At 37.2% G+C, this 84,375-nt stretch carries 68 protein-coding genes, 1 tRNA gene and 1 riboswitch; of the genes, 26 read left to right on the top strand and 43 right to left on the bottom strand.

The window, feature by feature from the left end; translation table 11 throughout:
* Nucleotides 1–37: 37 nt before the first annotated feature.
* Nucleotides 38–1,039, bottom strand: coding sequence for a tRNA (adenosine(37)-N6)-threonylcarbamoyltransferase complex transferase subunit TsaD (gene tsaD, locus B3P23_RS03655; RefSeq protein ID WP_045755270.1), 1,002 nt, complete (start codon nt 1,037–1,039; stop codon nt 38–40).
* Nucleotides 1,040–1,103: 64 nt separating this feature from the next.
* Between tsaD and B3P23_RS03660 the strand changes: the two genes are divergently transcribed.
* Entirely contained in the window at nt 1,104–5,444 is a 4,341-nt protein-coding gene (locus B3P23_RS03660; RefSeq protein ID WP_293924558.1) for a translocation/assembly module TamB domain-containing protein, read from the top strand.
* Between the two features lie 225 nt (nt 5,445–5,669).
* Here B3P23_RS03660 and B3P23_RS03665 read toward each other — a convergent pair whose 3' ends face one another.
* Entirely contained in the window at nt 5,670–6,995 is a 1,326-nt protein-coding gene (locus B3P23_RS03665; RefSeq protein WP_094773046.1) for a trigger factor, read from the bottom strand.
* 76 nt (nt 6,996–7,071) lie between these two features.
* Nucleotides 7,072–7,153 (bottom strand) — tRNA-Leu (locus B3P23_RS03670).
* A gap of 158 nt (nt 7,154–7,311) precedes the next feature.
* Here B3P23_RS03670 and B3P23_RS03675 point away from each other — a divergent pair.
* Genes B3P23_RS03675 through creD form a run of 4 tightly spaced genes read left to right on the top strand, consistent with a single transcriptional unit; the run spans nt 7,312 to nt 10,240 of the window.
* The gene (locus B3P23_RS03675) at nt 7,312–7,929 is read left to right on the top strand and encodes a hypothetical protein (protein WP_248754708.1); all 618 of its coding nucleotides are present in this window, start codon (nt 7,312–7,314) and stop codon (nt 7,927–7,929) included.
* Nucleotides 7,929–8,231 carry a winged helix-turn-helix domain-containing protein gene (locus B3P23_RS03680; RefSeq protein ID WP_045752733.1) on the top strand — a complete coding sequence of 101 codons (303 nt, stop codon included), beginning with the start codon at nt 7,929–7,931 and terminating at the stop codon, nt 8,229–8,231. Before B3P23_RS03675 ends, B3P23_RS03680 begins: the two co-directional genes overlap by 1 nt.
* A gap of 51 nt (nt 8,232–8,282) precedes the next feature.
* Nucleotides 8,283–8,786, top strand: a complete 504-nt coding sequence (locus B3P23_RS03685) for a hypothetical protein (protein WP_293924561.1) — start codon at nt 8,283–8,285, stop codon at nt 8,784–8,786.
* An 11-nt stretch (nt 8,787–8,797) separates the two neighbouring features.
* Complete coding sequence (creD, locus tag B3P23_RS03690; RefSeq protein WP_293924563.1) at nt 8,798–10,240, top strand: cell envelope integrity protein CreD; 1,443 nt, start codon at nt 8,798–8,800, stop codon at nt 10,238–10,240.
* Nucleotides 10,241–10,329: 89 nt separating this feature from the next.
* Here creD and B3P23_RS03695 read toward each other — a convergent pair whose 3' ends face one another.
* On the bottom strand, nt 10,330–10,962 hold the full coding sequence (locus B3P23_RS03695) for a DUF6266 family protein (protein WP_248754711.1): 633 nt from the start codon (nt 10,960–10,962) through the stop codon (nt 10,330–10,332).
* A 535-nt stretch (nt 10,963–11,497) separates the two neighbouring features.
* On the opposite strand from B3P23_RS03695, the gene B3P23_RS03700 reads away from it, so the two are divergent.
* From B3P23_RS03700 to B3P23_RS03720, 5 genes are all read left to right on the top strand, one after another.
* A complete protein-coding gene (locus tag B3P23_RS03700) occupies nt 11,498–11,944 on the top strand; it encodes an Hsp20/alpha crystallin family protein (protein ID WP_045752726.1) in 447 nt (148 codons plus the stop codon).
* 76 nt (nt 11,945–12,020) lie between these two features.
* Nucleotides 12,021–12,311, top strand: coding sequence for a hypothetical protein (locus B3P23_RS03705; RefSeq protein WP_045752725.1), 291 nt, complete (start codon nt 12,021–12,023; stop codon nt 12,309–12,311).
* Between the two features lie 186 nt (nt 12,312–12,497).
* Nucleotides 12,498–13,346: an NEW3 domain-containing protein gene (locus tag B3P23_RS03710; RefSeq protein ID WP_094772963.1), complete on the top strand. Its 849-nt coding sequence runs from the start codon at nt 12,498–12,500 to the stop codon at nt 13,344–13,346.
* 32 nt (nt 13,347–13,378) lie between these two features.
* Entirely contained in the window at nt 13,379–14,371 is a 993-nt protein-coding gene (locus tag B3P23_RS03715; protein WP_293924565.1) for an ABC transporter ATP-binding protein, read from the top strand.
* Nucleotides 14,340–15,326, top strand: coding sequence for an ABC transporter permease (locus B3P23_RS03720; protein WP_045752722.1), 987 nt, complete (start codon nt 14,340–14,342; stop codon nt 15,324–15,326). Before B3P23_RS03715 ends, B3P23_RS03720 begins: the two co-directional genes overlap by 32 nt.
* A gap of 67 nt (nt 15,327–15,393) precedes the next feature.
* Here B3P23_RS03720 and B3P23_RS03725 read toward each other — a convergent pair whose 3' ends face one another.
* From B3P23_RS03725 to B3P23_RS03770, 10 genes are all read right to left on the bottom strand, one after another.
* Nucleotides 15,394–15,942 (bottom strand): hypothetical protein, encoded by a 549-nt coding sequence (locus B3P23_RS03725; RefSeq protein ID WP_293924566.1) that lies wholly within the window; start codon nt 15,940–15,942, stop codon nt 15,394–15,396.
* 7 nt (nt 15,943–15,949) lie between these two features.
* Nucleotides 15,950–17,431 (bottom strand): calcineurin-like phosphoesterase C-terminal domain-containing protein, encoded by a 1,482-nt coding sequence (locus tag B3P23_RS03730; protein ID WP_293924567.1) that lies wholly within the window; start codon nt 17,429–17,431, stop codon nt 15,950–15,952.
* 53 nt (nt 17,432–17,484) lie between these two features.
* Nucleotides 17,485–19,254, bottom strand: coding sequence for a hypothetical protein (locus B3P23_RS03735; RefSeq protein ID WP_293924569.1), 1,770 nt, complete (start codon nt 19,252–19,254; stop codon nt 17,485–17,487).
* A gap of 88 nt (nt 19,255–19,342) precedes the next feature.
* A complete protein-coding gene (locus tag B3P23_RS03740) occupies nt 19,343–22,150 on the bottom strand; it encodes a M16 family metallopeptidase (protein WP_293924571.1) in 2,808 nt (935 codons plus the stop codon).
* 6 nt (nt 22,151–22,156) lie between these two features.
* Complete coding sequence (locus tag B3P23_RS03745; RefSeq protein WP_094772971.1) at nt 22,157–22,612, bottom strand: hypothetical protein; 456 nt, start codon at nt 22,610–22,612, stop codon at nt 22,157–22,159.
* Nucleotides 22,613–22,615: 3 nt separating this feature from the next.
* On the bottom strand, nt 22,616–24,070 hold the full coding sequence (locus tag B3P23_RS03750; protein WP_293924573.1) for a RagB/SusD family nutrient uptake outer membrane protein: 1,455 nt from the start codon (nt 24,068–24,070) through the stop codon (nt 22,616–22,618).
* Nucleotides 24,071–24,084: 14 nt separating this feature from the next.
* The gene (locus tag B3P23_RS03755) at nt 24,085–27,036 is read right to left on the bottom strand and encodes a SusC/RagA family TonB-linked outer membrane protein (RefSeq protein WP_293924575.1); all 2,952 of its coding nucleotides are present in this window, start codon (nt 27,034–27,036) and stop codon (nt 24,085–24,087) included.
* Between the two features lie 60 nt (nt 27,037–27,096).
* On the bottom strand, nt 27,097–27,411 hold the full coding sequence (locus tag B3P23_RS03760; protein WP_293924577.1) for a hypothetical protein: 315 nt from the start codon (nt 27,409–27,411) through the stop codon (nt 27,097–27,099).
* A gap of 11 nt (nt 27,412–27,422) precedes the next feature.
* Nucleotides 27,423–28,481 (bottom strand): FecR family protein, encoded by a 1,059-nt coding sequence (locus B3P23_RS03765; protein WP_094772974.1) that lies wholly within the window; start codon nt 28,479–28,481, stop codon nt 27,423–27,425.
* 62 nt (nt 28,482–28,543) lie between these two features.
* The gene (locus B3P23_RS03770; protein ID WP_094772975.1) at nt 28,544–29,116 is read right to left on the bottom strand and encodes an RNA polymerase sigma-70 factor; all 573 of its coding nucleotides are present in this window, start codon (nt 29,114–29,116) and stop codon (nt 28,544–28,546) included.
* 285 nt (nt 29,117–29,401) lie between these two features.
* Nucleotides 29,402–29,495: riboswitch (SAM-I-IV-variant riboswitch) on the top strand.
* Nucleotides 29,496–29,530: 35 nt separating this feature from the next.
* On the opposite strand from B3P23_RS03770, the gene B3P23_RS03775 reads away from it, so the two are divergent.
* Together B3P23_RS03775 and B3P23_RS03780 are read left to right on the top strand one after the other, a co-directional pair.
* Nucleotides 29,531–29,794, top strand: coding sequence for a 5-oxoprolinase (locus tag B3P23_RS03775; RefSeq protein WP_248754719.1), 264 nt, complete (start codon nt 29,531–29,533; stop codon nt 29,792–29,794).
* 580 nt (nt 29,795–30,374) lie between these two features.
* Nucleotides 30,375–32,459 (top strand): S9 family peptidase, encoded by a 2,085-nt coding sequence (locus B3P23_RS03780; RefSeq protein WP_349681553.1) that lies wholly within the window; start codon nt 30,375–30,377, stop codon nt 32,457–32,459.
* Nucleotides 32,460–32,500: 41 nt separating this feature from the next.
* Here the strand turns inward: B3P23_RS03780 and B3P23_RS03785 are convergent, their stop codons facing one another.
* Both B3P23_RS03785 and B3P23_RS03790 read right to left on the bottom strand, forming a co-directional pair.
* Nucleotides 32,501–33,448 (bottom strand): MlaD family protein, encoded by a 948-nt coding sequence (locus B3P23_RS03785; protein WP_045755749.1) that lies wholly within the window; start codon nt 33,446–33,448, stop codon nt 32,501–32,503.
* A gap of 66 nt (nt 33,449–33,514) precedes the next feature.
* On the bottom strand, nt 33,515–34,330 hold the full coding sequence (locus tag B3P23_RS03790; RefSeq protein ID WP_052627765.1) for an N-acetylmuramoyl-L-alanine amidase family protein: 816 nt from the start codon (nt 34,328–34,330) through the stop codon (nt 33,515–33,517).
* 169 nt (nt 34,331–34,499) lie between these two features.
* Between B3P23_RS03790 and B3P23_RS03795 the strand changes: the two genes are divergently transcribed.
* The 3 genes from B3P23_RS03795 (at nt 34,500) to B3P23_RS03805 (ending at nt 40,001) form a co-directional block, all read left to right on the top strand.
* Entirely contained in the window at nt 34,500–37,145 is a 2,646-nt protein-coding gene (locus B3P23_RS03795) for a putative LPS assembly protein LptD (RefSeq protein ID WP_293924581.1), read from the top strand.
* A 100-nt stretch (nt 37,146–37,245) separates the two neighbouring features.
* A complete protein-coding gene (locus tag B3P23_RS03800; protein WP_293924583.1) occupies nt 37,246–38,508 on the top strand; it encodes a competence/damage-inducible protein A in 1,263 nt (420 codons plus the stop codon).
* 107 nt (nt 38,509–38,615) lie between these two features.
* Nucleotides 38,616–40,001, top strand: a complete 1,386-nt coding sequence (locus tag B3P23_RS03805; RefSeq protein ID WP_293924585.1) for a dihydrolipoamide acetyltransferase family protein — start codon at nt 38,616–38,618, stop codon at nt 39,999–40,001.
* A gap of 78 nt (nt 40,002–40,079) precedes the next feature.
* On the opposite strand, the gene B3P23_RS03810 is transcribed toward B3P23_RS03805, so the two are convergent.
* Nucleotides 40,080–41,435, bottom strand: coding sequence for an MATE family efflux transporter (locus tag B3P23_RS03810; protein WP_045753343.1), 1,356 nt, complete (start codon nt 41,433–41,435; stop codon nt 40,080–40,082).
* A gap of 207 nt (nt 41,436–41,642) precedes the next feature.
* Between B3P23_RS03810 and tatA the strand changes: the two genes are divergently transcribed.
* The 3 genes from tatA (at nt 41,643) to B3P23_RS03825 (ending at nt 44,897) form a co-directional block, all read left to right on the top strand.
* Entirely contained in the window at nt 41,643–42,200 is a 558-nt protein-coding gene (gene tatA / locus B3P23_RS03815; protein ID WP_293924587.1) for a twin-arginine translocase TatA/TatE family subunit, read from the top strand.
* Between the two features lie 96 nt (nt 42,201–42,296).
* Nucleotides 42,297–44,543, top strand: a complete 2,247-nt coding sequence (locus B3P23_RS03820) for a Tex family protein (RefSeq protein ID WP_293924589.1) — start codon at nt 42,297–42,299, stop codon at nt 44,541–44,543.
* Nucleotides 44,544–44,606: 63 nt separating this feature from the next.
* On the top strand, nt 44,607–44,897 hold the full coding sequence (locus B3P23_RS03825; RefSeq protein ID WP_293924591.1) for a hypothetical protein: 291 nt from the start codon (nt 44,607–44,609) through the stop codon (nt 44,895–44,897).
* A 276-nt stretch (nt 44,898–45,173) separates the two neighbouring features.
* Here B3P23_RS03825 and B3P23_RS03830 read toward each other — a convergent pair whose 3' ends face one another.
* The 6 genes from B3P23_RS03830 to B3P23_RS03855 all read right to left on the bottom strand — a co-directional run bounded on the left by B3P23_RS03830 (nt 45,174) and on the right by B3P23_RS03855 (nt 53,989).
* On the bottom strand, nt 45,174–47,060 hold the full coding sequence (locus B3P23_RS03830; protein WP_293924592.1) for a RagB/SusD family nutrient uptake outer membrane protein: 1,887 nt from the start codon (nt 47,058–47,060) through the stop codon (nt 45,174–45,176).
* A gap of 12 nt (nt 47,061–47,072) precedes the next feature.
* On the bottom strand, nt 47,073–50,294 hold the full coding sequence (locus B3P23_RS03835) for a SusC/RagA family TonB-linked outer membrane protein (protein WP_293924593.1): 3,222 nt from the start codon (nt 50,292–50,294) through the stop codon (nt 47,073–47,075).
* Nucleotides 50,295–51,077: 783 nt separating this feature from the next.
* Nucleotides 51,078–51,950 carry a cysteine synthase CysM gene (gene cysM / locus B3P23_RS03840; protein WP_293924595.1) on the bottom strand — a complete coding sequence of 291 codons (873 nt, stop codon included), beginning with the start codon at nt 51,948–51,950 and terminating at the stop codon, nt 51,078–51,080.
* 2 nt (nt 51,951–51,952) lie between these two features.
* On the bottom strand, nt 51,953–52,762 hold the full coding sequence (locus B3P23_RS03845) for a serine O-acetyltransferase (protein WP_293924597.1): 810 nt from the start codon (nt 52,760–52,762) through the stop codon (nt 51,953–51,955).
* 68 nt (nt 52,763–52,830) lie between these two features.
* On the bottom strand, nt 52,831–53,214 hold the full coding sequence (locus tag B3P23_RS03850) for a DUF3037 domain-containing protein (RefSeq protein ID WP_045753337.1): 384 nt from the start codon (nt 53,212–53,214) through the stop codon (nt 52,831–52,833).
* Entirely contained in the window at nt 53,192–53,989 is a 798-nt protein-coding gene (locus B3P23_RS03855; RefSeq protein ID WP_293924598.1) for a HipA family kinase, read from the bottom strand. The genes B3P23_RS03850 and B3P23_RS03855 overlap by 23 nt, the downstream gene beginning before the upstream one ends.
* 185 nt (nt 53,990–54,174) lie before the next feature.
* Here B3P23_RS03855 and B3P23_RS03860 point away from each other — a divergent pair, with 185 nt between their 5' ends.
* Genes B3P23_RS03860 through B3P23_RS03875 form a run of 4 tightly spaced genes read left to right on the top strand, consistent with a single transcriptional unit; the run spans nt 54,175 to nt 57,383 of the window.
* Nucleotides 54,175–54,720, top strand: coding sequence for a DUF1599 domain-containing protein (locus B3P23_RS03860; protein ID WP_293924600.1), 546 nt, complete (start codon nt 54,175–54,177; stop codon nt 54,718–54,720).
* Nucleotides 54,721–54,724: 4 nt separating this feature from the next.
* On the top strand, nt 54,725–55,912 hold the full coding sequence (locus tag B3P23_RS03865) for a BT_3928 family protein (RefSeq protein ID WP_293924601.1): 1,188 nt from the start codon (nt 54,725–54,727) through the stop codon (nt 55,910–55,912).
* 4 nt (nt 55,913–55,916) lie between these two features.
* Nucleotides 55,917–56,429, top strand: a complete 513-nt coding sequence (locus tag B3P23_RS03870; RefSeq protein ID WP_293924603.1) for a shikimate kinase — start codon at nt 55,917–55,919, stop codon at nt 56,427–56,429.
* 12 nt (nt 56,430–56,441) lie between these two features.
* Entirely contained in the window at nt 56,442–57,383 is a 942-nt protein-coding gene (locus tag B3P23_RS03875) for a glycerophosphodiester phosphodiesterase family protein (protein ID WP_293924605.1), read from the top strand.
* 183 nt (nt 57,384–57,566) lie between these two features.
* Here the strand turns inward: B3P23_RS03875 and B3P23_RS03880 are convergent, their stop codons facing one another.
* Nucleotides 57,567–59,057 carry a succinate CoA transferase gene (locus B3P23_RS03880; protein WP_293924607.1) on the bottom strand — a complete coding sequence of 497 codons (1,491 nt, stop codon included), beginning with the start codon at nt 59,055–59,057 and terminating at the stop codon, nt 57,567–57,569.
* Nucleotides 59,058–59,459: 402 nt separating this feature from the next.
* On the opposite strand from B3P23_RS03880, the gene B3P23_RS03885 reads away from it, so the two are divergent.
* Both B3P23_RS03885 and B3P23_RS03890 read left to right on the top strand, forming a co-directional pair.
* Complete coding sequence (locus B3P23_RS03885) at nt 59,460–60,293, top strand: helix-turn-helix transcriptional regulator (RefSeq protein WP_045753330.1); 834 nt, start codon at nt 59,460–59,462, stop codon at nt 60,291–60,293.
* A 43-nt stretch (nt 60,294–60,336) separates the two neighbouring features.
* The gene (locus tag B3P23_RS03890) at nt 60,337–61,179 is read left to right on the top strand and encodes a 3-keto-disaccharide hydrolase (RefSeq protein ID WP_248754732.1); all 843 of its coding nucleotides are present in this window, start codon (nt 60,337–60,339) and stop codon (nt 61,177–61,179) included.
* A 139-nt stretch (nt 61,180–61,318) separates the two neighbouring features.
* On the opposite strand, the gene rpsT is transcribed toward B3P23_RS03890, so the two are convergent.
* The gene (gene rpsT / locus B3P23_RS03895; RefSeq protein WP_045753328.1) at nt 61,319–61,573 is read right to left on the bottom strand and encodes a 30S ribosomal protein S20; all 255 of its coding nucleotides are present in this window, start codon (nt 61,571–61,573) and stop codon (nt 61,319–61,321) included.
* A gap of 111 nt (nt 61,574–61,684) precedes the next feature.
* On the opposite strand from rpsT, the gene B3P23_RS03900 reads away from it, so the two are divergent.
* Complete coding sequence (locus B3P23_RS03900) at nt 61,685–62,218, top strand: RNA methyltransferase (RefSeq protein ID WP_045753327.1); 534 nt, start codon at nt 61,685–61,687, stop codon at nt 62,216–62,218.
* A 91-nt stretch (nt 62,219–62,309) separates the two neighbouring features.
* Nucleotides 62,310–63,188: a succinate--CoA ligase subunit alpha gene (gene sucD, locus B3P23_RS03905; protein WP_293924611.1), complete on the top strand. Its 879-nt coding sequence runs from the start codon at nt 62,310–62,312 to the stop codon at nt 63,186–63,188.
* An 80-nt stretch (nt 63,189–63,268) separates the two neighbouring features.
* Here sucD and B3P23_RS03910 read toward each other — a convergent pair whose 3' ends face one another.
* The 18 genes from B3P23_RS03910 to B3P23_RS03995 all read right to left on the bottom strand — a co-directional run bounded on the left by B3P23_RS03910 (nt 63,269) and on the right by B3P23_RS03995 (nt 84,164).
* Nucleotides 63,269–63,736, bottom strand: coding sequence for a hypothetical protein (locus tag B3P23_RS03910; RefSeq protein WP_045753325.1), 468 nt, complete (start codon nt 63,734–63,736; stop codon nt 63,269–63,271).
* Between the two features lie 2 nt (nt 63,737–63,738).
* Nucleotides 63,739–63,987 carry a DUF4252 domain-containing protein gene (locus B3P23_RS03915; protein WP_293924613.1) on the bottom strand — a complete coding sequence of 83 codons (249 nt, stop codon included), beginning with the start codon at nt 63,985–63,987 and terminating at the stop codon, nt 63,739–63,741.
* 4 nt (nt 63,988–63,991) lie between these two features.
* A complete protein-coding gene (locus B3P23_RS03920) occupies nt 63,992–64,264 on the bottom strand; it encodes a hypothetical protein (RefSeq protein ID WP_293924615.1) in 273 nt (90 codons plus the stop codon).
* A gap of 7 nt (nt 64,265–64,271) precedes the next feature.
* Nucleotides 64,272–64,742 (bottom strand): DUF4252 domain-containing protein, encoded by a 471-nt coding sequence (locus B3P23_RS03925; protein ID WP_045753323.1) that lies wholly within the window; start codon nt 64,740–64,742, stop codon nt 64,272–64,274.
* 5 nt (nt 64,743–64,747) lie between these two features.
* A complete protein-coding gene (locus tag B3P23_RS03930; RefSeq protein ID WP_248754735.1) occupies nt 64,748–65,404 on the bottom strand; it encodes a hypothetical protein in 657 nt (218 codons plus the stop codon).
* Entirely contained in the window at nt 65,370–65,885 is a 516-nt protein-coding gene (locus B3P23_RS03935; protein WP_045753321.1) for an RNA polymerase sigma factor, read from the bottom strand. The genes B3P23_RS03930 and B3P23_RS03935 overlap by 35 nt, the downstream gene beginning before the upstream one ends.
* A 161-nt stretch (nt 65,886–66,046) precedes the next feature.
* Nucleotides 66,047–66,535: a DinB family protein gene (locus tag B3P23_RS03940; RefSeq protein ID WP_248754736.1), complete on the bottom strand. Its 489-nt coding sequence runs from the start codon at nt 66,533–66,535 to the stop codon at nt 66,047–66,049.
* 41 nt (nt 66,536–66,576) lie between these two features.
* Nucleotides 66,577–67,509, bottom strand: a complete 933-nt coding sequence (locus B3P23_RS03945) for a polysaccharide deacetylase family protein (protein ID WP_293924618.1) — start codon at nt 67,507–67,509, stop codon at nt 66,577–66,579.
* A 70-nt stretch (nt 67,510–67,579) separates the two neighbouring features.
* On the bottom strand, nt 67,580–68,470 hold the full coding sequence (locus B3P23_RS03950) for a DUF4886 domain-containing protein (RefSeq protein WP_293924620.1): 891 nt from the start codon (nt 68,468–68,470) through the stop codon (nt 67,580–67,582).
* 108 nt (nt 68,471–68,578) lie between these two features.
* Nucleotides 68,579–69,922, bottom strand: a complete 1,344-nt coding sequence (locus B3P23_RS03955) for an MFS transporter (RefSeq protein WP_293924622.1) — start codon at nt 69,920–69,922, stop codon at nt 68,579–68,581.
* A gap of 19 nt (nt 69,923–69,941) precedes the next feature.
* Nucleotides 69,942–72,224: a family 65 glycosyl hydrolase domain-containing protein gene (locus B3P23_RS03960; protein WP_293924623.1), complete on the bottom strand. Its 2,283-nt coding sequence runs from the start codon at nt 72,222–72,224 to the stop codon at nt 69,942–69,944.
* Between the two features lie 15 nt (nt 72,225–72,239).
* Complete coding sequence (gene pgmB, locus B3P23_RS03965; RefSeq protein WP_045753316.1) at nt 72,240–72,887, bottom strand: beta-phosphoglucomutase; 648 nt, start codon at nt 72,885–72,887, stop codon at nt 72,240–72,242.
* A gap of 4 nt (nt 72,888–72,891) precedes the next feature.
* The gene (locus B3P23_RS03970) at nt 72,892–74,742 is read right to left on the bottom strand and encodes a glycoside hydrolase family 13 protein (RefSeq protein WP_293924624.1); all 1,851 of its coding nucleotides are present in this window, start codon (nt 74,740–74,742) and stop codon (nt 72,892–72,894) included.
* 46 nt (nt 74,743–74,788) lie between these two features.
* Entirely contained in the window at nt 74,789–75,763 is a 975-nt protein-coding gene (locus tag B3P23_RS03975) for a SusF/SusE family outer membrane protein (RefSeq protein ID WP_248754741.1), read from the bottom strand.
* A 26-nt stretch (nt 75,764–75,789) separates the two neighbouring features.
* Nucleotides 75,790–77,346, bottom strand: a complete 1,557-nt coding sequence (locus tag B3P23_RS03980; RefSeq protein WP_045753315.1) for a RagB/SusD family nutrient uptake outer membrane protein — start codon at nt 77,344–77,346, stop codon at nt 75,790–75,792.
* A 19-nt stretch (nt 77,347–77,365) separates the two neighbouring features.
* Nucleotides 77,366–80,350, bottom strand: coding sequence for a SusC/RagA family TonB-linked outer membrane protein (locus B3P23_RS03985; RefSeq protein ID WP_052627526.1), 2,985 nt, complete (start codon nt 80,348–80,350; stop codon nt 77,366–77,368).
* Between the two features lie 21 nt (nt 80,351–80,371).
* A complete protein-coding gene (locus B3P23_RS03990) occupies nt 80,372–82,963 on the bottom strand; it encodes an alpha-amylase family glycosyl hydrolase (protein ID WP_293924629.1) in 2,592 nt (863 codons plus the stop codon).
* A 184-nt stretch (nt 82,964–83,147) separates the two neighbouring features.
* On the bottom strand, nt 83,148–84,164 hold the full coding sequence (locus B3P23_RS03995; protein WP_248754744.1) for a LacI family DNA-binding transcriptional regulator: 1,017 nt from the start codon (nt 84,162–84,164) through the stop codon (nt 83,148–83,150).
* Between the last annotated feature and the right edge of the window lie 211 nt (nt 84,165–84,375).

Here is an 84,375-nt window from a genome sequence, read left to right on the forward strand (position 1 = left end):
AACTTGTCTTTTCTGTTTTATAGCATTTGTCCCTATTTTACATGTGCATACGCGCCAATGGACCTACATCTTGTCCAACAAAATCTTGAACCAAATATTTTTGATATCCCGCAATAGCAATCATGGCTGCATTATCGGTACAATATTCAAATTTAGGGATAAATACATTCCAACTGTAACGTTCCCCCATTGCAATCAATTCCTTACGCAAACCAGAGTTTGCAGAAACTCCACCAGCAATAGCAATATCCTTGATACCGGTTTCCTTGGCAGCTTTCTTTAACTTATTGAGCAATATAGACACAATACGTGATTGAACAGATGCGCAGACATCATCCATATTATTTTTCAAAAAATCAGGATCTGATTTCTCTTCTTTTTGCACCATGTAAAGAATTGCAGTCTTTAATCCTGAAAAACTAAAATCCAAGCCCTGAATTTGAGGTTCAGGAAGTTTATAAGCATCTGGATTACCTAACTGCGCATGTTTATCAATGAGTGGTCCACCAGGATAGGGCAAGTTCAAGATTTTTGCCGTTTTATCAAAAGCCTCTCCCGCGGCATCATCCAGAGTTTGTCCTAAAATTTCCATTTCAAAATAATCTTTGACCAATACAATCTGTGTATGACCTCCAGATACTGTAAGGCATAAAAATGGAAAACTTGGTTTTGGATCTTCAATAAAATGAGCTAAAATATGCGCTTGCATATGATTGACATCAATCAAAGGTATATTTCTGGCCATTGCAAAAGACTTGGCAAATGAAGTTCCGACCAGTAAAGCACCTAATAATCCTGGCCCACGCGTAAAAGCTACTGCATCTATTTGATTTTTATGTATTTTTGCAATGCGAATGGCTTCTTCAACTGTTGGTATAATATTTTGTTGATGTGCACGCGACGCTAGTTCTGGAACGACACCTCCATATTTAGCATGAATCGCCTGAGTAGCAATAACATTAGAAAATATTTCACCGTCGATACAAATTGAAGCAGATGTTTCATCACAAGATGACTCAATACCTAAAATAACAGCCATAGCTTTGGGGTAATTAATATTGTACAAAAGTATCAAAAAAATAATTAAAATAGCACTCATTACATTGGCTAGCATACTCGTTTTGCTAGGTGCATTGATGCTATCGTTACAATTAGAGCCTGTTCAAAATTTTATTTCCAAAAGAGTAGTTTCTTACCTCTCGAAAGAATTAAATACAAACATTGCTTTAAAAAGAATTTATTTCAAACCTTTCCAATCATTAGTCCTAGAAGGTTTTGAATTATACGACACCAAAGGCGATACCATTCTGATTGCTGAAAAATTAAATGCAACCGTCAATCTAAATCAATATTGGGATCAAAATAAAATAGTAATCAATAAACTGAGCTTAGAAAATACAACAGCCTATTATCAGGTATATAAAGATAGCTCCAATATTAAATTTTTATTAAATTACTTTAGCTCTCCTAAAAAAAACGATCAAAAATCAAGTAAAAAACTAGATATTGATTTAAAACAATTGAAATTGGTCAATAATCAATTTCGCTATATCGATCATACCAAGAAGCATTACGCAAAAGTGGTCGATTTTGGAGATCTGGACGTTAAACAATTGCATGCTGATTTTCAAAATATAAAGCTTTCAGACAATTCGATCCAAGTTGATATTAAGCAATTACATCTACGTGAAAAAAAAGGATTACAGATTAAAGGATTAGTTGCAAACGCATTGGTAAGCAACAAGAAAATTGAATTGAACAAGCTTCTATTAATCACGAATAGATCCACTATAAAAGACTATGTAAAGTTAGAGTTTAATAGCTTCGAGGACTTTTCAGATTTTAACAATCGTGTTGATGTCAGTCTAAGGATAAAAAATTCAGTACTACATTCAGAAGATATCGCCTTCTTTTCTTCTACCATGCATCGTGTCAAGTTTAATTTAAAAATAAAGCAGGCGATCGCACAAGGAAAAGTAAATCATATTGACGCTCAAAATGTACATATTGAAACTGAAAAATCAACCCAATTAAAAGGAAATATTAAGATTTTGGGACTTCCCGATATTGATCGGACAGATTTTAAACTCACGAATCTCAAAGTACGATCTACCTTCGAGGACTTACAAACGATTCTTCCCAATCTCAGTAATGACAGGAACTTCAAACTTCCACCACTGGTAAAATCATTAACTACAATAGCATACCAAGGAGATTTGAATGGATTATACAACCATTTCCACATTCAAGGAGAAGTAAAAACAGATTTAGGTACCATAAACACAAAATCTACCTTAAATTTTCAAAAAGAAATTGAATTTTCAGGACTTTATCAGTCCAAATCTTTTGATTTTGGAAAATTATTGAACAATACTCTTTTAAAAACAACTGGATTTAATCTGGATTTAAAAGGCAAAGGCAGCAGCTCAAAAACACTATCATTAGCAGTCGATGGAAAACTAGAAAATTTCGATTTCCGAAATTATCGCTATCAATCCATCCCTGTTAAAGGATCAATCGTCAACGAAAAGTTTACAGGATCAGGTGCTATCAATGATCCCAATGCTAAAATTAATTTCCAAACAGATATAGACTGGTCCAACCCTGCCATTCAATATAATCTGGATGCTACTATACACGAGACAGACCTCTACGCACTACATCTGGTACAACAACAAGGCATCGTTATACACAACACAGCAGTCCAAACTAATCTAACCGGCACTTCTGTCAATAATCTGGTCGGAGATTTATATGCTAATAATCTCCAATTCAGTACCAAAAAAGGAAATTTTGATGTAAAAGAAATTATATTTAAAGCTGTGGGAGATGAGCGGGACAGAGCATTGACTTTATCCTCAGACGTTGTGGACGCCTCTCTTAATGGTCAGATCGATCTCAATACAATAGCACCTTACTTTAAAATGCTTGCCATGCGCTATGCTCCAGCAATTGGTTTTGAAACAGAATCTTACAACAATCAGAATTTTGAGCTGAACCTCAACATCAAATCTTTTCAGCCTATCGCTACCTTCTTTAAAAAAGAAATCAGTCTAGATAGCGGTGCCACCCTTCATGCCAGATTCTCCAGTGAAGAGCATCATGCGCAATTTAATTTATATAGTCCTGTATTCAAGTATAGCGGAATAAAGATTTCTAACCTGATTATAGATCAAATTTCAAATACGGAATCTATGGCAGTGTCAGCATCCGCAGACCGTATCAATCTAACCGATAGTACGTATATCAACAATATCAATATTGCAAATATACTTTCCAGCGATAGCTTACGTTTCAACGTCAAATTATCAGAACTCGATGCGAGTAATAATTTAGATCTCAATGGTGTAATTCGTTTTGCACATCAAAAACCGGCGTTCATAAACTTTGATCCATCGACCATTATTATTAATAAAAACAAATGGGCGCTCACACAAGGATCCGAGCTCAAAGTATCCAAAGGAAAATGGTTTCTTCAAAATTTAACCTTAAAACATGATGAACAAACCGTACTACTGAATGGTGTACTGTCCAATGAAGAAAGTGATCAGTTAAATATTTTATTCAAAGATTTTAATCTCAGTTCTTTAAATGGAATCACAAAACCACTTGGTATTAATATGCTTGGTGAGATGAATGGTCATCTTGAAATTAATTCGCTATTCAAATCACCGTATTTTATTGCCAACCTGCAGACTAGCCCTATTATTTACAATCAACTGCCAATAGGTCAATTGAGTTTAAAAGCTAATTATGACCAAAATGCCAATGTAGTTCATCTTGACAGTAAAATTGAAGATGGTAACAAGCAGATAACACTGGCTGGAACATATAATATCAAAGAAGAAAATGATAAAATAAATCTAAAGGCTTCTTTACAAAATACAGATCTCATTCTTTTTCAACCATTTCTCAAATCACTGGTTTCAAATTTACATGGAAAAGCGAATGCCGAACTCGAGATTAAAGGCGATATCAATAAACCTAAAATAAGCGGAAATGCCAGTTTTAATGATGCCACATTTGTCATTAATTATTTAAAAACGCCCTATCACCTCACCGATAAGGTAATTGTAGTTTCCAATGGTATTTTTCTTAAGAACCTAAAAATTCTAGATCCGAAAAACAATGAGGCGATCGTAAATGGAATGGTGGATTTAAATCAACTTTCCGATCCAAATATCGACATCAAGATTAAAGCAAATAACTTCTTAGCACTCAATACCACACTCAAAGATAACGACCTCTATTATGGTACAGCCTATGCGAGTGGTGATTTCAATTTCAAAGGATTAACATCAGCAATCAATATAGATATCAAAGCAAAATCTGAAGATAACACGATCATCAATATTCCGTTTAATAGTGCTATGACGATTACGGATAATGATTTTATCTATTTCGTTTCTCCGGATAGTTTAAACAGTTCTAAGCAAATAAAACGAAAGAGTTTCAACGGTATTACAATGAATATGGATCTTTCCTTAAGTCCAAATGCGGAGATGAATCTGTATACTTCCTTAGGCGGCGTATCTGGACGTGGAACTGGTAATATCACGATGAATATCACTTCTTTGGGCGATTTCGGAATGTTTGGAGATTACATCATTAGTTCTGGAAAATTCAATTTTAAAGCACAAGATTATTTAAACAAAATTTTTGATCTCAAAGAAGGCGGAACGATTCGATGGGCGGGAAAACCTGCTGAAGCCAACATTAATCTAACCGCGGTCTACCAACAAAGAACCTCCTTATCTCCCCTTTATAATGCTGCGGGGCAAACGGACAATCCGCAACGTATACTAGCGCAAGCAGATATGAATCTAAAAGGATTATTGAGTCAACCTGAAATAAATTTTGACCTCAATTTTCCACAAGATCCCTATGTCAAAGATGAACTTCAGGGTTATCTTTCAGATGTTAATAATATCAATCAACAAGCCCTCAGTTTAATTGTTAGACGAAGCTTTACGCCAGGCTCTCAGACCGATTTTGGAAAAGAGGTCAATAATACCCTACTATCCGCAGGTACAGAGATTGCTTTCAATCAATTGAACAATATCATTGCAGAATCTTTAAATATTAATTTTTTCGATATCAATATTAAATCTCTTAATGATGCCTCAGCATCGCTCAGACTCTTCAATGACCGTTTAATTTTGACAGGAGGTATTACAGACAATAGAAGTAATCAATTGACTGACTTAAATGTATTCTCAGATCGTGTATCTACTGATGCTGAAGCTCTGTTTTATCTTCGTAAAGACGGTAGGCTATTATTGAGAGGTTCCAACCGCTTAAATACACGAAACTTCCTTATCAATCCCAATAGTGAAGATTATGTGAGCGCAATAGGATTGGTATACCGTCAAGAATTCAATTCATTTTCAGAATTCTTAAAACGCATGTTCCCTTTCGGAAAAAAGAAAAAAGAGACACCATAGTACATCTTCAAAACACGACGTCCAATTTGTATAATGCCGATCTCTTCTTAATCACACATGAAAAATAGAACAGTATTTAAATATTGCGGCATCACAACTAAACCTTTATAAATATAAAAGCAGTGTATTATCAGCATGATCCTTCGTAATCAAACTGAACGTAAACAATGAAAGCCTTTCCACAAAATGGAAAGGCTTTTATATAATGATCAGAAGTTAGATAGCTTACGCTAATTTTTCGAATGCTGTGTACTCGATCTCTTCTTTATTGATTTTAATTTGACCTTTTAAGAATTCAAACACTTTAAGTGCTTTTGCTTCTTCAAACAAACGGTTACCTTGTTCTTTATCTTGCAATAATTGAATCGCATATTGTGATAATTGCTCATCACTAGGCTCTTCGTTGATATTGTACATTTTGATCTGTGCATAGATACGTTCTTTTGCTAAATTGATAACTTCATCATATTTAACTTCAAGACTATTTTCAGTAACTACACGGTTTTCAATGATTGTCCATTTCAAGTTGTTCAAGAAATCAGCAAAACCTTCATTCAACTCTTCATCAGAGATGCTTGGGTTCGTTGCTTTTAACCATCTTTTCAAAAACTCTTCAGGGAACGCTACATCAACTTTTTCCATACCGAACGTATACATATCATTACGCAGACGTTGGTCAGAATTTTGTTTGAATAAATTTTCAACTTCTTCTTTTACTTTTGTTCTGAATTCAGCTTCTTCAGTAACTTCTCCTTCAGCGAACAATTTATTAAAGAATTCCTGATTTAAATCCGACTCTTCCAAACGGTTAATGTTTTTTACCGTTAAATCAAATTTAGTTACATCCAGCGCTTCAACTTCCTCAGGAGTAATACCTAAAATACGAGCGATGTCTTCATCTTTGAACGCTTTTTTGATATCAATTTTAACAACATCATCTTGTTTAAGACCTACCAAAGATTTTTTAATCTTCGCATCTTCAATGATATCAGTACGTACTGAAGTAGTTTTCTCAATACCTTCTTCTTTATCTTGTTTCAATGTAGCGTATAAAACATCACCTTCTTCAGAAACTTCTGGGTTGGTCATTTTACCGTAACTACGACGTAAATTTTTGATACGAGACTCTAAAGTTTCCTCATCAGCTTTAATATCGTATTCTTTAAATTCAGCGTCCTTTGTAAATGGATTTACAAATTCTGGAGCTAAACCAATTTCATAATTAAATTGGAAGTTATCTTTATAATCCCAGTTATAAGTAGCTGTTTCTTCTATCGGAAGAGGTTGTCCTAAAACTTCTAATTTATTCTCGCCGATGTAAGCTGTAATTTTATCATTAACAATTCTGTTGACTGTATCTAACAAAATTGATTTACCATAAGTACGTCTAATGTGTGCAGCAGGCACTAAACCAGGACGGAATCCAGGTAATTTCGCTTTTTTAGCTTGATCCTTGATTTCTTTGTCTACTTGTGGGTTATAATCTTCTGGTGCTAAATCAACTTTAATTACTGCGTTGATCGCGTCAACTTTTTCGTGTGAAATGTTCATACTCTTTCTAAACCGTTACGCATTATTTTGATAAAAAAAATCCTCCCGATGATTTAAATTCGGGAGGACATTCAAGTGCGGAAGAAGGGACTCGAACCCCCACGTCTTGCGACGCCAGATCCTAAGTCTGGTGCGGCTACCAATTACGCCACTTCCGCATTAGGATTTCTTGTTGGCACAAAGATAGAAACGATATGCATACTATGCAAGTCTTTTCTCAATAAATTTTCATTATTTTTTTATTTATTTTGTTGAGCAAAAAATAAATTTGCATAATTCATTCTTATTCATTTACTTTGAAAAACAAAGTACTTTTATGAAACAAGAAGATTTAGTAAAAGAAATAGCAAGCATTCGCAGTTTGATGGAAAAATCCAGCAAATTTATCTCCATTAGCGGAATTTCAAGTGTCCTAATCGGTACCTATGCCCTGCTAGGTGCTGCCTATGCTTACTATGAAATTTATGGATTTGATAGCCAAATGGGATATCGGGATCATTATGTTAATGAACCTGTCATTATTGCCAAATTACTCGTAACCGCTATATTCGTTTTATTTGCTTCCATTTGTACAGGAGTGTTCATGGCCGTTAAGAAAGCGAAAGGAAACAGACAAAGCATCTGGAATACCACCAGTCGATCCTTATTGTATGCTATGGCCGTACCTTTATGTACTGGTGGATTATTTGCCTGTATATCCATATTTAAAGAAAACTATACCGCGGTCGCTTCCATCCTATTGATTTTTTATGGACTTGCACTCACAGCTGGCAGCAATTACACTTTTAGTGAAATAAAAGGACTCGGAATTTTAGAAATTGTGCTAGGACTGTTAGCTTTGCTTTTGCCTGGAAATGGAATTATCTTTTGGGCATTAGGATTTGGAGTTTTGCACATCATATATGGAATAATCGTTCATAAAAAATACGAATAGTGAATTTCGACTTAACACAGTATAATAAAATATTTGAAAATAAAGTCCGTCTTCAGATCATGAGCGTATTGATGGCTAATGACGAATATGATTTTAATTCATTGAAATCCATATTGGAAGTCACAGATGGTAATCTAGCATCTAATCTGAAGACATTAGAAAAAGAAAATTACATTGAAGTTTTCAAGACATTTGTAGACAGAAAACCAAATACCAGGTATAGAAGAACGATCGAAGGTGAAAAAGCTTTCGAAGAACATCTACAGGCTCTTGAAAAATTGATTAAACAACAGTACAAATAATTTTTTTATCCATCTACTTTGAATTTCAAAGTACTTTTAAAAAGAAAAGAAATGAAAATACGATTATCCATCATGCTTGTCTTGTACAACAAGAGTCAAAAAATTTATACTCAGCTCTTCAAGCAGCATAAACGAGCTTGGGGCATCAGTAAAGAAGATTTTTTGAACTTTCCTAAAGGTTCGCTAGGCCATCATCTTGGCGTATTCTATCAAGAAAAAGGTTTTGACGTTGTTCCGAAATTAGAAAATCATGATGTATTTCACCTCATTACAGAATCTGGCACCGACATACAGGATGAAGTCGCCATGCAATATTTATTATTGGGCAATGGAAAGGTCAGCCTTTATCAATTTGCGATGATCGCAATTGGTACATTCCTCTACCCCGAACACTTCAACATGAACCTAAAAGCTTTATCAAAAGGTAATGCCATGCAAAAGTTTCATGATTTGGATTTCGAAACTTTATTAAACATTCCATTACAAGAAATTAAAAGTTCCTTGGCATTTGACTTAAAAAAACATCTCAATCACCATAATTTAACAACATTATAAAATCCAAAATCATGGAAACAAATAAAACACCCCTCTTAGACCGTATTGGTACATCAGTTTTCACCAAATTAATTACCATTTTAATTCTCGTCTTACTACTACTCATCCCTTTATTCTGGGTCAAAGACCTTATTGATGAAAGAAAGAATAGGCAATCTGAAGTCAGTAATGAAATTGCTTTTAAATGGGCTGGTCAACAGGTGATCTCAGGTCCCATCATTGCCATCCCTTACCAGGTAGTAAAAGAAATTGTCACAACAGATAAAAACATCGTCTCTACCAAGAATACCTACGTCACACAATACGTATACCTATTACCAAAAGCATTAAACATCAACAGTACCATTTCACCGGAATCATTGAAAAGAGGTATTTACAACAGTGTGGTGTACAATGCGCAACTGGATCTAAAAGGATCGTTTGATGCGATCGATTTTAATAAAATAGATTTGAATGGTGTAGATCTCGAATGGAAAAATGCGAAGATATTAATTGGTTTAAGCGATCTTAAGGGATTGGGAGCTTCTCCAACTCTAGTATTCAACCAACAGCAAATTGAATTTGAGACTAATATGTCTGCATTAAATCCTTTTGAGAATAATATGATCGCAGCCATAGATCTCTCTGGCACCAAAACAACCTTAGGTGATTTCCAGATCAAATTCAATGTAAGGGGTTCTCAATCGATCAATTTTCTCCCTCTTGCAAAACAGACTACCATTAAAACCAAAGGAAATTGGGGAAATCCAAGTTTCAACGGAGCAATTTTAGCAGATGATCGAAAAATAACAGCCAATAGCTTTGAAGCAACATGGAATATCCCGAGTTTCAACCGTAAATTTTCGCAACAGTGGGCCGGTGAGGCAGAGAAGCTGTATGAAATTAAAAACAATTATGAAATCAACAATGCTATCCACGAAGGGTACAGTCAAATGACAGAGCCCATTGCAGCTACTGATACTAATATCGCGACAGAAAAAGATATGATTCAAATCAACTTCTTGGAAGAAGTCAATAATTATCAAAAAACTACACGCGTAGCCAAATATGGAATATTGATTATTATTTTAACATTTGCAGCATTATTTTTCACCGAGATCATCAAAAAACAACGTATCCACCTGATTCAGTATCTGTTGATCGGATTTGCGATGGTACTCTTCTATTCTCTTTTATTATCCATTAGTGAGCATCTGGGTTTCAATATAGCCTATTTATTAGCTGCTATAGCTACTATTATTTTAATTGCATCATTTATTAAATCCATTACAAAAGACAGCAAGTCCGCTTTGATATTTTCAGGAATTTTAGCCGTTTTCTATAGTTTTATCTTTATCCTGATGCAATTGCGTGATTATTCGCTGCTCGTAGGTACAATAGGTATTTTTATTATATTGGCTATACTGATGCGCGTATCCACAAAAATCAACTGGTATCAATACGATAAACGATGAGATTAGCTACAGAAGGTATCAAGATGTATTTGACATACATCTTGATACTCCTTAAAAGAAAATGATAAGATATCGTATATTGTTTTTCTTTATACGCAACCCCCATAAACAGAGTCAGACAATCGATCATGAACGATATCATAGAAACCGACATAGATATGAATTTGATCACCTCTACTGAACAAATTATCCTCCCATACCAATTTTCCTGCTGTGGATAATGCACCACCTTCATTCAAAGCAAAAAAATCTTCAATAACATAAGCCAATACCAGCACCGCAGATGGATGCTCTCCTTTACAGGCCTCTTTATTCCATTCAATATAAAGTTTATTGTCCTTTATAGTTACATGAATGAGTTGAGGAGGTGGCATATCCCCCCTAAAAACCATTACTTTTTCAGGATTTACATAGGGGTTATTGTCTGCATCATAATCAATCGAATTGTTGAGTAAATAGGATTGAGCGGATTGAAAAGTACCCACACGGCTACCTTTAGGGGCCATATTTTTATAACCAAAAGCTATTGGTTTCTTAATATATTTCAAAAATTGAGATACGGCCTTCAAACGTTTGCGATTGATGAGCATCAATTCGGTGGGCGGTTTTTTTACTATTGCTGGTAGAGAACGAATAACGGTTTGACCATTTAGTTCATAACCTACCACACTTCCTACTTTACCGGAAAAAGGACCATTTATACCTGCTTTTAATATTGCCATAATGGTTTATTTAAATTGGAAATTAACTAAGATATATAAGCTGCTATGGGCGCATTTATATAGCCTTAAACTCTAATTTAATCATTATAGTGATTAAATACAAATTATTAAGAGGTTTTATAGAGGTTTTCTAGTGTTTTAACTATAGCAACCCTATAGAAACCCTCTATAATGACTCTCGTATATCTGTGTAACATTATAATATTTTATCCATCTGTTTACAACCAGATATACATCATGATTTCTCCATGTGTGATGACCAAATATTTCTTTCCTTTAATCAATTTTGATCGCATGAAATGTAGTAAAAGGGAGGGCTATGATTTCTAATAAACATGGTTGATGGACCGTATAAAATGTTCCCTTAGTTTGTTTACAAGAGGCGATCATGTCAGTTTATCATGTAAAATTTGTCATTTTTTATGAAAAAATTTCAGTTTCACGAGATCGGTATTTTTTTTGTGGAATATTGAATATAGTCGGCCGACTGAAAGATTTTAATAATTAATTTTTCACTTCATAAAAGGAGGTTATTATGAAACTTGCAAAAAGAAACTTGAACAATTTTTCAATTTTTTCGCCCATGTTTAATGATTTCAACCGAGAACTTTTAAACTGGGGTAATAGTAACTATTCTTCTACGAGTACCACCGTTCCTTCCGTCAATATTAAGGAAGATGGCGATACTTTCGAAGTAGAAGTCGCTGCACCAGGAATGTCAAAAGACGATTTTAAGATCACGCTAGATGGCAACCTACTGACCATATCATCCGCAAAAGAAGAAAAAAATGAAGAAAAACGGGATAACTATACCCGACGGGAGTTTAGCTATCAGTCCTTCCAACGCAGCTTTGAACTTCACAGAGATGTAGTCGATCAGGATAATATCGAAGCTCGTTATGAAAATGGTCTGCTACGGTTAACCATACCTAAGAAAGAAGAAGCAAAACAAAAAGAGCCTCGACTTATCGAAATATCATAAGTCATAAAATAGTCCATATATAGGATAGCCTCCCAATGGAGGCTATCCTATTTTATTAAGATATTATTTTTAAAATATGGAACGATCAAATTATCATATTGAAGTTCAGATGTACTGTCATGATAGTTACATCCAGATTGCTACATTTGATTTGAGCAGTTGTGAAAAAATAGTTCAGGAACTATTTGACGAATTAAAGTGGGATAGTCAAGCATCCGGCAATAGACTTTTACGCATCGCGCTTATGCGGAACGAGAAAAATAATACAAAAACACAACTAAAGTCATTGGACTGCACAATCGATGAACTGGGAGAAAATATTAAAGCCATTATAAAAAAGACTTTTAGGGCAGTTAACTTTGATTGACCCCTAGGTACAAAGTACATTGAAAAAACTTAAGTAAACATTATTTTACAATTATTTTTTGATTTTTCTTGATTTTTTTCAAATTGATATTTAATTTGGAACCGTTTTTTTAAGGTAAGTACTACCCTAACCAACATTTTTTTAAAGCTAATATTCTATTTAAATATAAATTTTAGTTATTGGATCATGTTAAACAAACTACTAATTACACGCCTAGGTCTATCTTTTAGACCATTATTTATTTCATTTTTAATACTGGCCAACAGTCTCTACCTATCGGGGCAAACGGTCAGAGCAACAAAGTCAAGCTTTGAAGCAAGATTGCTCAATATTGAAGCGCCCAGCAATGAGCCCTTTCGATACACGACCACATTGACCAATGGGTCATCACAGACAGTTACTTACAATCTAAACGCCCAATTACCAGAGGGATGGCAGATCAGTTATCGAGTAGAGGGATCCCAGGTGACTTCTCTTCAAATGCAAGCAAACAAAGTTCAAGAAATAAACATCGAAATTAACTGCCCGCTGACTGCAAAGCCCAACACATATAAAATTCCGTTAAAGGCTATATCCCCAACAGATACACTGCATCTCGATCTAGAAGCTGTTGTAAAGGGTTCCTATGCTCTCCAACTCACCACACCTAGTGGAAGACTTAGTGATGAAGTCGTATCTGGCAGCAACAAGGAAATCCTCCTTCAAGTAAAAAATACAGGAACTCTTCCTTTAAACGCGGTAGAACTGAGCGCTCAGTTGCCCAGCAAATGGGAAGCTACTTTTTCACCTTCAACGATACAGCAGCTAGAGCCTGGCAAGTCGACAGATGTAAAAGTTGACTTGCGCGTACCCGATAAAACCATAGCTGGCGACTATGCTGCAAAATTTGATGTTAAATCACCGAACAGTACTGCTGACATTTCATTTCGTATGATAGTCAAGACCTCTTTACTTTCAGGCTGGGTCGGCATGCTGATTATCCTATTGGCTATCGGGCTGATTTATTATCTTATTCGCAAATACGGAAGACGATAGCACTATTTCATTCAATAAAAAAGATAATCATCATGAAGGATCCTATCATCCAATTGACAGGTTTGACAAAAAACTATGGAAAGGCAAAGGCTGTTGATCATTTAGATCTCAACATATATAAAGGCGAGGTATTCGGTCTTCTCGGTCCCAATGGTGCCGGCAAGACGACGACTATCCTGATGATGCTTGGACTGACCGAGCCGACCACAGGAACAGCTTATGTCTGTGGTCATAATGCCACCCGAAATCCAATAGCTGTTAAAAGAAAAGTGGGCTATCTTCCAGATAATGTGGGTTTCTATCCTGAAATGACCGCATTGGAAAACCTAACTTTCATAGCTGAATTAAACGGACTTCAAAAGTCTAAAGCTAGGTCTGGCGCGCAAGATATCTTAAATCAAGTAGGACTGGGACAGGACATCCATAAGAAAACTGGAGCCTTTTCGAGAGGTATGAAGCAGCGACTCGGTCTTGCTGAAGTCCTCATCAAGAATCCTGAAGTTGCTATTTTGGATGAGCCTACCTTAGGTATAGACCCACAGGGTGTAGATGAATTCCTAGAATTGATCAAGCGACTCAGCAGAGAACAGAATCTGACAGTTCTCCTATCTTCGCATCATCTCCATCAGGTACAGCGCGTTTGTGACAGAGTGGGTATTTTTGTTGGTGGAAAGCTACTAGCAGAAGGCTCGATTGATAGTCTTGCACATAAGCTACAGCAAAAAGAGGGCATAACAACATGGATTTCATTTGAAAAAACACATGCAAACGTAGCGCTATTTGAAGAAGTATTAAAAAACTTGCCTGGTATCAGAAAGCTTTCTGTTGGCGATGACTCGATCGAGATCAAAACAGATGGCGATATAACTGCCACGGCAGTACGTTTACTTGTCAACAACGGTGCTGACATTCTATCTGTACAACGCCATGATTATGCACTCGACTATATCTATAATACATATTTTGAGAACAGTAAAACAAGCAACTCTGAACATGAAAAATCCCACAGTCTCCTCCACAATTAGCCACTCATCGGTTCCAATTCAGGTACTGGTAAATAAGGAAATTGCCTATCATATTCGCAGCTGGCGTTTTATCATACTGATCCTACTTATTGTACTGACGTTTGGAGCCTCATTATACGTATCTTCCACCGGGTTGAAAGAGGCTGTCAACAATATGAAAGATCCTGATCAATCATTTTTATATCTCAAATTATTGACCACGACGGACAATTCGATTCCACCATTTCATGTTTTCCTGAATTTTCTAGCGCCACTACTTGGCATAGCACTCGGATTTGATGCGATCAATGCCGAATACAATGGGGGCACATTAACACGTCTGATAGCGCAACCTATCTACCGTGATAACCTCTTGTTTTCAAAATTCTTTGCTCCGCTCACTGTCGTGGGGACGATGTTTATCGCGTTAGTACTTCTAATGATTGGCGGTGGCTTATTAGGTACAGGGGTACGGATCGAGCCTCAGGAACTTTTGCGGATTATAGGTTTTACCCTTATCAGTGTTATATATGTTGCCTTTTGGTTGAGCCTATCGATACTATTATCGATACGGTTTCGCCAACCGGCGACCTCAGCTTTAACCGCAATCGGTATTTGGCTATTTTTTACTGTATTCTTCCCGATTCTTGTCAATCTAGCCATCAGGCCATTTTTACCGAATCCAAACTATATTTCGGAACAGGAATATCTAAGCTACAATGAATTGATATTAAACTTGCTTCGGTTATCACCGAGCCAACTATATATGGATGCGACTACAACCCTGCTCATGCCATCTGTACGTAGCCTCGGTCCTATTGCGATGGAACAAATGATTGGTGCCATTCCTGCACCTCTATCATTTAGGGATAGTTTCTTGATGGTCTGGCCTCAAGTCAGTGGTCTTTTAGCAGCGACGATGATCTGCTTTGCGTGGTCCTATTATATTTTTATGCGAAGAGAAATACGGAGTTAAACTGCCGTATATAGGATGAATAAATGCACGCTACTGGTACAAACATAGCGTGCATTTTTTGTATACTTCAGGAAGTTGCCCATAGCAGATTTAATAGAGATTTAAATAAGCTTCTAGTCTCAGTCATTAAAATTGGACTTTTGCTCCTATAGTGTACATTTGATTGTGGAAAGATATTTAATAGCGTAGATTCAAATCTAATCGGCAATTGACGTTTGCCTTTAAAATCACTCAATTCAATAAAATGACCCCAATCTGAGTAAGAATCCTTTTCTGATATTCTAACTAAATTAATGTACAAATCGATATCAACAAGGTCTATTTTTTTGATCTCATTATCAATTTCCAAATACAAATACTTTTCATTAATACGACAGAAATATTCCTTTTTTAATATTTTAATTCTGACTAAAACAAGAATAAATAAAATTAGAAATACAAAAAGCAAGGTCAATGAAATAGACTGAACGATCGATTTAATTGAGTCAAAAAAAGAAAACTCAGCTATACAGCCTATTGATAAATTCAAAAATGCTGCAAGACAAAATAAATTTTGATACTTTTTTAATGCATTAAAATTCCTTGGTGATAGCACGACTAAAATTATATCTTCCATTATATCATTATTTGGAAAAATACTCCATAAACTCATTCTGAACAGAAAAGCCGTAGGAGTCTTGTGCCTTAATACGAATGATTTTATTTTTATCAGCATTCAACTGGGGCATCTCCAATTCCCAAAGATGGCTAGATTTTCTTTTTCGGAGAGGATTGGCTGTACTGCCAGGACTTGGATATATCTTTTGATTGTTTTTTTCTATCATATGGGCGACAAGCGGATCTATGCTTTTATTAATTTGCATCTGTAGCCATTCTCCATCATTTAGTTGAACCATAACTTTGGTACTATCACCAGCTCCAAATATGTTGGCCTGCAATAGTCCGTCATTCAAAGTAATATGCATTTGCTTTTGTGCATCCTGTCCAATCGCTTTATATTTAAAAGAATACTGATTATCTTTAATATGGATCACAAAATATCCTCTCGGACTACCGCATTGCATCATGGCATCTGGCACACCAAAAGCATCCTTTTCTCCTCGCCACCAATTACCGCAGGTAGCACCGGCTCCCAATTCTTGTATTGCATGGCTATTAAAAAAATATCGATCCACCTGATGGGTATGGCCGGACAACAATAAGACATTCTCATATCCTTCCAACTGTTGGAGCACCTCTGCTTTATTTCGTGTAAAAGCCATTGGTATATGCTGACTGAGGACAACTAAAACATCTTTTGGAACATGTGCCAAATCATTCTTTAAAAACGTCAATTGATCGTCGGTCAATCTTCCTTCATAAGAATTTTTGCCCGTAGCAAAGACATTATTCAATACAATAAAATGCGCATGACCATAATTGAAAGCATAATTATCTGCTCCAAACACCGTATTAAAACGGTCATTCATATAAGCTGGATGGTCAACATTACGATCATGATTGCCGACCATAGTCCATGATGTCATCGGAAGGGTATTAAGCATAGCCCCGAAATCAGGCAATAGGTCCATATTATTATTGACCAGATCGCCTAAGACTAGGTTGAAATCAATATCATTACGTCCTAGAAGCTCCGAAAAAATACTTTTTGCTGCAAATCCGAGTTCTTCTTGATCACTGACCTGAACATCTCCAATTGCCGCAATATTAAATTCTGTTACGACACTTTTCCTTTTTTGCAAGGGCATGTTATAAACCAGCGTATCCGAAATATGGTTATTTGGATTTAGATAATATGCATTTGCATTACCAATTTTGTTTGCATGTGCATACTGATATGCTGACGGATGGATAGAAAAGATAGATTGTCCTACTTCTGCTTTAAAACCGTAAGCTCCACGACTGTCAGAACTTATTATATGGACACCATTGGATATCAACACCTGGGAAAGACCCTTCTCCCCCCTATCCTGCATGCCATTATTATTTTTGTCTTCAAACACATGACCTTTGACCCATACACTTTTTGCAGATGGGCTTTGTGCCATTGCTTCCACAGCAAATAGTACTGCCAAAGCCAACAAATAACTTATTCTATTAATCATATAGTATTAAATCTAAAAGATCGGACAGATAGTATCTATCCGATCTATTGTTATTACAATCCTGGAATATCGTATTTAAAGAGTGCTGCTTTGCCATCGATAATAGTAATCAGATAAGGTATTCCTTCTGCATTTATTCGCATCTCATATTTATCTCCATTTTCTGCCGAAAGCTGCATCGCAGTATTCCAATTTCCGGTTTCCTTATTAAATGTAGTCACTTTAACCCCGTTATTTGCATCACCGTAGGCAACAAACACGCGTCCATCTGGGTGTACGCGCACCGCAATATTATTTCTATTTGCTGAGCCACTTGTTGTCTGACTGAATCCATCACCCAATTGTTTCCAAGCAGTACCATTCCAATGCATCACAAATGTTTTATAAGCTGGCGAAATTGATTGATAAACCATATAGATCTGACCATCTTCTGTAGCATCTAAATCAATATTAAATCCCCCAAAACTTGACTCTGCCGGTCCAACATTAACATTGCCCACCAGCGTCCAATTACCGTTATCCAAACGATAAATAGACGGTTTGCGCAAGGATACTCCACTAGTCAAATCCATTATAGCATAATAAAGTTTATGATCGGCACCTTTAAACATTTTTGCATAATATCCAGAAATTGATTGTGACATCGTTTGCCCTTTCCAAATACCTGACTGAATAGATTCAACATATGTACCCCGTTTAGGATACGGAGTAGTTACCTTATCAAAGATGTACCCCAAATAAGGAACATTTTGGTCCATTTTTAAAGTTAGATAGTCTACTTTACCATAAGCCCCCTGTTGCTTGCCAACAAAAGACCATTTACCATTTTCATACTTCATGACAGAAGCAAACTGCTCATTATTACCTTCTGTATAATCCCGAAATGCGGCATACGGCACACCTTCTTTTGAAAAATCCATTGAAATCAAATTGGCTCTGGTGGGTGTAAAACCGCTAACATCTCCAACAGGTTCCCATCGTTTATCCTCAACATTGTAAGTGCCCATAACTCCCTTTTTTAGCTCGTTGGTACTTCCGTTGGTTTGAACAGCTACATAGAGTTGCCCATTGACAGGATTGAACTCCATATTTGCTTCATAGATTTTCTCCATTCCTAAGAAATCAGCCAGCTCTACTTTTGACCAAACAGGTGCAGTAAGTCGACCCACTGTAACGACAAAGTTTTCCGAAGTGCCACTTTGCACATCTTGTAGCTCCAAGTTTTGTGGTAAGGTATAGTCCAATACGGTTTCTTTACTTACGAAATCAGTACCATTATACTTTAAAATGGTACCATTGCTTTTTGTATACCGAGCTACCAATTTCGTCACATCAGCATCTACTGGCAAGTCTACTTTAATATCAAGCTTCGTTATGGTTGCTGGGTAATCTCTAAACAAGTATTCTGGATTGTCTGCGGCATAGAAACCGAAAGACACGATAGACCCGGCCTTTTCAGCCGTCACACTATACTGCGACATTCCATCGGGTGTCACAAATCGATAAACAACTGTTTGTGTAAAATCAACAGCACTGATGCCTGATTCTTGAACTTTCTGACCAACATAGGCAATCAATTTATCTGAGCTTCCATGAAAAGAAGGTATAGCTTTAGTGATATCGATTGAATTTGGTACCGTAATATGAATCTGCTGACCTTCAATAGTTCCAAATACTGCCTCTTTTAATCCAGGATTGGCCGATGGATCAAAAGAAAAGGATTGCAACTGAACATGATCGGCCAGTAACGCATCTTTTTTACATCCGAAAAGGATTAGGCTAGAGATGGCCATCAACAGATATAAACAATAGTTTTTTTTCATCCTTATATTTTTTTATAGCGATGTGATCATCAGATCTACTTCATACCGCAGCTGGTTTGAAAATTCCGATGATCTCATCTAAATTAAATTATTTTTTAAAACTCTCTGGCAGTAATACTGCCTTCACTTTATAGGCTTTACTCATTTTACTATTTGTGTAGTCCGCAATATCAGCAGCTTTAATTTGGTCTAGCATCTGCTTATATGTCGTAAAAAATGACCAATTAGCAAATTGAAAATAGATGTGATTACGAAGCTCTGCACTCCAAAATGTATCCTTACCCCATTGTTTTTCATAAGCTTGGTATATTTGAACCTTTGCATTTTCAAGTTCTTCTGTAAAATAAGACGGATCTTTTGCTATCTTTTCAAGCTCAACTTGTACCTGCTCTATTAAAAAATCTGCTCGACTAGGTTCACAAGTAAAATTAATCCGCGTACGCATCAATGCTGTTGGTTCGGAAGTCGCACTGACACTCACACCTACACCATATACCCCAGACTGCTCTTCTCTTAGATTTTTGCGCAATTTTACTTTAAGCACATTCTCCATCAATTCATTTTTGAGGATATCAGGATAATCATACTGAATGGAAGTGGTCTGGTAAAAAAGATTTACTGTAGCTTTGTCGGCTTGACCTGCATATTGAATAATTTCTTGATTTTCGCGCTGTGTATATTCCGGAATACGTTGTTCGGAGGTATAAGGACCGCTAGGAAGACCTCCTATATACTGTTCAACCAATGGTTGAATACTATCGGCATCAAAGTCTCCCACCAGCACAAAATCAAAATCTTTAGCTGAGTGAAAACGTTCTTTAAACACAGGTACTATACGATCTAGCTGTAGATCCTTTTCAATACGGGCAGCAGATAGATTGCTTTCATCTAGATCATCCGCTCCGATCGCTTTATTGATGGCCAGGTTATAAGCCTCCATGACTTGGAACTTTTTATTTCTTGCAGCATCCAAACTCTGTTTTTTGACACTCCCAAAGATCTTACTATCGACACGTGGCTGTGTCCATTTTAAGTATAGCAATTCGAACATCGTTTTGATATCTTTCCTATTTGCCGAAGCAGATAATCCTTCACGATTGGGTGCAATCATAAAGGTAGCGGAAGCTGAATTTCCATTCAAATATTTGGTCAGTGCCGCTCTTGTAAATTCACCTGCACCACTAGCACCAATGATATTTTTGGCGTAAACGGCATTTACATAATCTGTACTGTCTACCGCGATAAAACCGCCTTTTCTAAATGCCGTCAATTGAACATGGTCTTTTCGACTGTCATTTTTCTTCAGGTAGACTTTTGATCCATTGGAGAGCTCCCATTTAGTCACGCCGATCTCATTGATCGATTGTTTTTGTATAACCTGACCACTTGTCGGCTTATCGCTCAATAACTGTGTTGGAATTTCAATGTTATCCGTCCACCTCTTCAGATCAGCCTGTTTAGCCTGAGCAAATAATTGGCGGAGGGCAATTTCATTGGGGATTTTAGATCCTAAACGCTCTGGAGCAGTAAGCATGACAGCTGTGTTTCCTGGCTTAAAATAACCTTGGAGATGCTCCAAAAGATTTAAAGAATCCAATCGATCGATATCACGCAAGACCTGCTTATTGCGTTCATCCTTATCCATCAATACCTGTCCCGTAAAGAAAACATCCTTTAACTGGCTCAACATTATATTGGCATTCAATTCATTATTTTGGGGCGCCCGCTGTAACTGTTTCTTATATTGCTCTCTATAATCGTTCAGCTCGGAAGAGTTAAACCCATAACGCAACAGTCGCTCACGCTCTTTCAGAAATTTAGCGATGCCTTCTTGTACCTGCCCCTCATACAAGGTAGCTCCACCAACAGATAATCCATTGTTGAGCAAGAGATCCGATACTGACATAGAAGCACTTTTGTAACTATCATCCAATTGTCCAATACGATCAAACCTCTTCTTGATCAGCGTATTGACAGCATTCCGTTTTAAATTTTCAAAAAAATCAGCTTCCGTTTTCACAGCTTTAGACGCTGGTAAAATTCCGATATAGCTGAAATCGATGGTATTGGCCTCTTTGTCTGTATAGATTTTGATCAGCGTATCTGCATGGTTTGACAAATGGTAAGCAATTCGTTTTGCTTCTGGTTTTCTGTTTTTAGCATTTCCAAATAGCTTTTTGACCATCTTTTCAACAACTTTGGGATCCTGATTGGTGACCACTGCCAGCCCCATCAGATTTGGTCTATACCACTTTTGGTAGAAGTCGACCAATGTTGATCTTTGAAAATGGCGGAGTATATCTAGTGTACCAATTGGTTTACGGTCGCCATAACGAGAATTAGCAAAGATAAGTGGTAAAGTTTGGTCACTTAATCGCGCAGAAAGTCCTTCTTTTGTGCGCCATTCTTCAATGATAATACCACGTTCTTTTTCAATCTCGAGCGAATCAAAGCTTAGATTAAAAGCCCAATCACTAACGATATCCAAGGCCTTCTCCAAGTTTTCATTCGTTTTACTATTGATCGTTATTTTATATACCGTCTCGTCATAGGAGGTGTGTGCATTAAGATCTGCACCAAATTTCACTCCCAGAGACTCTAGATAACTAATGACCTCATTTTTTGGATAATGTTTACTTCCATTAAAAGCCATATGTTCAACAAAATGGGCTAACCCCAATTGGTTGTCTTCTTCTTGCAAACTGCCAGCATTTACAAAAAGTTGGATAGCAGTCTGTTGATTATTGGTGTGATTTGGATAGATAAAATATTGAAATCCGTTTTTCAATTTTCCACGCAATAACTTCGGATCCTGCTTCAGATTCTGAGCCTGCAGAAATCCTGTCGAGACAAGAATAAAGGTCAATAACCCTATTATTATTTTCACAAATGCCATGCCCATCTAGATTTTAGTAATTTTTAAGCTCGACTGTTTATGGTCGGGACCTGGCATACCGATCGTAATATCCTTGTCATTACTAAGCAATCTGATGATTAATGTATTGTCCTTTCCTTCTTGGATGGGATGATTGATCCAACGAATCGTGATAGGCATCTCGACATATCCTGGCTTAAACAGTAAAGATGAGCTTGGGTTCAAGATCTCGTAATCAATCCCTTCTGTAAGGCCCTCACCTACAATGATCTCATATGTCAACGTAACAGGCTCAAACTGACTTTTAGTACTGAAATAAACCTTATAGTCCACCGGTTCATTTCGATTTGACTGTACGGTTATTTCTGAATCATTATTTTGGTGTATATAGAAAAAAGGGTGATCATAAGGTGTCTCCAGCTCTTTGTTACAAGAAACAGATAACAACATCATAAACCCCATTAAAAGTAGCATCTTTTTCATGTCTTATTTATTTACAGTAGGATTTGGTTTAATTGATGGATTAGCGTCCAGTTCAGTTTTCGGAATCGGTAAGATAAAGAGATCATTGGGATAGTTGACAGTGCAATTAGCTGCTCCGCAATCCGTACCACGGTTTAGACTTTCTTTATAACGCATAATATCATAGATCCGTTGACCTTCAAACGCGAGCTCTTTGCGGCGTTCCATTTTGATCTGGTCTAGCAGTTCTTCTGGAGAACTATATTGTACGATGATGTCAGCCACATTTTTATTCAACGCTCTTGCTCTGATCATTTTAATATCCTCCTCTGCTAAGCTATACTGTTTAGTATGGTAATAAGCTTCGGCACGATTGAGGTATAGTTCAGAAGTACGGATCACTTTAAAGTTGACCGGCCAGTTGATATCTGGTATAGCAATATTTTTTGCATTTTTAAGCGAAATAGAATTTCCCGAACTGGCTTGTAGTTCATATAGGTTTCTCCTCACATCAGTAGTCTCAAAGAAATTTAAAAATGCTTTGCTTGGGTACGCCAAAAAGGATGTGCGATCTGAATAAAAGCTAGACATATAATTTGCTGATCTCGTATTAAGATTCAGTTGCCAGATAACTTCAGACTTGATGCTGTTATAGTCCGATAACTGACTCTCTGCTATAAACATGTCTTTATAATCAGCATTTTTGACTAATGGATAGCTTCCTTTTGACACGACTTCAGAAGCGTATTGGATAGCTTCATCATAACGTCCCATATATAAATAGATACGAGACAACAAGGCACGAGCGGCGTCTGAAGAAGCATAGATACGTGTAGCGGGACTCAAATTATCTAGATACTGGATCCCCGTCTCCATATCTTTTATGATTTGCGCGTAAGTGTCCTTCATCGTTGCGCGCGGTAAATTTTGCGGTGGTAGAGGCGTTACTGTTGGAATAGGAATTCCTGGATGACTTGCATCAGCTGTATACGTATAGTGTTGTGCATATACATTGGCAAGTGCAAGGAAAAGTAAGCCCCGGATGATGTGGCTCTGCCCTAAATATCTATTAAAATCATCCAAGTTACCATTCAGAGTAGGTTGAATACCTGCTGCAGAGTTGATGATATTATTGATGTTATTTAAGGCTTCATAACCTGAGGACCAGATAGCCATGGTCCCACCGGTTCCATCCTCTTCATCAACATTATAATTGTAGTCTGTCAACATATAATTTTGAGTTGATGTCGTACTGCGCTGTACATCGTCGCCACGCAAATCACCATATATGCCGTATTGAGACTGAAAAAAACGAGAAGTTAGACTATAACTACCCATCAAGGCATCACGCATGCCATTGACATTTGAGAATAACTGTTCTTTGCCCAATTGCCCGATAGGCGCTACTTCTAAAAAAGAGCTGCCACAACTTACTAATGAAAAACAGAGGGCAGCAAACGTATATTTAAATAATTTCATTTCAAATTCTTATTTTAAAAACCAATATTGATATTCAAAGAATAATTAAGCACTCGGCTGGATTCTGAAAGCATATTGGCATAGGTATTATCTACGACACTACTGCTTGTTACACCGTATTGCTTAGCTAATGCTTCATAATTCTTGATTGTCCCTTTTTTTGCTGAATAGGGTGTCCATATCGCCAAATTGCTGGCCATAGCGGTCACTGAGATATGACTTAATTTTAAGCGTTCTATTAATCCGGCTTTAAAAGTATAACCTAAGCTGATGTTGTCCAATTTGAGATATGTCCTATCCAATAAAAAGCGAGTAGAATTCATGATGGACGATGTACTTGTATTCGAAAGTCTAGGCGAAGTGGCCAATTGTCCTGGAAAACGCCAAGAATTTAACATATCAATGGATTGATTTCCGCTTAAAATACTAAGACCATCCAAACCATTGTTTCTTCCTGCTTGATCAAAATAAAGCCCTCCTTTTGCATATTTAAAAAAGACAGAAAAGTTCCAGTTATCATATGTAATATAGTTAGTCAGACCACCGTAATACTTGTGTGTCGCATCACCAGCAATGACCCGATCATTGGTATTAAAAGTTTTGGTAATATTGCCATTTACGTCATACCACATCGGATCACCAGTAGAAGGATCTACGCCAGCCCAACGTACTAAATAGTAAGATCTTGAGTTATAACCAGGACGCATAATCGTAGTTCCGGATACCCGATCGATATCTTCATTTAACTCCAATACTTTATTACGATTGGAGGATAGGATAAAACTGGCACTCCAATTAAACTTTTCTTTTTTGATGATATCTCCGTTCACGCTCAGTTCGAGTCCCGTATTTTGCATTTTACCTACATTTTCATAGGTACGGCGAAATCCGGTTACCATCGAGACATAGGCATTGTCAATCATATCATGCGTTACATTACGATAATATTCTGCAGCAATATTAAATCTTTCAAATAATCTAAAATCTATACCCGTGTTGAGCATTTTGGTTGTTTCCCATTTCAGTCCGTCATTGACACCTCGTGTCATCGTTGTACCAGAATTACCGCCATAACTATAGTCGGCATCGTATTTATAAATACCGCTGGCATAAGATGAATTAAATCTAGAGTTACCATTGTTCCCGTACGACACTTTAAATTTCAAGAAATCGATAACTTTATTTTTAGGCCAAAAAGACTCATTACTCGCAGTCCAGGCAGCTCCTACAGAAATAAATGTACCCCATTTAACATCCTTTCCGAAATTGGAACTTCCATCTTTTCGATAGGTGTAGTTGATCGCATAGCGTTTGTCATATACATAACCAGCCCGCCCAAAATAAGAAAGTAGAGTCTGTTTGTCACGACTTGTTGTTCCTACACGACTTGTTACTGCCACAAAACCAACTTCTCGGATATCGTCATTGGGAAAATTGCTTCCTGTCGCAGAAACAGAACGACGCTCCTCTTTTCTCGCTTCGGTACCCACTAAAAAGTCAAAATCTCCACCAAATATCTTCCTATCAAAAGTCAATGTATTGGTACTGATCAAATTGAGCACTTGTGACTGTCCTCGATATGCACTTCCATTGCTTGAGGCACCAGAATAATTATACATCGAATTATACATATCCTCATTGACACTGGTAAAATCAGCTCCATTCAGATTGGTAAACTTTAATCCATCCATTAATTGATAGCTGAATCCTAATGATCCAAGCACATGGGCGGCTTCTTGTTTCTGATCATTTTGATCCGATAATCCCGGCATATTTTGCAACAAATTACCATTTGGATCTCGTTCTATATAACTTCCATTAGGTCCATAAGGACTGATGAGTGGACTGTATTGAAAATAAGCATTTCCAGGATTGAACATATCGTCTTTGGTATAGGAAGCCGACATGGTTGAATTGATAATCAAGCGTTTTCCGACATTACCACTTACATTTGAACGTACATCATACCGCTTGGTGGTGTTGCCAATGATCATGTGTTTTTCATCGTACACATTGGCAGCTAGGAAATAGCGTGCTGCATCTGTGGAGCCCGAAAGACTTACATTATGCAAGGTTGTCAAGCCAGTACGATTGTAGACATCTGCCCAATTTGTATTTTGATTGGTATCTAATTTACCCAGTTGATCCATCATTCCCATATCTTTGACGAGATTCAGGTATTGAAGACCGTTGAGCTGGTTGAGGTATGTCGTGGGACGTTTATTGATCCCTGAACGGAATGTATAATTAAGTTTTGGTGCTCCCTTACCTTTACGAGTGGTGATCAAGATTACCCCATTTGAACCATTGGCTCCATATATGGTCGTAGCACTTGCGTCTTTAAGGACGGTCACGCTCTCGATATCGTTGGGATTTATATAGGTCAATGGACTAATCGAGTTCTGCATCCCGGGGATCGAATTGGTCGTTCCGCCGGTATAGAGCGGTACGCCATCCACCACCCATAGAGGCTCATTGGAAGTTGTTCCACCTACCGTGGACGATTCACCACGTATGCGTGTACTGTAGCGTGATCTGGCTGAACTATTCGTGCCCGCATCTTGTGAATTGAACTCTACTCCGGGTATAATACCTTCCAACAAAGCATCAAGACGAAGTGTAGGTCTATTTTCTAATTCCTTTCTTGTGATCACAAAAGCAGATCCCGTCTGATTTTCACGCGACTCTTTGGTTCCATAAGCCGTGACAATAACTTCATCCAGGTAATCCATACTCTTCTCCAATACAATCCGCGAGTTTTTCATGATCTCCTTGACAGGTATTTCCTGCGATTTATATCCGATATAGCTGATGATCAACGTACCTTCCACAGGGGCTACGATATTGAATTCGCCACGATTGTCCGTACCGATCACTTTGCTCGTACCTTTTAAGGCTACACTTACACCGGCTTGATTGGCAGCTGTTTTTCCGTCTTGATCATCAACGACTACCCGCCCCTTCAACAATACAGTAGAGCCCTGCTTTACTTTTGGCTTGGTAAGTGTAATCGTTTTATTGACAATCTAATATTCAACATTTAGTGCTGTGGATAATTTTGCTAGCGCTTCCTTAATCCCATTTTCATTGAGCGCAAGCTGTAAAGCAGGATCGTTTTCCAAAATATCAGCATCATAGACAAAAGAATAACCAGATTGGTCTTCGATCTGCTTTAAGACAGTTTTTAAAGGTTTTTTGGTACCATCTACTTGAATTTGCTGTGCAAAACTATGCTGAGAAGTACAGGTCAGCAATCCAATGGCCACCAAGGTAGTGAGTTTAACCGAAAGCAACTCGGGCTTTAAAAAAGCCGGGCTTCGTTTAAAGAATTTTTCATTCATTTTATTTAAGGTTAATTATTTGCAAAAGTTACATACAGAAGATTTCCTTTAAGCTGGAAATTTCCATTCGTTAGGTTTTTCATGATCTCAAGCACATCGGCGGTTTTGGAACCATTTGCTATTTTACCGGAAATATGCTGATTAGGTATAGATGTCTGATATACAACCTCAAAACCATACCAACTACTCAACTGGTCTAGGACTGATTTAATAGATTCATTATCAAATTCAAAATCTAGATTGCGCCAAGCCTCCTTATCCGATCTGGTTAGTTTTTCACGAATGAAGGAGCCATCTGTATTGAGCACCATGTCATTTGGTTTTAAAATCAAGCTTTGACGACCATTGGTCAATTCGATTTTACCCTCATGCAGTGTGGTTATTGTTTTTTCAAGGTCGGCATATGCTTTTACATTGAATTTTGTTCCGAGAACTTTTATTTGCTGATCTGAAGTTGTGACCACAAAGCTCCGTCCCGGAATGGTCGTTACTTCAAAATAAGCCTCGCCTTCCAAGGAGATTGTCCTTTGGGAAGAACTAGCATAATCTGGGGATAGAGAAATTTTAGATCCCACATTTAAAGTTACTTTGGTGCCATCAGGAAGAATGGCTTTTGTAAATTCACCTTTACCTGTTGCTAATGAGCTCAACGATTTATAGTTCCTCAGATCCACATAATTTGCTGTATCAAGAAAATCCTTTAGGTCGCCACTGATCTCTTCGCTCTGACCTGTATCATCTGTTATTAGAACTGCTGACCTAAATATCGGTTTATCAACGTCAGATTGTTGGTTTAACCATATCCAAGCAACCGCTGCTGAAAAAAGCACGATGGCTGCTGCGACTTTCCATAACCATTGTATCTGCTTCATCTTCACTGGAGCGATACGATTGTTTATATTTTCCCAATGTTTCTGTTGGAGTTCAACAAGAGGGACATCGCTATCAACCTCGGTCTGACTATCGTCAAAACTATTATACCAAAGCTGAAATTGGCGGATCTCATCCTTAGAAGCCGTACCCTGGTTGATACGGGCAATAATTTCTTTTATTTCTTGTTGCGATTTCATATGATTAACAATCGTGGTCTATAATAGAAGTACCACAAGTATCAATCAACGCACGCCGAAAATTAAAAAAATAATAAAGATTTCAAATTATTTATAAAAATCCTCAAATGTTTTAGACTTTTACTTATTTGATTTTCAACAGTACGAGGTGAAATATTCAATTTTTCAGCGATTTCCTTACTATTGAGATTGTCGATTCGAGAATAATTAAAGATAATTTTGGTCTTCTCCGGTAGTCGTTCTATCTCCTGAAAAATAAGTTGCTGAAGTTCTTTTGAATTCAAGGCATCATCCAAATTAAGTTCTTCTATCCGATCCAACAGACCATAGGAGGTATGATCAATATATTCAACTCGAGAAGATCGGTTTAAATATTTGATAATAGAGAATTTAGTTGCCTGAAACAAATAGGCTTCAAGATTTTGAATTTCGTCAAGTTTGGGGTTTTTCCAAAGAGAAACAAAGATATCCTGTAAAATATCTTCCGCAATATCTGTCTGTGGAAGCCTGTTATTACAGATTACAAATATCTTATCCCAATACCTTTCATAAATGATCTTAAATGCTTCTTGGTCTCCAGCTCGGATCAACTTTTGTAAAGTTAAATTATCGAGTGAGCTATAGTTGTTTTTCATTTTTATCCCCGTTCTGTCGAATATCTACAAAACGAATCCATGTGATGGGCCAAAACTACAATAATAATTAAAAGAAAACAAGACAGTTAACCATCGAGAACTCGGGTATTCGGTATTTTACCCCAATAAAGGAATCGCGTAACTGCATCAAAAAAATATCCATATCAAACTTGATCATGAAGCTATAGCAAAATCTATGTAGTTAAGCATAGACCTATGCGGGAAAAGAATATCATCCAATTATTTTAAAATAAATTTTGATTCAAAATAAAATCTACTAACTTTGTAGAGTATTCAGAATTGCACGATGCAATACCAACCGAGTTAAGTAACCGCGGTGGTAAATTAATATGGGTTTCGACCAAAAATATCTGGATACAGTTTATGGTTTAATCCTTTAAATTTTTAAATTGTATGTCAACACCAAATCTTTATCAACACTTACTGGAAAAATTCAGTTATTACACCATCAATGAACTGATACAACTCAACAATGATACGGTATCGGAAAAAGGCTGGGGTTCCTCCAAATCCACATTTCGCACGGCTCTCATCAGTACTTTTTCTAAAAGAGGTTTAGACCTTTCCAACATTATTTCAAGAGAAGATGGTTTTACCTCCGTCAAGTATGTAGCAGTTCGATTAGAAAAAAACACGCTTGTTCCAATTGTTCAGTAGGATAGTCAGAACGACATGATCTTTGCAATTTATCTACTAGTCTAATGAATCAGATCCACAGCTTGTTATACTCTAAATTGGCATTAAAAAGATTAGGATATCAAGCTTACAAAAAGTAGTTCAGTTATTTTACTAATAAGCTTCAGTTGTTTATTATTTTCGAACAATTGAAGCTTTTACAAAATTATATTCCTTAAAAGTATATTTATCGTTTATCATATCTACTTTAAACAATAGTTCTCTCCTGATTTATTTCCAATTGCGAGCACAATATTAATACTCTAAACAAAAGATGCATCGATAGTTTGTGCCAAGCATATCTGCATTTTTTATTTGATACTCTGCTTTAATTTCCCAAAAATACGGATATGATCACCTGATCATTACATAATATGTATCTACCTAAAATTTTCAAAGCTTTTATAAAATGACTTCGTCAAAAGCCTTCCTAAATAGAAAATAGGAATTACATTAGATAAAGTAGATTTTGTATCTTGCATGCTCATAATTGTATTTTTTATGAATCGAGTGAAAAGAGCTCAATCCATGATCACACTCCTTATTAAAATAAATTATTTTGATGAAAAAAAAATCTTTAATAACGCTTTCTGTATTACTTTGTGCTTCGGCAACTATGGCGCAAGAAAAGAAAGAAACGAAACTAACTGTTAATATGGAAACACCAGCAAAAACTCCATTAGACCCGCAAACCCTATGGAAATTAGGCCGTGTTTCTGCCGAAGGAATCTCTCCTGATGGTAAAACATTGGTATATGGTGTCTCTAATTACGCTGTGGAGACCAACAGCTCAGAGAAAAACTTATACACCTTATCATTGGAGACAGGCAACGCTACTCCCCTAACCAGTGAAAAAGGCGGCGAGTCTGTGGTACAGATAACAGAAAATGGTGATATTATTTATTTGTTCAAAGGTCAGCTTTGGAAAAAGAACAGATATAAGGGTGAAGCTGTACAATTGACAAATAGCGATACTGAATTAGAAAATGTCAAGTTATCTCCAAATGGTCAATACATATTATTCAGCAAAGCTGTTTTAATCAAAAAGTATCACAGTACAGATAAATATCAGGATTTACCAAAGTCCGATGCCTATGTATTCGACAATCTGGACTACCGTCATTGGGATACTTTTAATAATGGAAAATTTAACCATCCATTCGTGGCTTCCTATAATAATGGAAAAATTGGTGAAGCAATTGATCTGTTACAAGACGAGCCATTTTACAGTCCTCAAATGCCATTTGGCGGATCGGAAGATTTTGAATGGACGCGCGATAGTAAAGCGATTTTATATGTGAGCAAGAAAAAATTTGGTACGGACTATGCTGTAAGTACCAATACGGATATCTACCGTTATGATCTTGCCACCAAGCAAACAACCAATCTAACTGAAGGAATGCTTGGATACGACACCAATCCAACTTACAGTCCGGATGGAACCAAGTTGACTTGGTTGAGCATGAAAACGGATGGTTACGAAGCGGATAAAAATGATATCATTGTGTTTGATAAAGCATCTTCTCAACGACTAAATCTAACCGCGCATTGGGATGGTACCGTAAACTCTTTTACCTGGAGTAAGGACAATCGCAAAATTTATTTTGTAGCACCTGCTAAAGGAACGGTACAACTATTTGAATTAATTGTTCCTACTAATTTTAAGAACAAATCCTTAGCGTCCATCAAACAGATCTCTGAAGGAAATTTTGATATTACAGGAATTGTTGGGCAGGTCGATAATCAGTTAATTGTAACTTCTACAAAATTTACAAGAGCTACAGAGGTGTACCGTTATGACTTAAAGAGTAAAAAGTTAACTCCATTGACCACTGTCAATGATAATATGTATGCGCAGATCAGTGATAATAAGATTGAATCCAGAATTACAAAAGCCTCAGATGGTGAAGACCTTTTTTCTTGGGTCATTTACCCTCCTGATTTTGATCCTACAAAAAAATATCCAACGATCTTGTACTGTGAAGGCGGGCCACAATCGGCTTTAACACAATTTTATTCATTCCGTTGGAATTTACAGCTTATCGCATCTCAAGGATATATTGTCATCGCTCCCAACCGTCGCGGTATGCCGGGATGGGGTGTGAAATGGAATGAGGCGATCTCCAAAGATTGGGGTGGACAGCCGATTCGTGATTACTTATCTGCGATTGATGATATATCGAAAGAAAAATACGTAGACACCACGCGCCGCGCTGCTATTGGTGCTAGCTATGGCGGATATTCTGTTTATATGCTCGCTGGTGTACATGAAAATAGGTTTAAAACATTGATCGCGCATAACGGCTTGTTTGATATGAGAAGCTGGTATGGCACGACAGAGGAAATGTTTTTTGCTAACCATGAGCTGGGCGGCCCATACTGGGACAAAGCAAATGAAAAATCGTACACCACATTCAATCCATCCGAATATATCGAGAAATGGAATACACCAATTTTGATCTTTCAAGGTGGTCACGACTACCGCGTGCCGATAGGACAAGGACTTGGAGCTTTCCAAGCTGCACAGTTAAAGAAAATTAAAAGTAGATTGGTTTATTTACCCGATGAAAATCATTGGGTGCTATCGGGACATAATGCCCAAGTATGGCAAAGAGAATTTTTTGGTTGGTTAAAAGAAACATTATAATAAACAAAACGGGCTCGAAATTATATCGAGCCCGTTTTATTTTATTCCTCACCCTTCTTTCCAAAGATGGAAAGTTTAATATATTTTCCAGGTTTTTCTTTAATATCTTTCATCAGATGATCTAAACTTTGCGATGCATTATTTAAATTATCATAAAGCTTATCGTCATTGATCAATAGGCCTATTGAGCCCTGTCCCTTGTTGATTTTATCAACGATCGTCTGGAAATCGCTCATAGCCATATTAGCTTTATCCATTGTTTGTTGAAAATCAAGCTTAGCGGCTTTATCAGTAACGGTATTTAAATTGGACATAATAGCTGTTATTTGACCGCTATTATTTTTAAAGGTATTGGTAATGATGTCTAAGTTCGTGATGATATTTGTTAATCTTTTACGCTCCGAGCCCACAAGCCCTTCCACATCTTTGGTAATGAGTTCCACATTTTTTAATGATGTTGAAATACTATGTACACTTTCCTTAAAATCTTTTTGAAACTGATCGTCCAGTACAGAATTGACAACTGTTAATACTGAATCTAATTTTATGGTGATGGTTTCAACTCTTTTCTGTATCGGCTCGACCTTATCCATGATATTTGCCTGGATACCCGACGCTAACATATCACCATCCTTGGCCAACTCCGCACTATTCCCCATATCAAATACGATCGCCTTTCCTCCAAGTAGATCGGTACTGGCTATTCGTGCTATGGTATTTTTGGGTACCTTATATTCGGAACTGATTTTGAATTGTGTTAAGATACTACCATCAGGCTGCAAGGTCATCTTCGACACACGTCCTATTTGATATCCATTTACTAACACCGGTTTAGAGGCTGTCAGACCATCGACAGCTTGATAAGATGTATAATATGTATTGTCACTGCTAAATACATCATTACCCTTTAAAAAGCTGTACCCAATAAACAATAATGCAACTGCAACTACAGTTAAAATTCCGACTTTAGTCTCGTTTGATATTTTCAAAATAATATTTTCTTAAGTTTTATATGAATTCAATTTATCATTTAAACAAGACAAATGCAAATAAGTTTATCGTTCGACGCTTTTTTTGAATGCACTAATGGCGGCGACTAAGTTTTGTACGATCTCTTCCTGTCCTTCGTCCGATAGCATAAAAGCCTCTTCAGTACGATTATTCATAAAACCTATTTCTGTCAAAACTGCAGGCATACCCGCCTCCGCTAAGACGGCTAATCCCTGCTCTAAAATTCCTCTACTTACACGACCTGATTTTACATATTCTTGTTGCATCAAGTTGGCCAACTTGATACTCTTCTCACGGTATTGATTTTTCATTAATGAGAAGATGATATAACTTTCTGGATCTTTGGGGTCAAATCCTTGATAATTTTCTTTATAATTTTCCTCTAACAATAGGGAGGCATTTTCACGAATTGCAGCAGTCTGCTCGCCTAAACGATGTGAGCCCGATACAATAGTCTCTGTTCCTCTAGAAGAGCCTCCTGGTGCCGAGTTACAGTGAATAGATATAAATATATCCGCTTTTGCAGCATTGGCCATACGAATACGTTTATACAAATCAATAAACTCATCTGTACGTCGAGTAAACATAACACGTACACCTGGTAGCTGTCGCTCAATTTCTTTTCCTAGTTTTAATGCCACTTCCAAAGCAATATTTTTCTCCAAAGAACGTGAACCTTTTGCTCCCGAATCTCGTCCGCCATGGCCTGGATCAATAACAATTGTTCTAATTTGATAGGACTGTGGAGGTACAGGATGTGGTTTTGGTGGAGTAGCACTGGTCAAAACCATAAATAATAAAATCGCCGGGGCTAAAAAAAATATAAATTTCCGCTTTCTAATATTCAAATCTGATTTCATGTATATTTTTTTAATTTCTGTAATTTAATAACAAAATGTAATGAGTAATATTGTGCTACAAAAATAGGAAATGTTAATCTCGTTAAAAAACGTCACTTTCTATTTGTTTTTGACTAATTTTGTCGAGCTTAGTTTAATATTTTTACAAAAATAACATTTGTCTTTAATTTTGAAGTCGTTAACACACATTTTAACCATATTCCTTATTCTTTCGCTAAGTGTTTTTTCAGCATTTTCGCAAGATAAAATTTCCGTAAAGACAACGTCAAAGAATCTAAAAGATTCTGTTTCGGTCATAGGAACCCCTGACTCCATTCGTGTGAAACGAGACTCCTCCCTAATAAACAAAGACAGTACCAAAAATAAAGGCGGATTGCAGGCGGAAGTTAGTATTATCGCTCGTGACTCGCAGCGTACTGAAGTTGATAAAAACATAAGTCACTTGTACAAAGGGGCTAAGGTTAAATACCAAGATTTTGAACTGTCAGCAGATTATATCCGATTAGATCGAAATAAAAAGCAAATATTTGCTTCGGGCGTGATCGACCATAATGGCAAATATGTGGGTCGTCCTATTGTGATGACGGGATCCGAGAGCCCTAAGACAGTAGATTCTCTGTTATACGATTATGAAAAACAAGAGGGTAATACTTATGGAATCATGACCGATGTGGAAGGAGGATTCATTCAAGCAAAAGTAGTACGTAAAAACTTATACGATGAAATGTCGTTGTACCATGGTCTCTACAGTACTTGTAATCTTCCTGAGCCACATACGCATTTTGGAATTTTCCTGAGCAAAGGGATTGTTACCCAGAACCAGATTATAGCAGGACCATCCTATCTTGTCTTACAAAATATCCCCTTAAAGTTTATCGGTTTTCCATTTGCATTTTTTCCTAAACCAGATAAAAGGTCTTCTGGATTTTTATTTCCATCCTTTGGTGAAGACTATACACGTGGATTTGCCATGCGCGATATCGGATGGTATCTCGCCTTTAATGATTACTGGGATAGTGAAGTGCGTGGAAGTTTATATTCAAAAGGATCTTATGAAGCTTCTATCAATACCCGCTATACCGTCAATTATAAATATAATGGAGGATTCAATATCCGCTATGCTTCTACAAAAAGAGGAATAGAAGGGACAGATAATTATGGTGCCGACAAAGATTTTAATGTTGTTTGGAACCATACCCAGCGTCAAGAGGCAAATCCGGGAACTTCCTTTTCAGCGAGTGTTAACTTTGGAACGGGATCTTACTTTCGAAATACAGGTGCCAATGGCGTAAACAACATCAATGACATCACACGAAATAGAATGGGATCTTCAATTGCTTATGGCCGTGTATTTGCAGATGGAAAAATAAACTTTACCTCTACCCTTAGCCATAATCAGGACATGACTAAAGGCGACATCCAGCTACAGCTTCCTAATTTCAGCTTAAACGTATCTTCTTTCAATCCTTTTGATTCGAAAGACCGTGTAGATGAGCAAAAATGGTATCAACGCATCAATGTAGGGTATAGTCTACAAGGAACAAATACGTTAAACTCCAACGAATCTAAACTGTTTAGAAAAGAAACATTAAAAGAATTTACAAATGGTTTTCAACATAATATCCCGATCAGTCTATCATTAAATGCATTCAAGTATTTTCAATTTAACACAAGTGTAAATTATACTGAAAGATGGTATCTGCAAAGTACACGTCAACGTATGGAAAATACAAAAGAGGGGTATATTGCAGTCCTTGATACAGTACAAGGTTTCAGAAGAGCATACGATTATTCTGTACAAACAGGATTATCCACCAAAATCTATGGTAAGTACCCCAAAATAGGTAAAATACAAGCCATTAGACATGTCATCACGCCATCGGTCAATATTAACTATAGACCGGACTTCTCAGACGCGATGTATGGATTTTACAAGAATTATGTCGATCAGTATGGAATAATTAATCGTTATTCCATTTTTGATAAGAATGTTTATGGTAGCCCATCTGCTGGGAAATCCATGGGAATTGGTTTCTCCGTAGATAATAATATCGAAGCAAAAATAAAAAGCAAGTCAGATACAACGGATGGTGGAATTAAAAAAATTCCTTTACTTCAGGGATTATCCATAAGTGGAAATTATAATTTTGTGGCTGATTCCATGAAATTATCACCGCTTAACTTTTCTGGTAGAACAGCATTATTCGGCGAAAAGATAAATGTCAATTTCAATGGTACGTTAGATCCATATGCCATCGATCAAGCTGGCCAACGCTATAATAAATATGTCATTAATGAGGGTAAACTTGCTCGTTTGACTAACTTCGGATTATCCTTTGATTATAGTCTCAACCCTAAAGCTGCCAAAAATAGAAATAATAATATTGATTCTTTGCGTAGTCAGATCGGTAGTAACATGACACCAGAGCAGGCACAGGCACTCTCGCGTATCAGTGCTGATCCAAATGCATTTGTCAATTTTAGTATTCCGTGGAATTTAGCTGGATCATTTAGTTTCCAATATTCTAAACCAGGTCAAGTTTCAACTATTACTAGTACGGTCAATATACATGGGGATGTCAGCCTAACACCTAAGTGGAAGGTTACTTTTAATTCAGGTTTTGATTTGAAAGCAAAGGAAATCACCTTAACACAATTCAATATTTATAGGGATCTTCACTGTTGGGATATCGCGATTGGATGGACACCATTTGGAAGATATCAAAGTTACAATTTTACGATCAGGGCCAAATCTTCCATCTTACAAGATTTGAAACTTTCGAAAAGAAATAGTTCAGGAGGCAGTTATTATTAATAACTGCTTTTTTTTCTTTATTTTATTACATCAAACAAAGCTTCGAAAAAAAAATCGTAGCTTTTGCTATTTAACATAGATACGGATTTATTAGATATCCATGAAAGCACAAATCATAACTATAGGAGATGAAATCTTAATTGGTCAAATTGTCGATACCAATTCAGCTTGGATAGCGACTCAACTCCATGCCAACAACATAAGTGTTTCACAAATTCTTTCGATATCGGATCAAGAGGACGCCATCTTAAATGCGTTATCCGATAGTCAAAATCAAGCAGACCTCGTACTCATCACAGGAGGATTAGGACCGACTAAAGACGATATAACCAAGCAGACTGCAGCAAAATATTTTGACACACAATTGCGACGTGATCAAACTGTGCTCCAGCATGTAACTCAATTTTTTGAATCGCGAGGCAGACCCATGTTGGAGATAAACAGGCAACAGGCAGATGTTTTGGAGGGATGCACACTTTTATTTAATCAGTATGGTACAGCGCCAGGAATGCTCATAAAAAAGGAAGACACGACCTTTGTCTTTATGCCGGGTGTTCCTTTTGAAATGAAGCATTTAATGAATACCCAAATATTACCGCGACTTACTCAACAAGAAAATAGCACCTATCTTTCGCAGGAAAACATAATTGTTGGTGGAATCGGTGAGTCCTACCTTGCAGAGAAAATTGCCGATATAGAATCGGAGCTTCCCGATTCTATAAAATTGGCTTACTTGCCAACATTGACATTTGTGAGACTTCGTCTTTCGGGCAAAGGATCGGATCAAGAAGCAATAACAGCCAGTACCAAATATTATGCTGAACAGCTCATCCACAGACTTGGAGAGCATGTTATTGCGAACTATGATACGACTATAGAGGAATTTCTAATCCAAAAATTCATTGAACACAAATTAACATTGACAACTACTGAAAGTTGCACAGGGGGCAGCTTGGCAGCTATGATCACGGCTATTGCCGGTTGTAGCGCGATGTATGTGGGCGGTACTATACCTTATTCGAACAAATTAAAACAACAGCTCTTGGGTGTTAGGGAAGAAACGTTGCTTCAATACGGTGCTGTGAGTGAACAGACTGTAATAGAAATGGCAGAAGGTGCCAAAAAGAAATTTGAAACCCATTATGCCATATCTACAAGTGGTATTGCTGGTCCAGGTGGTGGTACCATAGACAAACCTGTAGGTACCGTATGGGTAGCTGTGGCAGGTGAAAGGGAAACCATAACGAAGAAGTTTCAATTTCAAAATGACAGAACAATTAATATTGAACGAACACGACAATTGGCACTTTTCATGCTTTGGCAACTTTTAGTCAAAGAACATCAGATAGGCATGAGTTTGTAAAATATTATTCCGCAAAAATTGATTTATCAAAAATTATATTTTACTTTGTAAAATATAAACCTTAAAATAACTAACTTAGTATTTAAAAGGATTGCAGTTGAATTATTATGGCATTATATAAATTATTACTTCCTAAAATGGGGGAAAGTGTATCTGAAGCTACTGTAACGAAATGGTTGAAACAACCAGGTGATACCATTAGCGAAGATGAAGCAGTTTTAGAAATCGCAACCGACAAAGTAGATTCTGATGTGCCTTCTCCGGTAAAAGGAATATTAAAAGAACAACTTTTTTCAATCGATCAAGTTGCACAGGTGGGTGATATAATCGCTATTATTGAGATCGAAGGTGAACAGAATGTAGAGGAGACTATCCCATCAAATGCGGAACAAGCTTCGGAAACCATTGTTAATCAGATCGAGGTTACGCCAACAACCATACAGATCGAGGATAAAAATGTAGAAATACCTGGTTTAAATCAGATTCAACCTACAGTAGATCATCACCAATCTAGCATTCACAGTGGAATTAGATTTTATTCACCATTGGTCAAAAATATAGCATTCCATGAAGGTTTAAGCCAGCAGGAGTTAGATCAAGTGACGGGTAGTGGGTCGGATGGTCGTGTAACAAAAGAAGATATTTTAAAGTATGTAGCAAGTAAAAAACAACAACCTGCTTCTACTCAAACCAATACTGCTCCAACAGCAGCAACTACTCTTGTCGATAAAAAAGAGCAATATGCTACTGCACCTGTTGAGACAGCTCATACGATCAATTCCGGCGGAGACGAAATCATCGAGATGGACCGCATGCGCAAACTGATTGCGGATCATATGGTCAAAAGTGTGCAGACTTCGCCACATGTATGTTCATTTGTCGAAGCTGATGTAACCAATTTGGTTAACTGGCGCAATAGGGCAAAGGAAATCTATAAAAAGAGAGATGGTGAAAATATTACCTTCACTCCTATTTTTATTGAGGCCATTGCTAAAGCTTTGAAGGATTTTCCAATGGTCAATGTTTCCGTTGATGGAAACCATATCATCAAAAAGAAGAATATCAATATCGGAATGGCAGCAGCGCTGCCTAATGGAAATCTAATCGTTCCTGTGATTAAAAATGCCGATCAATTAAGTTTAGTGGGACTTAGCAAATCGGTCAATGATCTGGCTAATCGTTCACGCGCTAATAAATTAAAACCAGATGATACGCAAGGAGGTACGTTTACCTTTACTAATATCGGTGCTTTTGGCAATATTATGGGTACTCCTATCATCAATCAGCCTCAAGCTGCGATCTTAGCTGTAGGGACGATTAAAAAGAAACCTGCAGTTATCGAAACTGAACATGGTGACCTCATTGGTATCAGACAAATGATGTACCTGTCGCTATCGTATGATCATCGGGTTATTGATGGTGCATTGGGCGGTACATTTTTGAAAAGAGTCGCTGACTATTTAGAAAATTGGGATATCAATCGCGAAATATAACCACAACAATACGGAATAAAAAAAATCCTTCTCTATACATGCAGAGAAGGATTTTTTTATGTCTAAAATAAGCTTTTGTTAAGAATTCAAATGTTTTTGAATTACAATACGGTAACGCCAATATAGCAATATGGAAGAAGTCAGTAAGCCCATGGTCAAACCATACCAGATCCCCTCGACTCCCATTCCTAAATGTACGCCCATAAAATAGCCACTTGGTAACCCAATAATCCAGTACGCAATAAACGTGATTAAGGTCGGAATATTGACATCTCCCATACCCCTCAATACGCCCAAACCGACCACCTGAGTTCCATCAAATAGTTGAAATAATCCGGCTATGATTAATAGGTGTGAAGCAATGGTGACTACTGCCATATCCTTTGTAAAGATAAAAGGCAGATAATTATTAAAGATGGCAAAAATAGATGCTGTCAAGGTCATAAAGATCAAAACCAGTTGATAAGACGAAACTGCGAAACGCTGTAGTCGAAAGAAATTTTTGTTACCAAAGCTATTTCCTGTCTTAATTGTTGCTGCAGCAGCAATTCCACTTGCCATCATATAGGTCATCGCAGCCAGCTGAATAGCAACTTGATGTGAAGCTTGCTCTACGGCACCAATTGTACCAGCTATGAGTGAAGCGCCGGCAAATGCGCCAATTTCAAACACATATTGCATCGCCACAGGTGCCCCAATTTTCAATATTTTTCGAACACGGATAAGATCTACTGCCCAAAGTTTAAATTTACTGATGTAAGGTTGAAAATAAGAAGATTTCATGACGTAAAATAGCATCACCACCATCATCATGACACGATCGATCAACGTACTGTACCCTACTCCACTAACCCCCATAGGTTTGATACCAAACATACCTTTAACAAAAATGACGGCTAAAATAATATTAAGTACATTTCCCCAGATGGTGATGTTCATGGCTTGCTTAGTAAATCCTAATCCTTCTGCAAATTGCTTGAAGGCGCTAAAAATCATCAGAGGTAAAATCGATAAACTTAATATCAGCAAGTAAGGTTTTGCCTCTTTCACAACTGCAGGATCTTGGTCCAAGTGATCAATAGCCAACATCGACCCAAAATAAACAAGGCAAAACAACAGTACTCCCGCTATGGCATTGATCCAAATACTATTGGATAATAATTTGGCACATTCTTCTTTATTGCCACGTCCGTTTTCTTGTGCGATTAATGGTGTGATCCCATATGCAATCCCTAGTCCGATCACCATGACGATCATAAAAACAGCATTGACCAATGATACCGCAGCCAAGGGTATAGTACCGGCAAAGTGCCCTACAATAACACTATCAGCCATGTGCACCATGGTATGACCCAATTGAGAAATCACTACTGGACCAGCCAGTATAAAAGTGCTCCAATAATAAGGCTTGTAAGATTTTAATCGCTTCAACATATTTCCCGCTACTAAATTTGAAAAGATTTCAAAAGTACGAGAATTTTCCCACTCCTACATTTCTTATCTATCAATAAATGATAATGAAATTGTCAAATTAACACACTAAATTTTTACAATTGAATTGTTAATATTTCCTTAAACACTGTTTCATTTTTAAAATATTGCTGTAACTTAGCATTTATAATTTATTAAAACGATAGTATAATGTACAGTCAAATATTTGCATTTCTTAACATAGGGACATCAGAAATGATGTTAATTTTGGTCATCGCTCTTTTATTATTTGGTGGTAAAAAACTTCCTGAATTAGCAAGGGGCCTAGGTCGTGGAATTAGAGAATTTAAAGATGCTTCAGAGGGTATCAAGAGAGAGATTTCTGATCAAATTAATAATTTCGAAAAAGATATTGATTTAAAAGTTGAAGAAAATCCATTAGCAGAAGTTCAAGCTGCGGAACAAAAGGTAAAAGATGATGCAGAAGCTGAAAAGACGGATGAATCGGAGAAAAAAACTCCTCAATTTACAGCTCCTGAAGGCACTATGCAATACAGCCGCCAACCTGATTATGGCGAAGAACCTAATCATTTTCAATATGGCTACAACGATCATTTTGCAGAAAATGCACAGACCGCTGTAACAGAGGAAAATCCAAATACCCCTGTTGAAAATCCAGTAACACCTGTTGAACATCCAACTGCATCTATCGGAAAAACAACAACAGATCCTCTCAAAAATACAGAAGAACCTTCGAAAGAAGCATAAGTTTAAGCATTTTATTTTCAATAAGATATTGTCAAATAAAGCTGTTGGATTATTTCCAGCAGCTTTCTATTTTAATAAATATTACATTCTCTATTTATGACACACGAAATTATAGTTTCGAAGGAATTAGCAATTAGCGAAAAACAGGTACAGACAACAATTGGTTTATTAGATGAAGGCGCTACAGTTCCTTTCATATCTCGTTATAGAAAAGAGATGACAGGGAGTCTAGATGAAGTGCAGATAACAACCATACGTGATCGCATCCAACAATTACGTGATTTGGATAAAAGAAGGGAAGCGATCTTAAAGTCTATCGCAGAGCAGGGAAAGTTAACTCCAGAACTAGAACTCAAAATCAAGAACGTAGAGACAATGGCCAACTTGGAAGATATTTATCTTCCTTACAAACCTAAGCGTAAAACACGCGCAAGTATGGCTAGGGAAAAGGGGCTTCAACCACTGGCTGACCTCCTCCTCGCCCAAGAACGCACGGATTTCACAGCTTTAGCAACATCACTAATTGATGAAGATAAAGGGGTAAACTCGGTAGATGAAGCGTTATCGGGTGCACGTGATATTATTGCAGAAACCATTGCGGAAAATGCGGAGGTAAGAGATAAAGCACGTAAAATATTTTTAGAAAAAGGTCAGTTTGTATCTAGAGTCGTACCTGGAAAAGAAGAAGCTGCATTGAAATATAAGGATTACTACGAATGGTCCGAATCGTTAAAAAATGCTCCTTCTCACCGTGTACTAGCCATGCGCCGCGGTGAAAAAGAAGAATTGCTTTATTTAGATATAGAAGTGACAGAAGAAGAGGTCATCCCAGTCATCGAACAAATCTATGTCAAAGCAAATAATGAAGCCTCTGCTCAGGTCCGTTTGGCATTGGTGGATAGTTTTAAGCGTTTATTAAAACCATCAATGGAAACTGAAATCAGAGTTTTGACACGTCAGAAAGCTGATGAAGAAGCGATCAAGGTATTTGCAGATAATGTACGACAGTTATTATTGGCTGCTCCACTGGGACAAAAAAGAATTTTAGCGATCGATCCGGGATTTAGAACAGGTTGTAAAACGGTGGTGCTGGATCAACAAGGAGCATTATTAGAAAACACGGCCATATTCCCTCACAGTGGTGCTGGAGGTCTTGCGGAAGCAACGCGTACGATTCCGTACCTGGTGAAAAAATACGATATCGAAGCGATTGCAATTGGCAATGGAACAGCTGGAAGAGAAACCGAAGAATTTATTCGTAAACTCAACCTGGATCAGGTGACTATCGTCATGGTCAATGAAAGCGGTGCATCCATATACTCGGCTTCAGAAACAGCCCGAGAAGAATTTCCAGATCAAGATATCACTGTCCGCGGTGCTGTCTCCATCGGTAGACGATTGATGGATCCATTAGCAGAACTTGTGAAAATAGATCCCAAATCGATTGGTGTTGGCCAGTATCAACATGATGTCGATCAAAATAAATTACAGAGCTCCCTAGATGATACTGTCATGAGTTGTGTCAACAATGTTGGTGTTGAATTAAATACCGCATCGAAACAAATTCTAGCTTATGTATCTGGATTAGGGCCTGCCTTAGCACAATCGATCATCAATTATAGAAAAGAAAATGGTCCATTCAAGTCACGTCGTGAATTGAAGAAAGTACCACGTCTAGGAAATAAAGCTTTTGAACAGGCGGCAGGATTTTTGCGCATCCGTAATGCTGAAAATCCATTAGATGCCTCAGCGGTACATCCCGAACGTTATAAATTGGTTGAACAAATGGCTAAGGATCTTTCAACAAGTGTACATGACCTGTTAAAAGATGCTGAATTAAGAAAAACGATACCATTAAAAAACTACATCTCTGATGAAGTTGGTCTCCCGACTTTGAATGATATAATGGCCGAATTAGCAAAACCAGGATTAGATCCACGTGAAAAATTTGAAGCTTTCTCCTTCACAGATGGTGTAAATACGGTTTCTGATCTGCGTGTAGGAATGAAATTGCCCGGTATTATTACCAATATCACTAATTTTGGTGCTTTCGTTGATATTGGTGTGCATCAAGATGGGCTTGTACATTTAAGTCAGCTCTCCAATCGTTATATAACTGATCCGCACGAGGTGGTTAAAGTGCAGCAACATGTAGAGGTGACGGTAACGGAAATTGATGAAAAGAGAAATCGCATCGGACTATCTATGAAAACTAGCGAAGTATCTTCGTCTCCAAAACCAAAAAGAGAACAGAAGACTTTTAACCAAAAAGATCGAAAGGAAAAAGAACCTGAAACAGATATGGCTTCTAAACTTGCCGCTTTAGCGAGCAGATTTAAATAATAAAAAAGGGTGATTTAAGTAAAAAATCACCCTTTTTTATTTGAATTTGGTTATTTTAGAGATATGTTAACATTTGAAAAATTTTCATCTTCCACAGCATTGGCTGTGCCTCCTATAGATCTGTCTATTTGGCTAGAGTCACTATGGTGGGATAAAAAAGGCGATTGGCAAAAAGCGCATGATTTAATAGATCATTTACAAGATGCTCAATCTGCCCATATACACGCTTACTTACACCGTAAAGAGAAAGATCTTTGGAATGCCCGATATTGGTATAATCGAGCAAAAAAAGAAGAATTTAGAGGTTCACTCGATGATGAATGGGAGGAACTAGTAAAAATACATTTGTTTTAGTCATAGGTTAAGAACATATTTAGGTTTTAATTCCCATCGGGACAAAAAAGTTATCTGAAATATTCGATATGGCAATATAGCCTAACGAAAAACAAGAAGATATACTTACACGTCATGATAAATAAAAAATAATGATCTCCTTTTTTCATCTAGCGGATAAAAAAAGAGGTTATCTCGAATAACAAGTATGAATTTTTGCAGCTGAAGCTTCATACTTTATTCCAGATAACCTCTAACCATTAACGATCTAATCGATTACGAGTGCCTCGTTCAGAATTAGTATCCCGGATTTTGGACTAACTTGGTATTTCTATTCATTTCATCGCGATGGATGGATATAAAATACATTTTATCTAACCAGTTTCTATTTTCAATACCTGGTGCAATTGTATTCACTTTATAAGAGTAGGTATAATTGTCCGTATTATATTGGTAAAGACTCACCAGCTTTCCTGCTTTCAGTGTACCAAAAATATTAATTAATGTCACCTGTCTTCCTATTGTTTCCTTAGCATTCATCCAACGTCGTGTGTCAAAGAAACGGTGCTCCTCATAAGCCAGTTCAACCCGTCTTTCATTGCGGTATCGATCTTTTAATTTTTGTCCCGTTTCTTTATCAGCAATAGCCGGCATACCTGATCTGAACCTAATTTTATTAAGCCAATTCCGTGCCTCCGCTTCTTCTCCCAACTCAAGACAAGCTTCAGCGTAGTTTAACACCGCTTCTGTATAGCGCAGCACAGGCCATGGCACACGTTGTCTGGTATTTTGATCAACTATTTTTGGATCTGGATCTACAAACTTGCGCATATAATATCCCGTATAACTTCCATTCCAATCTTCCACAGGAGAATTACGTGTATCTAATCCATATTGAATCACTTTAACTCCTTTTTCATTGATCACTTCATATTGACCTGTCTGAATTTGATTTAAAGGATCACGATCTTTAACATCATCTGTCCTTGGTTTCCAACTAGCACCGTCATATAATATCGAAGCTCCTAGGCGAGGATCACGATTGGTATAGATACTTGCGGAGTGAGCAGGGTTATTCCAATCAAATTTTTCGCCAGACAAAGTTTCATAGTCATCTACAAGCAATTGTGTTGGACTATTCCCCGCCCAATTGTGATAACCATTAGGTCCATTGTTGCGACCTACATATGCCCCTGCCTCATCTTTCAAATCATTAAAGAATCTTCCTAAGATTAAATCTTTCTTGGCATCACCATCAGCAAGTTTAGAACTTCCGCCCATGGCTAACGCAATATAATTTGCACGTCCATCAGCGGGCGTTTCTTGCGCAGATAAATCTAACTTATATGCAAATTCTGCTTTATCCAGCACAGCCTTTGCTGCTGCTTTAGCTTTTTGCCACCTCTCTGTTCTATTTCCAGAGACATAGCCTAAGTATTCGGGATTAGCATATGCTGAAATCGTATTTGATTTGGCTTTTGCCGTTGGAATATCATGTAAATCTGATGCTGCATACAACAACACTCGAGCTTTTAATGCCAGAGCTGCTGCTGCACTGGCACGTCCATCTACTCTTGCCGTTCCATCCAATAAAGTAGCCGCCTGTTCACAATCTTTGACAATGAAATTGACGCATTCTTCATATGTATTTCGAGCTGCTGTATAGTCGGTATCTTCGAGCGTATAAATTTTGGTGATCAATGGAATCGCACCATAAACGCGTAACAGCTGCTGATAGAAATAGGCTCGTAGGAAATAAGCTTCTCCTAACATCTGTTTAGCCTGCGACTCATTATTGAATTTTGGTGTAGTCAGATTTTCGATCGCAATATTAGTGGCACGTATGCGCTTATACATATTGCTATACTCATAGGTATCAACGATCCATCCCTGATCGGCAGGATTGGATCTACTCTCTGTAATGGTATTGATACCTCTACCCGGATGGGTAAACATAGATTCATCTGTCAGCGAGGCCAACATCTGTTCGTTAAAGCCTCCTTGTCCAAACCCATTGTACAGATCATTTACAAATGCCTGAGCAAGTCCAGCATCTGTCCATACGAGTTCTTTTGGAACCTCGGAAAGTGGCTTAGTATTGACAAAATCATCATTACAGCTAGCAAATAGCCCTGTAAATAATAAGGCAGAAATCGGTATATAAAATAATTTTATTGTTTTCATAATGATAGCGATTTAAAAAGATAAAAGTATACCTGTATTGATTAATCGAGCTTGAGGGTAGTAATGCCCTAAGGTATTAGTCGATTCAGGATCGTACATTTTCAATTTGGACCAAGTAACTAAGTTCATACCACTCGCATAAACTCTGAAACTTGAAATCCCTAAGCGCTCCACAAGTTTTGCACTTAAATTATATCCTATTTCCACATTTTTTAAGCGCAGATAATTATTGGAATGTAACCAATAGGTATTGCCGCTGGAATAATACTGATCGGAGCGGTCTGTGATACGTGGATGTTCGGAACTCGGGTTGTCAATCGTCCACCTATTTTCATAGAATTCATGCAAGTAGTTACCGATTGCACCAGATTCGTCTGTTGCGATCCGCACTTCACCCCCCGTAGCACCTTGGAATAAGATCGATAGATCAAAATTCTTGTAACGCAGGCCCAGATTTAAGCCTCCTTGAAAGGTTGGATTAGTGTTTTTATCTGTACGGACACGATCTTCAGGTGTAATCTTTCCATCACCATCATAATCCTTGTACTTCATATCACCAGGTCTGAGATTATTTGTAATAGCTGAATAATCAAGCGTATTTGCACTGATCTCTTCTTGGTTTTTAAACACCCCATCATACTGATAGTATAATCCCGAATTGATTACTCGACCAGTCGTTTGCTGCCATGCAGGTGCTCCAGCTGCTTCATCCCAAAAAACAATTTTATTTTTAGCATATCCACCATTTATAGAAGCACTATATCCCCAATCACCTTTCTGATCGCGGTAACCTAAATTAAATTCCCATCCCTTGTTATCTACTTTACCAATATTTTCGGCAGGTAATGTCATTCCTGTACTTTGAGGAATAGATGCATTGCGTCGCCACAGAATTGAATTTCGTCTATTCTTAAAAACATCAAATTCAAAATTAATCTTGCCTCCTAACAATTGTGCATCGATACCTAAGTTATAGTTATTCGCGACCTCCCACGTGATGAAATTATTTGGAACACGGCTTTCATAAAGAGTCTTGATCATTTCATCTCCCATGATATAGGTTCCAAATTTATAGGTAGAGAAGAATTGATATTCTTGCAGTAGATCATCATAAAAGACATTATCATTTCCCATCTGACCATAAGATGCCCGTATCTTAAAATAATTAATGGCTTTTATATTATCCTTCCAAAACCCTTCTTCTGAAGCGACCCAACCCAACATCGCTCCTGGAAAAAATCCATAACGCGTTTTTTGAGGAAACATATAAGACCCATCATAACGCCATAGCAACTCCGCAATGTACTTCGATTTATAATTGTAATTGACCCTTCCAAAATAATTCAATCTTGCACGCTCCCATGCGCTACCGTCATTATTTTTCTCGGCATCACCACCAGCAAACAGATAATCGATCTTATCCGATAAGAAATAGCGTCGATAAGCAGAGAAACTGTCATTTTGGATGGTCTCTCTATTGACACCTGCCAATATGTTAAACGTATGATCGCCAATCACTTTGTCATACGTCAGTACACCGCCTAACAAAATATTCAATTGATCTTCATCGGACTGGTTTAATCTTGGATCTGCCGGCCCTCTTTTGCCCGCTACCAATTGTGGTGTCACCCCATCAGCTTCATAAGCCCCTTGCCAAGTGTACAGATACCAAGGAGTTTCCCAACGTTTGATTTTTTTAATATACTTATCGACTGCTGCATTTCCAGAAAATTTCAATCCTTCTATCCAAGGAATCGTGATATCAATCTGCCCATTGGTCTGAAAGTAATATCTTTTATCTCGTTCATAACCGGTATCATTAGTCGTGATCACCACAGGATTTTCACCATTTTCAATATCAGGTCCAGGCATTCCATTTGGCCAATAAGCCGGTTGAGTAGGATTGCCGCGCATCAGCATTCTAAAAATTGTACCTGCAGTCTTAGTCGGAAAATTTCTATTTTCTTGACGACCTAAAACGCCGAATTTAGTGGTGATGTATTGACTAATTTTAGCATCCAGATTAATCCTCAAATCATACTGCTTATAGCCAGTAGCAGAATTTTTATAATACGCATCTTGATTTTGATATCCTATGGAAGTGAGGTACTTTACGGCATCATTACCTCCCACAATCTGAACATTATGCTTTTCCTGTGGAGACCAATTTTTTAAAGTCTCTCCATACCAATCTGTGTTTGGATGCCCCCAAGGGTCGCTTCCATCTTTAAATAATTGTACATCTTCAGGTGTAAAAGGAGCCGAAACAGTGGTACTATTGGGTCTTATATAGTTACCTGTAGTTCTAAAGGCATTTTGTGCCGCGCTCCATTCCGCTACTGGCAGTTTATAAATTTCCAGTTCATTTCTCAACTCTGAATATTCAACCGCATCTGTTAATTTGGGAATAACGGTCGGTTGGGAAAATCCTTTATTAAAATTATACGAAAATTTTGGCTTTCCAGTGGTTCCTCTTTTTGTAGTTACTAATATAACACCATTAGCAGCACGAGCTCCATAAATGGCGGCCGAAGCATCCTTCAATACAGAAATATTATCAATATCAGCAGGATTTAATCGTTCAAAACCACCTTGACGAGCCGGAATTCCATCAATAACAATTAATGGACTGGAGTTACCCAAGGTGTTTGTCCCTCTAATACTAATGGTCGAACCATCATAACCTGGTTCTGCCGAGCCATTTGTTGCGATTACTCCCGGTACACGTCCAGCTAGTGCATTGGAGACATTAAGTGCTGGAGATTTGGCCAAATCAGTACCTTTCACAGCAACAACAGATCCAGTAACCGTTTCTTTCTTTTGTACACCATAACCGACCACCACGACTTCATCTAGATTGGCATTGGAACTCCCAAGACTAACCATAATACTGGTTCTACCTTTGATATCTTCGTCCGTGGAAGTCATTCCAACCATTCGAAAACTTATTTTTCCATTACTAGGCACATTGGCCAGAGCATATTCTCCATTTTGATTTGTTTTGGTCGCTAGGTTAGTACCTACAACAAGTACCGTAACACCTGCTATTGGCGTTCCGTCATCAGCACTGGTTACAATTCCGCTGACAGAAATCTTTTCTTGCGCCAAGTTCATAAGAGTAGGGCTTTTTGCGCTTGCAAGCACGGGAGATTGGCAGATTGTCGATAAGGAGAGTATTGCTCCCATCCAAAAAGCCTTTTTCCATTGGTTTTGACTTAAATTAAGATTGCTCATAATTTTTTCTGTTTTGGTTTAATTAGTTTGTACGAATTAAATCAAGAGTACGTCTTGCTTTTATTGGCTCAGAAATCCAATATGCTATCAAACAAAACAATTTACTTGATTTAATGGGTTTAAATTGGTGCTGTATACGCAACACTAAGGTTGTATTTTGTACACAATCTAAGATAATAGAAATTATTCATATCGTAAAAGAAAATCTAATATACTTTTAAAAAATATATATAAAATTCTCGTAATGAGTAATTTAAATGTAAGTGTGACGTTTAACCGTCATCGTAAATACATAAACGATAAGTTATTCACATTTCAGTGTTAATAACCTACCACAATTGTTCATAACGGTGAAGGACCGGTGTCTAGAGTAGTCACTTATACACATAATATAGAGTAAATTACCGTCTTTATTCACATCTATATCATATCTGACATAGGAAAATTGAAATGTTAACTACTTATTTTCCATGATCACAAGAAATGAATAAATGACCCCATAATATGCCTTTAATTGGAATAAACGCATAAATCAGGTTCAAATCACTTATTAACAAATGAAATAATAATTGTGGAAAAACCAATAATCACTCCTAACAGTTATCCACAATCTGAATTCACAATGTGGATAACTAAAAACACACTCTCGACACGGGTACGAATATCAGCCTTTGTAAAAATCATCGCGCTTAGCACTATTGCTATGATTCTCAAAACTGGGCTGCAATAAAAAAGGGTTATCCTAATGGATAACCCTTTTTTATTATTTCGACATAAAATAATCTATGCAAATAGATCTGAACTTAAATAGCGATCACCTCGGTCACATGCAATAAAAACAAGGACTCCTTCTTCAATTTCATTTGCGACTTTTAACGCCGCCGCTAATGCTCCACCTGTACTCATGCCTGCAAAAACACCTTCTTTACTAACCAACTCGCGGGCCATAGCTGTAGATTCCTTCTGTGAGATATCAATAATACGATCTACGCGTGAAGGATCAAATATTTTTGGCAAATACTCTTGTGGCCAACGACGAATACCAGGAATCGAAGATTCTTCTGTAGGTTGGCATCCTACGATCTGAATGGTTGGATTTTGTTCTTTTAAATAAATGGAGTTTCCCATGATTGTACCGGTAGTTCCCATAGCACTTACAAAATGGGTAATCTTTCCAGCTGTGTCGCGCCAAATTTCGGGCCCGGTGGTTTTGATATGAGCTTTATAGTTATCTGGATTGGCAAATTGATTCAAAATAAAATAATCTCCTGATGCAGCTTTCTCTTCTGCATAGTCACGACAAATTTCCATGGTTTCCAACAACGTCACTTTTGCCCCAAAGGCTTCCATTGTTAATGTACGTTCACGCGTAGATGTAACAGGCATGACGAGTTCTAAGCTGAGACCATAGATACCCGCAATCATCGCGAGTGCGATCCCGGTATTACCGCTAGTGGCTTCAATCAATTTACTGTCTTTTGTAATTTCCCCTCTTTCCATGGCAGATCGAATCATGTTCAGTGCAGCACGGTCCTTTACACTTCCTGCAGGATTATTACCCTCCATTTTCGCGTAAATCTTCACCTTTCTATTGGTATGAAATTTTGTAATTTCTACTAAAGGTGTATTTCCAATTGTATCGATGATATTTCCCATATTTAAATTAAAGGTTTGGAATCTATAAACTTAGTATTTGCTTGATGGTATACGGTTGTGTAGGGTTCAACGGAATTGGTCAGCCAAACATTTCCTCCTATTACAGAATGGTGTCCTATCACGGTCTCACCACCCAATATTGTTGCACCTGAATAAATAATTGTATGATCTCCAATCGTAGGGTGTCGCTTGACATCTGACAAAATTTTATCTACGCTCAAGGCTCCTAAAGTGACCCCTTGATACAGTTTTACATAATTGCCAATTACACAGGTCTCACCTACGACTAAACCCGTTCCGTGATCAATATACAGATGGTGTCCAATCGTAGCAGCAGGATGAATATCTATACCTGTCTTAGAGTGTGCATGTTCGGTTAAAATACGAGGTATCAACGGCACATCGAGCTGATGTAGTTTATTTGCAATTCTAAATATGCTAATCGCAAAAAAACCGGGATAGGTTCGAATAACTTCTCGTTGATTTTTGGCCGCAGGATCTCCAGCGATCAAAGCATCAGCGTCTGAACACATCAATTCATATAACTGAGGTAGCGATTGAAAAAAATCATGTGCAACACGAAAGTGATCGCAGACCTCACAGGCTTTTGATTTGCTCAATAACTGCTCTAATTCGATTTCAGCTTGCTCAAAAGCACGCTGTACCTCTGCAACAGATTTTATACCTCCTGCATTGCGCTCTGGAAATAAGAGATCAAGGATACCGACAGCCCAACCTGATATTTTTTTATTGGACGGCATTTCAAACACCTCCAACTGTTTTTGATAAATATGTTCGTAAAAGTTATTCATGGGTTTAATCCCTATTTTATATGGTAACACAAATGTACTATACTTATATGATAGATAAAATATAGTAGCTATAAAACTAACTTATCAAAAAGGAGCCTTAATGTTTCGGCAGGATCCACACAAAGTCCTGGGTGTACCGCCGAACATTGGATGACAGTACTTCTATTTGCGGTCAACCATCGGAATCGTTCCGTTTGGTCTAATGTGGCTAATTTGCCACCATCTTGAGCTCCAGTACAGATTTTCACAAAAGATTGCAGATGTGCCCGAATCATATCCATATCTATATCTGGATATAAAGATCGTACTCTTGTTTCATCAATCTCAAACAAGACATTGGCAAACCGGTATTTTCGACAATAAAGTGCTACACCAACATTAATAAATTCTTCTCTTTCCACACGCGGTACCAAACGCACCACAGCATATTCATATAATGTTTTTTCTGGCATCTTTAATCTGATTTAAAAAATGGTCGGCATGTGCTAAACGTTTCATAAAAAATGACACATATACTTCACGAGCATCTGCAGCAGTTAAATCTCGGGACTCATCAATCAGCCATTCGCTTGGGACAATATCGACAATATTTCGGATCACTTCTTCTGACAGCAATGATCGATACTGCTTATCGACCAACTCGACCTCACTTGCATTTTTCAACAGCACATGATCTTTAATCTGGATAAACGGTTTTAGAGCTTGTTCCTCCCAGTTATCCCAACTATGATGAAAGTATAAAGACGCACCATGATCGATCAACCACAATTCTTTGTGCCAGATGAGCATATTGGTATTTCGTACTGTCCGATCAACATTCATCAACAAAGCATCTAACCATACAATACGGGACGCTTCACCAGCTGTGATCTGATCCACATTGGCGTCAAAAGTAATGGCACCATTGAGAAAATGAACACCTAGATTTTTACCAACACTAAATTTCAATAAATCTTGAATTTCTTCGTCAGGCTCTGTACGTGCAAAAGATTCATCTAAATCTGCAAAGACAAGTTCCGGCATTCTGAGATCGAGAATACGCGCCAATTCGCCACCGATCAATTCAGCGATGAGCGCCTTTCTTCCTTGTCCGGCTCCTCTAAATTTTATAACATAATTGAACCCATCATCAGCATCCACCAATGCAGGTAAAGATCCGCCTTCACGAAAAGGTTGAATATACCGTGTGATGGTTACTTCTCTTATTTCAGGTTTTTTGATAGTCATCTGTAATACTTTTATAATTTACCGATACACAAGCGATAAATCTTTAAATCAAATATCAACATTTTTATTTTTTAATAGACCTATTCATTCAAATTGGACATAATTGTGACGTATAAAAATGGTTAATTCTAATTATATTTGTAACAATAGTTCAATCACTTTCTCGTGAAATACGCAAACAATATATGAATACGACTCAAGAATACAATAAAGTTATCGAGCACTGCCAAGATTTATTTATCAAAAAAACGAAAGATTATGGAACAGCTTGGCGCATTATGCGTCTCTCTTCTATAACCGATCAGATCTATATAAAAGCACAGCGTATCCGCACTTTGGAAGTTAAAAAAGTATCCAAAGTAGGAGAAGGTATTCTAGAAGAATATATCGGTATTATCAACTATTGTATTATGGGTATGATCCAACTCGAGTTGGGCGAAGATGGTGAAGAAAATTTAAGTCCTGATTTTGTCAATCAAAAATACGACGAAAAGGTAACTGAAACACGTGATCTCATGTTTGCAAAAAACCATGATTACGGCGAAGCATGGCGAGAAATGCGCATTACTTCATTGACCGATCTAATTCTCATGAAGATTCACCGTGTCAAACAAATTGAAGACAATAATGGCGCTACAATAGCCTCAGAGGGTATCCATGCCAACTATCAAGATATGTTAAATTATGCCGTTTTTGCGCTTATAAAAATGGGATTAGCTCAAACAAACTAAAGTTATGTCAGAACTCTTCAACGCTAAAAAGCAAAAAACAAATTACCTACTTGGATTTGCACGCCTATTGACAGGCCTATTATTTATTTTCTCTGGATTTATCAAAGCCAATGATCCAACTGGATTTGGTTATAAACTGGAGGAATATTTCCATGTTTTTCATACCGACTTTTTAATGGATTATGCGACCACAATAGCCATTATTGTCTGTGCATTTGAAATTATATTGGGTGTATGGCTGTTACTCGGTTTATACAGACGACTGGTAGCTTGGGGGCTATTGCTGCTGATTATCTTCTTTACATTCCTGACCTTCTACTCTGCTTTTTTTGAGGTGGTCACTTCATGTGGATGTTTTGGTGATGCTATCCCCTTAACTCCATGGCAATCCTTTGGTAAAGATCTGGTGCTGCTTGCATTGATCTTAATTATCTTTATCTATCGGAATCAAATTAAACCCCTTATCAAAGATTCATTTACACAAGGCTTGGTAGCGACGCTGACGGCAATTATATCATTCGGAATCGGGATTTACACCGTGATGTACTTACCCTTTATTGACTTTCTTCCGTATAAGATCGGTAATAACATCCCTTCACTTATGGTATTGCCAGAAGGAAAAGAAGGAGATGTCTACGAACAGGTCTACAACATGAAAAATACTAAAACCGGCGAGACAAAAACCATCACTGATAAAATTTACATGTCAGAAAAAGTATGGGAAGATACTAATTGGGAAATCGTAGGTGAACCCAAAAGTACTTTGGTTAAAAAAGGATATCAGATCCCCATAACCGACCTATTGATTACCGATGCAGAAGGTAATGACCATACGCAAGAAATCATCAATAATCCTTACTATAATTTAATTATTGTAGCCAAGGATTTATCTAAAGCAAATCTAGATGCGTTAGATAACATCAATAAAATCGCTACAAAATTAACCGAAGATTATAACCTGCGCATCGTGCTGTTGACAGCTAGTTCATCTGAAGAATCAGATTATTTAAGTGATAAACTGCACTTAATTTCGGAAATATTTTATGCAGATCTGATACCACTAAAAAGTATGGTACGTGCCAATCCAGGAATTCTGCTATTAAAATCAGGAACAGTCATCAACAAATGGCATTATAATAATATCCCTGATGCGAAAGAAATAGAGGACCAATACTTAAGTCTAGATAAATAACAACATGCCAAAACCAATATTTTTAATTGGCTATATGGGAAGTGGAAAAACTACTTTAGCCAAAAAATTAGCGAATAAATTAGAACTACCTTTTATCGATACAGACGATGAAATCGTCAAGGAAGTCGGGATGTCCATTACGGAATATTTTCAGCTTCATGGAGAAGAAAAGTTTAGAGCACTCGAACGTGAACACTTACAAAAAATAGCGCAGCACGAAGCGATTGTTTCTACAGGCGGTGGTTCACCTTGCTTTTTTGACAATATGCAATGGATGAATGAAAATGGTATTTCGGTGTATTTGCAAATGACACCTAAGGCGTTATTTGATCGACTGTCACAGTCAAAGCCCAACAAAAGACCGATCTTAATAGGAAAAACTGATGAAGAATTATTTAACTTTATCAGTGAAAAATTAGTAGAACGAGAGCCGTTTTATAAACAAGCCCACTTGATCATCGATCAGATCAATACACCTGTTGAAGATCTTATCGTACTCTTGAAAAACCACATATAACCATATTACTCTATGCTTAAAAGAATAAATCTCTTTCTTTTTTTAACATTTATTACTGTATTTCTAACAGCTTGCTTTAGAAATGGGACATCAACGGATGTCTTAGCCAACAATAAAAATCTAAATTTAAAGACAGTAGAAGAGCTTTATCAATTTTTAACATATGATGAAAACCGATACCCGCTGATCAGTCTGCATCGAGGTGGCCCTACAAATGGTTATCCAGAAAATGCAATCGAAACCTTTGCTTTTAATGCGAGTTACAGACCCGTCATCGTTGAATGTGATGTCCAACTAACAAAGGATTCTGCTTTAGTACTGATGCATGACCGCAACTTAGAACGAACAACTAATGGTACAGGCCAAGTTGATACAAAAACAAAGGATGAACTGAAAAATTTAAGACTGAAAGATCCAAATGGAAAATTAACTCCTTACCGAATTCCCACGCTGGAAGAAGCACTTGCATGGGGTAAAGGAAAAGTTATTTTCACGCTCGATGTGAAGCAAGGAGTTCCTTATGATTTAGTGATTCGTTCTATTCGTAATCAAAAATCGGAAAGCCATACTGTTATCATTACTTATTCGGCAAACCAAGCTGCTGCTGTGCACAACTTAGCACCAGATCTAATGCTTTCGGCACCTATAAAAAATGTCTCTGACTTAGTTCGATTGAATGATAGGGATATTCCCGATAATCGCTTGATTGCTTTTATAGGTACCAGCGAGGCTGAAAAAAGTTTAATAGATCTGATTCATGGCCATGGTATCATGTGTATATTGGGCACGCTAGGCAATTTAGATAGACAGGCCAAACAAAAAGGTGATCAATTATATGCAAGTTTTATAGAAAATGGTGCCGATATATTAAGTACAGATCGACCGATCGAAGCTGGACGAATTTTAGATTTTTATATCAAAAAAAGAAATATTACGTCCAAGTTCATTCAATAATCACAGCATTAGAAAGCGCACAGCAACAAATCGTAGCCCCACAACAAGATGCTACTAAGATAGGTTCTTATAGAAGATCATCTAAATACTTACAATCCAAAGATTCTGGTAAGTACTCCCATTAACAGTAAAGCAGCTATTAATTAAAATAGCTGCTTTGCTGTTTATCGGAATACCGTATCATTATTTTTTCATGGTTCCTTGATCGCGCAAATTGATATGCCAACTAAACGCCTCCTCTAGGATATGTGGAGTATGACCACCACGCTCAGAGGCACGATCATAGTAGCTCTGTAGCTGTTCTTTATAATCTGGGTGCACACAGTTGTTAATGATAACTTGGGCACGCTCACGAGGTGCCAAGCCTCTTAAATCCGCCAGTCCAATATCGGTTACTAAAATATCAACATCATGTTCGGTATGATCCACATGCGACACCATAGGCAATACGTGTGAAATACGATCGTCCTTAGATGCGGCTTGGGTGACGAAAATACTTAAGTAAGCATTTCTTGCAAAATCACCTGAACCACCGATACCATTCATAATATTAGTGCCCGATATATGCGTCGAATTGACGTTACCATAGATATCAAACTCAATCGCCGTATTGATGGCGATAACACCCAAACGACGGATCAGACCTGGTGTATTGGATATATTTTGTGGTCGCAATACCATTTTATCACGATACTTATCTAGATTGCCAAATACACGATCATAGCAAGGTTTTGAAACCGTAATGGAAGAAGCCGAGGCAAAATCCATAACACCTGCATCAATCAGATCAAAGGTACTATCTTGTAGCACTTCTGAAAACATCGTTAAATTTCGGAAATTGCTATCTTTAAATCCCATCAAAACAGCATTGGCAACCTTGCCTATACCGGCTTGAAGAGGTAACAAACTCGAAGATAGATGTCCCATTTCTACTTCTTTTTCAAAGAAGTTTAAAATATGACTCGCTATAGCGGTTGTCTTAGCATCTGGTTCGGCAATATCTGCAGGACTATCTTCGATATCTGTAAATACAATACCCACGACTTTTGATGGATCTAATGCAGTTGTTTTACGACCAATTTTATTTTCAGGAGCAACAATAGGGATGACGTTTCTTCTTGGATAATCTTCAGCTTGATAGATATCATGAATACCACGTATCTCCATCGGTACGGCTGTATTTATCTCCAAGATGACCTGCTTTGCTAAAGCAGCAAAAGTAGCCGAGTTGCCCACAGAAGTCGTTGGAATAATACTACCATCGGCTTCAATAGCTGCTACTTCTAATACGGCAATATCAACTGCCGCCAAATTTTTATTGTGCAATAACTCTGCTGTCTCACTGAGATGTTGATCAATAAACAGCACCTCACCAGCATTAATTTTATTCCTCAATATACGGTCCACCTGAAAGGGCATACGCTTAGCAAGTACACCTGCTTCAGCCAATTTGCCATCAGTGCCATGACCCAATGAGGCACCTGTAATTAACGTAATCTTTAAAGGATCGGTTTTCGCTCGGTCCGCCAATGCTGGTAATACAACTTTACTATCGCCAGCTTTTGTAAATCCACTAGAGCCAACGATCATACCATTTTTAATGAGTAGTGCAGCTTGCTCAGCTGTAATTACTTTGTCATGTAAACTTTTAAGTTTAATTCTATCGTACGACATATCCCTTTAACTTATTTCTCAAATTCTCTAATATTTAGCAAACAGATTTATTAATAATTGTTTAAATATTAGACCAAACAATATTAACGTATTTTTTCTGTGTCAATTTATTGCAATTAGTCACAAAATTATCCAATAAAGACGATATATTTGTAATTATTTATAAATCAGCATCTCATATTTTTAATCATACAAAATAAGTTATAAAATAAATTTCAAAAATATAACTAAAACATTAGTAATCAGCAAATTAATTATTTTGTGTATTAAAAAAAATTAGTACACACTTACCTACAAGTCTTATTTCACAAACAATATAGGTGAGTATCAACTTACAATCATAAAGTATTGTACAGCTTTGGTATAAAAATTTTAACTTTGCAACGGAAACGGGAAGAAATCATGAATAAAAAAAGCGATATCAAAGATCCAAAATATGTCAATCGTTATTACGTAACAGAAGTGGACTCTTTTGAGGATAGTATCTACTGTCACCATGCCATAATTGGCGAAAGTTTCATTACCGAACATGCTCATAACAAAGATCAATTTTTATATACGGAAGGTGGGGTTGTTTTTTTAAAGACAGCCGAAAAATCTTATTTTCTTCCAGCAAGGCATTACATCTGGATACCAGCAGGGATCCGTCACAGTATCCATCCGAGCACCCCTGATGTCGTGATGCGCAATCTATATTTTCCAAAATATGATACCGATCAAGAATTTTACAAAAAAATAAATATCTACCCGGTCGATGATCTGCTCAATGAGTTGATCATGTTTACCAATCGATGGAATGGTAATATTTTTCCAGTTGAAGAGCCAAAATATTCGTTAGCAAAAGCCTTCAAACTCTTGTTGCCCGAAATATCACAACATGAGTTGCCCTTGGCACTTCCCTATCCAAGTAATCAAAAATTAAAGGACATCGTCACATTCCTAGAGAGTCGGATCGAAGAGAATGTCAGTTTTAAAACGCTTTCGCAGAAATTCAATATCAGTGAACGCACTTTGGCTAGGCTCTTTCAAAAAGAATTAAACATGTCTTTTATTCAATACTATACCATATTGAGAATGTTGACAGCGCTGAAACTTCTTTTAGATGAAAAATTAAGTGTCAATGAGGTTGCACTCAAGGTTGGATACAGCAGCCTACCTACTTTTAGTAACACATTCAATAAAGTAATTGGGGTCAGACCAAGCGAATATGTTAAGCAAAAACAATTGTTAATCTAATTTTTTTAAGTATTTTAGGTCTCTAATACCTAAAATCTTAATCATGAATTATAAAAAACTATTTTTTAGTTTAGCAGGAGTAGCCCTATGCATTTCAATTAGTGCTAGTTCATTAAACAAAAAACCCAAAGCAATACAACTGTTCAACGGGAAAGATCTAAAAAATTGGACGCCAAAAATCAGCAAACATGAGGTTGGCGATAATTACGCAAATACTTTTCGTGTAGAAGATGGTCTATTGAAAGTCAGATACGATGGCTATGACCAATTTGATCAACAATATGGTCATTTATTTTACAATAAAGAATTTTCTGCCTATATCCTACGTGTTCAATACCGATTTGTGGGTGAGCAGGCAAAAGGAGGAGAAGGCTGGGCACTCCGCAATAGTGGAGCTATGCTGCATGGTCAAGATCCAAAAACGATGCTTAAAGATCAAGATTTCCCAATTTCAATTGAAGGTCAATTGTTAGGCGGTGATGGCACGAACGAACGTACGACAAGCAATCTTTGTACTCCGGGTACGAATGTCGTGATGAAAGAAAAATTATTTACCCCACACTGTGTCAGCTCAACATCTAAAACCTATCATGGTGATCAGTGGGTAACAGCAGATTTTTTGGTATTAGGTGATTCTATTATTCAACATTACGTGAATGGGGATTTGGTTTTGGAGTACCAAAAACCACAATATGGTGGTGGAAATGTCAGCAACTTTGACCCAAAACAAAAGAAAGATGGTCAGTTAATTAGTAAAGGTACCATTTCACTGCAAAGTGAAAGCCATCCTATCGATTTCAAAAAAGTGGAGATCTATAATCTGGAACCTTATATGAAAAACTCTGTAGAGCTAAAAAAGGCTATTGCAGCAGTTATGCAAAAATAAAAGCATAAAAAAAGTGTCGAGAAACTCGACACTTTTTTTTACATTCATTCGCTTGGAAAAGAGAAAATCCAGGGTAAAGTAAAAACATAAAGAAAAGGGATACAGAGAACTGTATCCCTTTATATATTATACTGATAGCTTAAACTAATCCGTTAACAAATTTTGTTAACTTAGATTTGTTGTTTGAAGCTTTTTTCTTGTGGATTACATTTTTCTTAGCCAAACGATCAAGCATAGAAATCACACGAGGCAATAATGTTTTAGCTTCTTCTGCTGAAGCAGTAGTGCGTAATTTTTTAATTGCGTTACGAGTAGTTTTTGCTTGGTAACGGTTTCTTAAGCGCTTTGTAGCGTTTGCTCTAATTCTTTTGATCGCTGATTTATGATTTGCCATTTTTTAGCTAATTTTTATTCGTTCTTTACTTAAAATTCGGAATGCAAAAATAACATCTTATTTCTAATATTCAAAATCTATTTTAAAGTTTTCTATACTTATCTTTGCATCATGCAAAAATTATCCATGGATCAGCTGCAACGTGCTGATGTTGAAACGTTCAAAAACCAAGAGAAAACAGCCATCACACTAGTGCTAGACAATGTGAGGAGTATGCACAACGTCGGATCAGCTTTTAGAACGGCTGACGGATTTGCTATAGAAAAAATATTCTTGTGTGGGATCACAGCTACACCCCCACACCGTGAAATTGAAAAAACGGCTTTAGGTGCAACACAATCTATTCCATGGGAACATGTCAAGGAAACGACCGAAGCGATTAGCACATTGAAAGAACAAGGATATACCATTATTGCAATCGAACAGGCGGAGAATAGTATCCTTTTGCAGGACTTTGTTCCCGCTAAAGATACCAAGTATGCTTTGGTATTTGGCAATGAAGTAAATGGGGTTGATGAAGAGGTGATGGAACAAATAGATCATTGCATCGAAATTCCACAATTTGGAACGAAACATTCCTTCAATGTTTCTGTCACAATTGGCATCGTAACTTGGGATTTTATTCAAAAAAGTAAGTTCTGCTAATTTTTTATCAATTAAGGACATATAAGTATGCAGATTACTTCCTATTTCCAATGCAAAATAGTAGATTTGTGATGCAAAATTTTAAGAAGAAATGAGTGTATTAGTTAATAAAGATTCAAAAGTAGTTGTTCAAGGTTTCACTGGAACAGAAGGTACTTATCATGCAAGTCAAATGATCGAGTACGGAACAAACGTAGTTGGTGGTGTTACGCCAGGAAAAGGTGGTCAAACACATTTAGACCGTCCCGTATTCAATACTGTTAAAGATGCTGTAGAAGAAGCTGGTGCTAACGTTTCTATTATTTTCGTACCTCCTGCATTTGCAGCTGATGCGATTATGGAAGCTGCAGAAGCAGGTATCGAAGTAATCGTATGTATTACTGAGGGTATACCTACTAAAGATATGATTCAAGTAAAATCTTACTTGACTGACAAAAATTCTCGTTTAATCGGACCTAACTGCCCGGGTATCATTACTGCTGATGAAGCTAAAATCGGTATCATGCCAGGTTTCATCTTCAAAAAAGGTAATGTTGGTGTTGTTTCTAAATCAGGGACTTTAACTTACGAAGCTGTTGATCAAACTGTAAAAGCTGGTCTAGGTATTACTACTGCTATCGGTATTGGTGGTGACCCTATCATTGGTACTACAACTAAAGAAGCGGTAGAATTATTAATGAATGATCCAGAAACAGAAGCAATCATCATGATCGGTGAAATCGGTGGTGGTATGGAAGCTGAAGCTGCTCTTTGGATCAAAGAACATGGCACTAAACCTGTAGTAGGTTTTATCGCAGGTCAAACAGCGCCTCCAGGACGTCGTATGGGTCACGCTGGTGCTATTGTTGGTGGCGCAGACGATACTGCTGCTGCTAAGATGAAAATCATGGCTGAGTGCGGTATCCGTGTAGTACAATCTCCTGCTGAGATTGGAAAAGCAATCGCTGAAGAATTAGCTAAAAAAGCATAAGCTATATAACATATAAAAAATGCCTTGAAACTAAAGTTTCAAGGCATTTTTTATAGCCTTATTTTTTTAATCCAGACTTATCAGAGATCTAATGGAAGATTGCCCTTTAAGATCACTGTAACTCGAGAATAATCCTCAGACTTAACATCGATAAGTAAATCCTGAGCGCTATTGTTCTCAAAATTTGATGCTAAAACCTGAATTAACATCCCTTCGTTCTCCATAGCGTAGATCGTTTTCAGATCGGCTTTCTTGATCGCACTCTCCAGAGATTTTGATTCCTTGACTTGCTTTGATCCCAGTTGGCAGATGGTAATATCCTGAATATCTTTTAATAAAGAATCTGGCAAAAACTGTTTGACATCAATTAATAAATTTTCTTTCTTAAGATTGGATACATCATTTATATTAGAGGCATTGAATCTAAAAATTTGTATCCCTTCTTGATTTTTGGGTAATGAATTGACAAATTCATTAACTTTTGATAGTTGCGCTTGAGCGTTGAATACACTAAAGACAAGTATGATGGCAGCTATTAATTTTTCCATAACTAGTTTATAATTTTAGATTTTTCCTTCTTATTTTCATAATACTCAATCATCCTAGACAGCTCATTTAGATCCAAATCTGCTTTAATATCGACAAATACATAGTCCTCCTCATCAGCTATCCCCAATAGCACACGTTTCACATGATCTTTCTTCATCTCTGTATTAATCGTAATTTTTGATCCATCACTGTATAGACTCATTAGCTCTTCAAAATTATTCTTAGCCAGATAGGCATGATACTTAGTCATCAGATTATCTTTTATTTCCAGAAATCGTCATAACTTTCAACTTCTTGATTTTCCGTAAAGCCAATGCAGCCACGGCATCATCTTCATCCAATTCTTTAATCTTACTTTTAAGAAATGTTCTCGTCAAAAACATAGGTACCCTTACTGAAGCAACCTCTGTATCACTTGACAAGTCGCGCTTACTTATAAAAGACATATTTGGACTGGTTTTCACAAAACAGCTTTGCAATGTCAGACAGAACATGAGCAGTGCCCCGATAGTTAGTATTTGTTTCATAGTACCGTTATTTATTGTTAACCAATTTATTCACATCATCATAACTGACCTTACCATCGAGAATCATAAAAATGGTACTGCCATCGGACTGTATACTGAGCAATAGATTTTTTATTACATCTGTGGCTGTATCCTCTGCCAAAAACTTAATTTTATTACCCTCAGAATTGATCGTGATCAACTCTTCATATTTCAACTTATTAATGGCTTTTGAAACATCAGATTGCAGTCCTAGATCGGCTTCTTCTAAGATCAGCATCTTAATGCTGTTAATTTTAGAAAGCAGCGGCTTGATGCTATTAACCTCATTATCGGACAGCTTCATTTTATTGAGCATACTGAACATGGGTTTTCCAATTTTGATAGAAGTTACACCCTTTCCTTCTTTATACTGCTCAAAAATCTCATCCAATTTTGATAGTTGAGCGTGTGCTAAACTCGAGCACAACAGTGCAATTACTAATAATATCGTTTTCATAATTTCTATAATTCAATACTTAAACATTTTATATTTTCGACTTCTTTCATTCCCTTTTTTAAATTTGAGGAAGCAAATAGTAAGGCATTTTCTGTAATTTTTAATGCCTCTTCCTCATTTGTAATCTTAACACCATTTACTTCAACATAAAACTCCTCTTCAGCAACTTGATTTGCAGCGGTATCAACAGCTACTTCCAATATGGATGATCGATGTTTGACGACCCTATGCCTTACTGCTGCTGTCTGAGTCACCATTTTTTCGGAGTTTTGTCTATTCTCTACCAATGAATCTACTTTAATGCGATCTGGCTCTGACGCCTTTTTCAACGGCTTATTCAGATTTGCAGTCTGCTCAATAGGCGACACGACTTGTTGACTAGGCAAATACCAAATCCCCAAACAAATCAGTAAAATTGCAGCTGCTATTGAAGAGAACATCGTCCAGATCTTTCGTTGAGGTAGCCTATGGACTGTTTTCGGAGCTTCATCAGTACGAGCTAAAAAAGAATCAAAATCCATTAACATCTCATCTGTATTTTTTTCAGCCAATAGCGAAAAATATCCATCCTCACTATGCTCCTTCAGCAACCTTTCTTCTGCAAGAGTGGTCTCGCCGGCTAAATATTTAGCTTCTAATTGCTTTAATTCTTCTTTCTTCATAATCAAATACTTTTGTCAAATTGACTTTTACTACATTTCGAGCACGGGACAAATTTACACGGACTGCATTTTCATCGATCCCAACTAAATTTACAATATCAGCAATTTCATACTCCTCGATATCTCTCAGATACATAACCAACCGCTGCTTTTCTGGCAGACGATCGATTAACTTTAAGATCAGCTCCCTGGTCAATGACGGATAGCTTTCTTTTTGAATATCCTGATCCAGCTGAGCCATATATTTTGTTTTTACTCCCTCACGATTCAAGCGATTCAATGCTAAGTTTTTTGTCATTCGCATAGCATACGCCTCTATATTCGCTACTTTTAAAAGTTCAGTTCTCGCTTCCCACAATTTTAGCAATACTTCCTGAACCAAATCAAAGGCATCATCTTGATCAAGTAAAAACCTATTTGCAAAACGAAATAACCGATCCTTATGGATGAAGACTGTCGTTTTAAAGGTTTCCTGGTTCATAAATTTTAATCGCTTTTATATAGAAGACACGCAAGGGTATCGAAGTATTACATACTTTTTTTAAAAAAAATAATTGGTGTTGTTAACAGATATTGGAAATGTATTCCTTTTACGAAGGAACATAAAAAAACCGAAGCTTTTGACTTCGGTTTAAAATTAATTTACTCATCTGCCGATGGACCATACAATCCTGGTACAGGAATATTCAGCAACCTCAAATAAACAGTCAACTGCCCCCTATGATGTATAATATGATTGGTAATGATGTGGCGTATCGCTCCTCCTTTAGGCAATCGGGCGATCTCCCAATCTCCAGCTTTTAAAACCCATTCTTTTAACCAATCATCATCCGGTAATTGCGCTATTGTTTCCTTATTATCAATTAATCCCTTGGTCAAGATAACTTTAAGTTCTGATACGGAATCAATTTTCAATGGCTGAAAATCTGTTTTTAAGTCAAAGACATCCTTAGGAATGGCTTTAGAAATCCAACTGTGCAGCTCAACGATGTGAGCGGACAATTCTCTTACGCTCATCGACTTCTCATGGGGACGCCAATCAAGGTGATCATCAGTTATCCGATCTAAAATACGGCCTGTATTATTCGTTTCTCTTTCTAACTCAATTAAAAAACTTTTCTTAACATTCATAATCTTTTTTTATAAAAATGCTTTACTGATATGGGTTGAAATTAATATTCTACTCCCTCATGAAGGTCATGTAAAATCCAACGCTTATTTCTAATGTTTTTTTGTTCACTATTTAACAACTGAATAAAATCCTGGACTCCTACTTCTTCATTACCATTGGCGTGAATCAGTACAATACTCCCATCCTGAGCATGCTGCCCTTTTGCTAGCCATGCATCTGAGCCTATCGGTATCAATCCAAAACCCAATACTTCCTCCATAATTTCATGACTGGACACAAGACCAGGAAATCTAAAGAAAACGGAAGGAACAATGCCCTTTTTAAGCATGAGCATTTCGTTGTCTAGAATTTCGGCATTAACATGAGTTCCTGCAGCCAGTAAAAAATTATGATCAAGAGGATCTTTATTTACCCGATGGTTATAGGTATGATTAATCCATGTAATCGTTAACAGTCCTTTATTTTTGAGATTGATCAGCCATTGCAGGTCGGCTTCGTGATTTAAAATCCATTTTCCAGACAATGAAATAGCAATAGGAAGTGAACTTTCTATACCTCTAAAAGCTGAAAATAAAGATTCAAAAACTACTTTGTCCAATGGTTTATGTGATGGGCATAAATCGATGGTCAGATTGATCCCCCTCTCCTTTGGAAAGGCATAGTCAATGCCAGCATCTTGAAGAGCATATTCATGATCACGAACATGTTGAAAGCTCTTAGCATAGGTAGATCCAGAAAAATGATCAATATTTTGAATATGACTTACCTCAGTACTGTTGCAATCTGCACTTTTTATCACAGACGTCTCCAAAGTATTGGGATCAACGGTTAAAATATAATCAAGATTTTGATTACGAAAAGTCCTAATACCTATGTATGGTCGTCCTTGGTACGATACGTTTGCAAAATATACGCGATAATTGACAATATGTGGATAACCCTGTGAAAAAACGAGCTCAGGTTTAATCAACAAAAATAAAATGCTACACACCATATACTGATACGTAACGGATACACATCGACATTTCATCGGAAAAATATGATCAATAACTCCAAATACTATAACGAGATAAAGTAGTTACACGGTAAGGGCTTTTAACCGCTAAATGTGCCGCTTCCTTTGCAATTTTACTTTCTACATAACTTATTGATAAAGGTACGTAAGCGTTGGTTTGTACATTTTCATGAAATAAAGATTCATACCATACGCATGCTGCTGTAAACCGACCATAATTCAAATTAAGATGGTATCCGTCCCTTGTAAAATGATCGCCTATATAAGAAGTTCTTGCATTTTGTATGGCCGTACCAACAGGTACTAAAATGGAAAAATTGCCCCAACTGTATACTTTTTCAGATGTAGATACGATAGCATGATACATCGCAGTTTGGTCACGTCCATATAAACTAAAACCGCTGTGATCAGAGTCATGCTGATAAGCCCATGTTTGATGCAAAATATACTTGGTGTCGGGGTATTTTACATGTTGCGTGACATATGCGTATAGAAGAGGTAGATCTTTCGCATAAGTATCATACTTACCCGATAGTGGGCTCGCTTGCTGAAAACTGATATAATCCCATGGCTCATCGGTAAGAGCTGTCGATATTTTTATCTTTTCCAGCACCTTTTTTTCACCGGACTCATTTATCTTGCGGTAACTGTAGGCGCTGCTATCTCCAATTGCATTTTTAACATGCAAATCCAAGGGAGCGCCTCCAATATAGAGATTTCCAATCACGATTTTTTTCCCACGCGCATTTGCCAATTCATATAGATTGTTTTCAATAGCATCTTCAGAAAAACTATTTCCAATAGCTAATATTCGTATAACCCCATCATCTAAAGCTTGATCTTGGCTTTGCGCATATGATGAAGATGAAAAGATAAAGGAAAGAAAAAATAGAATAGAAGTAATTTGAATGCTATACATAAAATCGAATTTTTTAACAGATAATCTCTAAATTAAAAAATATCTTTCACTTTGAACAAACAAAAGAAGCTTCCCATAGAGAAGCTCCTTGATCAAGCGCTGTTTATCTTAAATTTTGTCCTTGATCCGCAGCACAGCTAAGGCGCCCAACAACATAAAAACGCCCGCTAATAAAATACCATAAACAGAATTGCTATCAAAGAAAATTTTAATCATATATCCTCCAAAAAAACCACATACGATTTGAGGAAAGGTGATAAAAAAGTTAAAAATACCCATATAAACCCCCATTTTTTTAGCGGGCAAACTATCACTTAAAATAGCATAAGGCATCGCTAAAATACTTCCCCATGCTAGACCAATGCCAATCATAGGGATAATCAGTAGATTGGGGTCCCTAATGATAAATATCGAGATCAATCCAAGACCTCCCATTATCAATGAAAAAGCATGAGTCTGTTTACGCCCGAACTTAGCTGCTATTTTGGCTAAAAACAAAGCATAAATCGCTGAAACGGCGTTATAGATCCCAAACAATACGCCTACCCAATTGGCAGCATCCATATAGAGTTTAGATTTATCACCATCTTTTAGATAAAAGATATGTTCTGCTATAGCTGGGGTAGTATATACCCACATCATAAAAAGTGCAAACCAGGAAAAGAACTGCACCAAGCCCAATTGTTTCATTGTTTTTGGCATGGTCTTAAAATCATCAACAATGGCAAATAATCCTGACCGATGTTTGGCAATCGTCTCTACTTCAAGTGCCGTATCCTCAAAAGAAGCCAATTGTTCGGGACTATATTCTTTTGTAGATAAAACAGTCCACAAGATGGATAACAACAATATGCCTGCTCCGCAATAAAAAGAATATATCACATTTGGAGGAATTACTCCCTCTGCTGCTGTACCATCAACTCCCAAGTAATGGGTGAGCACATAAGGTAACCAAGAACCAATAACTGCTCCAGAGCCGATAATAAAAGTCTGAATAGAAAAGCCTAGGCTACGTTGTGAACTCGGCAAATTGTCCGCGACCAAAGCCCGAAATGGCTCCATCGTGACATTGATCGATGCATCCATAATCGTTAGCATACCAGCACCTATTAATAAAGGTGGCAAAATAGCCGTAAATAATGCAGCATTGGGCATTAATATCAGTGCTATCGCTGTTAAAATGGCGCCAATCAAAAAATATGGCTTACGACGCCCAATTTTATTCCAAGTACGATCACTGTAATAACCTATAATTGGTTGTACAATCATCCCGGTAATGGGAGCTGCTAACCAAAAAAGCGATAAATGCTCGACATCAGCTCCAAAAGTTTGGAGAATGCGCGATGCATTGCCGTTTTGAAGAGCAAATCCTGTTTGGATACCCAAAAAGCCTATGCTCATATTGATAATCTGAACGGTTGACAGTTTTGGCTTATGCAGTTTTGAAATCATAATTTTATTACTTAGGTGGTTATGCACGTGGCTTAACAGAGATTTCCTCTTCGTTAAAAATAATATTAATTTCTTGATTAGACTTATTTATCAGTTCAAAATCATGCTGTTTTATTCTTACAAATAATTTAACTCCCCTAAACTGCACATGGAAAGCATAGCTATCCCATGTTTTAGGAATGAAAGTTTGAAAACTTAATGTATTGTTTTTCACACGCATGCCCGCAAAACCTTCTACAATAGACATCCAGGTTCCGGCCATAGATGTGATATGTAATCCATCTTCGGTATCGTTGTTATAATCATCTAGATCCAACCGAGCAGTTCTGAGATAAAACTCGTATGCCTTAGCTTCATTACCAAGTTTTGATGCTAAAATAGCATGAACACAAGGCGACAAAGAACTTTCATGAACCGTTCTGGGTTCATAAAAATCATAATTTCTTCTTATCGTATCCAGATCGTATTGATCTTCAAAAAAGTATAAACCCTGAAGTACATCTGCTTGTTTTATAAAACATGATCTTAAAATACGATCCCAACTCCACTTTTGATTAATAGGCCGCTCCTTGTCCGGTAGATCGGAAACCAATACCTGTTCTTTATCCAGATAACCGTCCTGTTGTAAAAATATGCTCTGCTCGCTATCTATCGGATAATATAAATGATCGATGATATGTTGCCATGAAACGGCTTCTTCTTCCTTGAAATTCACTTTTTCAAACAAGCTTATTTGTTTACTAGGATCACTCTCTTTTAAGGTTTCTATCGATTCCAGCGTATACTTCAAACACCAGCCCGCAACTGTATTGGTATACCAGTTGTTATTGACATTATTTTCATATTCATTCGGACCAGTGACTCCCAATATGACATATTTCTCCTTTTCAGCACTCCAATTCACACGCTGTGCCCAAAAACGACTGATCGCAATCAATACTTCAAGACCATAATTTTCAACATATGACCGATCACCCGTATAGCGCTGATAATTATAGATGGCAAAAGCAATTGCGCCATTACGGTGGATCTCTTCAAAAGTAATCTCCCATTCATTATGACACTCTTCTCCATTCATCGTGACCATAGGATATAAAGCAGCGCCATTTGAAAAACCAAGTTTCTCTGCATTCTCAATGGCTTTATCCAGATGTTGATAGCGATAAAGTAATAAATTGCGAGCGACATCAGCAGGCTGCGTGGCAAGATAAAAAGGAACACAGTAAGCCTCCGTATCCCAATACGTCACACCGCCATATTTTTCTCCGGTAAATCCTTTTGGACCAATATTAAGTCTAGAGTCTTCGCCGGTATACGTTTGATATAATTGAAAGATATTAAATCGGATCGCTTGCTGTGAGGCAACATCTGCAGTGATTTCAATATCACTTTCATTCCAGAAATTTCCCCAAGCTAAAGCTTGTTTAGTTTTCAGCTCATCAAATGATAAAGCTGAAACCTGTTCTATATTTGCTCGTCCAGCGGCGACCAATTCAGCTTCATTATGATTTTGAGAAGTAACCATTGAAACACGTTTTTCGATGGAAAATACATCTTCAGGTGTTAACGAAATTGCTATAGTTTCAGAAACATATGCCCCATCTGTTGATTGTTTGGGCGCTAGGGTTTCAGTATTTAAGATAAAGCTATTGACCAAATCAGCCCGTACTATGAAATCGGTCTTCTTCGTTTTCATAGTCACATTTAACTGAGAATCTAATGCACCACTTGAAATGAAATTCCAAAAATGCTCATCATAGTTACTGTCCCTATTGACAACATCTCCTTCCAAATAAGACGCTACCTGTAAAGAAGCCTCCCCATTCAACACTTGAATGGTATATTTTAAAGAAGCGGTCTCGGATTGAAATAGATGAAATATCCTTGTACTTTTCACACGAATCTCCACACCATTTTGAAGTTTGACATCAAAAGATCGCATTAACAATCCGTGCTTCATGTCTAACTTCCGTTGAAAACGCTGTACTTTACATGTTGCAAGATCCAAGATCTCGCCATTCACGTGGATATGAAGACCGATCCAGTTAATGGAGTTAATAACCTTTGCAAAATATTCGGGATAACCATTTTTCCACCAGCCTACACGAGTTTTGTCAGGATAGTAAACTCCTGCTAAATATGATCCAGACAATGATTTGCCACTATAATCTTCTTCAAAATTTGCTCTTTGTCCCATTCTACCATTTCCGATAGAAAATAAACTTTCCGAGACTTCATTATACGCAGGGTGAAACCCCTCTTCTATGATATTCCACTCATCGTGGACAATGTAATTCTTCATTGCAAAATCAACTAATTAATTTAAAACTTTCTCCAAACTGTTGATGGACAAATCTGTTCCATTCAAATTGGAACCGATGCCAATCACACCCATCCCTGCTGCCCTAGCAGCATCTACACCTGCCTGCGCATCTTCAAATACCAGACATGATCCAGGAAGCAATTGTAGGTCTCGTGCAGCCTTTAAGAACACCTCTGGATGTGGCTTAGAAAGACTGACACTATTACCATCTACAAGGACATCAAAAAAGGAAATCATACCCGTTTTCTCCAAGATAAGCGGTGCATTCTTGCTCGCAGATCCTAATGCTATACGATAATCATTTTGCTTTAACCAATGCAGCAATTCCATTGATCCTGGTAAAACTTCATCTGCTCGCATCTCTCGAACTAATTCCAAATACCACCGATTTTTACGTTCTGCCATGTCTAATTTTTCACGATCAGCAGCATCGACGCCAGCCCATTTTAAAATTTTTTCCAGCGAAGCGATCCGACTTACGCCCTTTAATTGTTCATTTTCAATCTCTGTAAAGTCAAATCCCAATTCATGGGCAAGCCTTTTCCAAGCTTGAAAATGGAATACCGCAGTATCAACCAAAACACCGTCGAGATCAAAAATTACTCCTTTTACACGCTTCAAAAGATCCAATGCACTTTTCATTTTTCTATTTTTTTAATTCAAACACGACCGTTTGATGAGGTTTTAATGTGATTTCTAGTGGTATATCTTGCTCTACCCCTTTTAAGATATTGTTCATTCGTGTTGCACCTCTCAGACTCTCTCTAAATCGAGCTAAAGGCAACTTGACTTCCTTATCATTGCAATTCATAAAAATGGAGACAACTTGAGTTTCATTAGACCTGAAATACGCATATACGTTATGCTCAGGTACATAATGCTGAGTAGCTCCATACTGCAATACGGCATTATTCTTACGATAATTCGCTAACTTTTTAATATGATCGAACAGTTCATTTTCTGCATCAGATCGGCCTGAAGCATTAAATTTATTAACAGTATCCCCCACAAATCCACCTTTAAAATCTTCCCGAAGCAATCCATCTGGCTTATTGAAATTCTTCATCAATACTTCTGCACCATAATACATCTGTGGTATACCACGAGAGGTCAGCAACCAAGAGAATGCAGATTTGTACTTCTCCATATGCTCCCCTACTACGGAGAAAAAACGATCCTTATCATGATTATCCAAGAAAATCACATTAGCTAATGGATTAGGATATTGATAATCCGATCCTAAGGTTGCGTACAATCTATTGGCACCATCTTTTTCATTATTCAAAGCCTCTCCAATAGCATAATTCATTTGAAAATCAGTGACACCATCAAGCTTCGTATCGATCGATTGTCCCACACGCTGACCACCTAAAAAATAAGCTTGGTTAGGTACGGATTGTACCCATGTTTCACCAAAGAATGAAAACTGAGGATATTCTTTTTGAATTGCAGTTGTCCATTTTGCCATAAAAGCCAAATCATTGTATGGATAGGTGTCTATTCGAAATCCATCGATACCCGCATATTCAATCCACCAAATATGGCTCTGCAAAATGTACTTTTGAACATATTCATTTTCTTGATTCATGTCGGGCATAGTCTCTACAAACCATCCTTTTTCCATTCGGTCTCGATCTGCAACAGCAGCATAGGGATCGAAAATAGTCTGATCCTTATAAGTGGTTTGTGTAAAACTTGGCCATTCATGCAGCCATTCTTTAAAAGGTTTGTCGATTACAGTCCAGTGGTAAAGTCCAACATGATTCGGAACGACATCATGAACCAATTTCATTTTTCGTTTATGCAATTCCTCACCAAGTTTACGATAGGTCTCATTGGTTCCCAATCTTGGATCAATCTGATAATTTTCGGTATTTGCATATCCATGATAAGAAGCCTGAGGCATATCATTGGTCAATACAGGTGTCAACCAAACAGAAGTAACCCCTAGATCGGCCAAATAATCCAAATGCTGAATAACACCATCGATGTCACCGCCATGACGGGCATACATCGAATCACGGTTGACTTGCATCTCCCGCAAACCTTTTACCTCATCATTTTCTTTGTTCCCATTTGCAAAGCGATCCGGCATGATTAAGTAAATCAGATCTTCCGCCTGGACACCTTGAGCTTTCACGATAGAAGCATCTCTATTTTTTAACTCATAATCATATCGTCCTACTAACCTATTATTTTCATAAAATTCAATCGGATACAAACCCGCAGTAGCACCAGACTCAACGACCAGATCTAGAAATAAATAATTAGCATTTTCAACTGGATTAGTTTTGATCAAGGTTAAGCCTTTCTTCTGGATTTTAACCTTGCTCTTTCCAATATTTTTACCATAAATAATCAACTGTAAATCAGAAGATTTCATACCGACCCACCAATGCAAAGGTTCGACTCTTTGAATAGAAAAATCATCTTGAGAAAAGGCATAAGAAAGCTGAAGTAGTATAAAAACACTACTTAACAATAGACGTATCATCATTCAATAAAAGTTTATAGAAATGGGGAGCCATATGCTCCCCATAGTATTAGTTTTTAGAAATTTTTGCTGAATAGCCCGAAGCTGTTCGTGACAGTTCAATATCATATTTGCCAGCTGTAGCAATAGCTATATTGGCACCATCTTGTTGCAAAGAAGAGAGTTCCCCACCGATATTAATGATCCAATCATCATTCATTCGGAATTTCAATTCACCGACAGTTAGGTTTACGGTCAATTTCCATGTATAGATGCCTTTACTCCCCACAAACTTCATGTCGGTATCACTATCCCAACCATTTGGGGTTGCACTACCAATAACACCCCATGTTGATTTTAACAATTCATAGGTTTTAGCTTCGGCATCCATTCGGATTCTATAAAAATCATCCGATGCAACCGTAATATTACCCGCATCAGCACTTTGTAATAAAGTACCATCAGATGTTCCTTTTCCAAATGCATCTGTCCAATCCACATTAGTCGGTAAAAATTTGAATCCAGAACCATCGACAGTGACATACTCATAGACTTCAAACTTTGATTTACTGTCCTTATCGTATAGCGTCATCGGAATCGAAAGTGTTGGCTCCCATCCTGAAGCAATAGACCCCCCAACAACAAACATTTGCGGATTACTTTCTGTAAAAGTAATTGGTTTTGTTTTTTCGATGACTTGACCCTCCGAAGTATATGAAATCTTCAATAGGGCATCACCGATCCAAGATACTTGATTGGGAATATCAAATTCTTTTGAAACAATAAAGGTGTTCGGATCAACAGTAATATTTTCAGTCATTAAAGCTTCACCGGCAGCTACCGGCACAATCGAGAATGTAAAATCCGTAACCTGATTAGCGATAAAACCAACTTTCAACTTTTTACCGACTTGAATAGTCGAAACCGTATTTTCATTGATCGACACGATTGGCACATCAGTACCGTGTTCTACTTTTTTACAAGAGTATAAAAGAGAAGAAGTACCCATAACTAAAACTAATAGCAATCGAAATATAGTAGACATTTTCATAATTTCTATTCATTTAAAAATTAATAACCAGGATTTTGATCCAATTTATTATTATTGGCTCTTGCTCTTGCTGGAATAGGAAACAGTCGTTTATAAGTTTCGCCAGGATTAGCGGGTTTAAACAACTGAGCATCTTCCCATCTTCCAAACCGAATCATATCTGTTCTTCTAGTCAATTCAAAAGTAAACTCCAAGGCACGTTCTTTATAAATAGCATCCAAAGTCAATGTACTAGCCGTAAAATGTTTCTCCGGATTAACTGGGAAAGCACGTTTGCGAACTTGATTGGCCGCATCGACAGCTTGAGCAACACTTGCTGCTGTAGCTCCTCTCAAAACAGCTTCCGCTTTCATCAGCAGCACATCTGCAAGACGAAATACCACCACATCATTGCCTGCATTATTACTAATTTGGTTCTTATCTGGATAATATTTGATACAACGTGCTCCTGCCAATCTACCTACATCGTCTGCTCCGCCAATATCAAAATCAGAACCCGGTAATAAGGTATACGCATAGGGATCTAACACCACATTCAATCCATTATAATTCAACGGTTGTCCAGTAGAGTTATATTGTTGGCCATATAGCCATTGCTTTTTACGATTATCAGCTTGATCAAACAAATCAAAATATGCAGGTTGTGCACTCCATCCATTCCAAGGATTTATACTCAACTCAAAGGTTTGGCGATGAGCATAATGTAGTACACGGTTAAATAAAGTGTTTCCTGTCGCGCGAGAAGCATCATAAGGAATAGAAAAAATCGGTTCAGGATTTGATGCTCCATTATCGGGTTTAAACTGTGTCAGAAAATCATTTTCCAAAGCATACTTGCCAGAATTAATAACAGCATTGCTATGTTCCACCACCTTATTCCAATTAGCAGTACCACTATAAACCTGCGCATTTAAATACAGTTTTGCTAATAAGGTATGTGCAAACCATTTGGTCGGTCGACCATAAGTCGCTTCCGTCTTTTCTTCACTCAAGTTGGCCAAGTTTTCTTCTAGGTCCTGTACAATAAATTGGTAAACTTCTGCCCGAGGTTTAGTCGCTGGCAATTCTGTACCAGTATCAAAACTGGTTACTAAAGGAATATTTCCATAAGCATCCATCATCAAGAAATAATACCAGGCACGCATGGCTTTTATTTCAGAAACAGTCTGTGCCTTTGTACTCGATTCTGGAGATTGTTCCAAAATACTGAGTACACGATTACAAGTACCAATAGCATTAAAACCCCAATCCCAATTATTTTGAACAACTTCATGCGATGCTGACCAAGTGTGATAGTGCATATCACGCCATTTACCACCGTCAAACCAATCCCCACCCCTTGTTGGGATAATCACTTCGTCCGAACCAGCTGTCTGCAGACTAAAGTAATTGTCAAAATATCCTCTTGCGCTTGTATATACAGGACCTGTTACAGCAATAAATTGTTCTGGAGTTTTAGGAAATGTATCTTCTGTATATGCTGAATACATCTTATCGTCAAATTTGGTACAAGATTGTCCTGCTACCAATAGTCCGGCAAATAAGAATAAATTAATTTTATTGAATCTCTTTTTCATAACTAACTGTGATTAAAAGTTAAAAAGCTAATTTTACACCTAACAAGAACGATCTTGTTTTTGGATAATAATTTCTATTATCAACGCCAGGCGCTAAACCACTTAAACTTACCTCAGGATCTACACCCGAATATTTGGTTATCGTGAACAGATTTTGTCCTGACACATACAATCGTGCATTTTTAAAATATTTAGATTCCTTCACATTAAACGAATAACCCAATGTGGCGTTATCTAATCTTAAGAATGAACCATCTTCGATAAATCTGCTAGAAGCAATTAATGGTGTTTCAAATATGCCTTCTTCAACTGCATCTTTAGAGATATTGGTCACATTAGCCTGTTGTAGACGGCTTAGATCAGCACGTGTAGCATTAAAAATTTGATTGCCATACATACCACGTAAGAAGAAGTTCAAATCCCAGTTTTTATATTGAAAACTATTATTCCAACCATAGGTAAATTTAGGAAGTGCGTGTCCCATCACCATATAATCATCAGGTGCCGAAATCTGATCTTGTGTTACAAGTTCACCCGATGGTTTTTGATAAATTGTTTTCTTGGCAGTTGCATCATAACCGATGTAATTAGCCACATAAAATGTTCCCAAAGCCTGACCTGGTAAAACAATTGCTGCCGTTTGACCTGTCCAGCCATCAAGACCAATACTTCCTTCATAACGCTCTGATACACCAATATTTTCAATATTAGAAGATAATGATCCAACCTTATTCACATTACGGGCAAAGTTGACTGTTGTATTGTATGAAAAATTACTATTGCGATAAACCATCGCATTTAAAGTGATCTCCACACCTTTATTGCTCATACTTGCTCCATTAGCCAATAAACGATTGAACTGATAAGGTGGCGATGGTACATCATACTCATACAATAAGTCTTTCGTTTCTTTATTGTAATATTCAATGCTACCACCCAAACGACCTCTCCAGAGTTCAAAATCCAATCCTGCATTAAACATGGATGTACTTTCCCATTTTAAATCCGGATTTTCATTTTGGTTCACACCATAAGCATTCATCCAATTACCGTTATAGAGAAATTGACCATTTTGAGGACCGAAAATAATAATCTGACGATATGGATCTATATTCTGATTTCCCGAGATACCGTACCCAGCACGTAATTTTAATTCGCTGAATAAATCTTGGTCTTGCATAAAGCTTTCTCTGCTAATTCTCCAAGCTCCAGAAACCGAAGGAAATGTCGCCCATCTATTATTCTTTCCAAATTTTGATGAACCATCGCGGCGCACAGAAGCACTTAATAAGTATTTTTCATCATAATTGTATCCCACACGACCATAAACTGAAATCAATAAAGACTCCAAAATATATGGATAGGTACTATAAGGATTATAACCATCTGGCAATGTGCCTAAATTTAGATTGTTACCCCCTAGATCGTCAGACATAAATCCTACAGAAGAAGCAACAACTCCATCATTATTTTTTGTTTTCTGATAAGAATAACCAGCCATCGCATCGAAAGAATGAAGATTCTTGGTCACATTGTAATTAACATAAGATTCGAAAATTTTATCGATATTTTTCAGATTTGAACGCTCCGCAAAACCCCTGCCCAATGCTTTCGAATCAAAGTCAGTCCGATGCATATAATATTTCTTATCAAATTGATTTTGCTGATAAGAGATGACATTAGTCCAGGTCAATCCCTTGAAAATAGTAAGGTCAGCTTTCAAACTGGCGAGTAAAGTGTTGTTATTTCGTTCTTCATCACGCTGGTTCAACATCGCTACCGGATTGAAATAATTTGTTCTTCCTGGTACCTGAAAATACCCGTCATAAGCGGCGTAAGCGGCATCATCTGAACGTACTGGTGAAGTTGGTAGATAACGAGCTGCTCCATTAAAAATGCCGTAGTCCACATGGTTAGATTTGTTCATGCTATTAGCAACATTAAGCGCTAGTTTTAAGCGATCATCAAATGCATTTTGATCGATACCAACACGAGCAACCACTCTTTCCAGATCGCTTCTTTTCACAATACCTTGATTATTAAAATAATTAACAGAAGCATTGTATCGTGTACCTTCAGAACCTCCTGTTAGCGATAAATTGTGATTATGAGAAACTCCCGTGCGTGTTATCTCATCCTGCCAATCGGTATCAAACCCCGTCTCAGAAGCAGCGACTGTTAATCCATTGTCTGCTACAAATTGCTTATGCTCAGCAGCACTTAGCACATTCACACGATTTGCAACACGTTCAATAGCAGCATATCCACTATAAGCCAAAACAGGTTTACCGGCCTTACCCCGTTTTGTCGTCACGAAAATAACGCCATTTGCGGCACGTGATCCATAAATTGCAGTGGAAGAAGCATCCTTCATCACATCCATCGATACAATATCATCCGGTGCTACCAATTCAATATTAGCACCTACAACTCCATCGATGACATACAAGGGAGCAGAACTCGCAGTCAATGAAGATGGGCCACGCAATTGAATTGTTGATGCTGCCGTAGGATCTCCACCCGATCTATTCACTGTTAAACCTGCTACTTTACCGGCCAATAACTGATCCGGAGAACTGACCACACCTGTATTAAATTCTTTAGGACCTACACTAGAGATAGAACCTGTAATTTGTTTTTTCTTGGCCACACCGTAACCAATTACAACAACTTCTTCTAAATCACTTGTGCTCGAACTCAATGTAAAATTCAAGACATTTGCACCGCTAACAATCTGAATGGGTAAATCCATGGAATTATAACCAATCATGTTGACAGTGACAGTCGTCTTACCTAAAGGTACTTGACTAATCTTATACTCCCCGTTTTGATTTGTTGCTGTCGAAATTGGACTTCCTTTGATGATAATAGTTGCTCCAAGCAGTACTTCCCCTTTATTATCTACCACCTTACCTGAAAGTGAAGAGTTTTGAGAAAAAGCATTCACCCAAAGCATCATCAAAAGACCAAAGGTCATTACAGCTCGTAATGTAAATTTGCTCATAATGTAATTGATTTTTATTGTTTAGTTTATTAATTTAGTTTTACTTAAAAGATAATAATTACCAGGCTTAATTATAATATGATCATTTTGAACCCAATTTAGATTTGATTGAGCCATATTATCATACCAATTCCCCGCTAAGCCTGCTGTTATTTGAAATTGTCTATTCATGGTATCAAAATTTCCGACAACAAATATGGTCTGATGACCATCAGTCATCAGATAATATTTTAATCCCTCTTGCAGTGAAGACGATAATAATCTTGCTTTTCTAAAAATTGGATTTGCTCTTTTCAACTGGATCAATTTTGCATAATGATCAAATAACCGTTTACGTGAGACATTTGCTAAATAATCCCATTTCAGTGGTTTTTCACCTGTCCGACCATTTTCATCAATCGATACATCATAACCAAACTCACCAAATTGCCAGATCATTTTAGGTCCAGGACTAGCTAGCAAAAATGTTGCAGCCACTTGGGTTCGCTCTAATGCCGTTGTAAGATCCTTTACAGAATAGGATCCATCCACATAACCATATTGCGCATTCTTAAACTGAATACGTTCCTCATCATGTGATTCCATATAAGTCACCATATTAGGTGTTTGAAAACCATGAGATTCAGCAAATAATCTACTTAGATCCGATTTTGAACCATTATTATAGCCCATTGTTGCTTCATTAAAAGTTCCATTTAAATTATTCCACAACAACATCCCCTCCGCAACCAGTTCTTGCTCCTCTTGATCAGAACCAAAATGTTCCAATATGACGTAGCAACTTGGATCAAGAGTTTTAAGATAATCATGATAATTTTTCCAAATCAAAACCCGACTAGCATCATAGGCAGACCAAGAGCCGACGTTACTATCTGAAGTACCCGTATTTTGCTGTGTAAATCCCTTTGATAAATCAAAACGAAAACCATCAATCTTAAATTCTTGGATCCAATATTTCAAGACATCCTTCACAAACGTCTGTGTATAGTAACTTTCATGATTAAAATCATACCCCACATTAAAAGGATGGGTCGGCGTCCTATTAAACCAGATATTATTTGAATTTGATATTTGCCCTTGAAAATACAGCTGAGCCAATGGTGATTGTCCAAAAGCATGATTAAGCACCACATCTAGGATTACCGCGATACCTGCCTGATGAAGATGATCTACGAGACTCTTCAGTTCATCCGCACGACCATAATACTTATCCAATGCCAAATGATAAGAAGGATTGTAACCCCAACTTGAATTCCCCTCACTTTCCTGAACAGGCATCAATTCGACAGCATTAATACCCAGTCGTTTCAAATAAGGAATTGAATCGCGAATAGCATTAAAATTATGTGGTTTTGAAAAATCACGCGTGAGCAACTCATAGATGACTAGATCATAAGGATTTGGTTTATTAAAATGCTCTACTTTCCAAGGATACTCCGCACGATTCAATTCTAATATACTGACCTGACCTGTCGTCTGCTGTATTGGATATGACGGTAAGTCAGCAATTGAACTTCCTAGACTACTGTCATATAGGGGATCTAAAACCAGATTGCTGTATGGATCAGCTATTCTTAATTGACCGTCAATTAAGAATTGATAAGCATACTTTTTTGAAAAATCGAGATCATTTAAGGTCAACCACCACGTATTTCCATCAGGTGTCTGTTTCAATACGTAGGTTGATTCCGGTTGAAAATTATTAAAACTGCCTAATAAAAATATAGTTGATTTACCTGGAGCTGTTACAGCAAAACTTACTGTCTTTTTTTGCTTGTCGATCGTTACACCATTCTTATTGATACCAGCTGGTAATGCTGCAATTTCAGCTTTATCATTAACAAATACCTGTAATTGTCTTACGAATTTCTTTCCATTGACTTCAATACGAGCAGTTATCAGATGCAAACCAACAGTAGCAAATTTACATTTAAATGTATGATGCAATGCACCATTCATACTTTCTTGCTCAACCTCATCAATACTCATAGAAAGTTTACCCGCTACTGTGGACAACACCTCAATAGCGAGCTCTTCATTTATTAAATAAGCATCTTTTTCCGCTTTTAACAAATATGTAGGTTGCGTGTAAGGTTTTAAAAATCGAATATTCGTTTCACCTTTTGTGGCTATGTCAACATACATGTCCGAACCATCTTTATTTCTTTGAACTTTAGTCCCATCAGCATTTCGTAGCAATAACGCGATTTTAATAACCTGACTACTGCTAATTCCTTTAAAGACCTGACTCGGATTGATCGTAATGCTATACCTACCATCTGTTTGACGAGTCAGTTTATAAGCATCTTCATTTTTTGACCAATCTGTTGCAACTTCCTTCCAATCATACTGATCTTTACTATTGGATGTGATAAGACCGATATGTAGATACAGCGGACCATCAGTGGAGACCAATGCGCTATTACCCTTATTGACATCAAAAAAGAAAGTAATTGATTCATCCCAATAATTAAATAGTTTATTGGTTGTTAGTAAGCCGACCTCACTTGGAGCTATTCCTTCATCTACGACTATAGCACTAGGATTATTTTTTTTACATCCAAAAAAAATAATCGATATAGTGAAAAATACATAAATAAAGTAATGTTTCATAACTCCTTATAATTGGTACACTTAAAAATGGGAACGTTCCCAATACTTGGTATAAAAAGATAGCCTATTCGAAAAATATACTATAAATTAAAAGCAAAAATCCCTTTACAATTGGTAATCTTACATTGGGAACGTTCCCAATATTTATCTAAGATAGAAAGCTAAAGAGTTAAATCCAAACTTTTTAGTGATTTTTTTTACTAGATTTTTGAAAAATTAATGAAGACTCAAGATAAGTGACTTCTTGGTTAGAGAAGATAATCGGTTTAGCAATCAATTGGCAAAGATATTCTGTCGCCATCTTACCCATTTCATAAGCTGGCTGTTTCACGACACTTAATGCTGGTTCTAACAGATCCGCAATATCTAAACAAGAAAAACAGATCAATTTCAATTCTGAAGGAATACATATTCCTTCGTTTTTGGCCACACGCATAGCCGAAATGGCCAAGCGTTCCACCGATGCAAATAGTCCATCAGGTTGCTGTATACGATACAGATTTTTGATGTCTTCCATATTACCATCAGACTCATTAACGGTATCCAGAATCAAGTTTTTATCAAAAGGAATTTGATATTTTTCTAAGGCAGCTCGATATCCTGCCAGACGTACTTTTCCAATGGAAACATTTTGATTAATAACTAAATAGGCTATACGTTTACAATCATTTTCGATTAAATGAGACGTCGCCGCAAAACTAGCTTCAAAATCATTACCTGTTACATAAGATGTATTGACATCATCGTAAGTTCTATCGAAAAACACAATGGGGATATTGTTATCTTTTAAAACTTGAAGATGACTATGATCATGACCTTCACCCGAAGCAGACATAATGACCCCATCCACACGACCATTGATTAGCGATCTGATTATTAATGCTTCCTTATCTACCCGATGATCCGTCACATAAATTAAAGTATGATAATTTTTAGACCGAGCTACCAGTTCAATACCTTTAATCGCTTGGCTAAAAAATTTATTACCAAATTCAGGAATAATGATCGCAATCGTATTGCTTTTATTAGCTCTTAGGTTGCTGGCATACATATTGGGTGAAAATCCCAATTCATCCGCCATTTTTAAAATACGTTCTTTTGTATTGGGGTTAATATCATTACCATCCCGAAAAGCTCGTGATACCGTTGACTTGGATAAACCTAAACGTTCTGCTAATTCTATAATCGTTATTTGTGACATCAGTGCTGAAATAAAAGCATTTCAAATATATAATAAATTTAGGAGTTTAAGTTAGCATATATAAGAAGAATCGATATAATAACAATTAATCGAAAAAGTTTAGCGCACAAAAAAGCCCCGGCTGCTTATCAAGGGCTTCTGTATAAAAAAAGGCACCGACCTACTCTCCCACCTGTTACGGCAATACCATCGGCTCTGGCGGGCTTGACTG

The organism is Sphingobacterium sp. UBA6320 (assembly GCF_002440335.1).
Classification (GTDB): Bacteria; Bacteroidota; Bacteroidia; order Sphingobacteriales; family Sphingobacteriaceae; genus Sphingobacterium.

Excerpts from the sequence above, each read along its gene's own strand:
- B3P23_RS03695 (WP_248754711.1), bottom strand. The coding sequence starts at position 10,962 with ATGGCAATATTAAAAGCAGGTATAAATGGTCCTTTTTCCGGTAAAGTA.
- B3P23_RS03665 (WP_094773046.1), bottom strand. The coding sequence starts at position 6,995 with ATGAACATTTCACACGAAAAAGTTGACGCGATCAACGCAGTAATTAAA.
- B3P23_RS03915 (WP_293924613.1), bottom strand. The coding sequence starts at position 63,987 with ATGACTAAGTATCATGCCTATCTGGCTAAGAATAATTTTGAAGAGCTA.
- rpsT (WP_045753328.1), bottom strand. The coding sequence starts at position 61,573 with ATGGCAAATCATAAATCAGCGATCAAAAGAATTAGAGCAAACGCTACA.
- B3P23_RS03745 (WP_094772971.1), bottom strand. The coding sequence starts at position 22,612 with ATGAAAAAGATGCTACTTTTAATGGGGTTTATGATGTTGTTATCTGTT.
- cysM (WP_293924595.1), bottom strand. The coding sequence starts at position 51,950 with ATGGGAAATATCATCGATACAATTGGAAATACACCTTTAGTAGAAATT.
- B3P23_RS03935 (WP_045753321.1), bottom strand. The coding sequence starts at position 65,885 with ATGAACCAGGAAACCTTTAAAACGACAGTCTTCATCCATAAGGATCGG.
- B3P23_RS03800 (WP_293924583.1), top strand. The coding sequence starts at position 37,246 with ATGAAAGCACAAATCATAACTATAGGAGATGAAATCTTAATTGGTCAA.
- sucD (WP_293924611.1), top strand. The coding sequence starts at position 62,310 with ATGAGTGTATTAGTTAATAAAGATTCAAAAGTAGTTGTTCAAGGTTTC.
- B3P23_RS03770 (WP_094772975.1), bottom strand. The coding sequence starts at position 29,116 with ATGAAAAACAACTATAGCTCACTCGATAATTTAACTTTACAAAAGTTG.
- B3P23_RS03955 (WP_293924622.1), bottom strand. The coding sequence starts at position 69,922 with ATGATTTCAAAACTGCATAAGCCAAAACTGTCAACCGTTCAGATTATC.
- B3P23_RS03810 (WP_045753343.1), bottom strand. The coding sequence starts at position 41,435 with ATGTTGAAGCGATTAAAATCTTACAAGCCTTATTATTGGAGCACTTTT.
- B3P23_RS03700 (WP_045752726.1), top strand. The coding sequence starts at position 11,498 with ATGAAACTTGCAAAAAGAAACTTGAACAATTTTTCAATTTTTTCGCCC.
- pgmB (WP_045753316.1), bottom strand. The coding sequence starts at position 72,887 with ATGAAAAGTGCATTGGATCTTTTGAAGCGTGTAAAAGGAGTAATTTTT.
- B3P23_RS03845 (WP_293924597.1), bottom strand. The coding sequence starts at position 52,762 with ATGAATAACTTTTACGAACATATTTATCAAAAACAGTTGGAGGTGTTT.
- B3P23_RS03970 (WP_293924624.1), bottom strand. The coding sequence starts at position 74,742 with ATGATGATACGTCTATTGTTAAGTAGTGTTTTTATACTACTTCAGCTT.
- B3P23_RS03765 (WP_094772974.1), bottom strand. The coding sequence starts at position 28,481 with ATGAAATCGCAACAAGAAATAAAAGAAATTATTGCCCGTATCAACCAG.
- B3P23_RS03830 (WP_293924592.1), bottom strand. The coding sequence starts at position 47,060 with ATGAAAACAATAAAATTATTTTATATACCGATTTCTGCCTTATTATTT.
- tsaD (WP_045755270.1), bottom strand. The coding sequence starts at position 1,039 with ATGGCTGTTATTTTAGGTATTGAGTCATCTTGTGATGAAACATCTGCT.
- B3P23_RS03705 (WP_045752725.1), top strand. The coding sequence starts at position 12,021 with ATGGAACGATCAAATTATCATATTGAAGTTCAGATGTACTGTCATGAT.
- B3P23_RS03890 (WP_248754732.1), top strand. The coding sequence starts at position 60,337 with ATGAATTATAAAAAACTATTTTTTAGTTTAGCAGGAGTAGCCCTATGC.
- B3P23_RS03725 (WP_293924566.1), bottom strand. The coding sequence starts at position 15,942 with ATGGAAGATATAATTTTAGTCGTGCTATCACCAAGGAATTTTAATGCA.
- B3P23_RS03720 (WP_045752722.1), top strand. The coding sequence starts at position 14,340 with ATGAAAAATCCCACAGTCTCCTCCACAATTAGCCACTCATCGGTTCCA.
- B3P23_RS03880 (WP_293924607.1), bottom strand. The coding sequence starts at position 59,057 with ATGTCGTACGATAGAATTAAACTTAAAAGTTTACATGACAAAGTAATT.
- B3P23_RS03675 (WP_248754708.1), top strand. The coding sequence starts at position 7,312 with ATGAAACAAGAAGATTTAGTAAAAGAAATAGCAAGCATTCGCAGTTTG.
- tatA (WP_293924587.1), top strand. The coding sequence starts at position 41,643 with ATGTACAGTCAAATATTTGCATTTCTTAACATAGGGACATCAGAAATG.
- B3P23_RS03775 (WP_248754719.1), top strand. The coding sequence starts at position 29,531 with ATGTCAACACCAAATCTTTATCAACACTTACTGGAAAAATTCAGTTAT.
- B3P23_RS03750 (WP_293924573.1), bottom strand. The coding sequence starts at position 24,070 with ATGAAATTATTTAAATATACGTTTGCTGCCCTCTGTTTTTCATTAGTA.
- B3P23_RS03940 (WP_248754736.1), bottom strand. The coding sequence starts at position 66,535 with ATGAATGTTAAGAAAAGTTTTTTAATTGAGTTAGAAAGAGAAACGAAT.
- B3P23_RS03820 (WP_293924589.1), top strand. The coding sequence starts at position 42,297 with ATGACACACGAAATTATAGTTTCGAAGGAATTAGCAATTAGCGAAAAA.
- B3P23_RS03825 (WP_293924591.1), top strand. The coding sequence starts at position 44,607 with ATGTTAACATTTGAAAAATTTTCATCTTCCACAGCATTGGCTGTGCCT.
- B3P23_RS03975 (WP_248754741.1), bottom strand. The coding sequence starts at position 75,763 with ATGTCTACTATATTTCGATTGCTATTAGTTTTAGTTATGGGTACTTCT.
- B3P23_RS03740 (WP_293924571.1), bottom strand. The coding sequence starts at position 22,150 with ATGGCATTTGTGAAAATAATAATAGGGTTATTGACCTTTATTCTTGTC.
- B3P23_RS03735 (WP_293924569.1), bottom strand. The coding sequence starts at position 19,254 with ATGAAAAAAAACTATTGTTTATATCTGTTGATGGCCATCTCTAGCCTA.
- B3P23_RS03805 (WP_293924585.1), top strand. The coding sequence starts at position 38,616 with ATGGCATTATATAAATTATTACTTCCTAAAATGGGGGAAAGTGTATCT.
- B3P23_RS03790 (WP_052627765.1), bottom strand. The coding sequence starts at position 34,330 with ATGAAATCAGATTTGAATATTAGAAAGCGGAAATTTATATTTTTTTTA.
- B3P23_RS03990 (WP_293924629.1), bottom strand. The coding sequence starts at position 82,963 with ATGAAACATTACTTTATTTATGTATTTTTCACTATATCGATTATTTTT.
- B3P23_RS03960 (WP_293924623.1), bottom strand. The coding sequence starts at position 72,224 with ATGAAGAATTACATTGTCCACGATGAGTGGAATATCATAGAAGAGGGG.
- B3P23_RS03925 (WP_045753323.1), bottom strand. The coding sequence starts at position 64,742 with ATGAAAACGATATTATTAGTAATTGCACTGTTGTGCTCGAGTTTAGCA.
- creD (WP_293924563.1), top strand. The coding sequence starts at position 8,798 with ATGGAAACAAATAAAACACCCCTCTTAGACCGTATTGGTACATCAGTT.
- B3P23_RS03710 (WP_094772963.1), top strand. The coding sequence starts at position 12,498 with ATGTTAAACAAACTACTAATTACACGCCTAGGTCTATCTTTTAGACCA.
- B3P23_RS03760 (WP_293924577.1), bottom strand. The coding sequence starts at position 27,411 with ATGAATGAAAAATTCTTTAAACGAAGCCCGGCTTTTTTAAAGCCCGAG.
- B3P23_RS03855 (WP_293924598.1), bottom strand. The coding sequence starts at position 53,989 with ATGACTATCAAAAAACCTGAAATAAGAGAAGTAACCATCACACGGTAT.
- B3P23_RS03685 (WP_293924561.1), top strand. The coding sequence starts at position 8,283 with ATGAAAATACGATTATCCATCATGCTTGTCTTGTACAACAAGAGTCAA.
- B3P23_RS03860 (WP_293924600.1), top strand. The coding sequence starts at position 54,175 with ATGAATACGACTCAAGAATACAATAAAGTTATCGAGCACTGCCAAGAT.
- B3P23_RS03865 (WP_293924601.1), top strand. The coding sequence starts at position 54,725 with ATGTCAGAACTCTTCAACGCTAAAAAGCAAAAAACAAATTACCTACTT.
- B3P23_RS03885 (WP_045753330.1), top strand. The coding sequence starts at position 59,460 with ATGAATAAAAAAAGCGATATCAAAGATCCAAAATATGTCAATCGTTAT.
- B3P23_RS03900 (WP_045753327.1), top strand. The coding sequence starts at position 61,685 with ATGCAAAAATTATCCATGGATCAGCTGCAACGTGCTGATGTTGAAACG.
- B3P23_RS03910 (WP_045753325.1), bottom strand. The coding sequence starts at position 63,736 with ATGGAAAAATTAATAGCTGCCATCATACTTGTCTTTAGTGTATTCAAC.
- B3P23_RS03875 (WP_293924605.1), top strand. The coding sequence starts at position 56,442 with ATGCTTAAAAGAATAAATCTCTTTCTTTTTTTAACATTTATTACTGTA.
- B3P23_RS03730 (WP_293924567.1), bottom strand. The coding sequence starts at position 17,431 with ATGATTAATAGAATAAGTTATTTGTTGGCTTTGGCAGTACTATTTGCT.
- B3P23_RS03980 (WP_045753315.1), bottom strand. The coding sequence starts at position 77,346 with ATGAAAAAGAGATTCAATAAAATTAATTTATTCTTATTTGCCGGACTA.
- B3P23_RS03920 (WP_293924615.1), bottom strand. The coding sequence starts at position 64,264 with ATGAAACAAATACTAACTATCGGGGCACTGCTCATGTTCTGTCTGACA.
- B3P23_RS03950 (WP_293924620.1), bottom strand. The coding sequence starts at position 68,470 with ATGTATAGCATTCAAATTACTTCTATTCTATTTTTTCTTTCCTTTATC.
- B3P23_RS03835 (WP_293924593.1), bottom strand. The coding sequence starts at position 50,294 with ATGAGCAATCTTAATTTAAGTCAAAACCAATGGAAAAAGGCTTTTTGG.
- B3P23_RS03850 (WP_045753337.1), bottom strand. The coding sequence starts at position 53,214 with ATGCCAGAAAAAACATTATATGAATATGCTGTGGTGCGTTTGGTACCG.
- B3P23_RS03715 (WP_293924565.1), top strand. The coding sequence starts at position 13,379 with ATGAAGGATCCTATCATCCAATTGACAGGTTTGACAAAAAACTATGGA.
- B3P23_RS03985 (WP_052627526.1), bottom strand. The coding sequence starts at position 80,350 with ATGAGCAAATTTACATTACGAGCTGTAATGACCTTTGGTCTTTTGATG.
- B3P23_RS03995 (WP_248754744.1), bottom strand. The coding sequence starts at position 84,164 with ATGTCACAAATAACGATTATAGAATTAGCAGAACGTTTAGGTTTATCC.
- B3P23_RS03780 (WP_349681553.1), top strand. The coding sequence starts at position 30,375 with ATGAAAAAAAAATCTTTAATAACGCTTTCTGTATTACTTTGTGCTTCG.
- B3P23_RS03930 (WP_248754735.1), bottom strand. The coding sequence starts at position 65,404 with ATGAAGAAAGAAGAATTAAAGCAATTAGAAGCTAAATATTTAGCCGGC.
- B3P23_RS03870 (WP_293924603.1), top strand. The coding sequence starts at position 55,917 with ATGCCAAAACCAATATTTTTAATTGGCTATATGGGAAGTGGAAAAACT.